81 protein-coding genes and 1 riboswitch (1 of these 82 only partly in view) are annotated in these 93,572 nt (G+C 73.3%); of the genes, 34 read left to right on the forward strand and 47 right to left on the reverse strand.

The window, feature by feature from the left end; translation table 11 throughout:
* Positions 1 to 587, forward strand: the 3' portion of a protein-coding gene (locus ACI78U_RS02180; protein WP_456873647.1) for a helix-turn-helix domain-containing protein. It extends 313 nt beyond the left edge of the window; only the last 587 of its 900 coding nucleotides appear in the window; its start codon lies beyond the left edge, outside the window; it ends in the stop codon at positions 585 to 587.
* A gap of 11 nt (positions 588 to 598) precedes the next feature.
* Here ACI78U_RS02180 and ACI78U_RS02185 read toward each other — a convergent pair whose 3' ends face one another.
* From ACI78U_RS02185 to ACI78U_RS02225, 9 genes are all read right to left on the reverse strand, one after another.
* On the reverse strand, positions 599 to 1,222 hold the full coding sequence (locus tag ACI78U_RS02185) for a hypothetical protein (RefSeq protein WP_456873648.1): 624 nt from the start codon (positions 1,220 to 1,222) through the stop codon (positions 599 to 601).
* Between the two features lie 483 nt (positions 1,223 to 1,705).
* Positions 1,706 to 2,662 carry an NAD(P)H-dependent flavin oxidoreductase gene (locus ACI78U_RS02190; RefSeq protein WP_456873650.1) on the reverse strand — a complete coding sequence of 319 codons (957 nt, stop codon included), beginning with the start codon at positions 2,660 to 2,662 and terminating at the stop codon, positions 1,706 to 1,708.
* Positions 2,663 to 2,704: 42 nt separating this feature from the next.
* Positions 2,705 to 3,133: a DUF3237 domain-containing protein gene (locus ACI78U_RS02195; protein WP_456873651.1), complete on the reverse strand. Its 429-nt coding sequence runs from the start codon at positions 3,131 to 3,133 to the stop codon at positions 2,705 to 2,707.
* Positions 3,134 to 3,223: 90 nt separating this feature from the next.
* Positions 3,224 to 4,084: a hypothetical protein gene (locus tag ACI78U_RS02200; protein WP_456873652.1), complete on the reverse strand. Its 861-nt coding sequence runs from the start codon at positions 4,082 to 4,084 to the stop codon at positions 3,224 to 3,226.
* 68 nt (positions 4,085 to 4,152) lie between these two features.
* A complete protein-coding gene (locus ACI78U_RS02205; RefSeq protein ID WP_456873653.1) occupies positions 4,153 to 5,697 on the reverse strand; it encodes an acyl-CoA synthetase in 1,545 nt (514 codons plus the stop codon).
* A 79-nt stretch (positions 5,698 to 5,776) separates the two neighbouring features.
* Positions 5,777 to 7,021: a polyhydroxyalkanoate depolymerase gene (phaZ, locus tag ACI78U_RS02210; protein ID WP_456873654.1), complete on the reverse strand. Its 1,245-nt coding sequence runs from the start codon at positions 7,019 to 7,021 to the stop codon at positions 5,777 to 5,779.
* Positions 7,022 to 7,166: 145 nt separating this feature from the next.
* On the reverse strand, positions 7,167 to 7,559 hold the full coding sequence (locus ACI78U_RS02215) for a PIN domain-containing protein (protein ID WP_456873655.1): 393 nt from the start codon (positions 7,557 to 7,559) through the stop codon (positions 7,167 to 7,169).
* Entirely contained in the window at positions 7,556 to 7,810 is a 255-nt protein-coding gene (locus tag ACI78U_RS02220; RefSeq protein WP_456873656.1) for a type II toxin-antitoxin system Phd/YefM family antitoxin, read from the reverse strand. Before ACI78U_RS02220 ends, ACI78U_RS02215 begins: the two co-directional genes overlap by 4 nt.
* A gap of 99 nt (positions 7,811 to 7,909) precedes the next feature.
* Entirely contained in the window at positions 7,910 to 8,788 is an 879-nt protein-coding gene (locus ACI78U_RS02225; RefSeq protein ID WP_456873657.1) for an NAD(P)H-dependent flavin oxidoreductase, read from the reverse strand.
* On the opposite strand from ACI78U_RS02225, the gene ACI78U_RS02230 reads away from it, so the two are divergent.
* Both ACI78U_RS02230 and ACI78U_RS02235 read left to right on the forward strand, forming a co-directional pair.
* A complete protein-coding gene (locus ACI78U_RS02230; RefSeq protein WP_456873658.1) occupies positions 8,754 to 9,650 on the forward strand; it encodes a GGDEF domain-containing protein in 897 nt (298 codons plus the stop codon). The genes ACI78U_RS02225 and ACI78U_RS02230 overlap by 35 nt on opposite strands.
* 248 nt (positions 9,651 to 9,898) lie before the next feature.
* The gene (locus tag ACI78U_RS02235) at positions 9,899 to 11,590 is read left to right on the forward strand and encodes a DUF262 domain-containing protein (protein WP_456873659.1); all 1,692 of its coding nucleotides are present in this window, start codon (positions 9,899 to 9,901) and stop codon (positions 11,588 to 11,590) included.
* A gap of 359 nt (positions 11,591 to 11,949) precedes the next feature.
* On the opposite strand, the gene ACI78U_RS02240 is transcribed toward ACI78U_RS02235, so the two are convergent.
* The 6 genes from ACI78U_RS02240 to ACI78U_RS02265 form a co-directional block, all read right to left on the reverse strand.
* Entirely contained in the window at positions 11,950 to 12,399 is a 450-nt protein-coding gene (locus ACI78U_RS02240; RefSeq protein WP_456873660.1) for a hypothetical protein, read from the reverse strand.
* A 533-nt stretch (positions 12,400 to 12,932) separates the two neighbouring features.
* The gene (locus ACI78U_RS02245) at positions 12,933 to 13,178 is read right to left on the reverse strand and encodes a hypothetical protein (RefSeq protein ID WP_456873661.1); all 246 of its coding nucleotides are present in this window, start codon (positions 13,176 to 13,178) and stop codon (positions 12,933 to 12,935) included.
* Positions 13,179 to 13,450: 272 nt separating this feature from the next.
* Positions 13,451 to 14,359 carry a DUF6339 family protein gene (locus tag ACI78U_RS02250; protein WP_456873662.1) on the reverse strand — a complete coding sequence of 303 codons (909 nt, stop codon included), beginning with the start codon at positions 14,357 to 14,359 and terminating at the stop codon, positions 13,451 to 13,453.
* Positions 14,359 to 15,321 (reverse strand): hypothetical protein, encoded by a 963-nt coding sequence (locus tag ACI78U_RS02255; protein ID WP_456873663.1) that lies wholly within the window; start codon positions 15,319 to 15,321, stop codon positions 14,359 to 14,361. The genes ACI78U_RS02250 and ACI78U_RS02255 overlap by 1 nt, the downstream gene beginning before the upstream one ends.
* Positions 15,318 to 17,252, reverse strand: a complete 1,935-nt coding sequence (locus tag ACI78U_RS02260; protein ID WP_456873664.1) for a hypothetical protein — start codon at positions 17,250 to 17,252, stop codon at positions 15,318 to 15,320. Before ACI78U_RS02260 ends, ACI78U_RS02255 begins: the two co-directional genes overlap by 4 nt.
* Positions 17,253 to 17,399: 147 nt before the next feature.
* Positions 17,400 to 17,534 (reverse strand): hypothetical protein, encoded by a 135-nt coding sequence (locus ACI78U_RS02265; RefSeq protein ID WP_456873665.1) that lies wholly within the window; start codon positions 17,532 to 17,534, stop codon positions 17,400 to 17,402.
* 622 nt (positions 17,535 to 18,156) lie between these two features.
* On the opposite strand from ACI78U_RS02265, the gene ACI78U_RS02270 reads away from it, so the two are divergent.
* The 5 genes from ACI78U_RS02270 (at position 18,157) to ACI78U_RS02290 (ending at position 23,227) form a co-directional block, all read left to right on the forward strand.
* A complete protein-coding gene (locus ACI78U_RS02270; RefSeq protein WP_456873666.1) occupies positions 18,157 to 19,074 on the forward strand; it encodes a DUF3883 domain-containing protein in 918 nt (305 codons plus the stop codon).
* Between the two features lie 324 nt (positions 19,075 to 19,398).
* A complete protein-coding gene (locus ACI78U_RS02275; RefSeq protein WP_456873667.1) occupies positions 19,399 to 20,559 on the forward strand; it encodes a DNA cytosine methyltransferase in 1,161 nt (386 codons plus the stop codon).
* Entirely contained in the window at positions 20,556 to 21,620 is a 1,065-nt protein-coding gene (locus ACI78U_RS02280; RefSeq protein ID WP_456873668.1) for a DNA cytosine methyltransferase, read from the forward strand. The genes ACI78U_RS02275 and ACI78U_RS02280 overlap by 4 nt, the downstream gene beginning before the upstream one ends.
* A 49-nt stretch (positions 21,621 to 21,669) precedes the next feature.
* Positions 21,670 to 22,083 (forward strand): very short patch repair endonuclease, encoded by a 414-nt coding sequence (locus tag ACI78U_RS02285; protein WP_456873669.1) that lies wholly within the window; start codon positions 21,670 to 21,672, stop codon positions 22,081 to 22,083.
* 19 nt (positions 22,084 to 22,102) lie between these two features.
* Positions 22,103 to 23,227, forward strand: coding sequence for a DNA cytosine methyltransferase (locus ACI78U_RS02290; protein WP_456873670.1), 1,125 nt, complete (start codon positions 22,103 to 22,105; stop codon positions 23,225 to 23,227).
* 92 nt (positions 23,228 to 23,319) lie between these two features.
* Here the strand turns inward: ACI78U_RS02290 and drmB are convergent, their stop codons facing one another.
* Genes drmB through ACI78U_RS02310 form a run of 4 tightly spaced genes read right to left on the reverse strand, consistent with a single transcriptional unit; the run spans position 23,320 to position 34,688 of the window.
* Positions 23,320 to 25,053: a DrmB family protein gene (drmB, locus tag ACI78U_RS02295; RefSeq protein WP_456873671.1), complete on the reverse strand. Its 1,734-nt coding sequence runs from the start codon at positions 25,051 to 25,053 to the stop codon at positions 23,320 to 23,322.
* Positions 25,050 to 28,247 (reverse strand): helicase-related protein, encoded by a 3,198-nt coding sequence (locus ACI78U_RS02300; protein WP_456873672.1) that lies wholly within the window; start codon positions 28,245 to 28,247, stop codon positions 25,050 to 25,052. Before ACI78U_RS02300 ends, drmB begins: the two co-directional genes overlap by 4 nt.
* A 7-nt stretch (positions 28,248 to 28,254) precedes the next feature.
* Entirely contained in the window at positions 28,255 to 30,057 is a 1,803-nt protein-coding gene (locus ACI78U_RS02305) for a UvrD-helicase domain-containing protein (RefSeq protein ID WP_456873673.1), read from the reverse strand.
* Positions 30,054 to 34,688, reverse strand: a complete 4,635-nt coding sequence (locus ACI78U_RS02310; protein WP_456873674.1) for a DEAD/DEAH box helicase — start codon at positions 34,686 to 34,688, stop codon at positions 30,054 to 30,056. Before ACI78U_RS02310 ends, ACI78U_RS02305 begins: the two co-directional genes overlap by 4 nt.
* A 339-nt stretch (positions 34,689 to 35,027) precedes the next feature.
* On the opposite strand from ACI78U_RS02310, the gene ACI78U_RS02315 reads away from it, so the two are divergent.
* Positions 35,028 to 35,585 (forward strand): hypothetical protein, encoded by a 558-nt coding sequence (locus ACI78U_RS02315; RefSeq protein WP_456873675.1) that lies wholly within the window; start codon positions 35,028 to 35,030, stop codon positions 35,583 to 35,585.
* 47 nt (positions 35,586 to 35,632) lie between these two features.
* Here the strand turns inward: ACI78U_RS02315 and ACI78U_RS02320 are convergent, their stop codons facing one another.
* The 6 genes from ACI78U_RS02320 to ACI78U_RS02345 form a co-directional block, all read right to left on the reverse strand.
* Entirely contained in the window at positions 35,633 to 36,145 is a 513-nt protein-coding gene (locus ACI78U_RS02320; RefSeq protein ID WP_456873676.1) for a hypothetical protein, read from the reverse strand.
* A gap of 342 nt (positions 36,146 to 36,487) precedes the next feature.
* Positions 36,488 to 37,615, reverse strand: coding sequence for an ADP-ribosylglycohydrolase family protein (locus ACI78U_RS02325; protein WP_456873677.1), 1,128 nt, complete (start codon positions 37,613 to 37,615; stop codon positions 36,488 to 36,490).
* Positions 37,616 to 38,559: 944 nt separating this feature from the next.
* Positions 38,560 to 39,228: an HD domain-containing protein gene (locus tag ACI78U_RS02330; protein ID WP_456873678.1), complete on the reverse strand. Its 669-nt coding sequence runs from the start codon at positions 39,226 to 39,228 to the stop codon at positions 38,560 to 38,562.
* A gap of 254 nt (positions 39,229 to 39,482) precedes the next feature.
* Positions 39,483 to 39,941, reverse strand: a complete 459-nt coding sequence (locus tag ACI78U_RS02335; RefSeq protein ID WP_456873679.1) for a hypothetical protein — start codon at positions 39,939 to 39,941, stop codon at positions 39,483 to 39,485.
* Positions 39,938 to 41,365 (reverse strand): ADP-ribosylglycohydrolase family protein, encoded by a 1,428-nt coding sequence (locus tag ACI78U_RS02340; protein WP_456873680.1) that lies wholly within the window; start codon positions 41,363 to 41,365, stop codon positions 39,938 to 39,940. Before ACI78U_RS02340 ends, ACI78U_RS02335 begins: the two co-directional genes overlap by 4 nt.
* Position 41,366: 1 nt before the next feature.
* Positions 41,367 to 42,221 carry an ARPP-1 family domain-containing protein gene (locus ACI78U_RS02345; protein WP_456873681.1) on the reverse strand — a complete coding sequence of 285 codons (855 nt, stop codon included), beginning with the start codon at positions 42,219 to 42,221 and terminating at the stop codon, positions 41,367 to 41,369.
* 175 nt (positions 42,222 to 42,396) lie between these two features.
* On the opposite strand from ACI78U_RS02345, the gene ACI78U_RS02350 reads away from it, so the two are divergent.
* From ACI78U_RS02350 to ACI78U_RS02360, 3 genes are all read left to right on the forward strand, one after another.
* Entirely contained in the window at positions 42,397 to 43,593 is a 1,197-nt protein-coding gene (locus tag ACI78U_RS02350) for an NUDIX hydrolase (RefSeq protein WP_456873682.1), read from the forward strand.
* Positions 43,594 to 43,702: 109 nt separating this feature from the next.
* Positions 43,703 to 45,343 (forward strand): NERD domain-containing protein, encoded by a 1,641-nt coding sequence (locus ACI78U_RS02355; protein WP_456873683.1) that lies wholly within the window; start codon positions 43,703 to 43,705, stop codon positions 45,341 to 45,343.
* Between the two features lie 124 nt (positions 45,344 to 45,467).
* Positions 45,468 to 45,959 (forward strand): HNH endonuclease, encoded by a 492-nt coding sequence (locus ACI78U_RS02360; protein ID WP_456873684.1) that lies wholly within the window; start codon positions 45,468 to 45,470, stop codon positions 45,957 to 45,959.
* Between the two features lie 37 nt (positions 45,960 to 45,996).
* Here the strand turns inward: ACI78U_RS02360 and ACI78U_RS02365 are convergent, their stop codons facing one another.
* Positions 45,997 to 46,515 carry an HAD domain-containing protein gene (locus ACI78U_RS02365; RefSeq protein ID WP_456873685.1) on the reverse strand — a complete coding sequence of 173 codons (519 nt, stop codon included), beginning with the start codon at positions 46,513 to 46,515 and terminating at the stop codon, positions 45,997 to 45,999.
* Positions 46,516 to 46,641: 126 nt separating this feature from the next.
* Between ACI78U_RS02365 and ACI78U_RS02370 the strand changes: the two genes are divergently transcribed.
* Entirely contained in the window at positions 46,642 to 48,297 is a 1,656-nt protein-coding gene (locus ACI78U_RS02370; protein ID WP_456873686.1) for an FAD-dependent oxidoreductase, read from the forward strand.
* A 20-nt stretch (positions 48,298 to 48,317) separates the two neighbouring features.
* Here the strand turns inward: ACI78U_RS02370 and ACI78U_RS02375 are convergent, their stop codons facing one another.
* From ACI78U_RS02375 to ACI78U_RS02385, 3 genes are all read right to left on the reverse strand, one after another.
* Positions 48,318 to 49,523: a hypothetical protein gene (locus ACI78U_RS02375; protein WP_456873687.1), complete on the reverse strand. Its 1,206-nt coding sequence runs from the start codon at positions 49,521 to 49,523 to the stop codon at positions 48,318 to 48,320.
* A 91-nt stretch (positions 49,524 to 49,614) separates the two neighbouring features.
* Positions 49,615 to 50,820, reverse strand: coding sequence for a hypothetical protein (locus ACI78U_RS02380; protein WP_456873688.1), 1,206 nt, complete (start codon positions 50,818 to 50,820; stop codon positions 49,615 to 49,617).
* 83 nt (positions 50,821 to 50,903) lie between these two features.
* Positions 50,904 to 52,118 carry a hypothetical protein gene (locus tag ACI78U_RS02385; protein WP_456873689.1) on the reverse strand — a complete coding sequence of 405 codons (1,215 nt, stop codon included), beginning with the start codon at positions 52,116 to 52,118 and terminating at the stop codon, positions 50,904 to 50,906.
* 228 nt (positions 52,119 to 52,346) lie between these two features.
* On the opposite strand from ACI78U_RS02385, the gene ACI78U_RS02390 reads away from it, so the two are divergent.
* Positions 52,347 to 53,852, forward strand: a complete 1,506-nt coding sequence (locus tag ACI78U_RS02390; RefSeq protein ID WP_456873690.1) for an endonuclease/exonuclease/phosphatase family protein — start codon at positions 52,347 to 52,349, stop codon at positions 53,850 to 53,852.
* A gap of 59 nt (positions 53,853 to 53,911) precedes the next feature.
* Here ACI78U_RS02390 and ACI78U_RS02395 read toward each other — a convergent pair whose 3' ends face one another.
* The 3 genes from ACI78U_RS02395 to ACI78U_RS02405 all read right to left on the reverse strand — a co-directional run bounded on the left by ACI78U_RS02395 (position 53,912) and on the right by ACI78U_RS02405 (position 55,115).
* Complete coding sequence (locus tag ACI78U_RS02395) at positions 53,912 to 54,370, reverse strand: SRPBCC family protein (protein WP_456873691.1); 459 nt, start codon at positions 54,368 to 54,370, stop codon at positions 53,912 to 53,914.
* A 191-nt stretch (positions 54,371 to 54,561) separates the two neighbouring features.
* Positions 54,562 to 54,879, reverse strand: coding sequence for a type II toxin-antitoxin system PemK/MazF family toxin (locus ACI78U_RS02400; RefSeq protein ID WP_456873692.1), 318 nt, complete (start codon positions 54,877 to 54,879; stop codon positions 54,562 to 54,564).
* Positions 54,879 to 55,115 carry a ribbon-helix-helix domain-containing protein gene (locus tag ACI78U_RS02405; RefSeq protein WP_456873693.1) on the reverse strand — a complete coding sequence of 79 codons (237 nt, stop codon included), beginning with the start codon at positions 55,113 to 55,115 and terminating at the stop codon, positions 54,879 to 54,881. Before ACI78U_RS02405 ends, ACI78U_RS02400 begins: the two co-directional genes overlap by 1 nt.
* A gap of 89 nt (positions 55,116 to 55,204) precedes the next feature.
* On the opposite strand from ACI78U_RS02405, the gene ACI78U_RS02410 reads away from it, so the two are divergent.
* Together ACI78U_RS02410 and ACI78U_RS02415 are read left to right on the forward strand one after the other, a co-directional pair.
* Positions 55,205 to 55,441 (forward strand): FitA-like ribbon-helix-helix domain-containing protein, encoded by a 237-nt coding sequence (locus ACI78U_RS02410; RefSeq protein WP_456873694.1) that lies wholly within the window; start codon positions 55,205 to 55,207, stop codon positions 55,439 to 55,441.
* Complete coding sequence (locus ACI78U_RS02415; protein WP_456873695.1) at positions 55,438 to 55,836, forward strand: type II toxin-antitoxin system VapC family toxin; 399 nt, start codon at positions 55,438 to 55,440, stop codon at positions 55,834 to 55,836. Before ACI78U_RS02410 ends, ACI78U_RS02415 begins: the two co-directional genes overlap by 4 nt.
* 74 nt (positions 55,837 to 55,910) lie before the next feature.
* Here the strand turns inward: ACI78U_RS02415 and ACI78U_RS02420 are convergent, their stop codons facing one another.
* Entirely contained in the window at positions 55,911 to 56,768 is an 858-nt protein-coding gene (locus ACI78U_RS02420) for a trypsin-like serine protease (protein ID WP_456873696.1), read from the reverse strand.
* A 204-nt stretch (positions 56,769 to 56,972) separates the two neighbouring features.
* Between ACI78U_RS02420 and ACI78U_RS02425 the strand changes: the two genes are divergently transcribed.
* Positions 56,973 to 58,352: a DUF4407 domain-containing protein gene (locus tag ACI78U_RS02425; RefSeq protein ID WP_456873697.1), complete on the forward strand. Its 1,380-nt coding sequence runs from the start codon at positions 56,973 to 56,975 to the stop codon at positions 58,350 to 58,352.
* A gap of 40 nt (positions 58,353 to 58,392) precedes the next feature.
* Here the strand turns inward: ACI78U_RS02425 and ACI78U_RS02430 are convergent, their stop codons facing one another.
* The 6 genes from ACI78U_RS02430 to ACI78U_RS02455 all read right to left on the reverse strand — a co-directional run bounded on the left by ACI78U_RS02430 (position 58,393) and on the right by ACI78U_RS02455 (position 63,373).
* Positions 58,393 to 58,998: a tetratricopeptide repeat protein gene (locus ACI78U_RS02430; RefSeq protein WP_456873698.1), complete on the reverse strand. Its 606-nt coding sequence runs from the start codon at positions 58,996 to 58,998 to the stop codon at positions 58,393 to 58,395.
* 62 nt (positions 58,999 to 59,060) lie between these two features.
* A complete protein-coding gene (locus ACI78U_RS02435; RefSeq protein WP_456873699.1) occupies positions 59,061 to 59,432 on the reverse strand; it encodes a DUF1330 domain-containing protein in 372 nt (123 codons plus the stop codon).
* A 41-nt stretch (positions 59,433 to 59,473) separates the two neighbouring features.
* Positions 59,474 to 59,965, reverse strand: coding sequence for a hypothetical protein (locus ACI78U_RS02440; RefSeq protein WP_456873700.1), 492 nt, complete (start codon positions 59,963 to 59,965; stop codon positions 59,474 to 59,476).
* 246 nt (positions 59,966 to 60,211) lie between these two features.
* On the reverse strand, positions 60,212 to 60,892 hold the full coding sequence (locus tag ACI78U_RS02445; RefSeq protein ID WP_456873701.1) for an excisionase family DNA-binding protein: 681 nt from the start codon (positions 60,890 to 60,892) through the stop codon (positions 60,212 to 60,214).
* An 87-nt stretch (positions 60,893 to 60,979) separates the two neighbouring features.
* Positions 60,980 to 61,603 (reverse strand): hypothetical protein, encoded by a 624-nt coding sequence (locus ACI78U_RS02450; RefSeq protein WP_456873702.1) that lies wholly within the window; start codon positions 61,601 to 61,603, stop codon positions 60,980 to 60,982.
* Between the two features lie 366 nt (positions 61,604 to 61,969).
* Positions 61,970 to 63,373, reverse strand: a complete 1,404-nt coding sequence (locus ACI78U_RS02455) for an ADP-ribosylglycohydrolase family protein (protein ID WP_456873703.1) — start codon at positions 63,371 to 63,373, stop codon at positions 61,970 to 61,972.
* Between the two features lie 101 nt (positions 63,374 to 63,474).
* Between ACI78U_RS02455 and ACI78U_RS02460 the strand changes: the two genes are divergently transcribed.
* Positions 63,475 to 66,747, forward strand: a complete 3,273-nt coding sequence (locus ACI78U_RS02460; protein ID WP_456873704.1) for a TM0106 family RecB-like putative nuclease — start codon at positions 63,475 to 63,477, stop codon at positions 66,745 to 66,747.
* Positions 66,744 to 67,235: a hypothetical protein gene (locus tag ACI78U_RS02465; RefSeq protein WP_456873705.1), complete on the forward strand. Its 492-nt coding sequence runs from the start codon at positions 66,744 to 66,746 to the stop codon at positions 67,233 to 67,235. The genes ACI78U_RS02460 and ACI78U_RS02465 overlap by 4 nt, the downstream gene beginning before the upstream one ends.
* An 18-nt stretch (positions 67,236 to 67,253) precedes the next feature.
* On the opposite strand, the gene ACI78U_RS02470 is transcribed toward ACI78U_RS02465, so the two are convergent.
* The 3 genes from ACI78U_RS02470 to ACI78U_RS02480 form a co-directional block, all read right to left on the reverse strand.
* Positions 67,254 to 68,426 (reverse strand): DUF222 domain-containing protein, encoded by a 1,173-nt coding sequence (locus ACI78U_RS02470; protein ID WP_456873706.1) that lies wholly within the window; start codon positions 68,424 to 68,426, stop codon positions 67,254 to 67,256.
* Positions 68,427 to 68,552: 126 nt separating this feature from the next.
* Positions 68,553 to 69,467: a carbohydrate kinase family protein gene (locus tag ACI78U_RS02475; RefSeq protein WP_456873707.1), complete on the reverse strand. Its 915-nt coding sequence runs from the start codon at positions 69,465 to 69,467 to the stop codon at positions 68,553 to 68,555.
* A gap of 56 nt (positions 69,468 to 69,523) precedes the next feature.
* Positions 69,524 to 70,045, reverse strand: a complete 522-nt coding sequence (locus tag ACI78U_RS02480) for a C40 family peptidase (protein WP_456873708.1) — start codon at positions 70,043 to 70,045, stop codon at positions 69,524 to 69,526.
* Between the two features lie 12 nt (positions 70,046 to 70,057).
* Positions 70,058 to 70,209, reverse strand: a riboswitch (cyclic di-AMP (ydaO/yuaA leader).
* Between the two features lie 354 nt (positions 70,210 to 70,563).
* Between ACI78U_RS02480 and ACI78U_RS02485 the strand changes: the two genes are divergently transcribed.
* From ACI78U_RS02485 to ACI78U_RS02495, 3 genes are all read left to right on the forward strand, one after another.
* Positions 70,564 to 70,716 carry a hypothetical protein gene (locus tag ACI78U_RS02485; protein WP_456873727.1) on the forward strand — a complete coding sequence of 51 codons (153 nt, stop codon included), beginning with the start codon at positions 70,564 to 70,566 and terminating at the stop codon, positions 70,714 to 70,716.
* A 247-nt stretch (positions 70,717 to 70,963) separates the two neighbouring features.
* On the forward strand, positions 70,964 to 71,161 hold the full coding sequence (locus ACI78U_RS02490; RefSeq protein ID WP_456873709.1) for a hypothetical protein: 198 nt from the start codon (positions 70,964 to 70,966) through the stop codon (positions 71,159 to 71,161).
* 175 nt (positions 71,162 to 71,336) lie between these two features.
* Entirely contained in the window at positions 71,337 to 71,543 is a 207-nt protein-coding gene (locus ACI78U_RS02495) for a hypothetical protein (protein ID WP_456873710.1), read from the forward strand.
* Positions 71,544 to 71,558: 15 nt separating this feature from the next.
* Here the strand turns inward: ACI78U_RS02495 and ACI78U_RS02500 are convergent, their stop codons facing one another.
* Together ACI78U_RS02500 and ACI78U_RS02505 are read right to left on the reverse strand one after the other, a co-directional pair.
* The gene (locus ACI78U_RS02500) at positions 71,559 to 72,488 is read right to left on the reverse strand and encodes an MBL fold metallo-hydrolase (RefSeq protein WP_456873711.1); all 930 of its coding nucleotides are present in this window, start codon (positions 72,486 to 72,488) and stop codon (positions 71,559 to 71,561) included.
* Positions 72,489 to 72,586: 98 nt separating this feature from the next.
* Positions 72,587 to 73,750 carry an RtcB family protein gene (locus ACI78U_RS02505; protein WP_456873712.1) on the reverse strand — a complete coding sequence of 388 codons (1,164 nt, stop codon included), beginning with the start codon at positions 73,748 to 73,750 and terminating at the stop codon, positions 72,587 to 72,589.
* A gap of 198 nt (positions 73,751 to 73,948) precedes the next feature.
* On the opposite strand from ACI78U_RS02505, the gene ACI78U_RS02510 reads away from it, so the two are divergent.
* The gene (locus ACI78U_RS02510) at positions 73,949 to 74,914 is read left to right on the forward strand and encodes a TIGR03557 family F420-dependent LLM class oxidoreductase (protein WP_456873713.1); all 966 of its coding nucleotides are present in this window, start codon (positions 73,949 to 73,951) and stop codon (positions 74,912 to 74,914) included.
* A gap of 61 nt (positions 74,915 to 74,975) precedes the next feature.
* Positions 74,976 to 75,332: a cupin domain-containing protein gene (locus ACI78U_RS02515; protein ID WP_456873714.1), complete on the forward strand. Its 357-nt coding sequence runs from the start codon at positions 74,976 to 74,978 to the stop codon at positions 75,330 to 75,332.
* An 11-nt stretch (positions 75,333 to 75,343) separates the two neighbouring features.
* Here ACI78U_RS02515 and ACI78U_RS02520 read toward each other — a convergent pair whose 3' ends face one another.
* Positions 75,344 to 75,772 carry an ATP-binding protein gene (locus ACI78U_RS02520; RefSeq protein WP_456873715.1) on the reverse strand — a complete coding sequence of 143 codons (429 nt, stop codon included), beginning with the start codon at positions 75,770 to 75,772 and terminating at the stop codon, positions 75,344 to 75,346.
* A gap of 68 nt (positions 75,773 to 75,840) precedes the next feature.
* Here ACI78U_RS02520 and ACI78U_RS02525 point away from each other — a divergent pair, with 68 nt between their 5' ends.
* Together ACI78U_RS02525 and ACI78U_RS02530 are read left to right on the forward strand one after the other, a co-directional pair.
* Positions 75,841 to 76,191: an STAS domain-containing protein gene (locus ACI78U_RS02525; protein WP_456873716.1), complete on the forward strand. Its 351-nt coding sequence runs from the start codon at positions 75,841 to 75,843 to the stop codon at positions 76,189 to 76,191.
* 10 nt (positions 76,192 to 76,201) lie between these two features.
* Positions 76,202 to 78,421 (forward strand): SpoIIE family protein phosphatase, encoded by a 2,220-nt coding sequence (locus ACI78U_RS02530; RefSeq protein WP_456873717.1) that lies wholly within the window; start codon positions 76,202 to 76,204, stop codon positions 78,419 to 78,421.
* 205 nt (positions 78,422 to 78,626) lie between these two features.
* On the opposite strand, the gene ACI78U_RS02535 is transcribed toward ACI78U_RS02530, so the two are convergent.
* Positions 78,627 to 84,590: a DUF4011 domain-containing protein gene (locus tag ACI78U_RS02535; RefSeq protein ID WP_456873718.1), complete on the reverse strand. Its 5,964-nt coding sequence runs from the start codon at positions 84,588 to 84,590 to the stop codon at positions 78,627 to 78,629.
* A 123-nt stretch (positions 84,591 to 84,713) separates the two neighbouring features.
* Positions 84,714 to 85,601 carry an isocitrate lyase/PEP mutase family protein gene (locus ACI78U_RS02540; protein WP_456873719.1) on the reverse strand — a complete coding sequence of 296 codons (888 nt, stop codon included), beginning with the start codon at positions 85,599 to 85,601 and terminating at the stop codon, positions 84,714 to 84,716.
* A 177-nt stretch (positions 85,602 to 85,778) separates the two neighbouring features.
* Between ACI78U_RS02540 and ACI78U_RS02545 the strand changes: the two genes are divergently transcribed.
* From ACI78U_RS02545 to ACI78U_RS02580, 8 genes are all read left to right on the forward strand, one after another.
* Positions 85,779 to 86,471 carry a GntR family transcriptional regulator gene (locus ACI78U_RS02545; protein ID WP_456873720.1) on the forward strand — a complete coding sequence of 231 codons (693 nt, stop codon included), beginning with the start codon at positions 85,779 to 85,781 and terminating at the stop codon, positions 86,469 to 86,471.
* Positions 86,468 to 88,528, forward strand: a complete 2,061-nt coding sequence (locus ACI78U_RS02550; RefSeq protein WP_456873721.1) for a hydantoinase/oxoprolinase family protein — start codon at positions 86,468 to 86,470, stop codon at positions 88,526 to 88,528. The genes ACI78U_RS02545 and ACI78U_RS02550 overlap by 4 nt, the downstream gene beginning before the upstream one ends.
* A gap of 3 nt (positions 88,529 to 88,531) precedes the next feature.
* The gene (locus ACI78U_RS02555) at positions 88,532 to 90,409 is read left to right on the forward strand and encodes a hydantoinase B/oxoprolinase family protein (RefSeq protein WP_456873722.1); all 1,878 of its coding nucleotides are present in this window, start codon (positions 88,532 to 88,534) and stop codon (positions 90,407 to 90,409) included.
* The gene (locus ACI78U_RS02560) at positions 90,406 to 91,029 is read left to right on the forward strand and encodes an isochorismatase family protein (RefSeq protein WP_456873723.1); all 624 of its coding nucleotides are present in this window, start codon (positions 90,406 to 90,408) and stop codon (positions 91,027 to 91,029) included. The genes ACI78U_RS02555 and ACI78U_RS02560 overlap by 4 nt, the downstream gene beginning before the upstream one ends.
* Positions 91,030 to 91,134: 105 nt before the next feature.
* Positions 91,135 to 91,650, forward strand: coding sequence for a hypothetical protein (locus ACI78U_RS02565; protein WP_456873724.1), 516 nt, complete (start codon positions 91,135 to 91,137; stop codon positions 91,648 to 91,650).
* A gap of 22 nt (positions 91,651 to 91,672) precedes the next feature.
* Positions 91,673 to 92,137 carry an NUDIX domain-containing protein gene (locus ACI78U_RS02570; RefSeq protein ID WP_456873725.1) on the forward strand — a complete coding sequence of 155 codons (465 nt, stop codon included), beginning with the start codon at positions 91,673 to 91,675 and terminating at the stop codon, positions 92,135 to 92,137.
* Between the two features lie 213 nt (positions 92,138 to 92,350).
* The gene (locus tag ACI78U_RS02575) at positions 92,351 to 92,893 is read left to right on the forward strand and encodes a DUF4234 domain-containing protein (RefSeq protein WP_456873726.1); all 543 of its coding nucleotides are present in this window, start codon (positions 92,351 to 92,353) and stop codon (positions 92,891 to 92,893) included.
* Positions 92,894 to 93,332: 439 nt separating this feature from the next.
* Positions 93,333 to 93,476 (forward strand): hypothetical protein, encoded by a 144-nt coding sequence (locus ACI78U_RS02580; protein ID WP_456873024.1) that lies wholly within the window; start codon positions 93,333 to 93,335, stop codon positions 93,474 to 93,476.
* Positions 93,477 to 93,572: the final 96 nt, after the last annotated feature.

Genomic DNA, 93,572 nt, shown 5'->3' on the forward strand with positions numbered 1-93,572 from the left:
CGGGGTCGGCGCTGCTGTGGCGGGCCGACCAGCCGGTGCGCTTCCGGGTGCCGGGGCGGCTCCACAAGTGGACGCTGATGGTGCCGTCGTCCCGGCTGCCCGCCGCACCCGGCGGCCTGCTCGACCCGACGGCCGCCGGGCTGCTCACCTCCCTGGTCGGGGCGACGCTGGCCGGCGCCGGCGGCCTCGACGGGCGCCTGGGGCAGCCGGTGGCCGAGGCGCTGGTCGACCTGCTGGCCGGGGCGCTGACCCCGGTGGACGACGACCCGGCGTGGGCGCGGGTCACCGCCCACGTCGCCGCGCACCTGCGCGAGCCGTCACTGTCCCCGGCGACGATCGCGGCCGGGGCCTACGTGTCGGTGCGCGCGCTCTACGGGCTGTGCGCCGCCCGGGGCACGACGCCGGCCGGGTACGTGCGCCGGCTGCGGCTCGAGGGCGCGCGGCGGGAACTGGCCCGGCGCGGGACCGCGGTCACCGTCGCCGCGGTCGCGCACGGGTGGGGCTTCGGCGACCCGGCGACGTTCGGCCGCGGCTTCCGGTCGGCGTTCGGGTGCACGCCGGACGACGTCCGCCGTGGGTCGGCCTGACCCGAGGACGGTCAGACGGTCTCGGGGACCCGCAGGTGGGCGAGGACGAGGTCCATCTCGGCGACGTCGACGATCTTGGCGCCCATGGCCCGGGCGAACTGCTCGCGCAGGGAGCGGGCGTGCCGGCGGACCAGCCCGGCGGCGTCGCGGTTCTCGAAGCTGGTGACGCTGACCGTCCGGCCGGCGCGCCGGTCGACCAGCATGCTGACGCTGCAGAACCCGGGGAGGTCCCGGAGCTTGGGCAGCAGGTTGTCCCGGTAGGCGTCGAGCAGGTCGTCGAGGTGGTTCGGCGCGATGCGGGCCCAGGTGACCTGCGCGCCGGCGCCGTCCCCGGCCGGGCGGTCCCGGTGGAGGACGGCGATCTCCCACTCCTGGACGTCGGCGTGCTCGCCGCCGAGGGTGTGCAGCAGGCGGTGCTGGACGGTGCGGTCCTCCGCGGCGGTCGCCCGCATGGCCCGCTCGTCCTGCCAGGCGGTGGCGACGATGCAGCGGCCGGCGTCCCGGTCGGCGAGCAGCGAGAGGCCGACGCAGCCCTCGGCCCGCTCGGACGCCGGCAGCACCTCGTCGCGCACGTAGCCGATGCCGGCGTCGAGGTGGGCGGGGTTGCCCCTGATGCTGGTCGACCGTGCGTGCATGCCGCCGCTCCTCGCGATCTGACGGGACGCCCCTGCGGCATCGCCGCGCGGCCCACAATGCCCGTCCCGCCCGGGGGAGGCCAGCGCTGCGGACCGGGGCGCGCCGAGGGAGCCGGTGCCGCGGTCGGACGTGCGCCGTGGCCTAGCGTGAGTTCTTCGTCCTCGCTTCCCCTGCGCACCCCGTGCCGGAGCGAGGCCCGCGATCGTCGTCCTCGACCAGGGAGTCCGCAGCGTTGTCCGGCACGTCATCCGGTAGGCCGCTCCGCGCGCCGTCCACAAGGAACCTGCTGGCCGACTGCGAGCGGTGGTGCCGCGACAACCTGCCGCCCCGTCCGAAGCGGCCGCACACGGCGCCGTTGCGGGTCGTCGCCGGTGGGGGAGCCGACCGGGCGCCGTCGCGGCGCGGCACCTTCCGGCCGGGGCCCGGCTGGCCCGGAGTGCCGGCCGCGCGCACCGGCACCTGACGACGCCGGGGACCTCCGACTACACGGGCTGACGCCGCCCCAGCGCGGCCGCCAGCTCGGCGACGACCGCGGCCGCCGGCCGGATGCCGGTCACCGCGCCGACCCCGGCGCCCGCGTACATGGGCATGGCGGCGACGTGGCCCTCGACGCCGGCCACGGGCGGCAGACCCGACCCGCGCGGCACCGCGGTCCGCGACCGGCCCAGGGTGCCGACGACGTCGTCGTCCAGCTCGGCGAGCCGCTCGACCGAGGCGCGCAGCACCCGGGGCCGCCCGCCGGTGGCGCACATCGGGCAGTCGGTGACGAACGCGCCGGTGATCTCCGTGCAGTCGCCGGTGGCGTCGACGAGCGACTGCTTGTACGCCGGGTGCGCGCCGGACTCGTCGGTCGCGACGAACAGGGTGCCGATCCGGGCACCGGCCGCGCCCGCCGCCATGACCTCCGCGAAGGAGCGCCCGTCGGTGATGCCCCCGGCGGCGAGGACCGGGACGTCGACCGTGTCGAGCACCTCCCGCAGCAGGGGCCGCAGCGGCGTGGATCCGCGGACGTGGCCGCCGGCCTCGACCCCCTGCACCGTGACGACGTCGCACCCGGCGTCCACCGCGGCGCGCGCCTCGGCGAGCGACCCGACCTGCCAGCCCGCGAGCGCCCCGGCCCGGTGCACCACTTCGACCACGTGCGGCGCGGGGTCGAACCAGTAGAAGTCGACCAGCCGCACCCGCTCGGCGACGTCGGTCAGCAGCCCGTCGTCGAGGTCGCCGCTGACCACGTTGGCGGACAGCACGCCGGAGGTGCGTCCCCGCATCTGGTCCAGGCGGCGGAGCAGCACGTCGGGCGGGAGACCGATCGAGGCGATCGTGCCGACCCCACCGGCGTCGGCGACCGCCACCGCGAGGTCCGGCGAGGAGACCGCGCCCAACGGCGCCTGCTGGACCGGGACGGTGCAGCCGACCAGCTCGGTGAAGCGCGTCCGCACGCCCGGACGGTCCCGCCGGGGGAGGACGCCGGCCACGGGTCGCTACCGCAGCTCGTACCACTCGTAGTCGAGCACGAGGTCCTCGTGGACGACGCCCTTGCCGGCCGCCTGGATCCGGTTGAGCCAGGCGTAGCGCTCGTCGCCGGTCTCGAAGCGCGGCGTGACGTAGATCGTCTTCGGCAGGTCCATGCCGTCCGACGCGTCCAGCCTGCCGTGGTACTGGGCGAAGACCAGTGCACCGTCGTGCGTGCGGAAGGTCGCGCGGACGTCGAGCATCCCCGTGCCGTCGGGTCCGAGGAGCAGCCAGTCGCCGGACGCCGATCCCTCCATCTCCCCGCTGAACCGGTCCCCGTCGAACTTCGCGCTCTCGGCCTCGAAGATCAGCCGCGTTCCGGCCGGCCCCGCCCCGACCTCGATGGGCGGCTTCAGCTGCACCCGCATCGTGCAGAGCGGCACCAGCTCGATCGCCATGTCGTCCCCCTGACCTCGCCGAGGCGGCGACGGTACTGCGACCCGGACGCCGCGTTCCGGGGCCCCGCGGTCTCGTTGGCCGGTATTGCGTCACGGCCGGCCGAGGACGAGGGCGGTGGTCCGCGGAGGGTCGGCGTCGATGCACGAGCCGACGACGGTGAGCGTGCCGCCGTCGGCGCTCGGTGCGAGGGCTCCGAAGGCCGCGGCGCCGCCGCACAGGGTCACCACGCCGGTGACCTCGTCGGGGGCCAGGTCGACCGCCGTCAGCTCCGCCGGGTGGTACGAGGCGGACAGCGCCAGGTAGGCGGAGCCGCTGACGACGGCGACGTCGAGCGCGGTGTCGTCGGTGCCCTCCAGCTCGGCGACGGTCCGCACCCGGCCGTCGGCGACGGTGACCAGCTGCCCGGCGTCCTGCGCCTCGTTGACGTAGGCGGCGACGACGGCGGTGCCGTCCGCGGTCACCTCCAGCGCCGTGGCCGGGCCGGTGGGCACGGCCACGATCGGATGGCCGTCCGGGCGCAGGTCCGGGGTGAGCCGGAGGAGCGCGACGCCGTCCGTGCGGACCAGCGCGGCGAGGCCGCCGTCGGGCAACAAGGCCAGGTGGGTGACCGGGCCGGGCGCGGTGGCGGTGGCCCGGACGGCGCCGGTGCCGGGGTCGACGGCGGCCAGCCGGGTGTCCCGGGCGAGGAAGAGGACGTCGCCGTCGAGGACGGCGGCGTCCGGCGGCCCGCCCAGCGCCGGCGCATGGCCGACGACGAGCGGCAAGCCGTCGTCGGCGAACACCAGCTCGCTGCCCGGGTGGACGGGGGTCGTCTCGCCACCCGGGGCGGCAACCAGCCAGCCGCGCGAGGAGTTCCCGACGAGGGCCGCGGTCCCGTCGGGACCCGTCGCCAGGTCGTGGACCACGACCTCGGCGCCGACCGCGGCGTCGACGTCCACGGTGGCCACCACCGACCCGAACCGTGGGGGAGCGGCGTCGGCGCAGCCGGCCGCGAGCAGGACGGCCAGCGCCGCCGTCGTCAGTGCACGGCGCGGTCCTGCCCGGCCCAGTACGGCTTGCGCAGCTCGCGCTTGAGCACCTTGCCGGCGGCCGACAGCGGCAGCGCGTCGACGAGCTCCAGCGACCGCGGCACCTTGTAGCCGGCGATGCGCTCGGCGGTGAAGTCGTGCAGCTCCTCGAGGGTCACCGTCGCGCCGGCCGCCGGGACGACGACGGCGTGCACGCGCTCGCCCCAGGTCTCGTCGGGGACGCCGATGACCGCGCAGGTGGCCACCGCCGGGTGCTGGGCGAGGACGTTCTCCACCTCGACCGAGTACACGTTCTCCCCGCCGGAGATGATCATGTCCTTGAGGCGGTCGGTGAGGTACAGGTAGCCCTCGTCGTCCATCCAGCCGGCGTCGCCGGTGTGCATCCAGCCTCCGCGCAGCGCGTCGGCGGTCTCCTCGGGCCGGTTCCAGTAGCCGAGCATCACGTTGCCGCCGCGGACGACGATCTCGCCGACCTCGCGGCGGGGCAGCTCGACGTCGTCCGGGCCGACGACGCGCACCTCGGCGATCGGGGCGGCGCGGCCGACCGAGCGCCGGTGCACCGGGTCCTCGTGGTCCTCGGCGGTCAGCAGGGTGGCGACGGGCGCGAGCTCGGTCATGCCGTAGGCCTGGATGAAGGAGGCGTTGGGGAAGGCCTTCATCGCGCGGCCCAGCAGGGCGTCGGACATGGGGGAGGCGCCGTAGAGCACCCGCCGGACGCTGCTCAGGTCGAACTCGCCGATCCGCGGGGAGTCGACCGTCAGCTGGATCATCGTGGGCACCAGCAGGACGTCGGTGACCTGGTGCTCCTGGACGGCGGTCATGACCGCGACCGGGTCGAACACCGGGATCATCACCTGGGTGCCGCCCAGGATCCCGCCGGTGACCCAGGCGGAGAAGTCGGCGAGGTGGAACATCGGCGGGGCGTGCAGGTAGACCCGGTCCGTCGGTGAGGGCACGGCCGCGAGGAACCCCATGGACGACGTCAGCAGGTTGTCGTGGCTGAGCATGACGCCCTTGGACCGGCCGGTGGTGCCGCCGGTGTAGAAGACGCCGGCGAGCTGGTCGCCGCCGCGGCGGGCGTCCTCGACCGGCTCGGCGGCGCCGACGAGCTGCTCGAAGGCGAGCATGCCGTCGGGGGTGGGGCCGTCGCCGGCGTGGACGACGTCGCGCAGCCCCGGGTGGGCGGTCCGGATGCCCTCGACGTACCCGGCGAAGAGGTCGTCGACGACGAGCACCCGGGCGTCGACCTCGACGAGGGACTCGGCGATCTCGGGGACGCTCCACCGGATGTTGACCGGGACGAGCACGCCGCCGGCCCACAGCGTCGCGCCGAGGAACTCGTGGTAGCGGTCGGAGTTCAGCGACAGGATCGCCGCGCGCTCGCCGTCCCGGATGCCGAGCCCCTGGAGGGCGGCCGCGAGCCGGGCGATCCGGTCGACGGTCTCGGCGTAGGTGCGGGTGCGGCCGGCGCAGACGGTGGCGACCGTCTCCGGGCGCTGCTGGACGTGGCGGTGCAGACCCTGGGTGACGTACACGGCGGCGACCTCCCGATCCTGGTGAGGGACCGGATGGTGGTGCCGGCGGCGTCCGCGGCGACAGAGGCGGACGGCCCTCTCAGCTCAGGGCGGCCGTCCGCTCCCGGTCGCGGGCCGACGCGATGAAGCCCTGGAGGACGGGGTAGACCTCGCTCTCCCAGCGGGAGCCGCTGAAGACGCCGTAGTGGCCGACGCCGTGCTGCAGGTGGTGGCGCTTACGCTCCGCCGGGATGCCGGTGCACAGCGCGTGGGCGGCCTCGGTCTGGCCGGGGGAGCAGATGTCGTCGTTGGCGCCCTCGACGGTGAGCAGCGCGGTCCGCCGGATGGCACCGGGGTCGACGGGCCGGCCCCGCCAGGTGAGGCGTCCGGTGGCGAGCAGGTGGCGCATGAAGATGCGGTCGACCGTCTCCAGGTAGAACTCGGCGGGGACGTCCATGACCGCGCCGTACTCCTCGTAGAACGCCTGGGTGGCCGCGGCGGCCGCCGCGTTGCCGGCCACGAGGTCGCGGTACATCCGCGCGTGCGCGCCGAGGTGCCGACGGGGGTTCATCGACATGAAGGCCGCGAGCTGGACGACGCCGGGGTAGACCCGCCGGCCCGCGCCCGCGTACCGGCGCGGGACGGTGTCGATGAGCCGGCGCTCGAACCACTCGATCGGCTTGGTCGCGGCGGCGGTGTTGACCCGGTTCGGGTTGACCCGGGTGTCGATCGGGCCGGCCATGAGGGTGAGGCTGGCCGGCTGGGCGGGGTCGTCGTCGGCGGCGAGCAGCGCGACGGCGGCCAGCACGGGGACGGCGGGCTGGCAGACGGCGACGACGTGGGCGCCGGGGCCGAGGGTTTTCAACGCCAGCACCACGTGCTCGATGTACTCGTCGAGGCCGAAGCGGCCGTGCTCGACCGGGATGTCGCGGGCGTTGTGCCAGTCCATGACGTGCACGTCGTGGTCGGCCAGCAGCGTGCGGATGGTCGGCCGGATGAGCGTGGTGAAGTGGCCGGACATCGGGCCGACGACGAGCACGCGCGGCTGGCCGTGTATGTCCGGCTTGGCGAAGTGCAGCAGGGTGCCGAACGGGGTCGTCATGGTGGGCCGCTCGACGACGTCGGCGTCGCGGCCGGCGACCCGCACGGTGGTGATGCCGTAGGCCGGCCGGTCGTGGGTGGGGCGGGCCTTGGCGAGGATCTCGCAGGCTGCCCGCGCGTGCCGGACGGCGGGGTTCTTCGCCAGTGGGCCCGGCAGGGCGTGCAGGGCCCGGGCGGTCAGCCCGGTCGCCGCGACCATCGGCGCTCCGGCGCGACGGTTGAGCTCGTAGGCGGTGTAGAGCATCGGCCTGCCTGTCCCGGGGTCGGCTGAGTGACGTGCGTCACCCTGCGGAAACGTAACCGCAACCGGGGACAGTGGCGCGGTGATCACCGTGTCGGCGGCACCGGCGCCCCGTGCGCCCCACCGGCCACACGGGGTGGGAGCCGGGTCAGACGGAGATGACGCGGAGGTCGCTGATCTCGGCCAGTGCGGTGTAGTCGGCGTCCTGGGTGATCACCGGCACTTCGTGTGCCAACGCGGTCGCGGCGATCCAGGTGTCGTTGACGTTGATCCGCCGTCCCGCCGCGGCGAGGAGGAGCCGCAACCGGGCCCACTCGTCGGCCACGGCCGTGTCGACGGGGAGGGGGTGGAGGTCGGCCACGGTCTGCAGGGTGGACAGCCGGCGCGACCGCACGGACACGTCCGTGGCGGCGAGGACGCCGGCGCGCAGCTCGGCGTAGGTGACCACGGAGACGGCGACCTCGTCCGGCAGCGCCGAGACGTCCAGCTCCCGGCTCTCCTGGGCGATGAAGACGCTGGTGTCGAGCAGTCCGCGGCTCACCGGATGGGCCCGAGCTCGCCGGTGTCCCCGGTGAGCGCCTCCAGCTCCTCCCGGAGTGCCGGATCGGCCTGCGACCGCGCCAGCCGGGCGACGAAGACCGCCTTCGGCGTCCAGTGGGACCGCTGGTCCTGGATCGGACCGAGCTCGGCGACCGGCTCGCCGTTGACCGTCACCTGCACGACCTCGCCCGCGGCCACCCGGCGGAGGACGCCGGCGGTGTCGTTGCGCAACTCCCTGGATGCCACCCGCACGGCTACGACTGTAGGCCATCCGTAGCAGCAGTGGCGATGTCATGCCGCTCGAGATGCGCGACCAGCTTGCGACGACCTCGGCGAACGGCTGGATAACGGTCACCGTGCCGACGCGGCGCCCGCGTACATGGCGTCGACGTGGCCCACGGCGCCGGCCACCGGCGGGAGCCCCGACCTGCACCACACGGGCGCCCGGCCGCTGCTCACTCGGGCGATGACGTCGTCGTCCAGCTCGGCGCGCCGCTCGACGGCGCTGCTCAGCACGCGCGCCCGGGCGCTGGTGGCGTACAGCGGGCAGGCGGTGGCGAAGGCGCCGGTGATCTCGGTGTAGTCGCCGGTGGCGTCGACGACGGCCTGCTTGTACGCCGGGTGGGCGCCGGACTCCGTCGTCGCGATGAACCGCGTGCCGATGCGGGCGCCGTCGGCCCCCGCTGCGATCACCTCGGCCAAGGCTCGCCCGTCGGCGATGCCGCCGGCGGCGAGGACGGGGACGTCGACGGCGTCGAGCACTGCGCGCAGGAGGGGGAGCAGCGGCTCGCGCCCGCGGACGTGGCCGCCGGCCTCGACGCCCTGCACGGTGATCAGGTCGCAGCCGGCGTCCACCGCGGCGCGCGCCTCGGCGAGCGACCCGAACTGCCAGTTCACGAGCGCGCCGGCGTCGTGGGCGACCTCGACCAGCCGGGGGGACGGGTCGCGCCAGAAGAAGTCGACCAGCCGCACTCTCCGGGCGAGGTCGGCGAGCAGGTCGTCGTCGACGTCCGTGGTGAGGACATTGACCGCCAGCGCCCCCTGGGTCCGCTCGCGCATCCCGTCCAGCCGGCGCAGCAGGGCCTCCGGCGGGGTGCCGAGCGCGGTGACGGTGCCGACGCCGCCGGCGTCGGCGACCGCCACGGCGAGGTCAGGTGGGGACACCGGTCCCATCGGCGCCTGCTGGACCGGCACCGTGCAGCCGCCCAGCTCGGTGAAGCGCGTCCGCACGGCCGGACGGTCCCGCCGCCGGCGGGCGCCGTCAAGCGTCTTCGACGACGAGCCGCACGCGTTCTCGGTGGCCGAGCAGGAACTGCTTGAGAACCAGGTCCGGCCGGTGCGCAGCGTGCTGTCGCTGCGGCGGCAGGTGGCCGCGCACCGGTGGGACGGCGACCTGCTGGCCGCGCAGGGTCGGACGCTGGAGGCGGTGGCGGCCGGGCTGCCGCTGGAGACGGTGCTGGACACGCTGGCGTCGTCGACGGCGTCGCTCGCTCCCGAGGCCGATGACGAGCAGTCGCGGCGGCTGCAGGAGACGGTGGACCGGCTGACCGCGGTGGCGACCAAGGCCGACGGGTGGAAGCAGGCGCTGCTGCGGTCGGCGCGGCAGGACCCGCTGACCGGGCTGGCCAACCGCAGCCACCTGCTCGACACCGGCCGCGCGGCGCTGGCCGTCGGGGGAGCGGTGCTGTTCGTGGACGTCGACCGGTTCAAGGAGGTCAACGACCGCGGCGGGCACGCGGTGGGGGACCAGCTGCTCGTCCGGCTGGCGGGCCGGATGCGTCAGTACGTGTCGAAGGAGCTGCCCGGGGCGGTGGTCGGCCGGCTGGGTGGGGACGAGTTCGTGGCGGTCCTGCCAGGCGTGGACGCCGATGCGGCAGAGGCCATCGGGCACGGGCTGGCTGCCGTGCTCGTGGACGAGGTCGAGGTGGGACGGCGGACCGTGCGGGTGTCGGCCTCCATCGGGCTGGCGATGGCCGCACCCGGGACGACGCTCGACGAGGTCCTGTTGCTAGCGGACTGGGCGATGTACGGCGCCAAGGACCGCGGCCGCGGCGTCCTGCACATGGTCGGGGACGAGGACCTGCCGGCGTAGGGAGTAGGTATCCCGCTCACTGCCCTACGGGGTTGCGTTGCTGCGAAGGTCGCTCCCGGACGATGGTCAAGACGTTCAACGACGGATCGTCTCCTTTGAGTGCGCTCAAGTTCCACCGGCGTGCCCCACTGAACAGATGAGGTCACTGAGCAGGGAGGCGCATCAGTCGTAGCAATCCCGGCCGGTACGACACGCGCAATCGTCCTTAAGGCGGAACGGACGGACTCGCATCCCGCAGACTCGACCTCATGCAGCAGCTCGAGGCGCACGAAGTTCCACTGCACAAGATCTTCAGCAGTGACTACGACTTTCGGATCCCTGACTACCAGCGCCCGTACGCGTGGCAGGTCGAGCAGGCCGCACAGCTGCTTGAGGACCTCGTAGAGGCACTGGATCGCGGCGACGACGAGCCGTACTTCCTCGGCTCAGTCGTGCTGGTGAAGCGTCGGGAGTCCTCAGATGCAGAGGTCATTGACGGGCAGCAGCGACTCACGACGCTCACCATCCTCCTCGCGGTCCTCCGCGACCTGACCGGTGACGAGGACCTGAAGCGGGACCTCGACACCATGCTGGTCGAGCCGGGGAACAAGATCCGGAACCTGGCGCCGAAACCGCGACTCGCCCTGCGGGCTAGAGACGCTGCCTTCTTCAAGACGAACGTTCAGACCTCGGGTGCCATCGCGTCCCTGCTGCAAGTGAAGACGGATGCCATGTCGACGGACGCGCAGAGGGCGGTCCAGGCAAATGCGAGGGTGTTCCGCCAGCGCCTCGCCGACTGGTCCGAGGACCGCCGGTTGGCGTTGGTCGGCATGTTGAGTGAGCGGACGTTCCTGGTTGTGGTCAGCACGCCAGACCTCGACAGTGCGCACCGCATCTTCAGCGTCATGAACGCCAGAGGCCTTGACTTGTCGCCGGCCGACATCTTCAAGTCGCTGATCATCGGAGAGCTGCCTGACGAGGTCTCTAGCGATTACGCGACGAAGTGGGAGAACGCGGAGGAGTCGCTGGGGCGTGACGACTTCGCCGACCTCTTTCTGCATCTCAGGATGGTGTTTTCCCAGGAGCGGGCCCGTAGGGAGTTGCTCAAGGAGTTCCCTGAGCAGGTGCTCTCGCGGTTCAAGGGCAAGGCGGCTGAGTTCGTCGACGACGTACTTCTGCCCTACGCGAGCGCATACCAGCAGATGCGGGACCAGTCCTACACGGCGAGTGAGGGAGCGGGCAACGTCAACCGCTGGTTCAGGCGACTCGCGCAGATCGACAACAGCGACTGGCGTCCCCCGGCGCTCTGGGCTCTGCGCCATCACGGCGACGACCCGGAGTGGCTGGACGCTTTCCTGCGACAGCTCGAGCGGCTGGCCGCCAGCATGCTCGTGCGGCGGGTCTACGCGACGCCACGCGCTCAGCGGTATTCCGATCTGCTCAAACAGCTCGGTCAGGAGGGGCTCGACGCGCCGGCGTTCGAGCTGACCGAGCAGGAGCGGGCGGAGACCATCCGCCGGCTGCAGGGAGACATCTACCTGGTGACGGCGGTGCGCAAGTACGTGCTGCTACGTCTGGACGAGAAGCTCGCCAACGTGCCGGGCGTTTCTTACGAGCACAAGATCGTCACTGTGGAGCACGTGCTCCCGCAGAACCCGGCCAAGGGGTCCGAGTGGTTGGAGGACTTCACGGAGGAGGAGCGGTCCGCTTGGACGCATCGTCTCGGAAACCTGGTGCTCCTCAACCGAGCGAAGAACGCGGCCGCGCAGAACTTCGACTTCGGGACCAAGAAGGACAAGTACTTCACCGGCAAGAGCGGAGTCGCCGCTTTTGCTCTGACGATCGGCGTTCTGGCTCACGACACCTGGACGCCTGGTGTTCTCGAGAAGCGTCAGGAGGAGCTCCTCCAGACGCTCGTCGAAGAGTGGGACTTGGGAGCGGCGCCATCCCTCTTTGCCTGAGTGCGGTGTGCAGAGACTGAAGGAGCCGCCGCCCTTCGGTCGGCGACGCGAGAGGTGATCCGCCGAGCTGTGCAGCCCTCTCTTCGGCAAGACCCCGATCTCCGTGCCGCCATATGATGTCGCGTGTTCGTGGTGGCTCAAGGCCGACCCGTTCCCCGGATGCTCCACCTGCTCAGGAGTTCAGTCATCCCTCCTTGCTCCGTTCATGAACCCCGACAGCCGGGGCGCCAGGGACTGACGGCGTTAGGACCGCGGGTGCTGCACGGCAGAGGCTGGACAGTGCTCCTGACCGCTGGGTCACCGAGGGGTTCCGCATGGTCGGCGACAGACTCGTCGATGACGACGGCGTCCCACCGCTGCTAGCTGCTGTCGGAGTGAAAGGTGACGCTGGCCTCGACCCTGGTGCCGGGTCGGATGAGGCTGGTGACGCCGGTGCAGAAGCCGCCGGAACTGTCAGGGATCTCGCGCGCGGTCAGTCCGGTGAGGCTTTGCAGGAAGCGGCTCTTTCCCATGCGCGCGAGTCCTACGGCGCCCACAGTGAGCGTCGGTCGGCTCATCCGTGTGGTGAGCCCCTGGCACTCGGCCAGCTCGGCGTCGAGGTGGTTCAGCGCCTGGCTGACGGCTCGGCGTACCGCGCCCACCGCATCGCCGATCGCATGTCCGTCCAGGTGGGCGAGGCGCGTCGCCTCGCCGTCCAGGTCCGCAAGAGCTCGACGCATGTCGAGACCGCGCTCGACCACCGACTGCAGGGTCAGCGCGTGGCTCCGTCGACGCGCGAGCACCGCATCGATCCTGTGCTGGCGATCCAACTGTCCTCCATAGTGCCGAGTGGGAGACACCCACGCCGGTCGTCGGAAGCCCATCGGCGTGACGGACCATCCACTTCAGGCGAAGCGGCCGGTTTTCATCCGGAATGGGTCTTCATCCGCGGTGGGGATCCCGGGAGCCGCACACGCATGGCCGAGGCCTCGGATCGAACACGCAAAACGCGTGCACCAGCGGAACGGCCGCGGATTTTGCAGCCATCCAGGAACTGGGGGAGGGGGGTGTTTGCGACTGGATCCCTGTGAGGGTGTGCCCGGTTGGCTCAGTCCTCGATGATATTTCCTACGCAGAGGTGCCCACCTCGAACTGCAGCGTCTCGGCTTCTGTCCATGTCCTGTTGAGGGCTGCCTGCTGTCGACGGCGCCTGAAAACTGATCCTATCGCTGGGAGGGGGCAACCTTGGGGCGTCGTTGACAGCAATCTCATCTGCACCGGACGCCCTCTCGGTGGTGGATGCGGGCACCACGGCGGCAGGACTGATGCCGCGGCGCCGCTCCGGAAGTGAGAACGGACGCCGCTACCGAGTCATGAGCCGCCAATAGCCCTTGGGTGCTGAGCGGTCGATCAGGACCTCGTCGGCCATGGCTTTGCGCTCCCAACGCACCGCGTTCTCCCAGCCAATTTCTTCTTTGTCGACGACCTCGCGATCGGCCTCGGTCAGGAGGTGCCCGATCGTGGTCTCGATGTCGGCAAGTACATGAGAGACGTGCGCCTCGCCGCCACGCCTGGTCAGCGAGGCGACGATGTGGGGCCGGAATGCCATCTGCGGCGTCAGGTCCCGCGGGTGTCGAGACCCCCGATCGGTCACAGCAACTGCAGATGAGGCTGGAGGGGGCGGCGGCCAAGAGTCAGGTCGCGTCGCCGGGCGTAGATCCAGTAGGCGGCGGAGGACATCATCCGGCGACTCCTCAGGCGACCTCGCCGCGCGGTGCAGCGCTAGCAGTACTTCCGGGGACACCTCGATCGGGAGCATCCGGGCCTCCGTTCTCCGTCGATGCACACCTTCCCATCCCCAGGATGGATGGGTGGCGCCCTTCAGCTGTGCTCCGTTCGGTTGCGTCCGCGCCGAGAGCGGGCCCGCAAGGCTTGCCCGAACGACCGCTTGGTGGATCCCTTCGCGCCGACCGCTGCAGCGACGCTCGGCGCGAGAGCCCAACCCCGCGCCGCGATGCGGCGGCCGGCTGCCTGAGTTGACTCCGAGCGTTTGCCGGTAGGAGGGCCGATCGGTCGCTCGTCCCAGTTGGTGCCGGTCGACACAGGCGCACTCAGCCAGCGCTCGTATGCGGTCGTGTCGTCACGGACAAAGCCTGTCTCGGCCTCTGGCGGGATGCCCGCCGTCGTCAGGTTGAGCACCCGCGCCAGGTCGTTGACCTGACTCGCCTTGGGGTCGTCTCCGCCGACCTCCTGGAGCTGGTCGATCATCCCCAGCGCCAGCGGCCGGCAACGGACCAGCGGGCGGTGGAGGTAGCTGTTTGGCATGTCCTGGCGGATGAACAGGAACTCAACCGGGCTGTAGTCCTCGCCGTCGCGGAAGAGCTCCGCCCCCCACCAAAGGCGGGCCAAAGCCTGCTTGTTGATGGCGCCGAACCAGCGTTCGCGTGCCACCCCCTCGGCGCCCGTCCACCGGTAGGTCACATAGCCCCGGTATCGGAGGGCGAGCCAGTGCCACAGGCCGCGGTCCCCGGCCTCGGACCTGGTGAGCCGAAGTGCCGCGTGCAATCGCGGGGCCAACCAGCGGTCGGACTCTTCGGCCGACGCCCAGCGGCGCTGGTCGACGAGCTCGTGGAAGCGCCGCATGAGCCCGTCGAGGACGTCGACATGGATGGCCTGCCCGTGACGCTCGACGACTTCCTCGAGGGCGTCGAAACTCGCACCGCCCTCCGCCAGGCGCTCTCGCTCGAAGCCGTCGAGCTCTCGAGTGAACCGGTGCAGTGTCTCGGCCATCAGCGGACCTCCTCGGCGAAGGCGACGATGTTCTTGTTGAGTGACACGAGCTCACCGATGGCGAGCTCGACTTCGGACCACACGGCCCGAACATCGGCGAGCGAGCCCTGGGCCTGGTGGACGCGGGTGTAGAGGTCCTGTACGTCGGACACCGAGCGCATGACGTCCGCGACTGCCCCGCAGGCCTGCCGGAGCACCGGGTCCTCCGGCGGGACGGCCTCCTCGCCGCCGGCCGAGTTGGTGACGAGCTCGTCGAACGCCGCTTGCACGAGGGTGCGGGTCACCGATGCGGCGATGATCGTCGAGAAGGTGTCGCGAAGACGACGACGTTCTTCCTTCGCGTACTCGTTGAGGAGCAACTTCTGAAAGTGCTTCTGGCCGCTGTTCAGGTACAGGACCGGGGTAGAGCCCTCGAGCGCGACGGCATAGGGCGCAGACGAGTACGTGCGGCACAGGAGCGGCGCATCCATTGCACCGAAGTCGACCCACCTCGTGGTGACGGGCGTCCGCGTCGGCGCTGCGGGTGGAGTGCCCTTCTCGAGGACCACCGACCAGGGCGAGGACGAGCCGCGGAGGAGAGGACGGTCATCCGCGTCCGGCGCGGTCACGTACGCCTGCAGCGTCATGACGCCGCCCAGCTCCGCGCGCCGGGCCCGGAGCCTTCCCTGCCAGTGATCGGTCCCCAGCGGCCGGAGCAGGGCAGGGATGCGGCTGTTCGTCGTCCCGCTCGACAACATCACGTACGCGTGGCATGTGACGTGTGCGAGGTCGGAGGGCCGTGGCTCCGCGGGAGCAAGCTCTACGTCGATCTCCAGCAGCTCCCAGTCGGCCTCGACCCCGTCGAGGTGGACCCGCTGCAGAGCGTCGTCGACGACGTCGGCCGGCACCCCGTCGAACCTGACCGCGGCGACGGTGATGGCCATCGGCCGTCTGAACTGGGGCCAGGGGTAGCGAGCGGTCATGCTCCCTCCTCCGTCTGCAGGGGGCCGGTGGGGCCGGTCAGGACGTCTACGACGGACATGTCCGCCGGGATCGGGAGATCGGCGCTCGAAATCCCCTTGAAGCGAGCGGTGACCTTGCGGGCACGGGGTCGAGCGGGGATGAGTACGCGTCCGCCGGCGGTACTGCACCCGTCGACAGGGACAAGGTCCCCGGACCACTTCACCGTCTGCCGTCCACCGTCCAGACCGACAAGGACCAGCGAGGGTTCGAGCGACCAACCGTCGTCGCGGTTTTTGGCCTGAACCTCGACCTCGACGTGCCAGCTCCCGTCCTGCACCTTCCAGTCGACGATCTCGATCACCGGCTTCCGCGGGGCGCCCCCCGCACTGACGCTGCCGGGCGTGTCGCTCTTCAGGAAGCGGAGGTGCCTCAGGACGCTCTGCGGTCCCTTGTCGTCCGGGGTCGGGATCACGTCGAAGAGCTCGTCAAGGGCCTCGCGGACCCGCCGGTCGATCGCCATCAGGTTCGGCACCCATGGCGCTATGTAGTTGGCTGTCAGGTTGACCTGTGAAGTCTGCTGTCGCCCGCTGCCAGGGATCCACCTGTCGTGCGCCGGTGGTTCGGCGAAGCGCAGGAAGTCGTCGGCTCGCCGGTCATCCATAGTCGGGGCGGTCGGGGTCACCGCGGCACCAGCGACGACGAACGCGTGGTACCGCCGGCCCTCGTAGCGCTTGTCGATCGTCTGCACGACCATCTCGGGCTTCCTGAACAGGCAGACCCGGTCCTCGAGCCCGTCTCGGTTGTCGTCCGAGAGCGTCACGACCAGACGAGCCTGGTGCGTGAACCGGTCGTGCTGGTCGCCGGTGCGGCGGCGTGAGACGTCGATCGGCAAGGGACGGACCACGACGTCGTAGGGCTTGTCGAGGGCCTGGTCGACGTCACCCGCGTCGTAGCGCTTCAGGGCCCGGACCAGCTCGGCGTACGTCTCGGACGGGTCGACGGGCGTGTCACTCTTGAGCGTGCCGTTGTCAACATGGCGGATACGGACGCGCATGCCGCCGCGAGTGAGCAAGGGCCAGAAGCTCTCCTCGATCCCCTCGCGGAGCCCGCGGGCGAGTCGCTCCACGACCTTCTCCGGCGTCTCGTCCTCGGTCACCGGGTTGTCGGGGTCGTAGAAGGCCAGGACCAGCGCCGAGGTGCCTGGGCGATCGTCCTCCCGGTGCAGGTGCAGGCGGCGCACGAGGTCCTCGTCGTTCCAGGTGCTCCGCGCTGCGTCGTCCTCGTCGGGCACGCCGAAGTAGCCGCGGCCCTGATAAGCCTTGCCGCCGACTCGGTGCACGGTGCCCTGGTTGACCCCGAAGACGCGGTTGAGCCGGTTCCCTTCGACAGCGTCCTCAGCCGAGAGGACGCTGTTGAACAGGACGGTCTGCAGGCCGCTGAACCGCCAGTAGACGGCCTTGCCCAGGCCGAAGGACCCACCGGAAGCCTGGTCCTTGCCGCTGAACAGGTCGAGGCGGCAGAGCTTGATGAAGTTGCCGTACTCCTCCTCGGGGGTTTCGTTGTCAGGGAACTCAGGTCCCGTCAGACCCCGGCAGCCGTAGTCGTCGATGCGCAGGAGGACGAGGCGGTCGGACTGCCCGAGGGCCTCGAGGCCGGCGCGGATCTGGCCCGCCGCGACCGCTCCGCTCGCGCCTGCCGACATGGCCTCGAGGTGCGGGCGCAAGACCGACTCCCAGCCGAGGGCCACCTCGAAGTCGCGGCGGGCATCACCGGTCAAGGTGATGAACGTGTACACCAGGTCCGCGCTCTGCCCGGCCCGCGCGTCCGCGGAGTTCTGGCAGCTCTCTCGAGCCAGGGACGTCAGCCCGGCGTTGACGGTCCACTGGTTGGCGTTGCCGTAGTTGCCGTAGGTCTTGCTCTGCTCCTCCCAGGTCCACTGGCAAGCGCTCATGCATGGCTCCTCTCACGCACTCCTCGAGGGAGTGCGGTGGTTCGACTGAGGTCTCTTTCGGAGGGACGCAGGCCTGACTGCAGTCGGAGCGCAGGACAGCACGACGAGTGCCGCCGGACTTGAGGATGCGACGGTTGTGGAGGCGCCTCAGTCGCGTAGCAGCTTGACCACCTCGGGTGGGACGGAGAACCCGGTGGTCGGCTGGTAGCCCTTGACGTCGGGGTCGTACTGGGTGACGAGCAGTTCGTCTGCGTCCTCCGGCAGGTCGCCGCAGTCGCGCATCTTCTGAGCGATGCGAGTCGTGGGGCGCGTGAACCCGCGGAGCTTCCGCTTGGGCGAATAGCGCCCCAGCTCGTAGACCTCCCCCCTCGACACCGTTCCGCCGTTCTCCGCGGCCCGCCGGATGGCCTTGGCCTGAGCCGCTGCGCCGGCGGACGTCAGGGCGTCCAGTGCCTGCTCAAGCAGTTCGCGTGTCCAACCCGACGGCTCGACGTCCTCCGGAACCGGCCGTCCGGCTTCGTCCTGAAGCTCTGCGACCAGGGCCAGGAGTCGCTGTCGTAGATGCTCGGGCCAACCCGTGACATCGACGGCGATCTGAAGGACAGGACGAGGTAGACCCCGCACAGTGTCAGGCGAGCCGGTCAAGAAACTCTCCAAGGACTCGGAGCGACTTGAGACTGTTCCGCCAAGCTCTACAGGCGTATCAGCGGTACATGTGTACTTGTAGCGGTGTGGTGAGCTGACGGCAAGACCACCGAGTCAGGAAGGGACCTCGATGACACGAAGGGGTGAGGCTCAGCGGTGGTGGGTGCGCCTGTCCTCGAGCGCTCAGCGCTGCTCGCGAGGACGGTGCGACGATGCGTTCTCTCGTCGCCGTGACGGGTGAGAGGTCGAGCGGAGGAGCATGAGGCAACCGCAGGACGATGACGGACGGCTGCTTGTCGCCACGTTCGAAGTGGAAGCTCGGGATCCGTGGCTCGACCTGATCCTGCACAGCGCGGGCGGGGCGGGGCGCGCCGGTGGTGTCGCACGGAACAGGGACTATCCGCTCGCGCTTGAGGTCCTGCTGGGACGACTCCGCACGCTCGACGCCGTCCTGACGGACGCCGTCGTCGACTCGAAAGTGGTGGCCTCACTTCCTCCCGAGGAGCGCCGCCTGCGGCTGCAGGGAAGGGCCTATCCCGTAACCCTGCGCTCGGAGCCGGACATGGATGCGCTGCGTCGGACGATTACCCGGGCCCAAGGGCCCATCGGCCGCTCGCCGGCGGCCAAGCCGACGTCTCAAGGGAACGAGCGCAAACGGGTCCGGTTGAGCTTCCGGATCCCGGGCTTCGTCGCCAAGGACCGCGACGCGCACCGACTCGAGCTGGCGTTGGCAACCGCGAACGCCCGTGAGCAGAACGGTGCGACGCGCCACGGTGGGCAGGGACTCATGGTCGATACTGCTGTCCGGATCGCCGTTGAGCAGTTGGCCATGAGGCGGGCTACGCAGCACTACGAGTCCCAAGGGTGGGAAGTGGAGGACGTCTCCGCGAACAGGAGCTACGACCTTCACTGCCGGCGTGACGGCGAGGTGCGCCACGTGGAGGTCAAGGGGACCACGACAGCCGGCGACCATGTCCTGCTGACCCCGAACGAAGTCGCGCTCGCGGTGGCCAATCCTTCGAATGCAGCGCTGTATGTGGTCAGTGACATCCGGCTGGTATCAGAGCCCGGTCAGCCTGTATCGGCTTCAGGCGGCGTCCCCATGCTGCTCGACCCGTGGTCGCTGGACGTCGATCGGTTGTCACCGACCGGTTACAGCTATTCCTTGGACGGCTGAGTGGGCGACTGAACACCTGAGGCCTGGAACCCGCACGACCGCGCGTGCCTTGCCGTGTGCATGGACCTCCCGGGGTCACCTCGCGCCGAGGTGCTACGCGACTTGCCTGAGGAAGGCCGTCGTGGAGGTCGGCGGCTCATCCTGCTTCGTTCAAGTGGCTACGTGCTGCCGAACCGTTGTCAGGTGAGGTCGGCCTGGACGCAGCGAGGGCGCAGCGGACCGCTCGCCTCGTTGTGATGGACGAGCCTCTCAGGTGCCGGCGGGTCGGGGTTGTCACTGCTAGGAGGCAACCTAGGCTGCAGGCCGTTGCACGGAGGGAGCCGCGTGAGCCAGACGCAAGACGAGATCCGCACGCTCGACCTGTTTTCGGGTGCCGGGGGACTGAGCCTCGGGTTCGAGCTCGCTGGGCGCGGCTTCAAGCCGGTGCAGGCGGTGGAGATGGACAAGGCCGCCGCGGCGAGCTTCGAAAAGCACTTCAAGTGCCAGGTGCACGTCGGCCGAATCGAGCACCTCGCTAGATTTAAGGATGCTGACGTCATCATCGGCGGTCCGCCCTGCCAAGGTTTCTCTCCACTCGGGCGGGACCGTGACGAGGAGTCCCGTGCGGCACTCAACGAGCTCTGGCGTGAGTATCTCAGGGCCGTGAGAGAGGTCCAGCCTCGGGCGTTTATCATCGAAAACGTCCCACAGTTCAAGAAGTCGGCGCAGTACGTCCGCCTCACTGAGCTCATGAAGACGGACCCGGTGTTGAGTGAGTACGCCTTCAACGATGGTGTGGTCAACGCAGCTGACTACGGGGCTCCGCAGGTGCGCAAGCGGTGGGTCTTCATGGCCGTCCGGGGCCTCGACGAGGTGCCATTCCCGCCGGCACCGACGCACGGACCCGAGGGGTCGATGCTCGAGCCGTATATGACGGTCGAGAAGGCCTTCGAGGACCTGCCGACCGAGCCCACCTGCTCGGACGTCACCTGGGACGAAGGGCGAACGCGTCAGGACCTTCACTTCGGCCGGTTGAGGGTCCGCCCCACGTCTATAGAGCGCTACAAGGCCATCCCTGAGGGTGGTAACCGATTCGACCTGGCGAGAAAGCGGCCTGACATCACGCCGCCCTGCTGGCTGAGGAAGCCGACGGGTACGACTGACGGCATGGGGCGGCTCTGGTGGAATCGTCCGAGTGGGACCATCCGGACGGAGTTCTTCAAGCCGGAGAAGGGGCGCTTTCTCCATCCGACTGCCCACCGGCCCATCACTCACCGCGAAGCGGCCCGTCTGCAGTCCTTTCCAGACACATTCGCCTTTGAGGGGAACCGCAGCGAGATCGCTCGTCAGATCGGCAATGCCGTACCGCCGTTGCTCGGTAAGGCGCTCGCGGAGCATCTGCACCACCTTCTCGGGCTTGCCGTCACACCACGCGAGGAAGCTCAGCTGTCGGTCCGCGACGAGAGTGAGGCGATGGTGGAGGGTGAGGCGGTAGCAGTCGCGTGATCCGGCTGCTCGACCTCTTCGCCGGCGCCGGGGGTATGACACTCGGCTTCGTCCAAGCAGGCCTGGGTTTTCACCCGGTTCAGGCCGCGGAGCGCGACACCGTCGCTGCGCTGACCTACAGGAATGCCTTCGGCTGCCAAGTGACGGATGGGTCGGTCGGTCTCCTCGAGCATTTCGAGGGGACCGATGTCCTCCTCGGGAGGGTCTCGCAACCAAAGAGGTCCACCTCGTCGGCCGGCGCTGACAGGGAATTGCGATGCATGTTCGGCGAGCCATGGGAGCAATGCCTCGCAGTGGCACGTCGCACACGGCCAGTTGCCTTTGTGCTGGAGGGGTCGTCGCGCTTCTTCAAGTCCGGCCGGTTGATGCCGCTCATGGTTGCCATGGGGAGAGATGCCGTGCTGCGTGATTACGGGATTGCACTAGGCGTCCTCGAGGCAGCCCGTTACGGGGTCCCGCAGTTCCGCCAGCATGGCGTGCTCATAGCAGTCCGCGGCATGTCCGAGGTGCCCTGGCCGCCCCCTGCGACCCATGGCAAGCGATCGCCTCAGGTCAGGCCGCTTGTCACGGTTGCTGATGCTTTCGAAGGGCTGCCCCAAAATCCTGCAAAATCCGATCTGAGCCTTGGTTCCGACGGGTGGCAGGACCTCCATTTTACGACCTCGCTGCGGCTGATCGACCTTGAGCGCTATAAGGTCATCCCGCAGGGTGGGAACCGGTTCGATCTCGCTTACACGCGCCCTGACCTCACGCCTCGGGCGTGGCTCGAGAGCCCGACCGGGCGCGAGGATGTCTTGGGTCGCCTCTATTGGAACCGACCGAGCACGAAGATCACCAAGCGCTTCACCGACCCCGAGAAGGGGCGATTCCTCCACCCGATCGCGCATCGCCCCATCACTCATCGTGAGGCCGCCCGCCTGCAGTCCTTCCCGGACGACTTCCAGTTCACAGGAGACCGCCAGGACATCGCCAGGCAGATCGGCACTGCGATGCCGCCACTACTGGCGAGGGCCGTTGCGGAGCACCTGTACTCGGTACTTGAGTCTCGGGGCAGTGACTGAGGACCTTCCCACACGACCCCCGCCCAGCTCTCCGGGAGTGGCTGCCCGGATGAGCAGGCAGGCGCGCGCCGACACGGCTCCCGAGTTGGCGCTGCGACGACTCCTGCACAGCAGCGGCAAGCGCTACCGGGTCGGCTGGCCGGTACCGGGCATGCCGAGGCGCAAGCTCGACATCGCCTTCACCAAGGCGCACGTCGCGGTCAACGTCCACGGCTGCTTCTGGCACGGCTGCCCGGTCCATGCCACCTGGCCGTCCTCGAACGCCGCCTGGTGGCGGCAGAAGATCGAGAAGAACAGGCTCCGGGACGAGGAGACCCGTCATCATCTCGAGGACCTCGGCTGGACGGTCGTGGAGGTGTGGGAGCACGAGTCACCCGAGGAGGCCCTCGAGCGGGTGCTCGAAGTGCTGGGGAGGCAGCGTGACAAGGGGGCACGGCGAGTCGGCGGGCATGACTGTCGGTAACGCCGGCTAGCGTGAGGCGGTGCGGGGGGATGGCTTCACGTTGCTCGACTTGTTCGCCGGCTGCGGGGGGATGACCCGGGGGTTCCTCGACCAGGGGAGCTTCACGAGTGTTGGTGCTGTGGAGATCGACCGGGCGGCGGCCGCCACCTACGCAGCCAACTTCGACCCGACGGGGGAGCACACCCACGCCGGGGACATCGTCGGATACACCGACGTCCCGCGCGTCGACCTCGTCATCGGCGGGCCCCCGTGTCAGGGCTTCTCCGCCCTCGGCAAACGCGACCCCACGGACGTGCGCAACCAGCTGTGGCGCGAGTTCGTGAGGGTCGTCCGTGAGTCCGACGCGCGGATGTTCGTCTTCGAGAACGTCGACCGGTTCGCCAAGACCCCGGAGTTCCAGCTGCTCCGGCAGGCCGCGAGTGAGGACGGTGAGCTCGCCGACTTCAACACCCAGGTTTTCCGACTCAACGCCGCGGACTACGGCACCCCACAGAGGCGCATCCGCACCATCGTCGTCGGCTCGCGGATCGGTCCGGTCAACGGACCGCAGCAGACGCACGCGAAGACGCCGGTCGGGGACCTAGGACGGTGGATCAGCCTGAGGGAGGCGTTTCTCGAGGGGCCGGTCGTCCTGCAGCCCCGCGTCCGCGAGACATGGCTTCCCGAGAGCAGCGTCCCGTTCCAGGGACACGAGGTCCCGGGGACCTTCAAGCTCCGGGACCTGCACGTCACGCAGAACCACGCCTTGATTTCCGAGATCCGCTACGCGCACATCGCGCCAGGCCAGGGGCGATTCGATTTGCCCGAGGAATTCCAGTACCCCTGCTGGCGGCGGCACACCCGAGGAGCGGGCGACGTCCTCGGCCGGCTGCGCTGGGACGAGCCCGCGGTGACGATCCGCACCGAGTTCTTCCGGCCCGAGAAGGGGCGCTTCCTGCACCCGCAGTGGGAGAACGGCGGCGAGCAGGTCAATCGGGCGCTCACCCACGCGGAGGCGGCGGTCGTCCAGGGCTTCGACGACCGCCACGGCTGGTGTGGCACCAAGGCGGAGATCGCCCGGCAGATCGGCAACGCCGTTCCACCACCGCTGGCCCGCGCCGTTGCCGAGACGGTGGCGCCGCGACTAAGCCAGCATGAGGGATAGAAATCCGCGTTCTCGTCCTGGAGAGACCCCCGGGGACGCCTCTCTAGGACGAGGAGCCCCGGAACGAGAGCACCTTGCTCCGGTGAAAGCGGCTACAGACGCACGGCCGAGCGAAGATCGCTGAAGAAACCCCCCTCAGGGTCCTCGGGCGTGCCGAACAGCAGCCCGCGGTCGAGCAGGACGTTCTGCTCCTCGCAGGACGTCTCGGGTACGAGGACGCAGGCGTGACACGCCGCGAGGTTCAACCCGTCTGTGCCGGTGCCCGTCGACTCGATGCAGACGGGATCGGAGGAGCACCACCGCAGGCGGTGCAGCCCCTCGAGCACCACGCTGCCGAGCTTGTCCGACTCGGCCTGGGCGGCCAGTCCGCCGAGACTTCCCGCGGAGTCCGACGTGGCGGTGTAGAGGAGCACCCCAGCCATGGCCTCGTCGACAAACAGGCGCTCCCGGATCGAAGCGGCGGGGTAGCCGGCGTCCAGGGCCAGCTGGTCGATGAGCACGTGCGCGAACGTGTGGACCATGACCTGGGCGATGTCGATCTGGCGGGCTACAGGCAGACGCGCCGCTCGAGCCGTCCTGTCCGCAGCGGCCTGCAGCAACTTTCGCCGGCGCTGGGCGAAGGGGCTGGAAGCCCAGCCCTTCACATCGTCCGGTCGAAGCTGAAGGAACACGCCCTCACCGATGACCTGGATGGCGGGCAGCCAGTTGAGCTTCTCCGGGCTCAGCGAACACAACCGCGGGTCGGAAGGATCGGACGCCGCGGACAGGCGGGAGAAGCCGTACAGCGCGCGCACCTCCCGCAGACGGGTCACCTTGCGGACCGCGAGTACGTGCTCGGCGAGCTCGTCGGGAACAGGACGGACGAGGCACACGAAGTCCGAGCCGTCGTGGTCTTCGACCCGTCCGTCGAGGAGCGCGCGGTACTCGTCGCGACGGAGCGAGGTCTCCGTCACCGCCTCCTCGGTGTCCTCCTCGTGGCGACGACGGGCCTCGCGGACGATCTCCTCCGCGGTGAACCGTCCGTTGCTCTTCATGACAAGACCCTCGATCAACCACGCGGTCGTGAGCGCCTGCGGGTTCTTGAGCATCCCCCACTCGCGGTCCACGAAGCGGGCCAGCGCCTCCGAGAAGGGCGGGATCGAGATGGCGGACCGCACGGCGGGGAACCAGACGTTCGAGGCGCCACGCTGCAGCGTTCGAGGTACCTCGGTGCAGTCCTCCGCTGCCCCCGCGCCCATCCACGGACGCTCACCGCGGCAGCGCGTCACACCGGCCAAGGCCCCCTGGTCGAAGGACCCGTCCAGCCCGACAGGTGGGACCCCGCAGCTGCACTCGACGACCAGGTCGGCGAGCGAGGACGTGCGGCCCTTGCTCCGCAGGGTCAGCCGGTGCTGCCCGTCCGCGCGCTGCCCCGAACCGGAGTGGACCCACGCGAAGTACGGGAACTCGCCGATGTGCCCCTTGGGACACGCGACGATCAACCGGGACGGGGAGAGGGGCGCGGACGGCTTGCACAGGTTGCAGACCGCCTGGTTCCAGGGGGACTGGAAGTCGGTCAGGTTGCCGATCCGTCGGCAGTCGGGGCAGATCTGTGTCCTCGGGAACCGGATGACGGGTACGTCCCGATGCCCCCCGGCCGGCGGCATCTTCAAGGCGCTGACACCGAGGGAACGGGCCAAGCGGGGCTCGCTCGCCGGTTCCGCCTTCTCCGGGTCCCAGTCCTGGAGCCCCGCGATCATGTAACTGGTGTTCTCCGACGGGAAGAGACCGCCGACGCCAAAGGTCGAGATCAACTGGCTCCGACGTGTCTTCGGCTTCGAGCTCATCGCTGCCTCCCGTGCGCGACCTGGAAGAGGGTGCTCTCCGCGTCGACGTCGCGGAGACTCTGCAACGTCGGCCAGGGCACCTGCCCCTGCTCGAAGTCCGGGATGTCCGGATTGACCAGCATGTCGGCCGGGTCGACGAGCAGAGCTGCTTCCCAGTTGTTCTTGTTCATGTACGTCAGGCCCGGCTTCGCTCTGGCCGCGTCCAACCAGGCCTGTACGAGACCGGCGAGCTGGTGCTCGGTCTCGGGTCCGTCGTTCGAACAGGCGTGCGCTCGGTCGGCGATGATCGCTGCGGCCCGCTCGAGCTTCGCCTCCTGACCGTCGACGAGGCCGGCCCCGTTGTTGGGCGCCAGGTCGTTGAACAGCAACCGGACGACCGCGGTGAGGACCCCGTGCAGTCCGCGGTCCCGTGCGCGGGCCGCGAACGGGGTGGCACTGGTCGCCTCGACGGACCGGTAGATCGACTGGTGGAAGGGCGTGAAGTCCTCGAAGTGGGACCGGTCTCTCGACCTCGCCGCGTTGAACATGGTGACGACCAGGCCGGGGTGCTTGCGTCCCACCCGACTCGTCGCCTGGATGTACTCGGCGCTGGACTGGGGCTGGCCCATCACGGCCATCAGTCCGAGCCGGTCCACGTCCAGCCCCACCGAGATCATGTTGGTGGCGAGGACGACGTCATCGGCCCCGGCGTCGGGACGGGGGACCTCCAGGTGCTTCAACCGCTCCGGGATCTCGCGGGGGCCCACCCTGCTGGTCAGTTCGGACAGTTGGCGCACCCGACGCGGCTCGGTCCCGAACTGGCCGGCCAGGAACCCGAGGCGTGTCCGGACGTCGTCCTGCACCTGGAGATGTGCGGAACCGAGGACACGGAGGCTCCCGAAGTAGCCGAGCAGCGTCCAGTACGGATCCCGAGTGGCCTCGTCCGCCGGCAGGTCCTGCGCACTCTGCAGCAGCGAGGCGTAGACGCGGATCATGAGGGACTGGTGGCTCGTGCCCGGTGCCATGACCCCGACGTACTTCCGCGAGCCGAGCTCGTCCGAGGTGGCCGGCTCGGCGAAGAAGGAGTGATCCGGGTTCAGTCCCGGCGGTGGGAACTGGGCCGCGGTCCGGTTGAAGACCGCGGTCACCTGTTCGCCGGCCCGACGGATCGTCGCGGTGGAGGCGATCACCTTCGGACGACCACGGAACGGGAGGGTGGGGTCGAGGAAGTCCGCCGCGCAGGCGGCCTCGACGGCCGTCTCGTACAGCCCGACCATCGATCCGAGCGGTCCGGAGATCAGGTGCAGTTCGTCCTGGATGATCAGCGTCGGCCGGTACCCGCCGTCGCGACCGAACAGGGCTCCAACCTTGCCGGACCACGCCATCCGCGCGAATTTGTCGACCGTGCCGATGAGGAGCTCGGGGCGTTCACGGTAGACGTCCTCGTCCACCACGTGCACGGGTAGGCCGTTCGCGAAGTCGCACCCCCGCATCCCGCACGCGATGCGCAGGTGCCGGTCGGGTCTGTCCGCCACCGCGTACTCGTCCGGCCCGAGGGTGCTGCCGCACCACGGGCACTGGAGCAGCTGCATCGGGTTGCCCTTCTCGACGTCGTGCCCGCGCCGGAGCTTGCCCAGGCTCCGGCGCGCCTCGTCGAGGTCGTTGGGGGTGGCGTCGCTGCCGACCCAGAGCCCGATGGAGAACGGCCGGCTCCCCAGTTCCGGCGTCCTCCGACGCAGGGACTCGAGCGAGCAGAGCAGCATGGAGGCGCGCTCGAACTGCTGGATGGTCAGGAGGCGGAGCGTGTACCGCATGATGACCGCGACGCCGCTCGCCGCCTCGTCGGCCAGCCGCCGACGGACGACGGTGTACGCGATCAGTCCTAGGTACGCCTCGGTCTTGCCGCCTCCGGTGGGAAACCAGAGCAGGTCCAGGATCGCGCGGTCGTCGTGCTCAGGGTCGTCGAGGCCGGGCAGGTTCAGGAGGATGAAGGCCAGCTGGAAGGGGCGCCAGACCTGGTCGACACCCTCCTCTGGCTCGCCCTTCGCCCCGTCCCGGATCCAGTCCTGACGGGCGCGCTGTACTTGCATCGCCTCGTTCATGAAGCGGAAGGAGCGCATCGCGGCGGGCGTGTCGGCCAGGTGGTCGATGCCGGCCTCGATGCGGCCCGCTGCGATCCGTGCCTGCTCGACGTGCCGTTCCGCCACTGGCCGGAGTGTCTCGTCGACACCGGACTCCGCGGTGCGGATCTCCTGCTCCTTCTCGACGATCCAGGCTCGGTAGTCCGACACGATCGAGCGGAGGCTCGCCAGGACCGAGGCGTCGTCGGCGCTCTTCAGGAAGGACATGCGCAGATCCGCCGCGGGGACCTCGCGCGGCTTGGCGCGGAGGAGTTCGTGCTGCGGGAGGAAGGTGGTACGGACCGCGCTCGTCCACGAGTCGCCTCCTGGGTCGTCCCACGCGGCGGCGCAACCGTGACCGGAGGCGAACGTGTACGCCCTCCGGTAGAGGAGGGCTCCGGTGTCGAGGTCCTCGTCGAGGCCCACGGACGAGGCCGAGCTGCGGTCGACGATGGCCGGCGTCGCGGTCGTCGCCTGCACCGACACCTGGAACCAGCTGAACGAGTCCTTCGGGCCCGATGCCGCCTCCCGCACGTTGACGAGAGCGGCCGTCACGGTCACCAGTCCGTCCGCCGGAGGACGAACGAGGGTGTACAGCTCGAGCCCTTCCGTCAGCGGATGGCGGAGGGGCTTGGCCTCCCCGAGGGACAGGGTGACGGTGGGCAGGTCGGGCACGGACCGGATCCAGCGGTCCTGCTGCTTGCGGCGAGCGCGCGAGCGTTGGCCCTCCGTGGGCTCGGTGTCCTGCGGCTCCTGGGGAAGGTACCGAGCCGCCCCCGCCGTGAGCGTGACCTGATCCGTCTCGCGGGCGTCGACGGTGAAGGTGATGCCGGCCGACGACGGATAGCGCATGCGCGCCTGGGAGACCGGGGTGTCCGCCGACTGACCGGCGTCCTCGCTGCCGCCGTCGACGGTGTCGTCCGGTACCTCCTCCTGCGCGCCGCTGTCCTGCGGCCACAGGACCCCGGCGATGTACCGGTCCAGCGGCGACTCGGTGAGGACCTCGTCCTCACCGCCGCCCGGGCCGATGAGGTCGTCGTGGAGCCGGCTCACCATCTTGTCGCGGAAGGCGTACTTGTCCGCCAGGGAACTCATGCAGCGATCACTCCTGTTCCTCGTCTCGCCACGCGGGGCGGGCGAGTCCTGTGAGTCGAGGGACCAACCACAGGCCACTGCCAGGGAGGCCTGCGGCGCGTGAGAGGTCCGGTTCGCCCGCCACCGTCTCCACCGACGTCACGGCCATGTCGCGGATGTGGCGGGGCCAGTCCTGCCCGTGCCGTCGGCGGCCGAAGACCCTGACCAGGTCGGTCCCGAACTGCTCGGACGTCCGTCCGATGACCGTGCCGTCGGCCTTCAGCCGCAGTTCGTAGCGCGGACACTCCACCGGCGTCCCCTTCTCGAGGACTCCGTCCACCTCCGCCCCCGGCAGGTGGGGGTCGGCCAGGCGGGCCTGACCCTTGACGCCGCTCCTCGACTCGTCCGTGGCGGGCCGGATCACGTCGACGTCTCTCGAGGTGACCTCCATGGCCCAAGGCCACCGGCCGTTCCTCCTGAGCGTGTACGCCGCCCACCGCCCGGACCAGTGGTGGGAGATCCGCCGCGCCGACGAGGGAGCCTGGCAGCGGAGCAGCTCGTCCCGGGCACGGGACAAGGCCACGAACTGGGTTCGTACCTCCGCCCACGTGTCCTCGTCGTCGTGCCTGTACGACGGATCGACGACGAAGACCCGGTCGAACTCGAGCCCCTTGGCACGGTGGATCGTCGACACCACGACAGCCGCTTCGTCACGGGTGACGAGCTCCTGCGGCAGTGCCTGGTTCCGCAGGGCTCGCCGTAGTCCACTGAGTCGGAGCTGAGTGCGGTTGTGCCCGTCGCGTTCTGCCGTCTTGAGTGCCACCCAGGCGTCGTCGTGGTCGATCTCGATCGCAGCGCATGCCAGCCGTTCGAACACCTCGTCGCGGTCCAGGACCGAGTTGTCGACGTCGCCCAAGGCCCGGGCGATCCAGGCGGCGGCGCCGACGTCCTCCAGGGGGCGGCGAAGCACGTGCCGTACCGAGTGCTCGCGGAGCGCTCGAGCGACGGCGAGCGCGTCGCCGTTGGCCCGGCAGAGCACCGCGGTGGTCGCGGGAGGCCGGTCGACCAGGTTGGTCACGTTCTCCACGGGGCCCACGTCGATCAGGTCGTCGACGAAGTCCATCAGGAGGTCCTCGGGAGCCGGGTCCTCAGCAGGGACGGCACGCAGGAGGTTCCCGAGATCGACGATGGCCCGGGGGTCGCGTCCTCGTGCGCGGTAGTCCACCTCGAGCTCGACCTTGCGGGCGCCGAAGTCCTCCGCGAGCCGTGTCATGAGGTCGTGCGACGTCGTCTGTGTCTTCGAGTTGTCGAGCTGCCAGTCGTAGATCGCCTGCAGCGGATCGCCCAGGGCCGTGAAGCCACACTCCGGATCCAGGCGCCCCAATACGGCTGCGGCGAACTCCGCTCGGTCGCCGACGAGGTCCTGGACCTCGTCGAGCAGCAGGTGACGCAGCATGTCGGTCTGGGGCAGGGAGATCCGCCGGAGGACGTCCGTGGCCGCGCGGATACGGGCGTCGAATCCCCGGATCTCCGAGGGGTCCTCGCCGGCCTCGACCAGCAGCTGACTCGCGAAGGAGTCGAACGTGCTGATCCCGACCGCTGCGCCGGTCTTCGCCCGGACACGGCGGTCGGCCGCCGCGACGGCCGCCCGGGAGAACGTGAGGACGAGGACCTCGTCGACGGGCTGCAGGCCGTGATCGGCCACCAGCGCGTCGATGCGGGCCGCCACGACCTCGGTCTTGCCGCGTCCTGCGCCTGCGATCACGAGCAGTCGTTCGTCAGGGTCGGCTTCGACGACCGCGAGCTGGCTGTCGTCGAGGTCGACGGTCACGACGTCTGCCGCCACATCTTGTCGAAGTGGTGGAAGGCGAGCTGTTCGCCGAAGGCGTCGATGTTGTCCTGGACGTTCACGATCAGGACCTCTTCAGAACCACCGTTGCGTGGCCCGCGCAGACCCCGACCGATCATCTGCTGGTACCGGTTCGGGCTGAAGGTGGGGCGAGCGACGTAGACGGCCCCCACCCGAGGGGCGTCGAACCCCTGCGACAGCACGTTGTAGTTCGTCAGCACCCTGATCTCGCCGGACTGGAACTGGCGTACACGCGAACGTCGCTCCGCAACCGGGGTGAACGCGGAGACCGACGCCGCCGGCACTCCTTCGTTGTCCAGGACCGCAGCCAGCATCTCGGCGTGCTGCACGGACGCGGCGAACACGAGCGCGGTGACGTCAGGATCAAGACCGAGCAGGGAGTCCAGGATCCGGGAGTTGCGCTGTTCGTCCATGGCGACCTGGCGCATGTCGATCCGGGACTCGAGCAGGGCGAAGCCGTCGTTGTCCATGTGATCGCCGGGGACCCTGAGCGGAGTCAGCTCGATGCCGTCCAGGACCTCGTGGCGGACCCGGGCCAGGATGCCCAACTCCTGCAGGTAGGTGTGCGGGTGCGCTTCACCGAACAGTCCGTCCGTCAGCAGGTTCTTGTCGTAGCGGTTGACGAGCTGCTGCGTCTGCTCCTCGTTCTTGTTCCGGTACGGAGTCGCGGAGAGCCCGAGGACCGGCCGCTCCCGCTGGCGGGTGCCACGCCCGAGCCAGTTGAAGAGGGCGGTGTACGTCTTGGAGATCGACGTGTGCGCCTCGTCGACGACCACGATCGAGGCGTCCTTGAGCCAGTCGTGACGCCCCTGCGTCGACACCGACAGGAGCTTGTCGTCGGTGGCGACCACGACCTGGGCGCCCTTGTCGGCACGGGACGCGTCGTTGGACCCCCAGAGACGGTTGATCGTCAGCTCGGTCTCGTGCGCGCCGACCGCCCGCCAGACGTAGGACCACGTCTCGACGGCCTGCTCGCACAGCTCGTAGCTCTGCGCGATCCACACCACCAGCGCCGTCGGGGCTTCCTCCCGCAGGTGGTCGATCACCGCCTCGACGGCCACCCGCGTCTTCCCGGATCCGGTGGGTAGGGCGACGAGTCCGCGAGACGGGCCCTCGCCACGCAGGAGTCGACGGACGCGCCGGATGCTCTCCGCCTGGTAGTCGTGCAGCTTCGGCAACCGCACGGGCCCGTGGATCGTCTCGGACGCAGGTCGCCGGTCCTCCTGCGTCCCGGCGAACTCGGCCGGCAGTCCCAGCTCCTTCGTGAACGTGGAGGCCACCGCGCCCCCGTTGAGGCGACTCGGGACGGTCAGTCCGCGGGCCTCGATCGCGGGTCCCAACTTGCGCAGGATCTGCGTGCCGGCCGACGTCGTGGCCATCTTCGCGATCTCCGTCGCGTTCAGACGGCGACCTCGCCGCGCCTGCGCGACGTCGATCGCCTGCGCCGGGACCAGCTTCCGGAGTTCCTCCTCGCCGGCGAGGGCGAGCAGCTTCTCCTCGACGGACCTTGCGGAGCGGACGCTGCGGGCGACCGTACTGGTCTCCTTCCGCCGCCCGATCTCCAGGGTCTGCTGGAGTCCGCGCTCGTCCAGTCCCAGGCGGTACTCGGCGTTGACAGCGGAGAGCAGCTCGTCGGGCGTGAGGTCGTCCCTGAAGTAGAAGGTCTCGCCGTCGACGACGTGGCGCCGGTCGGTAACCGATCGGGGGCCTCCGTCCTCGGCGACGACCTCGATGGCGAGCTCCCGACAGGGGAGCAACTGGTACGACGGCGGCACCGTCGGTGCGGTGACCCGCAACCCGGGGAACCGGTCGACCACGGGGACGGGATCGCCCGAAGGGGCGGGGAGCACCGTCCTGCGGAGCATGGCTCGCGCGTCACCGAGTTCCCAGAAGGTGCGCAGCGCCTCGACGTCTCGGTCCGTGTCGACGAGCACGACGTCGGTGGAGTCCTTCAGCAGCGAGTACGCGACGGGATCGTCGGTGACCACCACGTCGGCCGACGGCGCGTTGCCGATCCCGGCGGCGTGCTCGACCCGCAGGGACGGCGGTCGTGGACAACCAGCACGTGCGGCGGCGGCGAGGAGGCGATGCGCCTTCGGGAGTCCGAGAGCGTCCTGGGCCACTGCGAGGAAGCGCGCCCACCAGTCACCGTCGAGGGAACGCCGGAGATCGAGTGCCGCCAGACCCGTGGCGTTCATCCCCACGGGAACCGGCAGGAGGTCCGACGAGACGTCGTCCACCGGAGCGACCGCGTCCGTCACCGGACACGGACCGAGCGGGGTGTCGACCATGCCGTGCCGACGTATCCACCAGATGCCGGGGTTGGTGACGGCGAGGGGCTCGATGCCGCCCCGGCTCTCGGAGTAGGCGGTCCAGCTCTGCGTCGCGAGGGCCACCACCTCGCGCGTCATGGCGATGCGAGCAGGTGCGGAGAGACGGGGGAGCAGGTCCAGGTGCACCGCCATCGGGCCGGGGCGCACCTGGACCGACGCCGGCGACGCACGGAAGCCCCGGGCTTCGGCTGCTGCCACGAACGTCGACCTGGCGTCCTCGAGCCAGGCGCGGAACCAAGGCTCGTCCACCGGACGCGAGGCCAGCCGGGGCGCCGAGACGGCTCCCAGCTTCGCGAGCACCTGGTGATCGGCGGCGTGGAACCGCACGTCCACCGCGTGGTCGGCGTCGCGTGATCCATCCACCGGGACGACGGTGCCGGGCAGGAGGCACTCACCGATCGCGGCCGGCTTCGCGGCCATCGTCCTGACCGGCGTGCGTCCGGGCCCGAACCCCGACTCGAGGACCCGCGCCGCCTCGTCGACGGGGAGTTGCCGGACGAGGGTCCACAAGCGGGCGACATCGAGGCCCTTGACCTGCCCGTCGGCCATGCGCGCGATGTGCGACGTCAGCCGGCCGACGGCGTCCAGCGGACGGATCCCCAGTCGGCTCAGGGCTGCCGCGGTCTCGGGGTCCCGAGCGAGCTCCGGGTGGACGAACCCGGCCTCCGACGGTGTCTCGTCGAGGTCCGGCATGAACAACTTGCCGGTGACGGGCGGCGCGAGCTGGCCGTCGGCACACAGCACCGCCTTCGCGCGGCGTACCGCGGTCAGCTGGTCGGCGTCGCCCATGTTGATCAGGTCGGCGAGCTGCACGGCGACCATCGATCCCCGCTCCCCGGACCGTGCGAGGGCCTCCAGCCACTGCTCGGTCGTCGACTCTGCGACCCGAGCCATCTCGTACAGCCGCGTCGCCTTCGCCCGCCGCTCTGTTCCCTTGTCGACGGACGGGTGGATCCAGTCGACCGGGCCGTTCTCGACGCTCGCCCACATGGAGGACCAGCGGCTGCGATCGGCGAGGAAACGAGGGCTGAGGTTCACGTCGGAGACGCGACGGGGCACACCGGTCATGTCGGGGATGCAGGGGGCGGTGGCGACCGCGCGCATGACCGGCTCGTTCAGGGCGTCGTCGGCCCAGGACCGGGCCTCGCGGCCACGTGCGGGCAGGATCTCGAGGATGCTGCAGGGATCGCCGCCTTCGACGAGGTCACCGAAGTTCTCGGCGACCATCCAGGGCAGGACCTGCTCGAGGATCTCCCGGTTGTAGGGCCCGTCGAGGATGTCGTGGCGGTCCTCGGTCGTCTTGAACGGCGCGTTGACCACGCCCGACAGCGTCGTGCGGGAGTTCGTCGGGAAGAACGCCCAGAACTGTCCGGCCTGGGCACGCCCCTTGTCGGGCACCGCCCAGACCACGTCGATCCTGTCCCGACCGGCGATCTCACCGGCATCCGTACGCGCCGCCGGCGAGGGACGGTGTTCCCGCCGGAAGACACGCCACCCCTCGGATCCGCTCGAGCCCTCGAGCTGTACGCGTGATCCTTCACGGCGGGCCGTCCACCCCCGCCGCTGTCCCGTGACCCTGTCGTCGAGGTCGAGCTGCACCACGTGTCGGGTGAAGAGCAGGAACTCGGCGGGGAACTTGCGCAGCTCGTCGGACAGCCAGTCGACGTCGGGCTTCAGTGGCAGACGCACCACCGTGGTGGCCCACTCCATGAGCTCGCGGAGCACCGGATCCCCGGCGGCGGCTGCCCCGGTGTCGATCGGCTCCGCCAAGCGGAGCACCGGAGTCCGCTTGGCCGACGGGACAACCTCCAGGATGCGACGTCGCGCCTGCGCCCGGTCGAAGCGCAGCGAGCCGGACCGACTGAAGATCTCCGGGGTGTCGCTGAGCCCGAGGACGGACTTGAACCCGAGTCCGAAACGACCGATCTGATCGCTGCGCTTCGTCGACAGGTGGGAGGCCATGAGGGCCGCGACCCCCGAGGCGGCGAGCGGCCGGCCCTGGTTGGCGCAGTACAGGGCCGAGCCGGTCAGGACGACCGAGATCCGCCCAGGGCTCGAGATCATGGCGTCCGCGCCATTCTGGAGCAGCTCGTGCAACTGCTTGCGGCCGTACCCGCCCTCGACGTTCGAGATCTCGATGCCGGCGTCCTGCTCGACGAGGTTGGGCTTGGCGCGGTACGCAGCCAGGCACTGACTCGCTTCGGTGATGACCGCCCGGCCGACCTCGCCGTCGGCGCCGGCCCAGTGTTCGCTGCTCACGACTGCCTCACTCGTCCCCGTTGACAACGCCGGCGGACGGTAGGGCAGTGGTCCGACAGCTCTGAGCGATCCGGCCACTCAGTGTTCGTGGCCCCGTTCGGACGGTAAGGCGAGGCGACCCCAGACTCCAGCGTTTCGAGACGCAACCTCATCGTTGTGGGGAGGTTGCGGCAGATGGTGCGTCGGCACATCCCAGGCGTCGCTGCACCGTCTCCTCGGCGCGGTGGCACCCGGATGGAGGGACGACCGGGTGTCATGTCAGAGCCCCTTGAGCCGGGGGCCTCGCCGGATCCGTCCGCGGGCTTCTGCTGATCTTCGCCCGCGGCAATTGGAGTCGCCTTGATCAGGACCTGTCCCGTCTGCTTCTCCGCGGACGACGTCAGCTATCAGCGCCTGCCGGACCGGCAGGTGGCCTACTTCTGCGCCGGACGGCACCCTGACGGCAAGTCTCACGAGTGGGTGCGGCCGCTGGACGCATCGACCGGCTCGTGGACGGCCGCAGAGGGAGTGACCGACGAGTTGCTCGAGCCGATGCTCAGCTGCGTGTCGCCCGACGACCCGCTGCTCGAGTTCGGCGTCGTCGAGTACCGCTTCCGACAGCGCTATCCCGACCTCTTCCGTGCCCACGTCGCCGAGCGCGGCCACGTCCTCGTCGGCAGGACGCAGACGACAGCCTCTGCGGTCCGCTTCGGTGTGGCCCTCGGCAGGTTGGCTCGCGCCGGCGACCTGGCGTACGTCTACGGACCTGCGACCGGTGCCTGGAGCTACAACGGCCGGGTTGCCTACTGGAGCCGTCCGCCCGCCGAAGGGCGCGCGATGCTCTCGTGGGAGCAGTTCTGCGTCTCAGAGGGGCGGCCTGCGGAGTGGACCGACGAGGACAGGGCGCTTCTGGGTTGAGGGCATCGCGCCCCCGACCGCATCTACCCCGCTGGACGCTGCGACGCTCACCCGGTCCATCCGAGCACGTGCCAGCGGTGCCGGCCCGAGAACCACCGCCCTGTCACCTTGGACCGGCGGTAGCTCCCCAGGTAGCCGAGCGGTGCCACGGTGACGTGTACGCGCCAGGAGCGGCCATCCCGTCGAGCTGGCAGGGCGCTGCCGAGTCGAGCGAGGTCGGCGTACCAGCCGGCATACCGGTGCAGCACGAGACTCGCTTCCCGGTGGGGTGCGTCAGGCGGGTCATGCATGATCCGTGCCGTCGGATTGCCCGGCTCGCCGTCCGAGCCGAGGAGATGGACCTTCGCATGCCAGGCCAAGTGCAACGGGTCGCCACCGCCGGTGAATACGTAGCTGTGAGCGCTGGCCAGGTGCTGCCCGGGCTTGGTCCCTTCAGGACCGAGCAGCGTGCCGGTGTGGATAGCGACGTCGTGGCCCAGTTCCGACAAGGCTGAGGTACGGAGTTCCCAGTCCGCCAGTACGCGCGCCTCGGCTCCCCACCAGCGGGCCAGCACGCTCACGGGGATGTCATCGGCGGGGCGTCCCGCCGCCATCCACCGCTGCACCCCGACGGCCGGACGGGCCCAGCCCAGGACACCGAACGTCAGGGTCAGTAGAGGAGCCCAATAGGCGATACGTCGATCGAACAAGTCCGCATCGCACTCATGAGGTCTTGGTACCGGTGGTGGTTGGGTCGGACCTCCAGGGTCGGTGAGCATTCGCCACAGGCGCGGCACCTCCCACGTCCACTCCCCGCAATCGCCGGGGAGCTTCTCTGAGACAGGTGTGCGGTCTTCGTCGTGGTGGGCCACTTCTTGTCCGTTCCTACTGGTCAATGTCCGGTCATCCGTCGAGGTCGTCGATCACCAGCCGGGATACCGCTCCCACCACCAGGTCTCCGGGTCGTCGCCGAATTGGACGACCCCAGCCGCGGTATGCGCCGTCGTGTCGCTGGGTGCCTCGATCAGCTCACGCACGATGTCCTGCGCCAACACGTCTGCCACCCACGCCAACTCGAGTCGGCTGACCGCTTCGGCGGGTAGCGCGTCTGGCCCGTGGCAGGCACCCAACAAGGCCCCGACCGTGGCCGTTGTCCCAGCCGTCCCGTGCTCGGCGGCGAAGCTCAGCGCTTTGATCACCTGCCGGCGGTCGGGGAAGGCCGAGACGACGTAAAGGGCATCCAGGAGCGCCGGCAAGGCTGCCTGCCGCTTCCGAAGGCGATGGGGATCAGGCCCGTTGTCCGCCGCCTGGATCCCCGCGACCACGGCCGCCTTGTAGTCCTGAATCAGCGGATGAGGTCGCTGGGCGTCCGCCACTGCACGGAGACCGTCGTCCGTCGCCGCATGGACATCGCCGGTCTTGAGCGCCTCGGCGACGAACAGAACGGCGTCAGCAGCGGGCAGGTGACCGGTGGGCGCCCCGTGCGTCAAGGCGGCCACGTCCTGAGCCAGCTCGTGCAAGCGCAGCCATCTGGGGCCCATGAGCGCCACCGGCAGGGTGCGAACGAGGCCGTGGTAGCCGGCGCTGTTCGTCGTCGGGGCGTCCCGGCGTCCGTAATCCTTCTGCTTGAGCGCAGCGATGGTTGCGGGCGCCGAGCCTCTGCGCTCACCCATCACGGGCACCTCGGAAAGCAGGCCATCCGGCCAGGTAGGTGCCCCTGAGCGCCATGGGGCGGCGGCCCCGTCCGGGAGTACGCCTTGCCTCCAGGCCCACCGGACCAATGAGTGCCAGACGACGGCGACGGGATTGCAGACGCCCTTGGCGCGGCCACGGATTAGCGCACGGATCAGACCTTCGACGGTCGTGCAGGTGAGCTGGCCGGCCACCGTGCTGGGCAACGGCGAGGTCCCGACCGGCACCTGCCCTCTGAGTCCTCCGAGTGAGTCCCCGAGGACCAAGCCCAGTATCAGCCCCCGTGCCTTCCGGACATCCATCACTGCCGGCGTGGGATTCAAGTCAGCGCCTCCTCGACCGTCGGTTCTGGCTTGCATTGGCGGTGACGCACGGCTGCCGTGACTGCCAGTGACGCCTGCCTGGTCTCATGCCGCGGGATCGAAGGGGCGCTCATGAGCAGCGGCAGAGCCCCATGACGCTGGGCCGCATCCCACAGGATTGGCACAGAGGCGTCTCGTGCACGGTCCGGCTTGTCTGTGCGGCCGCGGTCACCTTGATCACCAGAGCTGGCTTCGTGCTCTTGGCAACACGTCCGTCCCGTGTATGCGACCGCCCACGGCGAGTCAGCACTTCGGCGACCTGGGCCTTGTCGACGTCGACCCCACGCGCCTGCAGGAGAGCGGCGAGTCTCCTGTGACCCATCGTCGGGTTGGCGTGTGCAGCACGGCGGATCTCCGACGCCAGCTTCCGAGTGACCCGGCTCGTGTCGGGCGCGCGCCTACGGGTGCGGGCTGACGCGAGGGGCCGCCCCAGGACGGCCGCGACCTGGGACGGGGAGACCGGAGTTCCGGCCCTCGTGAGCGAGCCTGCGAGGCTCGCGACATCTGCCCGGGGATCGACGCGAGCGGCGGCCAGGATCTTCTTGCGCACCGACTTGTGGACCGAGACCGAGGTGCTCCGCGCCGATGCCGTTCCGCCACCCTGTCCAGTCCTTCCGGCGGCGGCGCTCCGGCCATCGCGAGCCCGGGATCTCGACGTCCGGGCCGTCTTGGCGCCAAGCCCCGCGTCGCGGCGAACCGACCGGGTGGTCAACAGCCCCGACGACTGGAGGTCCCAGGGGGCCTGCCATTCGACGACCTCGTCGTCGGGGACGTCGTCGGGTAGCTGCCGCGCGTGGTCGGCGTACCACTCCCCGATCGACCGGGCCATGTGTCCTCCTCCGAGACGCTGGGGTCCGGAGATGATCACAAGGGTGTGACAAGGGCGACAGCTCTCCGCGTCCACGCTCGGAGCGTCGCCCGAGTGGGTGAGGTGCGGTCTGTCAGGGGCGACGGGTCGGTAGCTCCGTCGGCACGTCCCCGCGGTCGACTCCGGCCGCAGCCAGCAGCTCATCGACCGCCCGCCGCAGGGCCGCGGTGATCGAGTGACTCGGCAGCCGCTGCGCGACCGCCCGCTCGACGCTCGTGTAGTACCAGAGCAACTCCTCGCGGGAGGCGTTGAAGGTCGACCAGAAGTCCTGCCCGTAGCGGCGGACGTCGGCGGCGATGCAGAGCCCGTTGTGCGTCTTGTCCGCCGCGGTCACCAGCAGGGCGTCGAGGGGCTTGGTGCTCAGCCCGGCGACGTACGGCTCCTTGCGCTCCGCCCACGTCCCGCTGCGGTTGCCGTCGGCGTCCAGCCCGTCCGAGCACGCCCGCACGATCTCGGCGACGTCGTCGCCGAAGCGCTCACGGATCTCGGCCAGGACCGTGCCGCCAGTGCCCTTCGGCGCGTCCTCGACGGCGTCGTGCAGCAGCCCGGCGATCGCCTGGTCCTCGGTGCCGCCGTGCTCGAGCACGAGCGCACTGACGCTCATCAGGTGCGTCATGTAGGGCACCCGCGAGCCCTTGCGCAGCTGCTTGCGATGGTGCTCCGCTGCGTACGCCAGAGCCTCGTCGTACCGGGTCGACAGCGGGCCGCTGCCCATGGTCTTGCGTTCCTCGATCGTCGTCATCCGTCTCGTCCTCTCATCGCTCGGCCACGGCCGTGTCGACCGTCGCCACTTCGTCGTCGTTCGTGGAGCCGCCCGGATGGCGGCCGTCTGGCTGTCGGGGTCGTCGCCCTGGGCTGCCCGATCACGTCCGGTGGCCAGTAGCGCACGCTCCCCATGTCATCGGTATCCGGCACACGGGTGACGGCCGATCACGTCCACGTGCAGTGCGCGGTCCCGCCGACGACCACCGGCCACCTGGCCCACGTCCACGGCGCTCAGGCGCACGAGAAGCACACGCCGCTCGGGGAGAGCGGGTAGTGGTGGACGGGACAGATCTTCTCCGGCCGCCGCGACGCCGACCTCGCGCTGCCGCTGTGACTCGACATCGGCCCCGCGGCCTTCCAGTCGTAGGAAGCGAGCGCCCAGCCGGTCACCTCGCTCGGATGCGCGGCCAGGACGTCAGCGCTGACACGCAGGTAGACGGTCGACTCCCTGTCCTGGAGCGTCGCGCCCTCGATCTGCAGTGCGGCGGTGCCCGCTTTCTCGGGCGGCAACGCGATGGAGACGCGGTTGCGGTGCAGGTAGACGGCGATCTCCGACAGTGGTGGGGCCAGGCTGACGTAGTCGTCACGCCGGCCGGCGTCGACGGACCGCTGGCCTGCGATCGCCAGGGCGAGCGCCCTGATCACCGCGGCGGGGGCCAGGTCGTCGAGGTGCTCCTGCAGCGTGCTCACGCGTCCTCCTCGTCGGTACGGCGGTCGCGGCGGTCGACCAGCCGGTGCAGCGCCGCGGTGAAGCTCTCGTTCCACAGGCCGAGGTGCGGCCAGCGCTCGCGGACGTACGCCGTGGCCTCCTCGACGCCCATGCCGTTCTCGCGGATCAGCCAGGCGCGCAGGATGAACCCGGTGCGCGACGCCCCGCCGTGGCAGTGCACGAGGACGCGGTGCCCCTCCTCGCGCAGCGCGACCATGTCGCCGAGGACGTCGTCCAGCAGGCCGTCGAGGCCGGGATTCTGGTCGTCGTCGGTCAGGTGGACCATCCGGTTCACCTTGTGGGGGAAGGGCTCGCCGAGCCGGCAGAGCGAGACGACAGCGAAGTCCTCGTCGGCGTACCGGGCGCCGTCCAGGTCGGCGGCCCAGAGGCCGGCCTCGACCTCGGTCGGGCCGAGCCGCTGTGTGGGGCCCGGGTCGAACGTGACCAGCGGGCCGCCGTCGAGGGCCGCGGCCAGCTCCTGCAGCCCGGCCGGCCGCCACACTCTGTCTCCGTGGCCGGGGACGGTGCCGTGCACGACCGTCGCCCAGCGCGCCGGGATGCCGGTGATCCCGTACACGGCCCCGGCGAGGCCACCGGCGACGCACGCCACGGTGTCGGTGTCGCCGCCGAGGTCGATGACCAGCCGCATGACCTCGGCGAAGTCCTTGCCGTGCCGGAGCGCCCAGAGCGCCTGGCCGAGGGTCGGCCACACGGCGCCGTTGGACTCGGTCGCCTTCCGCGGCGTCCAGTCCTCCGCGAGGACGGCGGACCACCTGCCGCGGTGCTCCTCCGCGACCAGCTCCAGGGCGTCGGGGACGGCGGCCAGCGGATCACCGCCCCTCAGCGCCACGCGCATGAGCTCGTGGAACACGGCGCAGCCCTCGCCGGCCGACGGGTCGCCGTGCGTCAGTGCCGAGATGCGCCGGGCGGCGTCCACGGTGGCCTCCGTGCCGAACCGGGAGAACCAGATGGCCGCCGGCGTCGTCCGCATGAGCGACCCGTTGCCGGCCGCGCGACCGGTCCGCGCGAAGTGCGTCGCCGCGGCCTGGTCCCACGGCAGACCCGAGTCGAGGACGGCCCGGGTCTGGATGCCGACGTCCGGCGGGCCGGCCGCGGCCCAGGCGCGGAACCGGTCGAAGACGTCGGCCTCGTCGAGCCCGCCGTGGTCGACCAGCGAGGTGGCGACGAGCAGCGCCATCTGGGTGTCGTCGGTGAACTCGCCGGGCTCCCATCCGAGCGACCCACCGCCGCACATCTCCGTCGCCGCGCCGCGGGCGGGCACGGGAAAGCGCGTCGAGAACGCGTGGGGCCGACCGAACTCGAACGGCGCGCCGAGAGCATCGCCGACAGTCGAGCCGACGAGGGCGCCGGCGACACGGTGCCGGCGGGAGAGGGGAGCGGTCATCTCAGGCCTCCAGGACGAGAGCGGTCAGAGCGACGGTGCGGTCGTTCCAGTGCAGGGCGTCGACGCGGACCCGGGACCCGCCCTCGAGCCGGCGCCCCAGCCCGGGCGTCGGGACCTCGCGCAGCGGCGTCCGTTCGACCCGCTCCGCGAGGGCCCGGGCACGGGCAGCGGGCATCCGGACCGGCGGTGTCCCGACGGCGTCGAGCGCCGCAGCCTGCAGCAGCGCGTCCCAGGTGTCGAGGAGGGTCGTCCTGCTGTCGAACAGGTGCAGGGCGGCGGGGCGGGCACCGATGCCGATGACGACGCCGCGCTGGCCGGCCAGGGGGCGGAGTCCGGCGGTCAGGTCGCGAGTCGCGGCCTCCACCCGGTCGAGCCGCTCGGGCAGCGACTCGGTGGCCGAGGGGCCCGCGACGGCCTCGTAGCGAGAGACCTGGGCCCAGACCTCGTCCTGGGCGTCGTCCCTCCGCGTCGCGGCCTGCACGGCCAGGGGCGCCCGGCGAGTGCGCCGCCGGTGCGCCGAGAGGTCCGTGTGCCAGCGGCCCGCCTCGACGCACCGGCTGGACACGGGCACCACCTGGCCCGGCGGGACGAGCAGCGTCTCGGTGAGGACGCGGTGCTGGGCGCCGCCCTCCATGAGCTCCCCCTCGACGAGGAGCGCGGGCCGGGTGCCCCGGTTGTGCACGAGCAGCCGGTCGATCCGGGGCGTCGGCAGCTCCGAGACCTCGACCGACGCATCCGTGCCGCTCGAGTAGCCGCGCGGCGCGGACGGCCAGTCGCTGAAGAGGGGGGCGATCGAGAGTGCGCCGCGCACCTCGACCTGTCCGCAGTGGATCCCAGTGTCCAGGGAAGTGGTCATGTCGTCCTCCGATGACTCAGAACTGCGAGAAGTCGGTCGAGCGGTGTCTCCACGTGTCACGGTAGAGCGGGGGTCTGACAGTTCCGCGCACAACTGCTGGATGTAGAGCGGGCTCGTCACCTGAGGTCGGCTGTGGATCCCGAGACTTAGCGCAAGACAGCGCTATCCTGTCCCCATGGTCAACGGGAGGCGCTCCGCGTACCGCGACAGCTCGGGACGGACGCTGGAGGACTACCCGCGCCCGTCGATCGCCGTCGACACCGCAGTGCTCACCGTCGACCGTGCCCAGCAGCGACTGGAGGTGCTGCAGCACCTGCGCGAGGACGACGGCGAGTGGGCGCTGCCCGGTACCTTCCTCCACCCCGGGGAGACGTTGGAGGCGGCGGTCCGGCGGTCACTGGCCACCAAGGCCGGGATCGAGGAGGGCGCCCTCCGCGGGGTGCACATCGAGCAGTTGCGCGTCTTCGACGAGCCGGAGCGCGATCCGCGCGGCTGGGTCCTGTCGGTGGCGCACCTCGCCGTCGTCCCGAGGAGCCGTCTTGAACCGGTGCTGAGCGGCGAGGTCCGTCTGCGGCCGGTCGACGACGTCCGCGGGCTGACGTTCGTCGACCACCCGGCGATCGTCCGCGCGGCCGTCGACCATCTCCGCCGCGAGTACGCGGTGCGACCGGACCCGGCGCGCCTGCTCGGTGAGGACTTCTCCATCCGGGAGCTGTACGACCTGCACAGCGCCGTCGCCGGCGCGCCTGAGCCGGGCGCGCAGCGGCCGTCCATCGACACCTTCCGCCGGTACATGACCCAGGGGGGGTTCATCGAGCAGGGGGAGGGGACGACGGCGGACCGGCGGGACGGCCTCATGGGCGCACCGGCCCGCCTCTACCGACAGAGCGGAGCCGCTGCGTCCGAGACCGCGCTCGTGGGAGTGCGGCCGACCCGGCCGACCCGGACGCCGTCCCGCTGGCTGACGCCGTCCCCGGCGGAGTGGGCCGGCCTGTTCGAGCGGCACGGTGTCCGGCCCTCCCTGCGGAACCTCCTGACCAAGGTGGCGTCGCGTACCCGCCTGGTCGCCACCGACCGCCCGAGCTACCTGGCGTTGCACCCCGCCGAGGACCGGCCGGTCGCGGCCTACGTGCACGCGCACCGCATCTCGATCGTCCTCGACCCCGCGGACGCGCAGGCCTTCGGTGAGGAGGACCCGGCGGTCCGGGTGGAGCAGGTCTCCGCGCGGTCGTGGCACGTGCACGTGCCTGACGCGGCCCTGCAGCAGAAGGTCACCCGCCGGCGCACGAGGGCGCACCTCGACCGTGCCCTCGCGCGTTCGGCCGGCGGCACCGCGAAGGGCAGTCAGTCGGGCAGGCGGCCGCGCTCGTGAGACGCCTGGGACCTCGCGGGACGTCCGCCGGCGACACGGGTGGTACGTGTCCCGCTGCGCCGGACGGTGCTGTCACCCTCGATGCCAGGCCGACACCACGGGGGTGCACATGACGGCGCGGGTCTTCCCGGTCGAGCCGGTCTTCGAGTCGCACGCGGAGCGGGAGTTCGCCGAGGCGCTCCGGGACCAGCTGCCCGACGACGCCGTCATGGTGTGCGGCCAGCGGTTCAGCGACCGCCGCGAGGACCGCGAGGCCGACGTGATCGTCGCCTGGCCGGGCTTCGGGATCGCCGTCATCGAGGTCAAGGGCGGCAGCGTCTCCCTGCAGGGTGCCGAGTGGCGCCAGTCGAGCAACGGTGTGGACCGGCGCATCCACCCGGTGGACCAGGCGGTGCGCTGCAAGTACCTGCTGCGCGAGTACCTGCGGCAGGACCGGCGGTGGCGGGCCGGCGACCCGCGGATGGTCCACCTGGTCGCGCTGCCCGCGACCGTCGTCCCCGACGGCTTCGCCGCGCCCGACGCGCCGCGGTGGATGGTCATCGACCGCACCGACCTGGCGGAGGCCGCCGCCCGCGTCGCGTCCGCGCTGCGGCGGTGCGAGACGGATATCGAGCCCCCGACCGCCGAGGACGTCGAGGTGTTCGTCGACTGCCTGGCCGGGGTCGGCATCCCGCAGCAGGACCTGCTCGCCCAGCTGCACGAGCGCGAGGCCGAGTGCGACCTGCTCACCCGCGACCAGGCGCGCGTGCTCGACCTGCTGGAGGGCAACCGGCGAGTCGAGATCCGCGGTGGTGCCGGCTCGGGCAAGACCTGGCTTGCGCTGGAGAAGGCCCGGCGTCTCGCCGTCGCGGGGGAGCGGGTCGCCGTCATGTGCTACTCGCGGGGGCTGGCCGAGTTCCTCCGCCGGCGGGTGGCCACCTGGCGGCCGAGGGAGCGCCCGGCCTACGTCGGCACCTTCCACGGCCTCGGTATCGACTGGGGCGTGCCCGCGGGCACCGACGACGACAGCGGCTACTGGGAGCACCGCCTCCCCGAGCAGATGGTCAGCCTTGCCGGAGCGCTCCCCGAGGAGGAGCGCTTCGACGCCGTCGTCATCGACGAGGCGCAGGACTTTGCCGAGAGCTGGTGGCCGGCCGTCGTGGCGGCGCTGCGCTCGCCGGAGGAGGGTCAGCTCTACGTCTTCGCCGACGAGGGGCAGCGGGTGTTCGCCCGGCAGGGCCGGCCGACCGTGGCGCTGACGCCGATCAACCTCAACGAGAACCTGCGGAACACCAAGCAGATCGCCGGGACGTTCAGCAGCCTGACGCCGACCCAGATGCGCAACCGCGGCGGCAACGGCGTGCCCGTCCGTTTCGTCCCGTGTGCGAGCGAGGACGCCGTCGGTGCGGCCGACGACGCCGCCGACGCGCTGCTGGAGGAGGGCTGGCCGCACGAGGCGGTCGCGCTGCTGACGACCTTTCACCGGCACCCGGTGCAGGTCGAGCGCCAGCGGGACGGGCAGGACGCCTACTGGAAGACGTTCTGGGAGGGCGACGACCTGTTCTACGGGCACGTCCTCGGGTTCAAGGGCCTCGAGCGGCCGGCCGTCGTCCTCGCGGTCAACGGCTTCCGCGACGAGGCCCGGGCCCGGGAGATGCTCTACGTCGGCCTGTCGCGGGCCCGGGACCTGCTCGTCGTCTGCGGCGACCTGGAGTTCATCCGCCGTGTCGGCGGCGAGGCGGTCGTGCGCCGGCTCACGTCAGGCTCCTGACCTCGGACCGCCCGGTCGGCTGGCGTTCTTCACCTGGGCGGGCGGGAACAAGAGCCGCCCACTCGAGGTCCTGCGGTGGGCGGCCGAGTGTGGGGTCGTGGATGACCTGTCGCCCCCGGAGTCCGTGAGCGGCCCGGGAGTCGATCCATCGGGGCTCGTCGCGGACGTTGTCGACGGCCTCGTCGATCAGATCGAGTCGACGCCGTGGCTCGGGCCGCTGCTCGCTTTCCTCGTCGTCGGTGCCGTGCTCCGGAGGATCCCGGGCCTCGTGCACGGGCGTCGCCGTCGCGACCCGCAGCGGTGCTTCCTGCGGGCGGACAAGCGGGTGATCGTGGAGCGCGCCGGTCACCGCTGCGAGCACCACTCCTGGCTCGGCGGTCGGTGCCAGGCCACGGAAGACCTGCAGGCCGACCACGTGCACCCGCACAGCCGAGGCGGGTCGACCAGCGTCGCGAACGGGCAGGCGCTGTGCCCGCGCCACAACACCCGCAAGGCCGCGCGCGTGCCGTGGACCTGGGAGCTCGATCGGCTGGCGCGGCGCCGGGAGGCCTACTTCCCGGCGGGTGCGCCGACCGTCGTCGTCCGGCACGGGCGGCCGGAGGAGCGGCCGGCCTGATCGTCGCCGTGAGCAGGACGGCGACGGTGCCGCGGCATCAGAGCCACGCCTCTATCTCGTCGAGTTGCTCGTGGGTGAGGCCGACGTAGAGGTCCGGGGCGACCACCAGCACGTGCGGGTTCGCGGCCAGCCAGTCGCCGGTGTCCTCGGCCTGCTCGGCGAGGTCGTCGTCGATCCACACGATCCGCCGATCCGGCTCCGACGAAGCGACCTCACGCGCGATCTCCAGCTTCCACCAGCCCGACGCGCCGCCGAACACGCCGAGGAAGCCGGTCGGCGCGGAGTCGGCGCGGGCGTGGGTCCGCAGCCCCCGCGGCAGCCCCATCGGCTCGGCCAGCAGCCGGTCCGCGTCGGTGGTCCAGGTGGTCAGCCACTGGATCTCCACCCGGCCCGACTCGTGCAGCTCCCGCAGCCGCGCCGTCACGGTCGGGTCCCACGACAGCACGTAGCCGTTGAACGTGCCCCGCCGCCAGCCCTCGGGCAGCTCCCGGCGGGGCGTGTTGAGCACGCCGTCGACGTCCAGCAGCAGGATCGGACGGTTCCCGCTCGGGCCCATGCCCGATCCTGCATCCGCGGTGACGTTCGGTCGAGCGGGACGACCTGCTGCGTCACCAGGGACCTTCGCGCCTGGTCCCACCGGGCGCCCGCTCCTACCGTTCGGGCACATGTGTGGGAGCACGACATGAGCGCCCCGCTGATCGTCGCGGTCGACGACGCCCCCGCCCTGCTCCGCGACGTCGAGCGGGAACTGCGCAACCGGTACCAGCGCGACTACCGCATCTGCTGCCTGGACTCGCCGCGCGAGGCGCTGGGCAGGCTGGAGGAGCTCGCGGCCGCCGGCGAGCAGGTCGCCCTGGTCCTGGCGGGCGAGCGGCTCGCCGGCGCACCCGGGACCGACCTGCTGGCGCAGGTGCGCTCCCTCTTCCCGCACGCCCAGCGCGTCCTGCTCATCGCCTACGGCCGCATGGGCAACCCGGACGCCGGCGACGCGATCTTCGAGGCCATCGCCGGCGGCCGCATGGACCACTACGCCCTCCGGCCCGCAGAGCCGCCGGACGAGCAGTTCCACCAGGCGGTGTCGAGCTTCCTGCTGCGCTGGGCCGACTCGCAGCGCCGGACCCCGTACACCATCGACGTCATCGGGGAGAGCTGGTCGGGCCGGGCCTACGAGATGCGCGAGGTCCTCGAGCGCTGCGCCATGCCGCACCGGTTCCTGCTCGCCGGCTCCGCGGAGGGACGCGCCCGCCTCGCGGAGGCGGGTGAGCGGCGGTTCCCGCTCATGGTCATGCCCAACGGCCACATCCTCGAGGACCCCAGCGACGTGGACATCGCGCGGGCGTCGGGCACCGCGGTCACCCCCGACCGCACGGAGTACGACCTCGTGGTCGTCGGCGGCGGCCCCGCCGGCCTGTCCGCGGCCGTCTACGGAGCCTCCGAGGGGCTGCGCACGCTGGTCATCGACTCCGGCGGCCTCGGCGGGCAGGCCACGTCGAGCTCGGCGATCCGCAACTACCTCGGCTTCCCCCGCGGCATCAGCGGCGCGGACCTCGCCCGCCGGGCCTACCAGCAGGCGTGGGTCTTCGGCGCCCGCTTCGCGTTCATGCAGCGCGCCACGAGCCTGGAGGCCGAGCGCGACGGCGTCGTCGTCCGGCTGAACACCGGCGGCGTCGTGGTCGCCCGCGCGGTCGTCCTGTCGACGGGGGCGAGCTACCGCCGGCTCGGCGTCGAGCCCCTCGAGGCGCTCCGCGGCGCCGGGGTGTACTACGGCGCCGCCGCCTCGGAGGCACCGCGCGTCGCGGGCAGGGACGTCTTCGTCGTCGGGGGCGCGAACTCCGCGGGCCAGGCCGCCGTCCACCTGGCCCGGTACGCCCGCTGCGTGACGCTCGTGGTGCGGGCGGCGTCCCTCGACGCCGGGATGTCGCGCTACCTGGTCCGCCAGATCGAGGAGACGCCGAACATCGACGTCCGGACCGGCACCGAGGTCGTCGACGGCGGGGGTGGCGGGCAGCTGGAGCACCTGGTGCTGCGCGACCGGAGGAACGGCGAGGAGCGCAAGGTCGGCGCCGCCGCCCTCTTCCTGATGATCGGCGCCATCCCGCACACGGAGTGGCTGCCGCCGAGGATCGAGCAGGACGACGGCGGCTTCGTCCTCACCGGCGGGGACCTCAGCGACGACGCCGTCCGGGCGTTCGGGCGCCGTCCGTTCCCCCTGGAGACCAGCATCCCGGGCGTGCTCGCAGCCGGGGACGTGCGGCACGGGTCGGTGAAGCGCGTGGCCTCCGCCGTCGGGGAGGGCTCGATCGCCATCCAGCAGGTCCACCGGCTGCTGGCGTCCTGACCCGCCCGGGCGCCGGCGGCTCAGCCGAGCAGGACGGCCAGGTCCTGGTACTCCCGCCCGTCCAGGCACGCCACGCCGGCGGCCAGCGCGCTGCCGTCGGCGGCCAGCGCGACCGGCGCCGGGATGCCGTCGTCGCACAGCAGCAGCTCGGCCACCGTCTCGGAGGTGGCGAGGTCGACCGTCGACAGGGCCACCCCGTCCCCCGTCGTGTCGTGCTGCACGTACACGTGTTCCTCGCCGGGCCCGACCACCAGGTCGATCGCCGGCCCGGGCAGCGTCGTGGTCGGCCCGACGACGCCGTCCCGCACCGTCACCAGCTGCGCCGACCCGGTCTCCCGGTCGCCGGCGAGCACCGACACCAGCACGGCCCCGTCGGCCAGCACCTGCAGCGCGTAGCCGGTGCTGTCCTCCTGCTCGACCAGTTCCACCGGCGCGCCGACCGGCCGCAGCTCGGCGTCGTACGAGGCCAGCACGACGCCGTCCACGCTGCCCTCGGCGTCGCGGTCGACGCTCACCAGCGCCGCCAGCCCGCCGTCCGGGCGCAGCGCGACGTCCCCCGCCACCGCCTGCCCGGGCGTCGCCACCTGCAGCCCGGCCGACGCGAGCACCTCCCCGCTGGCGACGTCGATGGTCGCCAGCCGGTTGACCGTGCCCCCGTCGACGTACCACTGCAGGCTCGCGGACAGCGTCGCGCCGTCGGGGGAGAGGACCCCGCTGCCGGTGTCGGGCGTGCCGAGCTCGGCGTCGGCCGCGACGCGCACCACCTCCGGCCGGTCGGCGCCCGGCGCGAACAGAGCCAGGGCGAGGTCCTGCTCGCGGCCGCCGTCGCCACTGCCGGCGTCCCCGCGCTCGGGCAGCACGGGTGCCAGGGCGACCACCGTGCCGTTGGGCGCCACGTGCACCTCGCCGAGGTCGGCGAACGGCGCGCCCTGGATCGTGCGGCCCACGGTCAGGCCGCCGTCGCCGGGGACGAGCTCGACGAGCACGCTGCGCGGCGGGGCGCCCAGATCGCCGGTGAGCAGGGCGACGAAGCCGCCGCCGGGCGTCGCGGCGATGTCGGTGAGGCGCACGTCGCGCTCCACCTGGGCGTCGACCTGCACCCGCCCGACCTCCTCGGTCAGCGGTCCGCCGCCGGTCGGCGCGGCGGTGCCGGCGACGGCGGACGAGCAGCCGGCCACGAGGACGGCGGAACCGAGCAGGGTGGCGCGGAGCCGGGACGGGCGCATGGGTCGGTGCTCCTGGGGTGCGGGGGCTGGTGCGGGCAACACTGGGCGGGCGCGCTTGCGGGCCCCTTGCGGATCACTCCGCGCCGGGCTGTCAGCCGAGCAGGTACAGCGGGCTCCCGGAGTCCACTCCGGGGCAGGCGGCGCTCGCGGCCAGGCGGCTGTCGTCGGCGGCCAGCGCGAGGTCGGACCCGGTGCCGAGCTCCTCGCAGAGCACGACGCCGGCGACCACCTCGCCGGTCGCCAGGTCGACCGTGGCGACGGCGCCCCCGTTCTCCGCCCGCGTGTGGTTCACGTACGCGTGGCGCCCGGCGGCGTCGACGGCGACGTCCCACGGCTTGCCCGGGATCGCGGCGCTGTCCTGCACCGCGCCGTCCCGGACGGTCACCAGGCGGAAGTCGTCGCCGTCGTCCCCGACGACGACCGTGACCACTGCGGTGCCGTCGGGGAGGACGTCGAGGGTGTAGCCGAGGTCGTAGGACGCGTCGGGCACCACCTCGACCGGCTCGCCGACCAGCTCCATCTCGGCGTCGTACTCGACCAGCTGCGCGCCGGACACCTCGCCCGCGCTGTCGCCGGTGTTCTGCACGAGCGCCAGCACCCCGCCGTCGGGCAGCACCGCCATCTCGTCGACGACCGCCACGCCGTCGGTCGGCACGCGCACCTGGTCGCTCGCCAGCACCGCGCCGGTGGCGACGTCGATCACGGCGACGCGGTTGACGTACGTGTCCTCCCGGGTCTCCCACCGCAGGCTCGCGTAGAAGGTGCCGCCGTCAGGGGAGAGGGCGCCGGTGGCCTCGTCGGGCGTGCCGAGGTCGGGATCGGCGGCGACGCGGAGGACGTCGGCCTGCCCGGCGCCGGGCTCGAGGACGGTGAGCGCGAGGTCCCGGTCCTCGTCGTCGCTGCCGTCACCGGCGAGAACGGGTCCCACGGCGACGACGGTGCCGTCGTCGGCGACGTACAGCTCGCCGCCGGCGCCGTCCCCGGCGTAGGGCGCGCCCTCGACGACGGCGCCGACGGTCAGGCCGTCGTCGCCGGGCACCAGCTCGACCAGCGCGCCGCCCTGGCGGTTGGCGGTGCCGAGGTTGCCGGTGAGCAGGGCGACGAACGAGCCGTCGGGGGTGGCGGCGACGTCGTAGAGGTCGAGCTGGTCGTCGACGTCGGCGAGGTCGATCCGGTCGAGGACCTCGGTGAACGGCCCGGCGCCGGCCGGCAGCGCGGAGCCGGCGACGGTGGACGAGCAGCCCGCCACGAGGACGGAGCTGAGCAGCGCGGCGGTGCCGAGCCGGGTCGGGCGCATGGGGAGGCCTCTTGGGCTGTGGGGTCCTCCGCACCCTCGGCCGCGCGGCTTGCCGCCCACTTGGCGATCACGTGGACCCCGCTTCAGCCGACCAGGACGGCGGGGTCCAGGTGGTCGTCCTCGTCCCAGCAGCCCGCGCCGGAGGCGAGGGTCCGGCCGTCCGCGGCGAGGGCGACCGGGGCCGGGGTCCCGTCCGCGCACACCGGGACGTCGGCGACGACCTGCCCGGTGGCGAGGTCCACGGTGGCCACGCCGACGGGGCTCCCCGGCCGCCCGTGGGACAGGTGCACGTGCCCCTCGCCCGGCTCGACGGCGAGGTCGGGCGCCGGCCCGGGCAGGACCGTGCTCGTCCCGACGACGCCGTCCCGCACGGTGAGCAGGAGGGCCTGGCCGGTCTCGTACCCGCCGGCGTAGACCGAGGCGAGGACGGTCCCGTCGGCCAGCACCGCGAGCGCGTGACCGGTGCCCACCTCCTCGCCGACCAGCACCACCGGCTCGCCGACCGGCTGCAGGTCGGTGTCGTAGCGCGCCAGGACGACGTCGTCGGCGTCGCCGTCCTCGTGGTTGCGCACGGTCACCAGCGCCGCCAGTCCGCCGTCCTGGTGCGGCGCGGCCGCCACCTCGGTCGCCCAGCCGCCGGCGTCCACCCGCAGCGGCGCGCTGGCGAGTACGTCCCCGGTGGCGACGTCGACCGTCGCCAGGCGGCTGGCGAAGACGCCGTCGACGCGCCACTGCAGGACCGCGGACAGCGTGGTGCCGTCGGGGGAGAGGACGGCGGTGCCGAGGTCGGGCGTGCCGAGTTCCGGGTCGGCCGCGACGGGGACGACCCGCGGCTCGTCGGCCCCGGGCTCGAGGACGGTCAGGACGAGGTCCGAGCCGTAGGGGTCGGCGGCCCAGCCGGGATCGCCGGGGTGCAACAGGACCGGCGCCATCGCGATCGCCGTGCCGTCGGGCGCCACCCACACCTCGCCGTCGCTGACGAGGGGCGGGCCCTCGGTGACAGCGCCGGCGGTGAGGCCGCCGTCGCCGGGGACGAGCTCGAGGAAGGCGCTGGCCGGGAGGGTGGGGTCCTCGCTGGTGAGCAGCGCGACGAAGCCGCCGTCGGGGCTAGCTGCGAGGTCGAGGACCTGCAGCAGGTCGTCGGTCGCGGCGTCGACGTCGACCCGACCGACCTCCTCGGTGAACGGGCCGGCGGCCGTCGGCTCGACCCGGGCGGCACCGGCGACGGCGGACGAGCAGCCGGCCGCGAGGACGGCGGTGCCGAGCAGCGCGACGGCGCCGAGGCGGGGTGAGCGCATGGCGGGCTCCTGGGTGCGGTGGGCGGTCGCACCCAGGCTCGGCCGCGCTTCTTGACCGGCACTTGAGCCCGAGTGGGACCCGCGCCGGCCGCCCCGACCTGGTGGTGCGGCGCGTGACTCCCGGGCCTCGTGGTGCACGTGCAGGGCTCGCTGCTCGCGTGGTGCCGCTGTTCCGGAACTGCGAGGGGTCAAGGTGTCCCGGACCTCGACCCGTCCGTGAGGAGCACCGTGCGCATCGGCACCTGGAACCTGGATCGCTGCCCCAGTTCGACGTCGGAGAAGGGGCAGGAGGTCGCCGCCCGGCTCGACGAGCTGAAGGCCGATCTGTGGCTGCTCACGGAGGTGCACCGGGACTGGGACCCGCGAGGCGGGACCTTCGCCGTGTCGCGTCCGCGCAGCTTCGACCCGGACGCGCCGAAGCGCTGGGCCGGCGTCGAGACGTCGCTGCCGCTGACCACGCTCCCGTCCCAGGGCGAGCACCCCGGCGAGGAGGGCCTCGTGCTGGCCCGGGTGCAGGTCGACGGTCGGGACGTCCTGGTCGCCTGCTCGGTCCTGCCGTGGAGAGGCGCGGAGCAGTACTGGTACGGCCTCCCGGAGGGCCAGATCGCGCAGTTCCACTCCGTGCTGCAGCACCACGTCGAGCGCATCCGCACCGAACGCCGTGAGGACGAGCCGCTCGTGTGGGGCGGGGACTTCAACCAGGCACTCCGGCGCCCGGTCTACGGGGGCACGGTGGAGGGCATGACCGCGCTGCAGTCGGCGTTCGCGTCGCTCGGGCTGGTCGCGCTCACCGTGGACGCCGAACACCGCAACGGTCACATGCGCTCGATCGACCACCTCGCCGTCAGCGAGCACTTCACCGCCGCCTCGGCGGAGACGCACCGCCTCACCCGGTCCGACGGCAGCAACCTGAGCGACCACGCCGCCTACACGGCCGACGTCGAGCTGACCGGTCCGGCCACCGGGTCGGGCCCGACCGCGGTCGCCACGAGGGACGAACCGTCCGGGTGGACGTCGTGGGCCGGCGTCCCCGGCTTCCTCAGGAAGGGCGAGCAGCAGCCCCCGGCCGACGTCGACGACCTCGACGAGCAGTCGGTCGTGGCCAGGGCGGGGCAGGAGCTCGTCGAGCGGCTGCTGCGGACCGGGATCGACGGCTTCGGACCGTTCAAGCCCGCGGCCGAGTCCGCCCGTGAGGCGCTCGAGGGTCGCACGCCGGAGCAGGCCGTGAGTGCGCTCGTCCGCAACCACTGCGCGCTGGCCGGCGCCCAGGGCTTCGTGACCAACGTCGGTGGTCTCGTCACGCTGCCCGTCGCCCTGCCCGCCAACGTGGGGGCCTCCTACCTCGTCCAGGCCCACTTGGCGGCGTCGATCGCCGCCGTCCACGGGCACGACCTGAACGGCGAGCAGATGCGGTCGGCCGTCCTGTTGTGCCTGCTCGGCAACGCGGGGACGGAGGTCCTCAAGCGTGCCGGCGTGACCGTCGGGACCAAGATGAGCACGGCGCTGATCAAGCGGATCCCGGTCACGGTGATCCGGGAGATCAACAAGCGTGCCGGGTTCGCGCTGGTCGCGAAGTTCGGGACGAAGAGGGCTGCCCTGACGCTTGCCAAGGGCGTCCCCGTGGTCGGCGGCGTCATCGGCGGGGGGTTCGACGTGGTCGCCACTCGAGCGGTGGGCGCCTTTGCCGACCGGACCTTCCGGCCGGGCGTGCCGGACGACGTGCCTGTGTCGTAGCGCGGCGCGGCGACCACGCCACACCGCGACGCCGTCATGGGTCGACGGGTGTGGAGACGTCACCCACCTTCGGCGAGGGCGGCCAGCCGGTCGATCGAGGCGCGCAGCCGGTCGGGCGTGGTCGCCCGCGCACGCGGGAGACGCTGCTCGTCGGTCAGCCGGGACCAGTCGTACGTGTGCGTGACCAGCGTGCGTGAGGCGTCCATCGGTTCCAGCTCCCACCGCCAGAGGTGTCCCGGCGGTGCCTGACCCGGCTCCGCCGGCCGCCACGCGATGAGCCGGCCCTCCTCGAACTCGACCACGTGGTTCTCCCGCACGTTGCCTCGGGTGAGCGTCGTGGTGAACACGTCGCCCACGGCCCGGACGCGTTGGCCGCCGGCCGCCTCGGCCAGGTTGTCGTTGCCGTCCCAGCGCGGTTGCTGGGCCGGGTCGGCGATGAGCTCGAAGACGCGCTCGGCACTGGCCGCGATCTCGCGGGTGGAGCTGACGACGCGCGGGAGCCCCTCGTCGCAGGTCATGCCGACATCGAAGCACCGGCGAGCGCCGCTCAGCGGTGCGCGGGCCGGACAAGGAGCGCATCCCGCCCTCAGCCCGGCAGCATCCCCGGGAGGCGGCGACGGGCATCGGCGTCCGACCTCGGATCCGGGATGTCGTCGGCCGTGGTGGTCCGCCCCCGATCGGCGTCCAGGAGGCCGTCGGGGTCCTCGGCTCAGCGAGGAGCGGGGAGGTCCTCGAGGTCGAAGGCGGCGTGCAGAGCGGCGGTGAGAGCAGGCTCCTGCTCCGGTCGCAGCCGGCCGATCTGTCGACCCAGCGCCGATGTCGGCACCGTGATCACGTTGTCGCAGCTGACGACGCTCGGGTGGTCGAGGCCATCGGCCGGGCCCACGGAGACCTCGGTCGACAACCCACGGATCCTGCTCGTGATCGGAGCGACGGTGACCCGTGACAGGTGTGGGCGCACCAGCTCGCGGGTCAGCACGAGGACGGGGCGGGTCCTGTCGAGACGAGCCAGGTGGATGGGACGCATCAGTCGAGGTCGTCGAGCGGCGTCCGGGCGGCGTACTCGGCGAGGTCGTCCAGGTCGTCAGCTCCGGGCTCCGCGGCCAGGATGGCCGCATCGCGAGCCGCGATCTGACGACGCTGCTCGCGTCGGAGCGCCTGACCGACCACCGCGGCACGGGACGGAGCTCGGCCCTCGGACACCAGTTGGTCGATGAACGCCACGAGCTCGTCGGGCAGGCGAACGGCGATCTGGGTACTCACCGCGCTCACGGTACCGAATCGGTATGCACAGTGGTACCACTCGATCGAGTCCGGCAGCACATCGATGTCGGCGCTGCTAATCTGCATGTGTGCCCGTGTCGATGACCATCCGCGACGTCCCAGACGAGACGCGAGACGAGCTCGCCGCCCGGGCCGCCCGGGCCGGTCAGTCGCTGCAGGAGTACGTCCGCGCCCAGCTGAACGAGCTGGCCCGGCGGCCGAGCCCCGTCGACCTGTGGGACCGCGTCGAGCACCGGGTCCGCGCGACCGGGAGCCGGTTGGCGGCGGGGGAGATCCTCGAGCTCCGCGACGACGACCGCCGGTGACCGCCGTCGTCGACTCCTCCGCGGTGGTCGCCGCGCTCGTCGACGACGGCGCGGACGGGACGTGGGCCCGCGACGGCCTGCGCGGGGAGACGCTCGTGGCGCCGGCGCACCTGTACGTCGAGGTGGCGAACGTGCTCCGGCGCGCGGTCCTCACCGGCCGGCTCGGTCGGGATGCGGCGGCGCTGGCGCACCGCGATCTCGTGCAGCTGCCGGTGACGGTCTTCCCCTACGAGCCGCTGGGCGACCGGGTCTGGGCGCTGCACCCGACCGTCACCGCCTACGACGCCGCCTACGTCGCGCTGGCCGAGGAGCTCGACGCTGCCCTGTGGACCCTCGACCGCCGGCTCGCCACGGCGTCCGGACCGCGGTGCGGGTTCCGGACGCCCGACCACTGAGGGCCCGGGCACGACGGAGGCCGACCCACCGCAGCGAGTTGCCACGGCGGGACGGCCTCCAGCGGATCGCTGCGTCAGGCGACGGGCGAGAACTGGATCTCGCCGGCCTCGTCGCCGGCGCTCTCGAGGATGAAGTCGATGACGTCCTGGGTGTCGGTCCGGTAGCCGAAGCCGGTGCCGGCGCAGGCGCCGTTCATCACGAACGAGTTGACCGCGGTGACCGTGTCGCCGATGAGCACCGGGCCACCGGAGTCGCCGAAGCACGTGCCGCCGCGGCCGCCGCCCGGGTTGGTCGACAGCTTCACGTTGTAGCCGCCGGCGTTGGTGCCGTTCAGCCCGATGATGAAGCTCTCGGCGGTGAGCCGCTCCCGGTAGGCGACCCGCTTGGTCTGGCTGCCGTTGCTCTCCTGCACCCCGTACCCGGAGATGGTCGTGGTCGCCGAGTTGCCCGGGTGGGCGGCCGTGTACCGGTCGAGCGCGCCGGCGGTGGCCAGCGAGGCGTACTCGGTGATGTCGTAGGTCTCGGTCACCGGCGCGTCGAGCACCAGGACGCCGGCGTCCTTCGACTCCGGGATCTCGTCGAGGCCGCGGTAGCCGTAGTCGTAGATCTCGGTCGAGACGACGCCCCCGCTCGTCGGGTAGGCGGCGCCCAGGGCCTGGACGTCCTGCTCGAAGTACACGCGAGCGCTCGTGGCCACGGTGCCCTCGTCGTCCAGGGTCACGCAGTGCCCCGCCGTCAGGAAGACGCGGTCGGTGAGCAGGCTGCCGGAGCAGCGGTGGGACGGCGTGCCGTCCGGGTTGAAGAAGACGGCGAGGCCGACGTAGTCGTGCTCGTGGTCGTCGGTGAAGTTGCCCGTGATCGCCTGTGCGGCGGTTCCTCCGGCCAGCACCAGCGCCGATGCCAGTGCCACCGTGGTCACGGTCTTCCGCATGCGGTTCTCCCTCGGTTACGAGCCGGCTCGGTACCGGCCGGGCGTGACCTTAGGCACGGAAACTAACGACACGCCAGAGCGGAGACGAACCGTTCCGCTCCGTGACCTGTGGCGGGTGTGACGACGAGGTCGCGGCCGGCGCCCGGGCTGCCGATGGGGCAGGGGAGCGGCGGTTCGACCCCCGTCGCCGGGGAGTGCTCTCGCATGGCTGGACGACGACGGCTCCAGGACCGCCTGGCGGTCCTCGGTGGCGCGCGGCCCGACCTGCTCGAGGCGGCGCCCGGCGCGCGGCCGCGCTTCGCAGCGCTCGGCGGGGTCCTGCTCAGCACCGGTGGGCTCGCCGTCGCCTCGGCGGCGTTCGCGCTGCACATGGCCCTGGGCGTGTGGTGGCCGTTCGCGCTGGTGCTCGGCCTGGGCTGGGGTGCCGTCGTGGTCAACCTCGACCGGATGCTGCTGGTCGGCATGGCGCACGACGCCTCGCTCGCCCGCAACCTCGCCCTCGCCGTCCCGCGGGTCGGGCTCGCGCTGGTGCTCGGCGTCGTCGTCGCCACCCCGCTGACGCTGCAGGTGTTCCACAAGGAGATCGACGCCGAGATCACCGTCATGCAGGCCGAGGCCGCCGACGCCTACCGGGAGTCGCTGGAGGCCGACGCGCGCTTCGCCGGCCTGGACGAGCTGCAGGAGCGTCTCGCGGTCGCGCAGGACGTCGTCGCCACCGGTGGGCAGGCCGACCCCGCGCTGGCCGCCGTCCAGGCCGACCTGACCGCCCGGCAGGAGGCCTACGACGCCGCCCTGGCCACCCAGCGCGACCTCGAGGCCCGCGCCCAGTGCGAGCTCGACGGCACCTGCGGCACCGGCGAGGCGGGCACGGGCACCGCCTACGTGCAGGCCCGCGCCGCCGCCGACGCGCAGGTCGCCGTCGTCGCCTCGGCCCGGGCGGAGCTGGACGCCGCCACCGACGCCGCTGCTGACGCCGAGTCGCGCAGCGCCGACCTCGCCGCCGCCGCGCTCGCCACCGACTCGGCGGAGCTGGCCCGGCTGACGGCGGAGCTCGACCGGCTGCAGGCCGCGTTCGACGCCACCAACGAGGGCTCCGGCGGCATCCTGCTGCGGCTGGAGGCGCTCGACCGGCTCAGCGACCGCAACGCCACCCTGGCCGCGGCCGAGTTCATGCTGTCGCTGCTGTTCATGTGCGTCGAGATCCTGCCGGTGCTCATGAAGGTGCTGCTCAACTTCGGCCCGCCGACCGCCTACGACCGGCTGGCCGCGCTGCGCGACGGCGGCGACGTCGAGCTCGAGGAGCTGCAGCAGCAGTCGCGGCGGACCGTGGCCGAGGCCAAGGAGGAGCTGCTGGTCATGGCCGAGCAGGAGCGCCTCGACCGCCAGAAGGCCGCCATCCGCGCCCGCCACCTGGCCACGCTGGCCGAGGCCGAGGAGGCCGCCCGGCCGCCGGCACCGCGGCCCGCGCCGCCGGTCGAGGAGCCCGGCCGGCCGCTGTGGGACACCGGCCCGATCCGTCTCGCCCGCTCCGCCGCGCGCACCATCCGCCCGTCGCGGCGCCCGGCCAACCGGGTGCCGGTGTGACGGCGTGACGCCGAGCGAGCTCGTGCGGGCGGACTGACCCTCAGTCGGGCAGGTCGTCGAGGTCCGGTGGCTCGGGGACCAGCTCGTCCCACTCGTCGGGTGCCATGCCCAGGTTTCGGCGGACCCGCCGCCGGGCCACCAGCAGGTGGGCGGCCTCGCTCGCTGCTCCGTAGGCATCCGCCTCGGACGCGTCCTCGACGTCCCCCAGTGCCCGGCGGACGCCCAGCGTCAGCCAGCGGTGGGCCTCGCGCAGGTCGCCGTGGAGCTCGTGGTCCTCGCCGATGAGGAGGTAGACGTCGGCGTCGGCCGGGCGCTCCCGGCGCACCTCCTCCGCCAGCGCGCGGGCGGCGTCGACGTCCCCGACCTCGAGCAGGGCGTTGTGCAGGTAGCAGCGGACGTCGGGCTCGACCGGCTCCCCTGCTGCGACGGCGCGGCGGAACACCCGCACGGCCTCCGGAGCGTCGCCGACCCGGACGAGCTGTTCCCCGGCCATCACGAGCAACTGGGCCACGTTCACCTCGTCGCCGGGCCGCGTGCCCTCGGCCGCCCACGCCTCCAGCTGCCGCGCCACCGCGCGGCTCTTCTCGGGGGTCTGGCCGGGGGAGTACAGCGCGTCGAGGTCGTCCTGCGTGACCGGCCTCCGCATGCCTCGACCCTAGGGCCGGGGCCGACGCCTCCGGCAGGGTCGTGGCCCCCTCGGCGACGGGGTCAGCCGCGCGCCCAGGCGGTGGTCGGCTGCAGCACCGCCTCGGTCAGCGCCTCGGTGCGCCAGTGCGTGACCTGCTGGTACTCGGGATCGGCCACCATGCGGCTGAACGCCTCGCGGGAGGGGTAGCGGACGAGGAGCACGGCGTCCCAGTCCTGGCCCTGCTCGGCCACGAGCGGGGTGCCGCCGTCGCCGGCGTAGAGCACCTCACCGCCGTAGCGGGGGAGGAAGGTCTCCGACAGCGCCGCGGCGTACCGGTCGTAGGACTCGCGGCCGCCCTCGGCGAACCGGAGCAGGTTGAGCATCACCACCGGCCCGCCCGGGTCCTCCTGGAGGTACCGCTTGAGGTCGGCGCCACGCGGGTCGACAGCCATGCCGCGAAGCTAGCAAGGGCCGGCACCGCAGCCGACGGTCCTCAGCCGAGCAGCAGTCGCCAGGTGGCGTAGCCGTCGTCGGCCGAGTCGCCGAGTGCCCGCCACTCGGCCCCGTAGGGATCGCCGAGCACCGCGTCGAGGCGTCGGAGGCGCTTGCGGTCGCTGCCGGCGAAGCGGGTCCGTTCGGCCAACGGATCGGTGATCAGGCTGGCGAGGAAGGCGGCGTCGCCGCTGTGCCGGCTCCGGTCGCGGTTGTCGCTCGTCCACGCAGCCGCCTTGAGCACCAGCGCGCCGAGGAGGTCCGGCACCGGGACGACCGCCGACCTGTCTCCCTTGGCGACGGTCAGTCGGATGGCTCGTTCCAGCGCTTGGTGACCGCCCTCGACGCGGATCGTCTCCCCGCCCGCCGCCGTGCGCAGCGGCCACCGCGGCGGGGAGTGGTCGGGTGCCAGCACGTCGACGACGGCACCGTCCTTCGCCCGGCGGAAGCGGTACACCTTGCCGGCGCTGTCGGGCTGGGGCTGCAGGTCCAACTGCCGCACCGCCTGCACGCACCGGCTCAGTCCCGCTGGGTCGGTGAGCAGATCGGCCGAGCACGTCGACGTCCTGGCTGGCATGCGTGGGCGCCCGGCCGGCGGCCAGTCCGTGCAGCATCACCATCTGGCCGCCCACGAGAACCCAGCCCGACGGGTCCAGTCGGCCGGCCAGGTCGAGGACGAGGTCCCACAGCCGGTCGAGCGCTCCGGTGAGCGGCGGCAACGCGACGGGCGCGGGCGCGCTCACCCGCGGACAGCGGCCAGGGCCGCGCCGAGCAGGTCCAGCCCCGCGCGCCGGGTGCGGACGTCGGCCGACTCGGCCAGATCAACGGCGACGACGGCTGCCGGCATGTAGCCCAGGCCGGCCAAGGGCAGGTCGGGGAACCGCGGAACCCGGACGACGAGGTTCGGCTCACCCCGGTCGGACAGGCCCAGGTCGCGACGGAGGACGTCGAGCGTCGCGGAGCCGCAGTAGAACTCGGCCGGGGCGCCGGAGGTGACGATGTCGGCCCCCACCGCCTCGGCCGCCGTGATGCCGGAGGGGGCGACGCCGTCGGCGGTCAGCACCCGATCGCGATAGGCCGGCAGGACTCGCAGGCCGAACCGGTCCGCGCGAGCGCGGGTGGCAGCGACCAGTTCCTCGGGGCCCGACGTCCGCAGCCGCGTGCTCATCCGGGACCGGCCCGACCGGTCCAGCCAGGGCGCGTTCTCCCCGGACAGCTCCCACAACGTGGCCCACGCGGTCGGCGGGGACAGGACGCGTCCCGCGGCGACCGGCAGCCGTGCGCGCTCGTCGACCGCGTCCTCGGGGAGCACCAGGGTGCGCCCCACCCGCTGCGCGGGCAGCGTCCCGACGCGGACCAGGCGTCGCACCTCCTGGGAACTGACCCCCAGTCGGACCGCGGCCTGGTCGACCGTCAGCATGACACCTCCTGCGTCGCGGAGATAATGCGCTAGCGCATCTATTCTGCAGCAGGAGCCTCCTGCGGCCGGCCGACACGCCGCTCGCGCTCAGCCGACGCGGCTCCAGGTGCCGCAGCCGTCCGTGGAGAAGGCGACATCGGTCGGCTGGATCTCGGCGTAGGCCTGACCCTCGGAGAACTCCCAGGCGAGGACGGCGTCGTAGTCGCCGGTGAGGTCGCTGAGCCGCTGCCAGGAGCAACCCGAGCCCCCGCCGGTGGAGCGGTAGGTGCCGGGCTGGATGTCGGAGCCGACCAGGAAGGTGCCGTCCTCGAAGCCGCTGCTGACGTCCGGCCCGTCGAAGGCCGCCGGTTCCCACCGGCCGCAGTCGTCGGTCGAGAACGCGACGTCCGTCGGCAGGATCTCGACGTAGGTCAGCCCGTCGGAGAACTCCCAGCCCAGCACGGCGTCGTACTCACCGCTCAGGTCACTCAGCCGCTGCCAGGAGCAGAACCGGCCGCCGTCGGCCCGGTAGAGCCCCGGCTGGATGTCGGTACCGACCAGGTAGGTGCCGTCCCCGAACCCAGGAGGCTCCGGCGCCGGCTCGGGCGTGCCCGCGGTAGGCGCGGCAGTCGGGGCGAGTGGAGGGGCCGTCGTGGGATCCGACGCCTCGGACGACTCGTCGGTGGAGGCGGCGTCCACGATGACGACCAGGACGAGGACGAACAGCACCACGACGACGGCGATGATCCCCAGGACGGAGTACTGGGGCCCGGGCGGCGGGCCTCCGGGCGGCGGCGGAGGCGGCGGCCCCCAGCTCGGCGGCGGTCCCGGAGGACCCACGGGAGGCCCGGGCGGCGGACCCCACACCGGTGGCCCTCCCGCACTGCCCGCCGGTGGTCCCCACGATGGCGGCGAGCCGGGTGTGGCCCACGGCGGCGGGAGGCTGCCGGGCGGGGGCTGGCGTTCTCCGTACCGGCCCTCGTCTGCCGGCTGGTGCATCCGCGCGGTCCTCTCCTCGGTGGTTCGAGCCGACGGAGTATCGCTACCGGACCGGCGGTTGCCTGCGCGATTCGCCCGATGGGGCGACGCGGGACGCCGTCAGCCCCGGGACGCGGCCAGCCGCTCCAGCGCCGCGGTGAAGCTGCCGTTCCACAGCCCCAGGTGCGGCCAGCGCTCGGCGACGTGCGCCGTCGCCTCCTCGACCGACATCCCCTGCTCGCGCACCAGCCAGCCGCGCAGCACCAGCCCGGTGCGCGACGCCCCACCGTGGCAGTGCACGAGCACCCGGTGGCCCTCGGCGTGCAGCGCGGCGAGGTCGTCGAGGACGTCGGCCAGCATCACGTCGAGGTCGACGTTGTGCTCGTTGTCGGCGATGTAGGCCATCCGGTGGTTCGGATGCGGGAACGGCTCGCCGAGCCGGCACAGCGAGATGACCGCGAAGTCCTCGTCCGAGTAGCGCGCGCCGTCGAGGTTGCCCGCCCAGATCCCTGGCAGCACCTCCACCGGACCGAGCCGCGGGATGACGCCGGGGTCGAAAGACGGCACCGGCTTGCCGTCGAGCGCCGCGACGAGCTGCTGCAGGTCGGCCAGCCGCCACACCCGGTCGCCGTGCCCGGGCACCCGACCGTGCACCGGCGAGGACCACCGCATCGGGATGCCACCCATCCCGTACACCGCCCCGGCCAGCCCGCCGGCCACGCACGCGACCGTGTCGGTGTCGCCGCCGAGGCCGACCACCAGCCGCAGCACCTCGGCGAAGTCGCGCCCACGCCGCAGCGCCCACAGCGCCTGACCGAGCGTCGGCCACACCGCGCCGTTCGACTCCGTGGCCCGGTCGGGCGACCAGTCGGGCGCGAGCACCGTCGCCCACCGGTCCCGGTGCTCCGGCGCCACCAGCGACAGGGCACCGGGGACGGCGGCCAGCGGGTCGCCGCCGTCGAGCGCCACCCGCAGCAGCTCGTGGAACACGGCGCAGCCCTCGCCGGCCGCCGGGTCGCCGTGCGTCAGTGCCGAGATCCGCCGGGCGGCGTCGACGGTGGCCTCGGTGCCCGAGCGGGAGAACCAGATCGCCGCCGGCGTCGTCCGCATCAGCGACCCGTTGCCCGCCGCGTGCCCCGACCGCGCGAAGTGCGCGGCCGCGGCCGAGGACCACGGCAGGCCCGAGGACAGGACGGCGCGGGTCTGGTTGCCGATGTCCGGCGGCCCGGCCGCGGCCCAGGTCGCGAACCGCCCGAACAGGTCGGCCTCGTCGAGCCCGCCGCGCTCGACGAGGGAAGCAGCCACCAGCAGCGCCATCTGGGTGTCGTCGGTGAACTCGCCCGGCTCCCACCCGAGCGACCCGCCGCCGCACATCTCCGTCGCGGCCCCGCGGGCAGGTGACGGGAAGCGGGCCGAGAACGCGCCCGGCGGGCCGAACTCGAACGGGGCGCCGAGCGCGTCACCCACCGCCGACCCGACCAGCGCACCGGCCACCCGGTGCGAGCGGTGCAGTCCCCGTGTCACGTCAGCCAGTCTGCGTGGGGTGCCTTTATCGCTACAAAGGCACCTCGAGCCCGGCGCGGAAGGCCCCGATCGCGGCGCCCGCATGAGACCGTCCCGTCTCGATGTACCGCACCGACGGCTCCCTGGTCCTGAGCCCCACCGACCTGACCCGCCACCAGGCCTGTCCGCACGTGACGACGCTCGACCTCGCCGTCGCCGACGGCCGGCTCACGCCGCTCGCCGAGGGCCCCGACGACCACGCCGCGCTCATCGCCGACCTCGGCACCGAGCACGAGCTCAAGTACCTCGACGCGCTGGAGGCCGAGGGGCGGACCGTCGTCCGCATCCCCGCCCGCTTCGACGCGGCCGGCCGCCGCGAGGCCGAGGCGATGACCCTGCAGGCCATGCGCGACGGCGTCGACGTCATCTCCCAGGCGTCGTTCTTCGACGGCGTCTGGGGCGGGGCGGCCGACTTCCTCCTGAAGGTGCCCACCCCCTCGGCTCTCGGGCACTGGTCCTACGAGGTCGCCGACGCCAAGCTGGCCCGCCGCGTCAAGGTGCCCGCGCTGCTGCAGATGGCCACCTACGCCGAGCGGCTCACCGTCCTCCAGGGCAGGCAGCCCGACCGCGTCTGCGTGATCACCGGCGACGGCGTCAGCAACCCGTGGCGGCTGGTCGACGTCGCCGCCTACGCCCGCCGCGCCCGCGCCAACCTCACCGCCTTCCTCGCCGACCCGCCGGCCACCGAGCCGGTCCCGGTCGCCTACTGCAGCCAGTGCACCTGGAAGCCGCGCTGCGACGCAGAGCTCGCCGCCGCCGACGACCTCTCCCTCGTCGCCGGCATGCGCAAGGACACCCGCGCGGCCCTGCGCGCCGCGGGCATCACCAGCCTCGAGCAGCTCACCGACGCCGACCCCGAGACGCTCCGGGCCGCCCGCATCGGCGCGGCCACCCGCACCCGCGTGCAGGAGCAGGCCCGCGAGCAGCTGCGCGAGCGCCGCACCGGCGTCCCCACCCGCACGCTGCTGCCGCCGTCGGGACCCACCGGCCTGCTCCGGCTGCCCGAGCCCAGCCGCGGCGACCTCTACCTCGACTTCGAGGGCGACCCGCACTCCGGCGACGGCGCGGGCCTGGAGTACCTCGCCGGCATCGGGCGCCGCGACGGCTCCTTCACCGCGCTGTGGGCGCACGACCCCGTCGCGGAGCGGCAGATGGTCGCCGACCTGGTCGACCTGGTCCTCGACGCCTGGCGCGCCGACCCGGGCATGCACGTCTACCACTACGCCGCCTACGAGGTCAGCGCGCTCAAGCGGCTCACCGGGCGGTACGGCGTCCGCGAGGCCGAGCTCGACCAGCTGCTGCGCGCGGAGCGGTTCGTCGACCTCTATCCGGTCGTCAAGCAGTCGATGCGGATCAGCAAGGGCTCGTACTCGATCAAGAAGGTCGAGGCGTTCTACGGCCGGCAGCACACCGGCGACGTCGCCGACGCCATGAGCAGCGTCATCGCCTACGAGCAGTGGCTCGCCGACCGCGACCCGAAGCGCCTCGAGGCGATCGAGCTCTACAACAAGGACGACGTCGACTCGACCCGCGAGCTGCACGACTGGCTGGAGGAGCAGCGGGCCGAGCTGGAGTCGCTGTACGGCGGCCAGCCGCGGCCGATGCTCCCCGAGGCGACCGGCCCGGCACCGCGGTCGGAGGCCGAGGCCGCCGAGCTCGCGCTGGTCGAGCGACTGCAGGCGGCCGGGCACGACCTGCTCGGCGACCTGGTGCAGTGGCACCGCCGCGAGGCCCGCCCCGGCTGGTGGGAGTTCTTCGCCCGCGCCGACCTGGACGACGCCGCGCTGGTCGAGGACGGCACGGCGCTCGGCGGGCTCTCGGCGCCGGTGGAGATCGGCCAGGAGAAGCGGTCGAAGCTGTACGAGTACCGGTTCCCGCCGCAGGACGCGAAGCTGCAGACGGGCAAGCCGGCCGTCGACGTCGACACGCGGGCGAGCGTGGGCACCGTCGTCGCGCTCGACGCCGTCGAGGGCCGCCTGGTGGTCAAGACGTCGAAGCCGGCGGTCGCCGCCCGCGGACTGGGTCCGGGCGGGCCGATCGACGACAAGGGCCTGCGCGAGGCGATCACCGCGACCGCGGAGGACGTGCTGGCCGGCCGCGACTGCCTCGGCCAGGCGCTGCTCGAGCGGCGGGTGCCCGCCGACTGCCGCCGGCTGCCGGACGAGCAGGCCGGCGACGCCGTCGTCCGGCTCGGGCTGCGGCTCGACGGTGAGGTGCTGGCGGTGCAGGGCCCGCCCGGCAGCGGCAAGACGCGGGCGGCGTCGCACCTGATCCGGGCGCTGCTGGACGCCGGCAAGAAGGTCGGCGTCACGGCGACCTCGCACGCCGTCATCGGCAACGTGCTGGCCGCCGTCGGCCGGCCGGCGCTGCAGAAGTGCGACGAGCACCAGGCCTGCGGCGCGCCGGGGGTGGAGTGGTCGAAGGACGGCAAGGACGTCGCCTCCCGGCTGCTGGACGGCGACGTGTCGCTGGTCGGCGGGACGGCGTGGTTCTGGACCCAGCCCGACCTCGCCGAGGCCGTCGACGTGCTCGTGGTCGACGAGGCGGGGCAGTTCTCGCTGGCCAACGCGGTGGCGGTGGCGCGTGCGGCCCGGTCGCTGGTGCTGCTCGGCGACCCGCAGCAGCTGGCGCAGCCGACGCAGGCGGTGCACCCCGGGGACTCGGGGCTGTCGGCGCTGGAGCACCTGCTCGAGGGCCACCCGACCGTGCCCGTCGGCCGCGGCGTCTTCCTGGACACGACCTACCGGATGCACCCGGCGCTGACCGCGTTCGTCTCCGACCTGGCGTACGAGGGCCGGCTGGAGTCGGCGCCGCTGCGCGAGCGGATCACCGTGCGGCCGGGCGGGCTGGTGTCGGGGTCGGGGCTGGCGGTGCGGTCGGTGTCGCACACCGTCGCGGCGTCGGCGTCGTCCGCCGAGGAGGCGGCCGAGGTGGCCACGGTCTGGCGGTCGCTGCAGGGCGTGGGTTGGGTGGACCACGAGGGCGCGGAGCGGCCGATCGGGCCGGAGGACGTGCTCGTGGTGGCGCCCTACAACAACCAGGTGGCGCTGATCCGCTCGCTGCTGCCCGACGGTGCGCGGGTGGGGACGGTCGACCGGTTCCAGGGGCAGGAGGCGCCGGTGGTCGTCTACTCGACGACGTCGACGTCGGCCGAGGAGGCGCCGCGCGGGGTGTCGTTCCTGTACGACCTGAACCGGCTCAACGTGGCGGTGTCGCGGGCCAAGGCGCTGGCGGTGGTGGTGATGAGCCCGCTGCTGCTCGACGCCGCGGTGCGCACGCCGGAGCAGCTGCGGCAGGTGAACGCGATGTGCCGGCTGGCCGAGATGGCGCAGTGACCGTCGACCTGCCCGACGGCTGGGAGCCCGAGCCGCTCACCCCGGACGACGCCGCGCTGGCTTCCCTGCTGGGCGTGTCGGTCACTGCGTTGGCGCGGGCGCTGGGCGCCGGCTGGCGTGAGGTCGACGCATCGAGTCCTGTGGGTCCCGATCTCCTCGAGCACCAGCGGTGGTTCGTCTCCGGGGCACCCGCCCAGGTCGCGGTCGGCTGGGACGGCTTCGGCTTCACGCTCGCGCGGCCCGAGCCGCGGTGGCACGGCGTCTGGCCCCTGGTGTGGGAGTTCGTGGCCGACCGCGGCTTCCAGGCCGAGGAGGTCCTGTACGAGCCGGAGGTGCTCGCGGAGGCCGCCGAGGAGATCGCCCGCCGCCGGCGCCGGACCTTCCGCTGGTGCCCGATGTGCCGCGAGGTCAATGCCCGCGAGTGGGTGCACGACAACACTGGTCTGTGCATGGGCTGCGCCGAACGCTTCCTCGGCGTCAAGCACTGAGGGGGACGCGCGAGGACGTCAGGCGGCGGGTGCCAGTGGTGCGGGGACGGTGATCTCGGTGCCGTCGGGGCGCCAGGTGCGCCATCGCCCGTCGGGTTGCCGCTCGACGCGGAATCCGTGGTGGACCTTGGTGTGGTGCCGCTCGCACAACAGCGCACTGTTGGCCAGGCTGGTGTCGCCGCCGTCGATCCAGTGCACCAGGTGGTGCACGTCGGCCCAGTGACTCGGGGCGTCGCAACCGGCGAACACACAACCCCCGTCGCGGAGTTCCACCGCGCGGCGCAGCTGCCGGCTGACCAGTCGTTGGCTGCGCCCGAGGTCGAGTGGGCTCCCGTCGGGCCCGAACACCACCCGGGAGATGGCGCCGTCGCAGGCCAGCCAGCGGGCCCGGGCGGCGGAGATCGTGGCGCCGAAGCCCATGGTGGCGGCGCCGGGGCCGGTGGCGGGGTCGGCCAGGTCGTCGAGGTCGACCCGCACCGCGATGTGCGGCTTGACCGTCCGCAGGACGGGCAGGTGGCCGGCCGCCAGGGCATTGTCGGCGAGCTGGACCCAGGCGTCCCCGAACCGCTGGGCGCGGGTCCGCTCGTCCCCGGCGGGCCGATCCGCCTGCACGTGCGCCTCCAGCGCCGCCTGCACCTTCTCCCCGCCCACCGCGTCGAGGTGGAACCGTCCGGACACCGTGCCGTCGGCGTGCTTGGACACCGTCAACGAGCGGCCCTTGGTGGGGTCGGGCTCGGGCCCGTCCGGGTCGAGCGCGTCGAGGTAGCGCTGCACGACCTGCACCAGGTCGGCGTGGGGACAGTCGAGGGCGACCTGGGTCAGCGCGGCGTCCATCGCGGCCAGGTCGACGTCCTGGGCGGCGGCCGCGGCCCGCCGCTCCGGTGTGACCACCCGCGCGGCCTCGGCCACCTGCTCGGCCGACACCCACCCGGCCTCGTGCGCCTCGGCCAGCGCCGGCAGGTGCTCCAGCGCCCGCCCGTTGCCCACCAGCCGGGACGCCGCCGCCGAGGAGAGCCGGCCGTGCCCGCGCAGCCACGACGCCATGCTCTTCTGCCCGTCGCGCTCGGGGGCCTGGGCCAGTTCGGCGGCGCGCACCCGGCGGGCCAGGGCGGCGTCGATCCGGTTGCGCTCGGCGATGAGCGCGGCGACGGCCTCGAGGACATCACCGGTCTCCCACCCACCCGAACACATGATCGAATACTAGCCGATCAGCAGGAGGTGGACAACTCAAAACCGCAGGTCAGAGCCTCGTGAGGTGCCATTATCGCTATAAAGGCACTGGCCGGTGACGCCGGTGTCGACGGTGAGCCCGGGCGGTCAGGGCGGCGGCTGGGCCCCGACCACACCCGCGACCACCGCGGCCGCCTCGTGGCCGGCGCGGACCGCGTCCAGGACCGGCGCCCCCGACCGCCAGCCGGCCAGCACCCCGGCGGCGACGGCATCCCCGCAGCCGGTGGTGTCGCGGAGCCGCCCCTCCGGCAGGGGCTCCACCGGCACCTGCCACGCGCCCGCCGCGGTCAGCACCCGGGTGGGCCGCGCGCCGGCGTGCACCAGGACCAGCGCCGGCGCCCACGCGGGCAGGTCGCCGTCCAGTCCCAGCACCGCGGCCTCGACGGCGTTGCAGAACAGGACGTCCGGCCGCAGCGCCACGAGCAGCTCCCGATACGCGTCGGCGCCGTGGCGCTCGATCCGCGTCGCGGCCGCCACGTCGACGGTGACCGGCACGCCGGCGTCCCGGGCGAGCGAGGCGGCTGCCCGGAGCGCGTCCGGGAAACGGCCGGGCAGCAGGTCGTAGCCGTCGAGGTGGACGGCGGCCGCGTCGGCGAGCCACGCGGCGCGGACGTCGTCCGGCTCGAGCCCGCCTTCGCCGCTGTCGGTGAGCAGCGTCCGTCCCCCGTCGGGGTGGACGAGCACCGTCGACAGGGGAGTGCGGCCACGGCGGACCACCGCCGTCTCCACCCCGCGCCCGGCCAGTCCGGCCAGCAACGTGTCGGCGAGCGGGTCCGCACCCGCCCAGCCCGCGAGCCTCGCCGGGGTGCCGCGACGGGCCAGGTTCGCCGTCACGTTGGCCGGCGCCCCGCCCGCCGTCGTCGTCCGGACCACCCGCTGCTGGCCCCCGACCACCAGCGGAGCGGTGAGCTCCAGCAGCTGGTCGGCGACGAGCTTGCCCACGGCCACCACCGGTCCGGAGCCGGCGCGGCGGGGCCACCGGGGACCGTCCTCGTGCACCACGACACGAGAGTGCCCCGGCCGGAGAGCCCGGCCGGGGCACCCTTCCGCGACGTGCGTCAGGCGACCCGGCGGGCGCCCGCGTAGCTCGGCATCGAGTCGAGGTCGACGACGGCCACCGGCTTGCCGGCGGTCGAGGCGTGGACCATCTGGCCGTTGCCGATGGACATGCCCACGTGTGACACCGGGCTGTAGAAGAAGACCAGGTCACCGGGCTGGAGGTCGGCCTTCGCCACCGCGGTGCCGAAGGTCGACTGGGCCTTCGACGTGCGCGGGATCGAGACGCCGGCCGCCTCGTAGGCGAAGCTGGTCAGGCCCGAGCAGTCGAAGGAGTCCGGCCCGGTGGCGCCGTAGACGTACCGGTCACCGACCTGGGCGAGCGCGGTGTCGACGGCGACCTGGGCCGCGCCGGTGGGCGCGGGCGCCGGCGCGGCGGCCACCGTCCCGGTCGCGGTGCCACCACCACCGCCCGCGGCAGCCGAGGCCGGGAGGGGCGAGAGGACGATGCCGGCTCCGGCGATGGCCGCGACGGCGATGCCGCGGAACGAGCGACGAGCGGTGGACGTGCGTGCGGTCGTCATGGACGACGGTTCTCCTGTTCTCCGCGACCGCCTACCGGGTTAGCTGACGGGTTCGGACGGAGGAGTCGCCCGGCGCGACGAGTCGCGCTCCACCCCAGTGCTGCAGTGGGTCCCCGGCCCGGGCTGCCGGTGGGTTCCGGCGCCCGGTTCGGCGTGGCCACCAGGTGTCGCACGGGGCGCGACGAAGGACCCTGGCGGACCGGCGACGACGGTAGGGAGGGGTCAGGGGGCCCTCAACCGACGGAACGCGGCGCCACGCCCGGCGCGGACCTGCGGATTTGACTGGCCTCCCGGACCCGACACGCCAGCGCGAGCACCGCGCACGCCCAGGTCCTGGACACGCGGCGGCACCCGGATGGGCGCCGACACGCCGGACGGGACGAGAAAGGACGCAACGGTGCGTCCGCACGCCCCGTCAGCGGCCCGCCACCGGTGGAACGGGTGAAAGGCCGGGATCCCCACGGTTGCCCCGCGCGTTGACGGGGCAACGGGACAGGAGCCGACAGGAGGAGGACCCCGTGGGGATGTTGAGGAAGCTCGTGGCTTCGGGCGTCGCCGCCAAGGTGGTGCAGGAGCTCCAGAAGCCGCAGAACCAGGCGAAGATCAAGCAGTTCGTCCGCGACTTCCAGAACAAGAACAAGAAGGGCGGCACGAGCGGCCGGGCCTACTGACCGACCGACGCCCTACCGCGCCCCCCGTCCCGCTCCGGGACGGGGGGTGCGGTGCTCCCCGCGCTGGTTGCCGCCCCCTTGCCGGCTCTCCCGGCGCTCTGCGGGCGCGATCGAGCCGACAGAGCACGGGATCAACCGGCACAGTGCGTCTCGGGGCGACGGTTTCCGCTGCCGGCCGGCCGGGCACCCCGGCACCGACCGGGGTGAGCCCAGCCGGCCGGTCGGTGCACGGCGGAGGAGGTCCGCAGTGACCGAGGGCTCGATGACCGGACGGCCGTACGGCGGCACGAACGACCGCTCGGGGCAGGACGACGACGTGCTGCCGGGAGAGCGCCCCGTCCACGACGACGAGGACGCCGAGGTGGGCGCCGCGCCCGACCAGTCGCCCCGCGCCGGTGAGGGCGGGATGGGCACCGGCGACCGCCCGGGCTTCCCCGGCAGCTGACCGCCTCGTCCCCGCGCCGCGTCATCCCCGCCGCCTTCCGGCGTCTCCACAGATGCGGGGACCGATGGAGGCGAGGGACGCGATGACGACCACGAGCACGACCAGCGCTACAGCAGGCGCGGACGGGACCGCCGGGCCCCCGACCGGAAGCCGACCGCAGGAGCGGCTCGAGCACGTGGAGGCACTGCGCCGGGCAGCGACCCACCTGGCGACGGCGGAGTTCCTCGAGCGCCGCGCCGACCGGTCGGTCAACGCCGCGCTCGGCGGCCTGCTGCGCGAGCGCGCCCGCGAGCGCCGGCGCCGGGCCGGGGGGATCCTCGCGGGACTCGGGATGGGTCCGGCGGCCCGCCGGTGCCTGGACGGTGCCCCCGCGCCGGCGTGACCGCCGGGGACGCCCTCAGGCCCGGCAGCCGATGGGGCCGCCGTGGAAGTCGACCATGTCGGGCCAGATGTCCGCCAGCGGCAGCCGCTCGCCCGGCGGCCGGCCGTCGAGCTCGGCGTACGCCCGGTGCAGGTTGCCCACGAGCCGCTCGGACTCCTGCCACGCCGCGTACGGGTTGTCCGCGTGCCGGCGCGCGGTCTCCAGCGGCGACCACCCGGCCGCGTGTCCCTCCCGCGCCGTCGCGTCGACGAAGGCCGCGTAGCCGGCGAGCTCGTCGAGCAGCCGGGGGACCTGGTCGCCACGGCACACCGGGCCGTGCCCGGGCACGAGCACCTCCGGCTCCAGCGCCCGCAGCGCGGCCAGCGCCCGCGGGTACCCGGCCACGCTGCCCTCGGCGAGGAACGGCTGGCCGCCGGCGAAGGCGACGTCGCCCGCGAAGGCCACCCGCTCGCCGGGCAGCCAGACGACGACGTCGCCGCGCGTGTGCGCCGGGCCCACCGCATGCAGCTCGACTCCCCGCTCCCCGAGGTGGAGGGTCAGCGCGCCGGTGAAGGTGACGTCGGGCGGGCGCACCTCCAGATGCCCGTAGTCCGGTCCGGTGAGCACCTGTGCGGCGATCAGGCCCGCGGCGAGCTGGTCCTCCCGTGCGTGCTCGTGCCCGACCACCGGCGTCCCGTCCGGCACCAACCAGTTGCCGAAGGTGTGGTCGCCGTGGTGGTGGGTGTTCACCAGCGCCCGCAGCCGGCCCGGGGCGACGCCGTCCACCGCCGCGAACAGCGCCCGGTTGCGCGCCTCGGTGGAGGTCGTGTCGACCATGACGCCGGTGCCGTCGTCACCGGTCACGACGCCGGTGTTGTTGATCATCCAGCTGCCGTCGGGCTGCACGTAGGCGAAGACCCCCGGCGCGACCTGCTCGAGCCCGGCCGCCTCGATCGACGTCGTCACCGGGTCACTGTCCTGCACCGGGGACCGCCGGGGAAGCGGTCCGGCGTGCTCGTGCTCTGCACACAGGGGTGTGCAGAGCACGAGCGTCCGGGGAGGACTCAGTCGCCCTTGACGTTCACCACCTGGCGCAGCGTGTGCCGGATCTCCACCAGGTCCGCGGCGTCGGCCATGACGACGTCGATGCTCTTGTAGGCGTCAGGGTGCTCGTCGAGGAACGCGTCCGAGCGGCCCCAGGCGATGCCCGTCATGCGCCGGTCGAGGTCGGCCCGGCTGAACTGCTTGCGCGCGGCGGTCCGCGAGAACGCCCGGCCGGCACCGTGCGGCGCCGACTCCAGCGACTCGGGGTCGCCCCTGCCGACGACGACGTAGGACGCCGCGCCCATCGAGCCCGGGATCAGCCCCCACTGGCCGCGCCGCGCGGAGATCGCCCCCTTGCGGGACAGCCACACCTCGCGGCCGTGGTGGGTCTCGCGCTCGGTGTAGTTGTGGTGGCACTGGACCACCTGCTCGCGCCGGACCTCGCTCGTCAGGAACCGGGACACCTGCTCGGCGACGCGGTCCATCATCTCCTCGCGGTTGAGCGCGGCGAACCGCTGTGCCCAGCGCAGTGCCTCGATGTAGGCGTCGAACTCCGGCTCGCCCTCCTCGAGGTAGGCGAGGTCGCGGTCGGGGAGGTCGACGCCGCGCTGCCGCGTGCGCTCCTGCGCGACCCGGATGTGCGTCGACGCCAGCCGGTTGCCCACCCCGCGCGAGCCCGAGTGCAGGAACAGCCACACCCGGTCGGCCTCGTCGAGGGAGACCTCGATGAAGTGGTTGCCCGAGCCCAGCGACCCCAGCTGCAGCGGCCAGTTGAACGCGGCGCCGTCGGCCTGCTCCACCCCGGGCAGTGCCCGCAGCTCCTCGACCCGGGCCGCGGCCGTCTCGCGCAGCTTGCGGTTGTAGCGGCCGGCCGACAGCGGGACCGCCCGCGCGATCTGCTCGTGCAGCACCGCCAGGTTGCGGCCGCGGACGTCGTCGCCGGTGAACTGGGTGCGGACGGCCATCATCCCGCAGCCGATGTCGACCCCGACCGCGGCGGGGATGATCGCGCCGTCGGTGGGGATGACCGAGCCGACGGTCGCCCCGAGCCCCAGGTGCGCGTCGGGCATGAGCGCCAGGTGCGGGTGGATGAACGGCATCGAGGCGGTGCGCTCGGCCTGCTCCCGGGTGGCCGGCTCGAGGATCGACGCCCAGCTGAGCAGGCGGTCGCTGATCTTCTCCATGGTCCTTTCTTCCTGCTGCGCGGAGCCCGGTCCCCGCGGTGCCGTCGGTGGGCCGGGGCAGTCAACGCGCTCGGCTCGCGCGGCGCGACCGCATTACCCGGATGCCCCCCCGCGGACCCCGGCGTGCCGTTTCCGTTCCGCGGGGCACGGGCAGCCCTGGCGGCGGACCCGGCAGCCGCACAGTGAGGACGACACGACATGCAGGTCGGACTGAAGCTCGCCACCGAGGCCTTCCCGCCGGACGAGATCGTGCGGCAGACGGTCCGCGCCGAGGAGGCCGGGTTCGACTTCGTCGAGATGAGCGACCACTTCCACCCGTGGCTGGACAACCAGGGGCACAGCGCCTTCACCTGGTCGCTGCTGGGCGCGATGGCGGCGAAGACGGAGCGGATCGGCCTGGTCACCGGGGTGACGTGCCCGATCATCCGGTACCACCCGGCGGTCATCGCGCAGGCCGCGGCGACCGTGCAGCTGCTCTCGGGCAACCGGTTCACCCTCGGGGTGGGCGCCGGCGAGCGGCTCAACGAGCACGTCGTCGGGCGGGGCTGGCCGGCGGTCCACGTGCGGCACGAGATGCTGCGCGAGGCGCTGCAGATCATCAAGCTGCTGTGGCAGGGCGGCTACCAGACCTTCGAGGGCAAGCACCTGCAGCTCGAGGACGCCCGCGTCTTCGACCTGCCCGACCAGCTGCCGGTCATCGCCGTCGCCAGCGGCGGGCGCAACGCCTCGGCCCTGGCCGCCGAGCACGGCGACGGGCTGTTCGCCACCGAGCCGCGCGCGGACCTGGTCGGCGCCTACCGCGACGCCGGCGGTTCCGGTCCGCGCTACGCCGAGGTGCCGCTGGCCTGGGCCACCGACGAGGACGCAGGCGCGCAGGAGGCGCTGGAGACCAGCCGCTGGGCGCTGACCGGCTGGAAGGTGATGAGCGAGCTGCCCAACCCGGTCAACTTCGAGGCAGCCAGCTCCACGGTGCGCCTCGAGGACGTCAAGCAGCAGTTCAGCTGCGGCCCCGACGAGGACCAGCACGTGCGGCACGTGCAGCCCTACGTCGACGCCGGGTTCGACCACATCGTGCTGCAGAACGCCGGGCCCGACCCCGACGGCTTCATCGACGCCTGCGCCGGTGGCCTGATCGAGCGGGTCCGGGGGCTGACGGCCTCCTGACCGGTCGCGACGCGCCGGGCGCGGGACGCTTGCCCGTCCCGCGCCCGGGTAGCCGTTCCCCGTGAGCGAGACGAGCGACGACCGGGTCGCCAAGGTCGCGGCCCCCGACGCGGGCACCGGCCGGATGGGAGAGCACCACCTCGCGGCGGGCTCCCGGGTGGCGATGCGCCTGTGGGACGAGCAGCCGGAGAGCGCGGGCAAGCCGGAGACGGCGCGCGACTACGAGACGGTGGGCTACGTGGTCGCCGGGCGGGCCCGGCTGCGGGCCGGTGACCAGACGCTGGAGCTGGGCCCGGGCGACTCCTGGGTGGTGCCGGCCGGGGTGAGCCACACCTACGAGATCGTCGAGGCGTTCACCGCGGTCGAGGCGACGTCCCCGCCCGCCCAGCAGGGCGACCGGGACGCGCCACCCGCCTGAGCCCGGACGGCCTACTCGCGGTCGAGCAGCCGCAGCGACGGGCGGGCGGAGAGCCGCTTCTCCAGGCTGACCCGGTGCCGGCCCTGCGCGTCCTGGCGGAAGTCGAGGGAGTCGACCAGCGCCTGCATCAGCCGCACGCCGGCGCCGCCGTCGCCGTCGAGACCGGCCCGGTCCTCGGCCTCGGCGCGGTCGAACCCGGTGCCGTCGTCGACCACGGTGATCCGGCACAGGCGGTCGTCGATCGCGACCGACACCTCGTACTCGGCGTGTTCGCCGGCGTGCTGGACGACGTTGGCGCAGGCCTCGGTGAGCGCCAGCGTCGTCTCCTCGACCACCGGCCGGTCGACGCGCAGGTGGTCGAGCGCCTGGCGGCACAGGCCGCGGACGAACGGCACGCTGTCGACGTCGACGGGCAGCCGCACGGTGAACGAGATGTCCACGCCGAGGCCCCCTCTCCGACGCCGCGTTACGCTCCTCGGGTCCGTTCCGTCATCGAGGGAGCCCGATCGTGCAGTTCGCCGTCCACCGCGGTGCGGGACTCGGGCGACCCGCGCTGAGGGTACGCGGTGAGCTCGACATCGCCACGGTCCCCCAACTGGCCGACTGCGTCGAGGCCGAGCTGGCCGCGGGGCCGCGGTCGCTGGTCATCGACCTCACCGACACCACCTTCATGGACTCCTCGGGCGCCCGGCAGCTGGTCCGCGCCGCCCGCCGGGCCGCCGAGGCCGGCACGTCGCTGCAGGTGGTGTGCCCGCGGGAGAACAAGGCGGTCCGCCTGGTCATCGACCTCCTCGAGCTCGAGCGGCTGGTGCCGGTGGTCGAGTCTGCGGGCCGGGGCGACGGGGAGGTCGGGTCGTAGGGTCGGTGGAGTGACCTCCACCGGGACGCCGACCCCGCCTGCGCCTGATCCCGTCCGCCGGCGGGTCGACGAGGAGGCCCTCGCCCGCTGCGCCGAGGAGCCGATCGCGGTCCCGGGCGCGATCCAGCCGCACGGCGCGCTGCTCGCCGTCAGCGAGCCCGACCTCGCCGTGCTCGTCGCCTCGGCCAACGCCGCCGACGTCCTCGGCACCGACCCCGCGACGCTGGCCGACCTGCTCACCCCCGCCGAACTCGAGCGGCTGCGCGCCGCGCTGGCCGGCGACCTCGCCCAGGCCGACCCGCTGCGGGTCGCGCCCGGCGGCACCGAGCTGGACCTGGTGCTCTCCCGCAGCGGCGGCCTGCTCGTCACCGAGTGGGAGCCGGTCGCCGGCGCCGGGGAGGCCGGCGCGGCCTGGCACCGCCGGCTGCCCACCGTGCTGCAGCGGCTGTCCGCGCCGACGACGCTCGAGGGGCTCACCGCCGTCCTCGCCCGCGAGGTGCGCGCGCTGACCGGCTTCGACCGGGTGATGGTCTACCGCTTCGACGCCGAGTGGAACGGCGAGGTGGTCGCCGAGGACCGCCGCCCCGACCTCGAGCCGTTCCTCGGCCTGCACTACCCGGCCAGCGACATCCCCGCCCAGGCCCGGGCGCTGTACACGACCAACTGGATGCGGCTGATCCCCGACGCCTCCTACACCCCGGTGCCGCTCGTGCCGCCGCGAGTGCCGGGCACCGGAGCGCCGCTGGACCTGTCGGGCGCGATGCTGCGCAGCGTCTCGCCGGTGCACCTGGAGTACCTGGCCAACATGGGCGTCACCGCCTCGATGTCGGTCTCGCTCATCGACCGGGGCCGGCTCTGGGGCCTGGTCGCCTGCCACTCCTACAGCGGTCCGCACCGGCCCTCCTACGCCGACCGCACCGCCGCGGAGTTCCTCGGCCGCACCGCCTCGCTGCTGCTGCACACCACCGTCGAGGCCGGTGAGCGCGACCGCGTCGTCGCGGTCTCCCAGCGGGAGGCCGACCTGGTCGGCGCGATCGGCCGCAGCCCGCGCACGCCGGCCGCGGCGCTGGTCGACGGCGCGGTGACCGCTCTGGACCTGCTGCCGGCCTCGGGCGCCGCCGTCCGTCTCGACGGCCGGCTGCACCTGCTCGGCACGACGCCACCGCCCGACCGGGTCGCCGCGCTGGTGCCGGCCGTGCTGCGCGCCGGCGGCGCGACCGACCGGCTGACCCTCGACCTGCCCGGCTTCGACGACCTCGCCACCGACGCCAGCGGGGTGCTCGCCGTCGAGGTCGGCGGCGGGCGCGGGGACTTCCTCGCCTGGTTCCGCCCCGAGACGCCGCGCGAGGTCAGCTGGGGCGGGGACCCGCGCACGTCCGAGGTCGACGGCGGACGGCTCAGCCCGCGCCGCTCGTTCGCCCGCTGGACCGAGACCGTCCGCGGCACCGCCCGGCCCTGGCACGGGCACGAGGTGGCCGCCGCCCGCGCGCTGGCCGGTCACCTCGGCGCGGCGGTGCTGGCCCGCGCCGGCGAGGACGACCGGCTCGCGGCCGCACTGCAGCGCACGCTGCTGCTCGAGCGGCTGCCGAAGGTGCGCGGCGTCGCGCTGGGCGCGCGGTACCGGCCGAGCGAGGCCGACGTCGTCGGCGGTGACTGGTACGACCTGGTGCCGCTGCCCGGCGGGACGCTGGCCGTGGTGCTCGGCGACGTCGCCGGGCACGGGCTGACGGCGGCCTCGGTGACCGCGCAGCTGCGGCACGCGCTGCGGGCGGCCCTGCTGCGCGACGAGGGACCGGCCGCTGCGCTGGCCGAGCTCAACCGGCTGGTGGCCGCGCTGCTGCCCGGTGAGATGGCGACCGCCGTCGTCGCCCAGCTCGACCCGGCCACCGGGCGGCTGGCCCTGTCCAGCGCCGGGCACCTGCCGGCCGTGCACGCCGCCGGCGGCACCGCCGCGCTGGTCACCGACGGCCGCGGCACGGCGCTGGGCCTGCTCGACGACGCCGCCTACCCGGAGGTCGAGCTGCGGCTGGACGCCGGCGACCGGCTGCTGCTCTACAGCGACGGCCTGGTCGAGCGCCGCGACCGCCCGCTCCCCGAGGGGATGGCCGCCGTGCGGGACGCGGTGGCCGCCGCGGCGGGCGAGCCGCAGGAGGTGGTCGACGCGGTGGTCGCCGCCCTCGGCCCGTCCGGCGCCGACGACGTCACCGTGGTGGGGCTGGCGCGGGTCTGAGCCGGGCACGCCGCCGGGGTGGTGTGCTCGCGCGGACAGTCGTGCTCTGCCTACCCCTGTGTGCAGTGCACGAAGGGGTCACCGGAGGTGACCCGGCGGAAGCTCGTGCTCTGCCTACACCTGTGGGCAGAGCACGACTGCGCGCGGCGGCCCTCCTGCAGGAGCCCGCCACGAGCGTGCGAGTGGCGGGGGCAGGAAGGGTCCTTCAGCAGGCGGTGACGCGGCCGTCCTCGTGCACCGTCAGCCGGCCGGCGGCGGCCGCGCGGTCGAGCGCCGCGGTGAGCAGCGGGACCAGCGACGGTGTGCGACGCCGGTAGCCGAACACCTCGGCGGTGCGGGCGAACAGGTCCTCGCGGGCCAGCCCACCGGCCTCGCGGCACAGCGCGGCCATCGCGTTGCCCACCTCCTGCGGCGGCACCTGGTCCAGCGGCCGGACGGCGCTGGCGGTCTGGCGGCGGTAGGTGGTCCAGCCGGCCGGGTCCAGCGACGCCGGCCAGACCACGTCGCCGTCGAGGGTGTGCGCCGGCAGCAGCGCCAGCAGCGCGTCGCGCCGGGCCTCACCGACCCGCGACAGCCCGAACGCGCCGACGGCGAGCCGGACCAGGCGATCACGGTGCACCGGCCCCTCCGCGCGGAGCCCCGCGGCGAGCACCCGGGTGACCAGGCGCGCGTTGCGCGGGTCGGCCAGGGCGTCGAGGACCTTGCGGTCGCCGGCGGGCTTCGGTGCCCAGGGGCGGAAGCGCTGCTCGGCGGGCGGCTCCTCGGGAGCCGGGGGCTCCTCCGGGACCGGCGGCACGACGCTCAGCACGACCGGCGGCGTCACCGGCGGGGTCTCGGGGTCGGCGGCCGTCGGGTCGGGCAGGTGCCGCGGCGCCGGCAGCGCGGCGACGGCGGCCGAGGCCACCGACCGCAGCACCGGCCCGCCGCGCGGCGCCGGGCCGGGAACCCCGGGTTCCTCGTCGTCGTCCGCCGCCGCGGGAGGCGCGTCCACGACGGCCAGCACCGGGGCGGCCGGCGCCGGCGGGGCCAGCGCGGTCACCGCGGCGGTGAGCCGGTCGAGCACGGCGTCGCGGTCGCGCAGCCAGGCGGGCAGCCACACCCGCTCGACCGCGGGCCAGCCGAGCAGCCCCGCGAGCACCTCGGCGGGCAGGGCGTCGCGGTCGCCGACCGTGCGCCGTCGGGCCCACGCCGGGCCGTCGAGCAGCACGGCCACCACGGGGGTGTCGGGCGCGTCGGCCGGGGCCAGCGACAGGTCGACGCGGAAGCCCGACAGGCCGACGTCGGTGCGCACCACCAGCCCGCGCTCGCGCAGCGCGGCGGCGATCTCGTCGCGGTGCCGGTCGGGGACGCCCGGCCGCCGCGCCTCCCGCGGCAGCGCGTCGGGGCCGAGCGCGGCCAGGTCGAGGTAGGCGCGCAGGTGCTTGATGCCCAGCGAGGAGGTCTGCTCGGCCCGCAGCGCCGCGGGGTCGAAGGAGGAGAAGACGACGACCTGCCGGCGGGCGCGGGTGATCGCCACGTTGAGCCGCCGCTCGCCGCCGACCCGGTTGAGCGGGCCGAAGTTCAGCGGCAGCACCCCGCGGTCGTCGGCGCTGAACACCGTGGACAGCAGCACGACGTCGCGCTCGTCGCCCTGCACCGTCTCCAGGTCCTTGACGACCACGCCCTCGCCGTCGGTGCGGTCGAGGGCCGCGACCAGCCGCTCGTCGCCGGCGTCGCGCAGCAGGGACTCGACGTAGGCCCGCTGCTGGGCGTTGACGGTGACCACGCCGATCGAGGGGACCTCGCCGGGGGCGGCGGCGTCGAAGCGGCGGCGGACCTCCGCGACGACGGCCTTGGCCTCCATCGGGTTGGTGCGCAGCAGCCGGCCCGCGCCGGTGCGGTGGAAGGTGCCCTGCACCCGTACCAGCGAGATGCCGTGCCCGCCGTCCCCGGCCGACGGCCGTGCCGACATGGGCGCGGGGAACGAGGAGAGCCGGTTGCCGTAGTAGTGCGCGTTGCTGAACGCGACCAGCGACTCGTCGCGACTGCGGTAGTGCCAGGACAGCTCCAGCCGCGGCACCCCGGCGCGCACGCACTCGGAGAGGATCGACTCCTCGTCCTCGACGGCGGTGCCGGGCAGCTCGGGCAGCTCGTCGCCGGCGGCGGTGGTCTCGGCGAGCGGCGTCGGCGGCAGCTGCGCGCTGTCGCCGACCACGACGGCCGCGCGGGCCCGGCCCAGCGCACCGACGGCGTCGGCGACGCGCAGCTGCGAGGCCTCGTCGAACACGACGAGGTCGAACAGGCCGGCGCGGGCCGGGAGGAACCGGGCGACCGCGTCCGGGCCGGCCAGCACGCACGGCAGCAGCGCGGTGACGACGTCCCCGCGCTCCGCGAGCAGCGCGCGCACCCCCGGCCCGCCGTCGGCGTCGGCGAGCGCACCCCGGAGTGCCACGAGCAGGTCGTCGTCGGGGCGCCGGGCGGCCACCGCGGCGGGCAGCGCGCCGGTGAGGTGCGCGCGGACGGCGCGGGAGGCGGCGGTGAAGCGGGCGACCGCCCGGTCGTGCGCGGCCGCGTCGAACTCGTCGAGGCCGGTGGCGGCGCTGCGCTCGGTCGCCGACGCGGCGGCCAGGCCGAGCTCGAAGGCGCGGACGGCGTCCTCGGCGGGCAGCGAGCCGCTGACCAGCGCGGCGCGGGCGTCGGTCAGACCGGCGTCGCGCAGCGGATCGAGGGTGTCGAGGAACTCCGCCCACCGGCGCAGCGAGATCAGCCCGCTGTGCTCGACGCCGCGCTCGGGCCGGGTCATCGCCCAGCGCAGCAGCACGCCGTCGTCGCCGCACCAGGCGGCCAGCCGCGCGGGGGTGCTGCGGCAGACGCGCAGCAGCCGGTCCAGCTCGTCGCGCAGCCGCACGACGGCGGCGGCCGCCTCGGGGGAGGGGCCGGGCCCGGCGACGACGTAGCGGCGCAGCGCGACGGCGAACTCGCGGGCGCTGTCGACCACCGCGCCCGCCCGCCGCAGCCAGGCCACCTGCCCGTCGAGGAGCGTGGGGTCCAGCAGCGGGTTCCAGCCGGCCGGCACCGACAGCCCGGGGATGACCGAGGCGCGCGCGGCGATGCCGGTGGCCGCGGTCTGCAGCCGCCACAGCGCGGCGGTCAGCTCCGGGACGTCGCGCAGCTTGAGGGTCACGCCGGGGCGCAGCACCGGCGCCAGCTGCGCCCGCACAACGCGCAGGCCCTCCTGCCGGGCCCACCAGTGGCCGGCCTGGGCGGTCTGCGCGGCGACGTAGAGGTCGGCCAGCGGCAGCGCGAGCGCCTCGGGCGTGGCCAGCTCCAGACCCGGGTGGACGGCGGAGGTGAACGCGGCGACCTCGCCGAGCACCGTCGTCGTCGCCACCGACCAGCGCTCGGTGGGCACCTCGTCGAGCACGTCGAGGCCGACGGCGGGCCCGGACAGCAGGTGGGCGAGGTCGTCGAGGTCGCCGGGCGTGCGCACCTCGCGCAGCGCCCGCGCCAGGTGCGGCTCGGCCGGCAGCGCGCGCATCGCGGCGTCGACGGCGGAGGCGGCGGCGTGGGCGGCGCGCAGGTCGACGCCGGCGGTGTCGACGAAGGCCCACGGGTGCCGCGGCGAGGGGCGAACCAGGTCGGCGACGACGGGCAGCAGCGCCAGCGCGCGGCGCACCGCGGTCAGCGTCTCGGCGGACGCGGTGGCGGCGAACTCCTGCGGCAGCGGCAGCCGCGGCACGTCCTCGCCGGCGGCCGGCTGCGCGGTGTGCGCGGCGTGGAAGGACAGGCCTGCCGCGTTGGGGGCGTGCAGCCGGTCGGCGTAGCGGGCCAGCGTCCGGCGCGCGGCGCGCAGGTCCTCGACGTCGGCGGGCGGCCCCGGGTCCTCGACGTCGGCCGGGCGGTCCAGCGCCGCGCGGACGCGGGCGCGCAGCCCGGCCGGGCGGGCGGCGTCGCCGTGCAGGGGGAGGGTGGCCGGGCCGAGGCCCACCGACTCGAGCCGGCGGGCGACGACGTCGAGCGCGGTCCGCTTGGCGGCGACGACCAGCACCCGCTTGCCCTCGGCGACCGCGCGGGCGACCAGGTTGGCGATGGTCTGCGACTTGCCGGTGCCGGGCGGGCCCTCGAGCACGAACGTGCGGCCGGCGGCGGCCTCGGCGACGGCGCGCAGCTGGGCGGCGTCGGCGGGCAGCGGGCAGGCGGCGGCGAGCTCGTCGAGATCGGCGTCGGCCGCGGCGGGCGGCACCGGGTCGGCGAACGGGGCGGTCGGCGTGTGCGCCAGGTGGGCGAGCAGCGGGTGGGCGGCCAGCTCGGTCCAGGACCGGTCGAGGTCGCGCCACGCGCGGAACCGGGCGGCGGGCAGCACGGCGAGGTCGGCGGTGGCCTCGACGCGGAACGGCAGCGCCGCGTCGGCCAGCGCCTGCCGCACCGCGGCCAGCGCGCCCTCGAGGTCGACGCCGTCGTCGTCCTCGCCGTCGAGCCCGGGCACGGTCAGCCCGTGCACCCGGCGCAGCTTCTCCAGCAGGACCCGGTTCGGGACGGCGGCCGCGGCGTCGTCGGCGGCCAGCCGGTAGGAGCCGTCGGCGGGGGAGAGGACCACCGGCAGCAGGACCAGCGGGGAGCGCATCGACCGGCCGTCGAGCTCCCACGCCAGGCTGCCGGCGGCGACGTACAGCTCGTTCGCGCCGGTCTCCTCGCGGACGGTGCGCGCCCGGGCGGCCAGCGCGCGCAGCCGCGGCAGGTAGCCGCCCTCGGTGACGTCGGCGTGCACGGCGCGGCCCTCGTGGAGGACCTCGCCGAGCACGCCGACCGGCAGCTCCCGCGCCGAGCGCGGCCCGCCGTCGGCGTCCGCGGCCGGCACCCGGTCGCTGGGCAGCAGGGTGACCCCGCCGTCGGCGAGCAGCTCGGCCAGGGTGGCCAGGTAGAGGCCGGGGACGACCAGCGGCAGGCCGGCGCCATGGGGGAGGTGGACGAGGCGGTTGCGCAGGCCCAGGTCGAGCAGGTCGTCCCGCCACCGCTGCACCCGCGGCGGCACCCCGGCGCCGGCGGCCGGGGCGGCGTGCCGGCCGGGCGGGCGCGCGGCCGGGTCGTGCTCGGCGGCGCGGTACTCGACCACCTGCAGCGCGCCGTCGGGGCCGCGGGTGCGGGCCGGCAGCGGCAGGATGCCGTCGCGGCGGGCGCGGTGGACGTCGGTGACGCCCAGGACGCGGTCGGCGCCGCCGGTGAGCCACGCGTCGCGGGCGGCGCGGTGCAGCCGCTCGGCGTCGGGGTCCCCGTCGCTGCGGCTGGTCAGCAGCGTCGTCTCCACCAGCCGGACGAGGCCGAGCCCGACCGAGTCCACCAGCGGCGCGACGTCGGTGGTCGCCACGCTCTCGGCGCTGCGCTCCTCCCGCCAGTAGCCGAGGAACGCGTGGCCCTCGGTGAGCCACAGCAGCGTGCGGACGCCGGCGGCCTCCAGCGCGGCGGCGAGCACGACCGTGGTGTCCAGCGAGGTGCCCACCCGGCCGTCGAGGACGTCGCCGGGGGTGCGCACCTTCTGCGCGATGTGCGCCCAGTCGGCGGCCGCCTCGCTGTGCCGGATGCCGCGGGCCCGCATCGCGGCGGCGACCGCGGAGACGATCTCGTCGACCCGCTCCGGGCCGGCCTCCCCGCCGTCCAGCGACGCGTCGCCGGTGCGCTCGTCGAGCAGCGCCGCGGCCTCGGTCAGCAGCGCCGGGACCGCCGGGTGGTTGGGCAGCACGTGCGCGGCCAGCAGCTCCAGCGCGAGCGGCAGGGGAGTGGCCAGCCACTGGCCGGCGGCGAGCACCTGCACCGGGACCGCGGTGCCGCCGACGTCGGCGCCGTCGACGGTCACGTCGATCTCGATGACGCCGGGCCGTTGCTCCTCGATCTGCAGCATCGCGGCGGGGTCCATGACCAGGTCGACGTCGCTGAGCACCGTGGTGGCGTCGGCGTCGAGGTCGACGGTGAGCTCCACCGGGCGCCCCACCGGGCCCTCGGCGTCCTGCACGCCCAGCCGCACCACCGCGCCCGACACCGCCGCGCCGTGGGTGGCGAAGGCCAGCCGGGAGACCACCGGGACGCGGTTGTGGGCGAGGGCGTGCGAGAGCACCGGCGTGCTCGTGGCGGTGATCGCCACGGCCACCCGGGGGGCACCGTCGTGCGGATGCGGCCGGGCGTCGGTGGTGCTCACGGCGTCCTGTCTACCGGCCCGGACGGAACGGTCCGGTCATCGCCGCGAGCGTCTGGGGCGGGTGTGACAGGAGCGCCGAGACGTTGTCCGGAGCCCTCCCGCGGCTGCCGATGGTGAGCGCCCCTACCCCGCGAAGCGCTGCTCCAGGTCCTGCACCTCGGGCAGGCCGACGAGGTCGGTGAACTCGCCGAAGGACGGCAGCCCCTCCAGCGGCGGGACCCCCTGGGCCCGCAGCGCCGCGAGCAGCGAGCGCATGCCCGCCGTGGCGGCCAGCAGGGTGCCGATCGGGTAGATGACCAGCGCGAACCCCAGCTCGGTCATCCGCTGCAGCGACAGCGGGGGCGTGCGCCCGCCCTCGGCCCAGTTGAACACCAGCGGCGCGACGCCGGCGAGCCCCGAGGCGATCCGCTCGACGTCGGCCTCGGTGGTCGGCGCCTCGACGAAGAGCAGGTCGGCCCCGGCGTCGGCGTAGGCCCGGGCCCGCTCCAGGGCGTCGTCGACCCCGCTGACGGCCACCGCGTCGGTGCGGGCGATCACCACCAGGTCGGGGTCGCGCCGCGCGGCCACCGCTGCCCGCACCTTGCCGGCCATCTCCGCGGTGCCGACCAGCGCCTTGCCGCTCATGTGCCCGCACTTCTTGGGCATGACCTGGTCCTCGAGCTGGATCCCGGCCACCCCGGCCTGCTCGTAGAGCTGCACCGTGCGGACCACGTTGAGCGCGTTGCCGTAGCCGGTGTCGGCGTCGGCGATGACCGGGACGTCGACGGCGGCGGCGATCCGCCGGGCGTTGTCGACCATCTCCGCACCCGACAGCAGCCCGACGTCGGGGCGGCCGATCAGCGAGGCCGTCGTCCCGAAGCCGGTCATGTAGACGGCGTCGAAGCCGGCCTGCTCGACCAGCCGGGCCGAGAGCGCGTCGTAGGCGCCCGGCGCCACCAGCGGCCCGGGCCCGGCGAGCAGCTCGCGCAGCCGGGCCCGCGGAGCCGGGCCGTTCCCCAGCAGATCACCCACGGTGCCCCCTCGGTTGCATACAGAGCCCGACTCGGGCCGGTCCGGGTCGCGCGCAGTCTGCACCCGTCCTGACGTGCGCGGCAACCGTCGAAGCGGAACTGCGGGGTTTCCCGGCGGGCCCTTGTGTCCGGCGGTCGGCGCCCCTACGTTGCATGCAATCATGGGGAGGTGTGACCGGTGACACGTCCGCAGACGTCCGCGGAGCGGACGCTGGCCGCGCTGCGCGAGCTCATCATGGGCGGGGACCTCGCCCCGGGCGCGCGGCTGGGCGAGGTGGAGCTGGCCGACCGGCTCGGCGTGAGCCGCACGCCGGTGCGCGAGGCGCTGTCCCGGCTGGCCGCCGAGGGACTGGTCGAGGTCGTCCCCAACCGCGGCGCCCGGGTGGCCACCTGGACCGTCGCCGAGCTCGAGGGCGTGTTCGACCTGCGGTCGGTCCTCGAGCCGCAGCTGACCGCGCACGCCGTGCCCAACGCCCGGCCGTCCGACGTCGAGGAGCTCGACGCCCTGGCCCGGCGGATGCACGAGGTCGGCGCCCCTGGTCCCGGCCAGGACCTCGACGCGCTGGTGCCGCTCAACCGCGCCTTCCACGACCGGCTGGTCGCCCTCGCCGCGCACCCGACCCTGGCCGCCGCCCTCGCCGCGGCCATCCACCCGCCGATCGTGCGGCGCAACTTCCTCACCTACGACGAGGAGTCGCTGCGCCGCAGCCTGGCGCACCACAGCGAGATCGTCGCCGCCCTGCGCGCCGGCGACCCCGCCTGGGCCCGCGCCGTCATGACCTCGCACATCGCCAACGCCCGCGCCGTCATGGTCCGGGCGGCCCGGTTGCAGATGACCGCCACCGCGATCCGCCAGGAGGAGACCGCATGAGCTACCGGCTCGGAGTCGACGTCGGGGGGACCTTCACCGACGTCCTGCTCGTGGACGAGGACAGCGGCGCCACCTGGCGGGCCAAGACCGCCTCCACCCCGGCCGACCAGGCGGTCGGCGTGCTCACCGGCATCGACAGGGTCTGCGCCGACGCCGGCATCTCGCTGGCCGAGGTGGCCCAGGTGCTGCACGGCACGACGGTCGCGACCAACGCCATCCTCGAGGGCAAGGGCGCCACCGTCGGCCTGGTCACCACCCGCGGCTTCCGGCAGGTCCTGCAGATCGCGCGCAGCTTCGTCCCCGGCGGGCTGGCCGGCTGGATCATCTGGCCCAAGCCCGAGCCGCTGGCCGACCTGGAGGACACCGTCGAGGTCGACGAGCGGATCGCCAGCGACGGGTCGGTGGTCCGCCCGCTCGAGGACGCCGACGTCCGGAACCAGCTCGAGCGGCTCGCGCGCGGCGGCGTGCAGGCCCTCGCCGTCAGCCTGGTCAACTCCTTCGCCGACGGGTCGCACGAGCGCCGCATCCGCGAGCTCGCCGCCGAGGTGCTCACTGGCGTACCGGTGTCGCTGTCCTCCGACGTGCTGCCCGAGCTGCGCGAGTACGAGCGGACGCTCACCACCGTCGCCAACGGCTACGTGCAGCCGCAGGTCGACCGGTACGTGCGCCACCTCTCCGAGGGGCTGCGCGAGGGCGGCGTCGCCGGCGAGCTGTCGATCCTGCGCAGCGACGGCGGCCTGCAGTCGGCCGACGCCGCGGTCGCGGCACCGGTGACCATGCTGCTGTCCGGCCCGGCCGGCGGGGTGGCCGGCGCGGTGTGGGTCGCCGAGCAGTGCGGCCACCGCGACCTGATCACCTTCGACATGGGCGGCACCTCCACCGACGTGGCGCTGGTGCGCGACCTGTCCCCGCGGATCGGCCGGGAGACCGAGGTCGGCGACCTCACCGTGCGGGCCTCCAGCGTCGACGTCCGCACCGTGGGCGCCGGCGGCGGCTCGATCGCGCACGTCCCCGAGCTGACCCGCGCGCTGCGGGTGGGCCCGCAGTCGGCCGGCGCCGACCCCGGCCCGGCCGCCTACGGCAAGGGCGGGGTCGACCCCACGGTCACCGACGCCAACGTCGTCCTCGGCTACCTGCCCTCCGCGCTGGCCGGCGGCGAGATCACCCTCGACGTCGAGGCGGCGCGGGACGCGGTGAGCAAGGTGGCCGAGGCCATGGGCCTGGACTCCCCGGAGGCCGCGGCCGCCGGCATCGTCGACATCGTCAACGAGAACATGCTCGGCGGGCTGCGGCTGGTCTCGGTGCAGCAGGGCTTCGACCCGCGCGACTTCGCGCTGGTCGCCTTCGGCGGCGCCGGGCCGCTGCACGCCAACGCGCTGGGCAAGCTGACCGGGGCGTGGCCGGTGATCGTCCCGCCGTCACCGGGCGTGCTGTGCGCCCTGGGTGACGCGACCACCAGCCGGCGCGACGAGTCCGCCCGCACCGTGCTGCGCCGCTTCGGCCAGCTGACCGACGGCGAGCTGGCGCAGATCCTGCGCGAGCTGGCCGACGAGGCCGGCGAGCGGCTGGCCGCGCAGGGCCTGGCCCGGGCCGACCAGACCGTCGGCTTCCAGGTCGACGTCCGCTACCACGGGCAGGGCTTCGAGATCCCGGTCGAGGTCGACCCGGCGTGGCTGGACGGCGACGGCGCGCTGGGCGAGCTCGGGAAGGCCTTCGACGCCGAGCACGACCGGTTGTTCTCCTTCCTGCTCGACGTCGACCACGAGCTGGTCAACGCCCGCGCCACCGTCACCGGGCCGCGGCCCGACGTCACCCCGGTGCACCTGGAACAGGGCGACGGCGACCCGTCCGGGGCGCTGGTGACCGAGCACCCGGTCCACGTCGAGGGCGAGCGGGTGACCGCCGGCGTCTACGACCGGGCGCGGCTGCGGGCCGGGGACGTGGTGCGCGGCCCCGCGATCGTCACCGAGATGGACTCCACCACCCTCGTCCTGCCCGGGCACGCGGCGGAAGTGCACGCGTCCGGGTCCCTGCTGATCACCCCCGCGGAGGGCTGACCCGTGGCCCGGATCATCGAGACCGCGACCGGCGGCGTGGAGCGCGTCGACGTCGACCCGGTGACCCTCGACCTCATCGAGAACGGGCTGCGCAACGCCCGCTACGAGATGGACGAGGTGCTGTTCCGCACCGCGCTGTCGCCGGGCATCCGCGAGCAGCACGACGAGTTCCCGCTCATCGGCGACCCCAGCGGGAAGATGGTCGTCGGCCAGTTCGGCCTGTCCATCCCCGACTTCCTCGACGGCTTCGACGACACCGTCGAGGAGGGCGACGTCCTGCTGACGTCCGACCCGTACTCGTGCGGCGCCGCGATCAGCCACGCCAACGACTGGCTGCTGGTCATGCCGGTGTTCCACGAGGGCCGGGTCGTGGGCTGGGCGTCGATGTTCGGCCACATGTCCGACGTGGGCGGCAAGACGCCGTCGTCGATGCCCACCGACGCGCGCACCATCTACGAGGAGGGCGTGGTCATCCCGCCCTTCAAGCTCTACCGCAAGGGCGTGCTCAACGACGACGCGCTGCGGATCATCCTCAACCAGGTCCGCAAGCCCGACTGGAACCGCGCCGACCTCAACGGCCTGGTCGCCGCGTGCCGCACCGCCGCCCGGCGGGTGGTGGAGATGTGCCAGCGGTTCGGGACGGCCACCTACCTCTCGGCGCTCGACGCGCTGCTGCAGCGCAACCACGACGCGATGAAGGTGCTGCTGCAGATGGTGTTCGAGGAGGGCCGCACCCTCTCGTTCACCGACTACATCTGCGACGACGGCGTCGGCAACGGCCCCTACGAGCTGAAGCTGTCGCTGACCCGCACCGGCGAGAAGGTGCACCTGGACTTCACCGGGTCCTCGCCGCAGGCGGCCGGCCCGATCAACTACTACCTCAACGAGAACCTGGCCCGGATGTTCTTCGGGATCTACATGATCACCGTGGCCGACCCGCAGATCCTGTGGAACGACGGCTTCTACCCGCTGGTCGACGTCACCATCCCGGACGGCTCGTACTGGAAGCCCGAGTTCCCGGCGGCGCTGTCGGGCCGCAACCACGGCATCGGGCGGGTGTTCGACCTGTTCGGCGGCCTGCTCGGGCAGACCAACCCGGCGCTGCTCAACGCGGCCGGCTTCTCCTCCTCGCCGCACTTCATGTACTCCGGCCACTACTCGTCGGGGGAGCGGAAGGGCGAGTGGTTCCAGCTGTACTCGATCGGGTTCGGTGGCATCCCCGGCCGGCCGCTCGGCGACGGCCCCGACGGGCACTCGCTGTGGCCGAGCTTCGTCAACATCCCCTGCGAGTACCTCGAGTCCTACTACCCGTTGCGGATCGACCGGTGGGAGACCGTCCCCGACACCGGCGGCGCCGGCCTGCACCGCGGCGGCAACGGCGTCGACGTCGCCTACGTGTTCGAGGAGCCCGGCGAGATCGCCATCCACGACGACCGCTGGCTCACCTACCCGTGGGGCGTCAACGGCGGGCAGCCCGGCGCCCGCGGCCGCAAGTGGATCGAGCGGGCCGACGGCACGCGCGAGGTGCTGCCGAGCAAGTGCCACGGGGTCCCGGTGCGGCCCGGCGACGTCCTGCACTTCGTCACCTGGGGCGGCGGCGGGTGGGGCGACCCGCTGCAGCGCGACCCGGAGCTGGTGGCCCGGGAGGTCCGCCGCGGGCTGGTCACCTCCCGGGGCGCCGAGCGGTACGGCGTCTGCCTGACCGAGGACGGCGAGGTCGACGCCGACGCCACCGAGACGCTGCGCGACACGATGCGCGCCGACCGGCCCGCGGAGCTGCCCGTCTTCGACATGGGCCCGCCGATCGAGGAGCTGCTGGCCCGGTGCGAGGAGGAGACCGGCCTGCCCGCGCCGCGGCGCCCGGTGTGGGCGGCGGGATGAGCGCGCCCGGACCCCACGGCCCGTCGTTCTCCGGCCGGGTCGGCTGGGGCGAGCGCCCGGCGGTGGTGGTCGTCGACCTCTGCCGCGCCTACACCGAGCCGGGCGGGCCGTTCGAACTGCCCGACCCGGGCCCGGCGGTCGAGGCCACCGCCGCCCTGGTGGCCGCCGCCCGGTCCGCCGGGCACCCGGTGGTGTGGACGGCGGTGCGCTACACCCGCGGCCTGGCCGACGGCGGGCTGTTCGTCCGCAAGGTGCCGGCGCTCGCCGCGTTCGCCGAGGACGCGCCGGGGGAGTGGGGCGAGCTCGCGCTCAAGCCCGACCCCGGGGAGCCGGTGGTGGTCAAGCAGTACGCCTCGGCGTTCTTCGGCACGACGCTCGCGCCGACCCTCACCGGCCTGGGCGTGGACACCGTGGTGGTCGCCGGGGTCTCCACGTCCGGCTGCGTGCGGGCCACCGCGATGGACGCGCTGAACTCCGGGTTCCGGCCGCAGGTGGTGCGCCAGGCCTGCGCCGACCGGACCCCGGCCCTGCACGAGAACAACCTCGCCGACCTCGACGCCAAGTACGCCGACGTCGTGGACCTGACCGAGGCGCTGACCGCGCTCCAGCGCCTCCCCTGACCGGCGGCGCCTCCCGGGTGTCCCCCCTTGCCCCCGGGAGGCGCCGCCCTCGCCGTCCGGCGGGTCGCGCGGAGCCGGGCGCCTCCGCTCCGTAGGTTCGCGCCGGTGCACACCGGCCGGACCCTCTCGCCCCTGGACGTGTTCGACGACGGGTTCGACGACGCGATCGACGACGCGATCGACGGCGACACCGACGTGCTGCCCACCCGCTCCCGCCACCGCGCCGAGCGCGCGGCCTGGCGTCGCGGCTGGGTGGCCGGCGGCGCGGTGGTGCTGCTGGCGGTGGTCGTCGGGCTGGCCGCGCTGGTCGCGCCCGCGGTCCGGACCGGGGACCCCGTCGCCCCGCCGCCGGCGGCCGGGCCCGCGCCCACGTCCACGCCCGCGGCTCCGCCGACCGCGACCCCGACGCCCGCGCCGTCGTCCGTGCCGTCGCCCGCTCCGGTGGCGGTGACGCCCCCGGCCGAGGTCCCGCCGCCTCCGGTGGTCGCGCCGTCGCCGTCGCCCGTGCCGGTGCCCCCGCCGCCGGTGCCCCCGGCGCCGGAGCCCCCGGCGCAGACCTGCGAGCCCAAGCCGGGGCAGGGCAACGGCCACGGGCACGGCCACCAGGACGTCTGCCGCTGAACCGCCGTGCGAGGGTGGCCCGGTGCCGAGGCGGAGCGCGGGGATCCTGCTGTACCGGCGCGGCCCGGGCGGGGACCCGCAGGTGCTGCTCGGGCACATGGGCGGGCCGTTCTGGGCCCGCAAGGACGCCGGCGCCTGGTCGATCCCCAAGGGCGAGCACGACGACGGCGAGGACCCGCTCGCGGCTGCCCGGCGCGAGTTCGCCGAGGAGCTCGGCAGCCCGGTGCCCGCGACGTCGCTCACGCCGCTGGGTGAGCTGCGGGCGGGCGCGAAGGTGCTCACCGTGTGGGCCGCGGAGGGCGACCTCGACGCCGGCGCCGTCGTGAGCGGCACCTTCCCGCTGGAGTGGCCGCCGCGCTCGGGACGGGTGCAGCACTTCCCCGAGGTCGACCGCGCGGCCTGGTTCGACCTCGCCGAGGCGCGGGTCCGGCTGGTGAAGGGACAGGTCCCCTACCTCGACCGGCTCGCGGCGCTGCTCGCCGGCTGAGGTCGCCGGCCACCTCTCGTCGACCGGTCGGCCGTCGTGGTCACCCGGTCCCGGTCACCACGGCAGGCGACCGGTCGCGGGACGCGAGTGGCGACCGGGGCCGCGGGTGCCGGGTCGGGAGGTGGCGCGGCTCACCTCCCCCCGGCGGGCGGGGCCCACCCCTATCTTGCTGCCCGCCGGCGGACCCGCCGGCCCACTCCGAGCGGGGGACCCATGACCACCTCTCCGTACCCGGGCGCGTCCGCCCAGCAGCCCGTCCACGGCCAGGCTCCGTACGGCCAGGCTCCGTACGGCCAGCCCTCCGGCCAGACGCCCTACGGCCAGGCCCCGGCCTTCCCCGGCTACGCCGGCCAGCCGATGCCGCCGGTCCCCGCCGGGGCCCACTTCCCGCCGTCGGGCCCGATCGGCAGGGTGCGCGGCACCGGCGTCGCGATCCTGCTGACGATCGTGACCTTCGGGATCTACGCCCTCGTCTGGTACTACGCGGTCCACGACGAGATGAAGCGGCACACCGGCAACGGCCTCGGCGGGGGACTCGCGCTCGTGATCGCCATCTTCGTCGGCTTCGTCTCGCCGTTCGTCACCAGCAGCGAGGTGGGCGCCCTCTACGAGCGGGCCGGCCGTGCCAAGCCGGTCAGCGGCGCCACCGGGCTCTGGTACCTGCCCGGTGTCTTCATCCTCGTCGGCCCGATCGTCTGGTTCGTGAAGACCAACGGCGCGCTCAACGCCTACTGGCGCTCCCTCGGCGCCGCCTGAGCACCACCCCGCCCGTCGTCGACCTGGTGCGGTCTCCGGCTCCCCGAGACCGCACCGGGTCGACACCGCGCGCTCACCCGCCCGCCGTCCGGGGGAACGGGGCGGGTCGATCGGATGACATCCGTGTCGCGCGCGTGCGCCGGGCCTGCCCTGAGCGACGACGGCTGCCACGCTCGGCGGCCACCGTCCCCGGGAGGTCACCGATGAGCCCCTCGCAGCCCTGCGCCGGCCGGCCCTGCACCTGCGCCCCCGCGTCCCGTCCGGTCGCCACGGCGGTCCTCCGGCGGCGCCCCCGCTGGACCCCCGCCCCCGCGCCCAGGTGACGGATCGCTGACGACTCGTCCCACCCGTCCCAGCCGGTGCGGGCGGAGCGGCCGCGGGTGGCAGGGTCCTGACTCCCCGAGTCCGGCCGGACTCGCGCCGCCCGAGGAGACCCCGCGTGCCCTGTGACACCTGCGCCGCCGAGACCCACCCCGGCCCGGTGTGCCCCCGCTGCGCCGCGCTGGCGCAGCTGACCCAGCCGGTGCTGCGGCTGCAGACCCGCCGCCGCCCGCCGGTGCCCCCGGCGGCACCCGCCCGCTGACGCGCCGCCCCGGGGCCCCCGCGGGCCCGGGGCGCCCGGGGGGCCCCGTCTCATCACCCCCCCCCCCGCCCCGGCCCCCCCCCCCCCCCGCCCCGG

It is taken from the genome of Geodermatophilus sp. SYSU D00710, assembly GCF_054050195.1.

Excerpts from the sequence above, each read along its gene's own strand:
- ACI78U_RS02395 (WP_456873691.1), bottom strand. The coding sequence starts at position 54,370 with ATGACCTGCGACGAGGGGCTCCCGCGCGTCGTCAGCTCCACCCGCGAG.
- ACI78U_RS02285 (WP_456873669.1), top strand. The coding sequence starts at position 21,670 with ATGAGCAGGCAGGCGCGCGCCGACACGGCTCCCGAGTTGGCGCTGCGA.
- drmB (WP_456873671.1), bottom strand. The coding sequence starts at position 25,053 with ATGAGCTCGAAGCCGAAGACACGTCGGAGCCAGTTGATCTCGACCTTT.
- ACI78U_RS02300 (WP_456873672.1), bottom strand. The coding sequence starts at position 28,247 with ATGAGTTCCCTGGCGGACAAGTACGCCTTCCGCGACAAGATGGTGAGC.
- ACI78U_RS02470 (WP_456873706.1), bottom strand. The coding sequence starts at position 68,426 with ATGTGTTCGGGTGGGTGGGAGACCGGTGATGTCCTCGAGGCCGTCGCC.
- ACI78U_RS02265 (WP_456873665.1), bottom strand. The coding sequence starts at position 17,534 with ATGCGCGACTGCGGCGACCTGCCGGAGGACGCAGACGAACTGCTCGTC.
- ACI78U_RS02435 (WP_456873699.1), bottom strand. The coding sequence starts at position 59,432 with ATGGCTGTCGACCCGCGTGGCGCCGACCTCAAGCGGTACCTCCAGGAG.
- ACI78U_RS02380 (WP_456873688.1), bottom strand. The coding sequence starts at position 50,820 with ATGCGCCCGACCCGGCTCGGCACCGCCGCGCTGCTCAGCTCCGTCCTC.
- ACI78U_RS02550 (WP_456873721.1), top strand. The coding sequence starts at position 86,468 with ATGAGCTACCGGCTCGGAGTCGACGTCGGGGGGACCTTCACCGACGTC.
- ACI78U_RS02330 (WP_456873678.1), bottom strand. The coding sequence starts at position 39,228 with ATGACGACGATCGAGGAACGCAAGACCATGGGCAGCGGCCCGCTGTCG.
- phaZ (WP_456873654.1), bottom strand. The coding sequence starts at position 7,021 with ATGCTCTACACCGCCTACGAGCTCAACCGTCGCGCCGGAGCGCCGATG.
- ACI78U_RS02430 (WP_456873698.1), bottom strand. The coding sequence starts at position 58,998 with ATGCGGAGGCCGGTCACGCAGGACGACCTCGACGCGCTGTACTCCCCC.
- ACI78U_RS02350 (WP_456873682.1), top strand. The coding sequence starts at position 42,397 with ATGGTCAACGGGAGGCGCTCCGCGTACCGCGACAGCTCGGGACGGACG.
- ACI78U_RS02245 (WP_456873661.1), bottom strand. The coding sequence starts at position 13,178 with ATGGCATTCCGGCCCCACATCGTCGCCTCGCTGACCAGGCGTGGCGGC.
- ACI78U_RS02255 (WP_456873663.1), bottom strand. The coding sequence starts at position 15,321 with ATGACCGCTCGCTACCCCTGGCCCCAGTTCAGACGGCCGATGGCCATC.
- ACI78U_RS02270 (WP_456873666.1), top strand. The coding sequence starts at position 18,157 with ATGAGGCAACCGCAGGACGATGACGGACGGCTGCTTGTCGCCACGTTC.
- ACI78U_RS02370 (WP_456873686.1), top strand. The coding sequence starts at position 46,642 with ATGAGCGCCCCGCTGATCGTCGCGGTCGACGACGCCCCCGCCCTGCTC.
- ACI78U_RS02235 (WP_456873659.1), top strand. The coding sequence starts at position 9,899 with ATGCAGCAGCTCGAGGCGCACGAAGTTCCACTGCACAAGATCTTCAGC.
- ACI78U_RS02560 (WP_456873723.1), top strand. The coding sequence starts at position 90,406 with ATGAGCGCGCCCGGACCCCACGGCCCGTCGTTCTCCGGCCGGGTCGGC.
- ACI78U_RS02445 (WP_456873701.1), bottom strand. The coding sequence starts at position 60,892 with ATGCTGACGGTCGACCAGGCCGCGGTCCGACTGGGGGTCAGTTCCCAG.
- ACI78U_RS02460 (WP_456873704.1), top strand. The coding sequence starts at position 63,475 with ATGTACCGCACCGACGGCTCCCTGGTCCTGAGCCCCACCGACCTGACC.
- ACI78U_RS02420 (WP_456873696.1), bottom strand. The coding sequence starts at position 56,768 with ATGCGGAAGACCGTGACCACGGTGGCACTGGCATCGGCGCTGGTGCTG.
- ACI78U_RS02400 (WP_456873692.1), bottom strand. The coding sequence starts at position 54,879 with ATGCGTCCCATCCACCTGGCTCGTCTCGACAGGACCCGCCCCGTCCTC.
- ACI78U_RS02340 (WP_456873680.1), bottom strand. The coding sequence starts at position 41,365 with ATGACCGCTCCCCTCTCCCGCCGGCACCGTGTCGCCGGCGCCCTCGTC.
- ACI78U_RS02480 (WP_456873708.1), bottom strand. The coding sequence starts at position 70,045 with ATGACGACCGCACGCACGTCCACCGCTCGTCGCTCGTTCCGCGGCATC.
- ACI78U_RS02510 (WP_456873713.1), top strand. The coding sequence starts at position 73,949 with ATGCAGGTCGGACTGAAGCTCGCCACCGAGGCCTTCCCGCCGGACGAG.
- ACI78U_RS02250 (WP_456873662.1), bottom strand. The coding sequence starts at position 14,359 with ATGGCCGAGACACTGCACCGGTTCACTCGAGAGCTCGACGGCTTCGAG.
- ACI78U_RS02345 (WP_456873681.1), bottom strand. The coding sequence starts at position 42,221 with ATGACCACTTCCCTGGACACTGGGATCCACTGCGGACAGGTCGAGGTG.
- ACI78U_RS02365 (WP_456873685.1), bottom strand. The coding sequence starts at position 46,515 with ATGGGCCCGAGCGGGAACCGTCCGATCCTGCTGCTGGACGTCGACGGC.
- ACI78U_RS02375 (WP_456873687.1), bottom strand. The coding sequence starts at position 49,523 with ATGCGCCCGTCCCGGCTCCGCGCCACCCTGCTCGGTTCCGCCGTCCTC.
- ACI78U_RS02355 (WP_456873683.1), top strand. The coding sequence starts at position 43,703 with ATGACGGCGCGGGTCTTCCCGGTCGAGCCGGTCTTCGAGTCGCACGCG.
- ACI78U_RS02195 (WP_456873651.1), bottom strand. The coding sequence starts at position 3,133 with ATGGCGATCGAGCTGGTGCCGCTCTGCACGATGCGGGTGCAGCTGAAG.
- ACI78U_RS02505 (WP_456873712.1), bottom strand. The coding sequence starts at position 73,750 with ATGGAGAAGATCAGCGACCGCCTGCTCAGCTGGGCGTCGATCCTCGAG.
- ACI78U_RS02575 (WP_456873726.1), top strand. The coding sequence starts at position 92,351 with ATGACCACCTCTCCGTACCCGGGCGCGTCCGCCCAGCAGCCCGTCCAC.
- ACI78U_RS02325 (WP_456873677.1), bottom strand. The coding sequence starts at position 37,615 with ATGCAAGCCAGAACCGACGGTCGAGGAGGCGCTGACTTGAATCCCACG.
- ACI78U_RS02425 (WP_456873697.1), top strand. The coding sequence starts at position 56,973 with ATGGCTGGACGACGACGGCTCCAGGACCGCCTGGCGGTCCTCGGTGGC.
- ACI78U_RS02185 (WP_456873648.1), bottom strand. The coding sequence starts at position 1,222 with ATGCACGCACGGTCGACCAGCATCAGGGGCAACCCCGCCCACCTCGAC.
- ACI78U_RS02260 (WP_456873664.1), bottom strand. The coding sequence starts at position 17,252 with ATGAGCGCTTGCCAGTGGACCTGGGAGGAGCAGAGCAAGACCTACGGC.
- ACI78U_RS02385 (WP_456873689.1), bottom strand. The coding sequence starts at position 52,118 with ATGCGCTCACCCCGCCTCGGCGCCGTCGCGCTGCTCGGCACCGCCGTC.